The sequence below is a fragment of the Microbacterium galbinum genome (assembly GCF_023091225.1).
In the GTDB taxonomy this organism is placed as follows: Bacteria; Actinomycetota; Actinomycetes; order Actinomycetales; family Microbacteriaceae; genus Microbacterium; species Microbacterium galbinum.
Map to the genome: position 1 here is coordinate 2,370,503 of NZ_JAHWXM010000001.1, position 109,970 is coordinate 2,480,472.

The following is a 109,970-nucleotide window of genomic DNA, read 5'->3' on the forward strand; positions in this document are numbered from 1 at the left end:
TGTAGGCGCGTCCGCCGTTGTACGAACGCTCCCACGCGAGGTCGTCCCAGTTGATGGCGCCCTGGTTCGCGGCGACGCTCACCTGCGAGGTGACGCGTGCTCGCCCGGCCCGCAGCAGCGGAAGCAGGTGCCCGACGAGGGCGAAGTGGCCGAGATGGTTGGTGCCGAACTGCAGCTCGAAGCCGTCGGCGGTGGTCTGGCGATCGGGTGGAGTCATGACGCCGGCGTTGTTCACGAGCAGGTGGATCGGTCGTCCGTCCGACAGCAGGCTCTCGCCGAGTGCGGCGACGGATGCCAGTGACGAGAGGTCGAGCGCGGCGATCTGCACGCGGGCGTCGGGCGCGGTGGCGCGGATGACGGATGCCGCGGCCTCGCCCTTCGCCGGATTGCGCACGGGCAGCACCAGCTCGGCGCCGGCGGCGGCGAGGCGGGTCGCGATGCGCAGGCCGATGCCGTCGCTGCCTCCCGTGACGACGGCGCGGCGGCCGGTGAGGTCGGGGATCTCGATGTCGATGCTTCTGCGGGCCATGGTGCGCTCCTTCGTGGTCTGCTTCCAGCGTGCGGTCGTCGGCCCCGCGCATCCAGGACACGTCATGCAGTGGATACGCCTCGGCCGCGGGTGCGAGGATCGGTGCGGCGAAAGGACGGTGCCGGATGGTGATCGACAGAGAGGCGCTGGCGGGGTTCCTGCGACTGCGCCGAGACAGCCTGCAGCCGGAGGACGTCGGGCTGCACCGGGGTCAGCGCCGCCGCACCGAGGGGCTGCGCCGGGAGGAGGTCGCGGCGCTCAGCCATATGTCGGCCGACTACTACGCCCGTCTCGAACGCGGCGACGGGCCGTTGCCCTCGGAGCAGATGATCGCCGCGATCGCGCAGGGCCTGCACCTCACGATCGACGAGCGCGACCACCTCTTCCGCCTCGCGGGGCACGAACCGCCACCGCGCGGGGGAGCGGGCGACCACATCGGCCCGGGCATGCTGCGCATCTTCGACCGCCTGGGCGACACCCCGGCCGAGATCGTCAGCGAGCTCGGCGAGACACTGCGGCAGACGCCGCTCGGGATCGCGCTGACGGGCGATACGGCATCGTTGCGCGGTCCCGAGCGCAGCATCGGATATCGCTGGTTCAGCGACCCGCGCACGCGCGAGCTGTACGCCGAGGATGAGCACGACTACCTCTCCCGGCTCTGGGTGTCGGGGTTGCGCGAGGTGATCGCACGGCGCGGCCCCCGGTCGCGAGCGGCGGCGATCGCCGACGATCTGCACGCGCAGAGCGCCGAGTTCCGGGAGATCTGGGAGACGCACGAGGTCGGGCTCCGCCCGCACGAGACGAAGCGCTTCGTGCACCCGGATCTCGGGGCGCTCGAACTCACCTGTCAGAGCCTGCTCGATCCGGAGCAGTCGCAGGCGCTGCTCGTGTACACGGCGATCCCCGGGAGCGAGAGCCACGAGAAGCTGCGGATGCTGTCGGCCCTGGCCCCTCGCGTTGCGGTCTGAGATAGTGCGTACGATCGTACGCATACGGTGATACCCTCGATCCATGACCGACTACTTCGCGGGCGATCCCCGCACGCAGCGGGAGCGGATGCTCGCCGGCGACCTGTACATCGGCGACGACCCCGAGCTCGCCGCCCGCACGGCCCGCGCCGCGCGCCTGGCCGTCCTCTACCACCGGCAGACGATCTCGGGCGACCCGGCCGCGCGCGGCTGGCTGCAGGACCTCATCGGCGACCTCGGCGACGACGTCGCGATCCGTCCGCCCCTGCACGTCGACTACGGCGATCACATCTCGATCGGCGCGCGCACCTTCGTGAACTTCAACCTCACGGCACTCGACGTCGCCACGATCACGATCGGTGCCGACTGCCAGATCGGTCCGAACGTGCAGTTGCTCACGCCCACGCATCCGATCGACCCGACGATGAGGCGCGACAAGCTCGAGGCCGCCGAACCCATCGTCATCGGCGACAACGTGTGGCTCGGCGGGGGAGTGATCGTGTGCCCCGGCGTGACCATCGGCGAGAACTCCGTGATCGGCGCGGGCGCCGTCGTCACCCGCGACATCCCGGCGAACGTCGTCGCCGTCGGCAACCCGGCACGCGTGATCCGCGAGATCGACACGGCCGATGGCGCCTGAACCGGGCAGTCGCCGCGGGCGCCAGAACGATCCCGCGCGCCGCGACCGCATCATCGACGCCTGCCTCGACGTCGTCGCCGAGTCCGGCGTCGCGGGGGCGTCGCACCGTCGCATCGCCGAGGCCGCCGGTGTGCCCCTCGGGTCGATGACCTACTACTTCGACGGCATCGACGACCTGCTGCGGGAGGCGTTCACGCGCTTCGGCACCGAGATCAGCGAACGGTTCGAGAAGCGGATGGCGGCGGCATCCGACCCCGCCGAGGCGCGCGCCGCGGTGGTCGAGCTGATCCTGCGCGACGTGTTCGGCGATGCGCGCGAGCTCGTTCTCTCGCACGAGATCTACACGCTCGCCGCCCGCGATCCCGCTTACCGGGCCATCACGACGGCGTGGATGGCCCGGAGCCGCGTGGCCCTCGAACGGCACTTCGACCCGCAGACCGCCCGGATGCTCGACGCCCTGATCGAAGGCCTCTCGATCCATCGCGCCCTCGATGACGACGAGCGCGACCCGGCCGAGGTCGCCATCGCCGTCGAGCGCATCACCACTCGCTGACCTCGGAAGATCATGACCACCACCACCGCACCCACGCGTGCCGATCGTCGCGCCCGCGGCGCCGTCGCCGCGCTCTTCCTCACCAACGGGGCGCTGTTCGCCAACATCCTGCCGCGCTACCCCGAGATCAAGGAGCAGCTCGGGCTCGACAACACCGTCTACGGTCTCGCCGTCGCCTCGTTCCCGGTCGGTGCGATCGTCGCGGGTCTCGCCGCCGCAGCACTGATCCGGCGCTTCGGCTCGGCGAAGGTCGCGGTCGTCGGCACCGTGCTCACGAGCGTGGGAGTGCTCGCCGCCGGTCTCGCGCCCAGCGTGCTGCTCTTCGCGCTGGGCCTCTTCCTCGGCGGCGCGATGGATGCCATCACCGACGTCGCCCAGAACGCGCACGGTCTGCGCGTGCAGCGCGGGTACGGCCGCTCGATCCTCAACTCCTTCCACGCGGTCTGGTCGATCGGTGCGGTGCTCGGCGGATCGATGGCCGCCGCGGCGATCGCCCTCGGCCTGCCGATCGGTGTGCACCTCGCGATCTCGGCGGTGCTGTTCTCGGCCGTGTCCCTGACGGCGCTGCGGTTCTGCCTCCCCGGACTCGATGCGGCCGCCGCAGCCGCCGACGAAGAGGCGGTGGCCGACCCCGCTGATGTGCGCGCGGCGGTGCGTGCCGGCATCCGTCCTCGCGTGGTCCTGATGCTGATCGCCCTGGTGATCATCGCGATGGCCGGAACGATCGTCGAAGACGCGGGTAACTCGTGGGCGACCCTGTACCTGGGCTCGCTCGGCGCCCCCGCGGCGATCGCGGCGACCGGGTTCATCGCGCTCGTCGGCGCGCAGTTCATCGGGCGCCTGCTCGGCGACGGCCTCGTCGACCGCTTCGGCCAGCGACTCGTCGCGCGCGCCGGTGGCGTGATCGTGGTGGTGGGCATGGGTGTCGCGCTCGCGTTCCCCACGATCCCCGGCACGATCATCGGCTTCGCCGCCGCCGGGTTCGGAGTGGCGACCCTGGTTCCCGCCGCGATGAACGAGGCCGATGTGCTGCCGGGCCTACGTCACGGCACCGGACTCACGGTCGTCTCGTGGCTCATGCGCCTCGGGTTCCTGCTGTCTCCGCCCGTCGTGGGAATGATCGCCGACGCGACGAGCCTGCGCGTGGGGCTGCTGCTGATCCCCGCGGTCGGCATCGCCGTGGTGCTCTTCGCCGGGGTGCTGCGGCGGCGCGAGCGCGAGTGAGCCCGGGGGACGGGCGTACCTCACTCAGGAAGGTCGGTCGCCTCGGTGCCGATCTGGCCTGGATTCAGCCGGTTTCGCCCCGATCTTCCTGAGTTGGGTACGGGGCCGCGGTGCGACGGGCGACCCCCGACCTCACACCCGCCCCTCCCGCGTCGTCATCAGGAGCATGAGACGACTCCATTTCCTCGCCCTCGCGTTCTCCGCCCTGCTCGCGCTGTTCGTCGGCGGCTGGGCGTACTTCGCGGCGCAGAGCTTCTACGACTCGTTCCCCGGAGTGCTCGGCTCGTGGGTCTCGGTCGACGGTCCGTTCAACGAACACCTCATCCGCGATGTCGGCGCCATGTACCTGGCGCTCGGAGCGGCGAGCATCGGCGGGCTGATCTGGCGTCACCCGATCGCGCACCGCGTGCTCGGTCTCGCCTGGACGGTCTTCGGCACGCTGCATTTCGCGTACCACGCGTTCCACCTCGCGCACATGCCGCTCGCATCGGCGATCGGCGAGATGGTGGCGCTCGGGATCAGTCTGCTGCTGGGGGTCGTGCTGCTGATCCCCGAGCGCTCTTCTTCTGCACACTCTTCTGCACAGGGATCAGCCCGGTCTGCGCGGTGAGGATCGGTTCGACCGCCCGCCGCTGCGTGCGCATCCACACGATGAAACCGACCGCGGTGAACCCGCCGTAGAACACGTACATGAGTCCGGTGGCGTAATAGCCCGAGCTGAACAGCAGCGGCACGCCCACCACGTCGACGGCGATCCAGATCAGCCAGAACTCGGTCCACCCCTTGGCCATGCCGTAGGTCGCGAGCAGCGAGCCGACGAAGGTCCAGGCGTCGGCCCAGACGGGCTCCCACGAACCGAGCGCCCGGAAGAGCGGGGTCAGCGCGACGGTGCCGATCACCAGGGCGAGCACCAGTCCGATGCGCGCTCCGGTCGGCGCCCACCGCGGCTGGATCCGACCACCCTCGGCCTGACGCCAGCGCACCCACCCGTAGATCGCGACGGCGATGAACATCACCTGGCGTCCGGCCTGCCCGAGCAGGTGCGGCAGCGAGTGGTCGGGGCTGAGCACCGAGCCGAGGAAGACGGTCAGCAGCAGCACGTTGCCGATGATGCCGACGGGCCAGGCCCAGATGCGCCGGCGCATCCCGCCGATCGCGCTCGCGAGACCGAAGGCGTTTCCGACGACCTCGCGCACGAGGAGCGTCTGCCCGCCGGGCAGCACCCAGTTCGAGTTGAACGCCTCGACGAGCCAGTTCAGAGGATCCATGCTCAGGATGCCGGTGCGGGGGTGGCCCGCTCGTCGAGCGTGAGCTGCAGGAAGGTGAGGTCGAGCCAGCGTCCGAACTTGGCGCCGACCTGCGGCATCCGCCCCACCTCGACGAAGCCGAGCTTCTCGTGCAGGGCGATCGAGGCGGCGTTGCCGCTCTCGACGGCGGCGACCATGACGTGCACGCCCTGGGCTCGGGCCCGTTCGATCAGCGCGGTCAGCAGGGCGCGTCCGATGCCGCGTCCGTGCTGCCCCTCGCGCACGTAGACCGAGTGCTCGACCGTGTGCCGATAACCGCTGTGCGGGCGCCACCGACCGAACGACGCGTAGCCGAGCACGCCCGTGTCATCCGTGGCGACGATCACCGGGAATCCGTCGCACGAACGCTCGCCCAGCCACGCGGCCCGGTCGTCGACGTCGACGGAGTCCTCGTTCCAGATCGCGGTCGTGTGCGCCACGGCGTGGTTGTGTATCTCGGTGAGCGCCTCGAGGTCGGCGACTCCGGCATCCCTGATCTGCACGGGGTTCTCCTGGGTCTGCGCTGCGGGAAGCGCATCGCCGACGGTATCAGGATGCGGCGACGTCGGTGCGCCAGTGCGACAGCTTGTGCGGGTTCATCATGATCCACACGCGGGTCACCGCCCCGTCGGTGACGCCGAGGTTCACGACGCTGACGACCTCGTCGTACTCGCGGAACAGCAGCGCGATCCCGTCACCGGTCTCGATCTCCTCCAGTTGCATATCGGGGCGCTTCGCCGCGATCCCGAGCAGGAACCGGGCCACGCGATCGGCGCCGGACACGACGTTGAGCGCCGCGCGCACGACCCCGCCGCCGTCGCTGTGCAGCTCGACGTCGGGGGCGAGCACCCGCAGCAACTGCTCGATACCGCCCGAACGGCTCGCATGCTGGAACGCCCGCACCACCCGATCGTGCTCGGCGCGCGGCACCGCGCTCGTACGGTTCTCCCGCACGTGCCGCCGTGCCGCGGTCGCGAGCTGACGCACGGCCGCCGCCGAGCGTCCGAGGATCTCGGCGATCTCGGGGAACGGCACGTCGAAGATGTCGTGCAGCACGAACGCGACCCGCTCGGCCGGCGTCATCGACTCCAGCACCACGAGCAGCGCGGTCGACACCGACTCATCGAGCGCGACCCGCTCCAACGGGTCGTCGAGGGCGACGGATGCCGGGGCGATCCGCTCCCCACCCACGAACAGGTCGAGCGGCACCGGTTCGGGCAGCCACTGCCCGACGTACTGCTCGCGTCGTCGCCGCGCCGAGGTCAGCAGGTCGAGCGAGATGCGGCTCGCGACCGTGGTGAGCCACCCGGGCGGGTTGAGGATGCCGGAGCGCTCGGCATCCGTCAGGCGATACCAGCGCACGTACGTCTCCTGCACGACGTCTTCGGCATCGGCAAGGGTTCCCGTCATGCGATAGGCGAGGGAAGTGAGACGGCGCCGTTCGCCGAACACGTCGTCCTGGTCGTCGTCCACGGGTTCTCCTCGTCGGGGCACTCTCGAAGACGGGTGCTCTCGAAGACTACCGACCTCACACTCGCGCCCACTGCATCGTCGGACCTGTGACAGGGTGACGCGCAGGGCACCCCGAACGAGAGGAACACCCATGAGGATCGCCGTCGCCGGAGGCACCGGAACCGTCGGACGCCACGTCACCCGCACCGCCCGCGAGGCCGGGCACGATGTCGTCGTGCTCTCGCGCGCGAGCGGGGCGAACGTGCTCACCGGTGAGGGGGTGACCGAGGCGCTCGCCGGAGTGGATGCCGTCATCGACGTCACCAGCATCATGACGCTGTCGGAGAAGAGGGCGCGGGACTTCTTCTCGACCGGCACGCGCACCCTGCTCGCGGCCGAAGCGGAGGTCGGGGTCGCGCACCACGTGGCGCTCTCGATCGTGGGGATCGACGGCATCGACACCGCGTACTACGCGGCGAAGCTCGCCCAGGAACGGGCGGTCGCGGCGGGCACGATCCCGCACACCATCGTGCGCGCCGCGCAGTTCCACGAGTTCGCGGGGCAGGTGCTCGCGCAGATCGCCGGCCGCTTCGCGGTCGCGCCGCGCACGCTCATGCGCCCCGTGGCCGCCCGCGAGGTCGCCGCTCACGTGGTGCGGGTGGCCGAGGCGGGGCCGGTGGGGCGCGCGCAGGATCTCGTGGGTCCGCGCGATGAGACGCTCGTCGACGTCGCCCGGCGGCAGCTCGCCTTCGACGGCATCCGTCGGCGGGTGCTCGACGTGAAGCTGCCCGGCGCCTACGGTCGGGGGCTGGCGTCCGGGTTGCTGCGCGGCGGACCCGACGCGCTGCAGGGCGCGATCACGTTCGACGAATGGCTGCACAGCCCGGATCACGCGCGCGGCTGAGGTCGGGAGGGCCTCTCTGGAGCGCACGCGCAGAATGTGCTCAGATGGAGGCATGAGCACCGTCGACCCCGATGCGGCCCGCCGCGCACGAGCCGCTCGAGTTCCGACCATCAAGGATCTCTTCGTTCCCGGCATCCTCGCCTTCGCCGGCGCGGGCGGTCTGATGACGTGCGTGCTCATGATGGCGCGTGAGCCCGCGGCCGACGAGGTGTCGGCGCACACCGGGTGGCTGCTGGTGGCGATGACGGGCGCCCTGATCGGCGGTCTCGCGGCGATCGCCGGTCTGATCTTCTGGGTACGGCTCTCGGTCAAGAACCTCCGTCTCCCGGGGTGGGCCGCGCCGATCGCGCTCGTGACCGCGGGTGCGGGAGTCGGTTGCCTGCTGAACGCCGGACCGATCGTTCTCGGCGTCTCCCTCCTCGGCGTGAGCGTGCTGTTCGCCCTGCTCGCCGTCGTGGGTCTGCGTCGTCGTACGATGCAGGCGAGTACCGAGGAGGAGATCGTGCGCGGTTCCGATCCGGTCGACGGAACGGTGACGAATCAGGGCTACACGCACTTCGGTGAGTCGACGCGCATCCTCACCGCTGTCACCTACTCCTTCGTCGACGGCCAGGGCACGCAGCGCTTCGTTCGTCGCGGCGCGGTCATCGACGTCGCCGATCCGCTCGTCGAGGGCGAATCCGTCGACGTCTGGTTCGACCGGATGAACCCCGCCGACGAGAAGCGCATCGTCGTTCGCCGTCGGCGCGGCTGAGCCGGCCGGCATCCGCCCGACTCAGGCGGTGAGCGTCGGGAACGTCCAGCTCCCGTCGAGCACCTCGGCGCGCGGGCGGTACAGTCGCACGAGGTAGTTCCACCCCTCGGGCGTCGGGATGACGTTCGGCGTGCCCGTGGGCCAGTCGCCGAAGTGCACCGTCACCGATCCGTCGGGGTTCTTCTCGGCGGTGATGTCGTTCACCGTGTAGGCGTCCGCCGCGTTCGGTTCGAAGAAGCCCTCGGCGTTGTAGACCGAGATCGACCAGAAGCCGTCGACCGGCACGTCGCCGACCGTCAGCTCGTAGGTGCCGAGGGGAAGGCGCGGGTTCGTGCCGAAGTACGTGGCCTCGCTCGTCGGGAGTCCGCCCCATCCCGCGGCCGTGCCGAGCAGGTGGCGCACCGGGTCGACCTCGTCGGCGTGCCCGAAGGTGCGCTCGAAGCCGGTCATCCGCCCCGCCAACGTGAGCAGTGCCGACCGGGTCTCGTCGAACGAGGCCGTGTCGTAGTCGGGCATCTCGAACGGCACGGCCGAGGCGCTCCGCAGCGCGATCGCATCCTGCAGGACCCCGACGGCCGCCACGTCGGCGGGGTCGGCCGGATCGACGAGAATGCGGATCGCGAGGGCGACGTAGGGGGAGCCGAACTCCTCCACCGAGAGCTCGTGCTCACCGGGGGAGTGGAAGACGCGGTTGACGTAGTGGTCGGCGTTCACGACCATCGCCGAGAGGTAGCGGTCGCCGGCATCCGGCAGCGTGAACGAGGCGCCCTGCGAGATGTCGACGATGGCGAAGCTGTAGAGGGTGTCGCGGTTGAGGCGGATGACGGTCTGCTTGTCGATCGCGGCCGGTTCGCGGTTGTGCGAGAACGTGTTGATGCCGCCCGCATCGCGCTGCAGGTCGGCGAACATGCGGTCGTTCTCGGCGCGGACGAAGTTGTCGGCATTCACCAGGGTGCTCACACGCCCGATTGTGGCAGAGCGGCTCCGCGACGGGAACCCTCGTCGGCGAATGTCAGGCGTGGACGTCGGCGGGGGATTCCTCGCCCTCGTGGAAGTTCGGCTTCTTGCCGAAGACTTTCGCGATCCCGAGCACGATCCCGACGATGATGAGGCCGGCGGCGAGGCCGGCGATCGCCGAGAAGAGGGTGTCGCCGATCCAGACGATGACGGCGCCCGCAGGTTCGAGGATGTGCTCGATCCCGTGCAGGATGTCGGCGCCGAAGTGCACTCCGACCGCGCCGAGGTTGACCAGCAGCAGGTGCCCGCCGACCCAGAGCATGGCGACCGTGCCGAGGATGCTGATGAAGCGGAACACTCCGGGCATCGATCGCACGATGCGCATGCCGGTGTGGCGCACGCGCTTCTCGCGGCTCTTCGCCATCTTGAGACCGATGTCGTCGATCTTCACCAGCAGCGCGACCGCGCCGTAGACGACGCCGGTCATGATGAGCGCGATCACGGCCAGGATCGCGAGGGTGGTCCAGATGTCGAGGCCCGCCTCGAGGTTCGACAGCGAGATGAGCATGATCTCGGTCGAAAGGATCAGGTCGGTGCGCACGGCGCCCCACACGAGCTTGTTCTCGTTGCGGGCGCCCTCGTCGGCGTGGCCGTGCTGCACCCCGAACCACTCGAGCACCTTCTCGGCGCCCTCGAAGCAGAGGTACGCGCCGCCGAGGATCAGCAGGTACGGCAGCACGAACGGTGCGAAGGCGGTGAGCAGCAGCGCGACCGGGATGATGATGACGAACTTGTTCGCCAGCGACCCGACGGCGATCTTCGCGACGACCGGCAGCTCGCGCGCGGGCGTGATGCCCTGCACGTACTGCGGCGTGACGGCGGCGTCGTCGATCACGACGCCCGCGGCCTTGGCCGAAGCCTTCATCGCCGCGCTCAGGATGTCGTCGACGACGGCGAGCAGACCAACCGACATGTGCGTCCCCCAGGGTGTGTGTGCAGACGAGACACTCTATCGAGTCGGCGCGGCGCGGGAGTGCGACGCGGGAGTGCGCCGCCGCAGCGCGGGACGGCCGCGCGCCCTCAGCCGCCGAAGAGGTCGCCGAGCCCGTCGTAGCGCCACCCGTGCGGGGCGGCGTCGTCGGGGGTGAAGATCGCGATGAACTCGTTGTTCTGGGTGCGCTCCCAGAACGTCAGGCCGAGGCGCCCCTCGTACAGCGTCACGATCGCCAGGTCGGCGTCGTACTCGGGCATCATCCGACGGAGGGAATCGAGCCGATCCAGCGCATTCGTGAGCACCGGCAGCACGTCGCTCTCGAGCGATGCGGACGATGTCGCGTACGCCTGGATCCCGAGTTCATCGTCGGTGCCTCGCAGAAGGTCGCACTCGAACTCGATGAGTCCGGTGTCGGTCGTCGCTCCCGCGACGGGCGGGTGGCGGCGGAGATCGGCGGCGTAATCCACGGGATCAGCCTAGAGGCGGGCCGATCGGCCCCCGTTCAGCCGAACGTCGGCCCGTTGTCGACGAACACCCCGATGCGGTCGCCGTCGAGCACGAACTGCACGCCACGCGCCTCGGGGAACCGGGCGCGGAGCGTTTCGGGCGCTTCGCTCCGCAGGGGGACCTCGATGGTCGCGGGGAACGCACCCGCGCTGCATCCGTTGTAGATGGGGCCGTTGACTCCCCACGACGTGGAGTCGAAGGAGTCGACCGCGGGCACCTCCTCGGTCGCGACGGCGATGATGCAGACATCCGTGACACCGCTCCCGCCGACCCCGAAACCGCCCTCGGCGTGGAACAGCGTGAGGCCATAGAAGTCGTAGACGGGGGTGTCCTCCGCGGCGCCGAAGAACCCCTGCGGCACCGCGGTCGCCGAGGTCGGATGCAGGGTCGTCGTCTGCGGCACACCCGACGATGCCGACACCGGTGCAACCCCGGTGAGCGCGTAGGTCACGCCGGCAGCCACGGCGGCCGAAGCGATCACCGAGAGCGCCCAGAGTACGCGTCGCCGACGAGGAACGGATGCCGTCGCCCCGACGCGAGCGTCATCGTCGGGTTCGTCGCCGGGGTGCCACCACTCGGGCTCGCCGTCGTGGGCGGTGGGGGCACCGGAGCGGGCGGCGACCGCCGGTGCCGCGTCGGTGGGGAGCTGCTCGGCGGGGGCGGCATCCGGTTCTTCCGCGCCGACCGGCGGTCCTGCGGGAGCCGTCGCGGCGCTCTGCTCGGCACGTCGGGCCGCTTCGAGTTCGCGCAGACGTCGCATCGCGGCGCGGTCGTTCGTGATGTCGGCCCTCGGGCCGTAGGCGCGGGCGCGGAGTTCGCGCAGTTCGGCATCGTTGGCGGCATCCATCCTCGGAATCGTCTCATGTCCGCGTGCTCGCGTGACGAAGAAAAACTCACAGCCCGCTCTCAGCCCTGCGGGACCAAAACGGGTCGCTCGCTGGTTGTGATCAGAGACGTCGCAGCCAGCGGCGTCGGACAAAGGAGACACAGACCATGTCGAACGACTTCCGCAAGACGCCCGAGGCCGTCAGCGACCTCACGCACCTGCAGTACGAGGTCACGCAGGAGGATGCCACCGAGCCGCCCTTCCGCAACGCCTACTGGAACAACCACGACGCCGGCATCTATGTCGACGTCGTCTCGGGCCAGCCCCTGTTCAGCTCCACCGACAAGTTCGACAGCGGCACGGGATGGCCGAGTTTCACGAAGCCCATCGAGGCGGATGCCGTGACCACCCGCACCGACCGCTCGCTGTTCATGAAGCGCACCGAGGCGCGATCCAGCGGGGCCGACAGCCACCTCGGGCACGTCTTCGACGACGGCCCGCGCGACGCCGGAGGCCTGCGCTACTGCATGAATTCCGCGGCCCTGCGTTTCATCCCCGCCGACCAGCTCGTCGAAGAGGGGTACGGTCGCTACAGCGGCCTCTTCTCCGCCGACGGCACCGGCACCACCACCCACGACTCCGAGGAGCAGTCATGACCGATGACACCGGAACCATCACCCGCACCCCCGGCACCGAGACGGCGGTTCTCGCCGGCGGTTGTTTCTGGGGCATGGAAGACCTGATCCGCCGCCAGCCCGGCGTGCTCGACACCCGGGTCGGTTACACGGGCGGTCAGAACGACCACGCGACCTACCGCAACCATCCCGGTCACGCCGAGGCGGTCGAGATCGTGTTCGATCCGACCAAGACGACCTATCGCGACATCCTGGCGTTCTTCTTCCAGATCCACGACCCGTCGACGCGTGACCGTCAGGGCAACGACATCGGGTCGAGTTACCGCTCGGCCATCTTCCCGCTGAGCCCCGAGCAGCAGCAGGTCGCCCGCGACACCATCGCCGACGTCGACGCCTCGGGCCTCTGGCCGGGCAAGGCCGTCACCACGATCGAGGCCGAGGGCCCGTTCTGGGAGGCCGAGCCCGAGCACCAGGACTACCTGATCAAGTACCCGAACGGCTACACCTGCCACTTCCCGCGTGCGGGATGGGTGCTGCCGAAGCGCGCCGAGACCGCGGTCTGAGTCTCTGCCCGGCCCGTCGTCTCTCGGAGGCGGCAGGCCTTTCGCATGCATGGGCGCGGGGCGCGGGGCGCGGGGCGCGCGGTTGGGCGGAGTTCTCCGCGTTGGGCGGACGAACTGTCCCGGAATTTCCGCCCAACGCCGAGATCTCCGCCCGACGCGGTGCCCGACGGCGTGAAAGGCTGGACACTCGACCGCTGAGGAGACTCCCGTATGGACGCCAACCCGCTCATCCCCACCGCCTACGACGTGATCCTCTTTGCGCTGTGGGTTGGGGCGATGGTCTACACGGTGGTCGCTCTCGTCTCCGCCGTGCGTGATCGCCGAGTCGTCGGCATCCGCTTCCTGCTGTGGTTCCTGGTCATCGCACTGGTGCCGGTCATCGGTCCGACCGCCTGGTTCGTGCGGCGGTCGCGCGAGGGTGAGCAGGCGCGGGGCGCAGCCGCCGACTGACGCACGCTCCACAGGAGATCTCGCGCAATGCAGGAGCGGATGCCGAAACCGGTCCTGCAGAGCGTGTGATCTCCTCCGCTGCGCGCGGCCGGATCGGCCCTCAGCCGGAAGCGACCATCCACGCGCCGACGATGGATCCCGCGGCCGACAGCCCCACGGTGCAGAGGACGATGAGCGCGATGAGACGTGCGTGTTCGCGGAGCGCCAGCGACAACACGATTCCGGCTGCGATCGCGCCCACTCCGACGATCAGGTGCGCAACGGTGAGGGCGGACACGATCTGCGGGCTGGATCCGGGCTCACCCCAGCCGCTGAACGCGATCAACCACAGGGCGACGATCGAGGCCCCGAAGCCGAACACCGTCAGCATCCACGTCAGGAAGACGCTCAGGAAGACGTCGCTCCGTGAGCCGCGCTCTGTCTTCGTGGTCACGCCGTCAGGGTACCCGGCGCATCACGTCCACAGGAGATCTCGCGCAATGCAGGAGCGGATGCCGAAACCGGTCCTGCAGAGCGTGTGATCTCCTCCGCTGCGCGCGTCCGGCAGCTCCAGCCCTCAGCCCTGCAGGAACTCCACCGCGGCGCTCTTGAACGCCGACGAGCCCGGGGCGTTGAAGTGGTTGCGGTCGGGGATCTCGAAGAAGCGGGCGTCGGGGGCGGCCGATGCCAGGGCGCGCGAGCCCTCGATGATCGCGTCCTTCGACCCCGTCGCGAAGAGGATCGGGCGGGTGGGGGCATCCGCCGGGTCGGGGTCGATCGACCCGGACGCCCGCATGCCCTCGGCCAGCGCGACGAGCGCGCGCAGGTCGTTGCCGGGCACTCGTTCGGTGAGGGCGATGTAGTTCTGGGTCGTCGGGTCGGCGACCGGGGTTCCGTCGGCGATGTACGCGCGCACCTGGTCGAGGTCGAGACGGGCGAGGGGGATGCCGTCGGGCACCCCGCCGAGCACGGCACGGCCGATGCGGTGCGGCAGCTCCTTCACGACCTCCCAGCCGACCCGCGCGCCCAGCGAGTATCCGACGTACACGGCGTCGTCGACGAGGTACGCGTCCATCACGGCTTCGACGTCGGTGACGAGGGTGCGGATGCTGTAGTCCTCGGCCTGGTGAGGCTTCTCACTGAGTCCGTGCCCGCGCTGGTCGAGGGCGAGCACGCGGTACCCGGCCTTGGTGAGCTCGCGCACCCAGCCGGTGAGGACCCAGTTGTCACGGGCGTTCGAGGCGAACCCGTGCACGATCACGACGACCGGGGCGTCGAGTTCTCCCCAGGTGTACGTCGCGAGGCGAGTGCCGTCAGCGGCGTAGACCTGCTGGGGTTCGGGCATGCGGGTGAGGTCGGAGAGAGGGACAGCCACGGCATCCATTCTGCTCTGCCGGGCGGACACCCGGGCCTTCGTGATGCATGCAGTGCGTCCTCAGCGCTCGGGGTGCACGATCAGCCAGCGGGCGACGGCGTCTTCGGTGCCGGTGTTATGGATGCGGTGGGGTAGCGAGCAGGGGTAGTTGATGGCGTCGCCCGCGCGCAGGATGACGCGCTCGGCGTCGAAGTCGATCGTCAGCTCGCCCGAGATCATCGTGCCGACCTCGTACCCGTCGTGGCGGAACAGCCCTGCTTCGGCGTGCGCACTCGCGCCGGGAGGATACGTCGACTCGAAGTAGTCCACGCCTGGCGTGCGCCCCGGCGAAAGTCGTCGGAACTGGACCCCGCTCTCGAGCGTGACCGACGAAGAATGTCCCGCCCGGTCTAGCGCGAATCCGCTGGAGGGAGTTTCGGGCTCGACGACGGGCTCGAGACGCGGGTCGAAGACGGCGGCCAGTGGTACCCCGAGAGCGTCGGTGATCGCGATCAGCCGCGAGACGCTCGGTTGCAGAACGCTTCTCTCGATCTGCGACACGGCGCTCGGTGAGATCCCCAACCGGAGAGCCAAAGATCGCGCCGACATCCCCTGCCGCTTGCGTAGATCGCGGAGGCGCGCACCCACGTCGAGTCCGAGGGGGAGCGGAGCGAGCGTGTTGTCGACGTTCGGCATGCGTCTGATTCTACGGACAGCCGGACCCGAGTGAATGCCGAACTTCACATCGACGTTACATGCGCGAAACCCGCGCACTCATGTTAATGAATAGCTTCATTCTCAGGATCACCAATCCGGACCCCGACGTCGTGGTCACCGTCTTGAAGACACCAGGCCCTAGGGCCTCCTCCGGAAGGTATGGCAATGACTCCTCCACCCGCAGAGACGCCCACGTCGGCGTCGCCGCAGACGAAACCGCAGGACATCGTCGAAGCCGCCGGTCACCCGACCGGGTCAGGCAACATGAAACCGCACTACGACCCCCGCCTCGCCAACGAGGACCTCGCCCCGCTCCGCAAGCAGAAGTGGTCGTCGTACAACATCTTCGCGTTCTGGATGTCGGACGTTCACTCCGTGGGCGGTTACGTCACCGCTGGTTCGCTCTTCGCCCTCGGTATCGCCGCGTGGCAGGTGCTGGTGGCCCTCGTCGTCGGCATCGTCATCGTGCAGGTCTTCACCAATCTGGTCGCGAAGCCCAGCCAGAAGACCGGCGTCCCCTACCCCGTCGTCAACCGCGCGATCTTCGGGGTCAAGGGCGCCAACATCCCCGCCATCATCCGTGGCCTCATCGCCATCGCCTGGTACGGCGTGCAGACGTTCCTCGCGGCGCAGTCGCTGAACATCATCTTCCTCAAGTTCATCCCCGGGTCCGCGGACCTCCTCGACGTGGGATTCCTCGGACTCTCCGCACTCGGATGGATCTCGTACGCGATCCTCTGGGTCGCGCAGGTCGCCCTGTTCTGGAAGGGCATGGAGGTCATCCGCCGCTTCATCGACTGGGCGGGCCCGGCCGTCTACGTCGTCATGATCATCCTCGCCATCTACCTGGTCTCGCAGGCGGGGTGGGAGAACATCAGCTTCGACCTGTCCGACCCGAGCCAGCCGGCCGTCGGCTTCTGGGGATCGATCGGTCTCATGTTCATGGCGATCGGCGTCGTGGTGTCGTACTTCTCCGGTCCGATGCTCAACTTCGGTGACTTCGCCCGCTACGGCAAGAGCTTCGATGCGGTCAAGAAGGGCAACTTCTGGGGACTCCCGGTCAACTTCCTGTTCTTCTCCCTCCTGGTCGTCATCACGGCATCCGCCACCGTGCCGGTGTTCGGTGAGCTCATCACCGACCCGATCCACACGGTCGAGAGGATCGACACTCCGGTGGCGATCCTCCTCGGCGGCCTGACGTTCGTCACGGCGACGGTCGGCATCAACATCGTCGCGAACTTCATCGCCCCCGCCTTCGATTTCTCCAATGTCGCCCCGCAGAAGATCTCGTGGCGCATGGGCGGCATGATCGCCGCCGTCGGATCGGTCTTCCTCCTGCCGTGGAACTGGTACTCCGACGCCACTGCGATCCATTACTCCCTCGGGGTGCTCGCGGCACTCATCGGACCGCTCTTCGGCCTGCTGATCGCCGGCTACTACATCGCCGCCCGTCAGCGCATCAAGACCGACGACATGTTCTCCATGTCGGAGGAGGGCGCGTACTGGTACCGCAAGGGCTACAACCCGAACGCACTCAAGGCGCTGGTCTGGGCCGGGGTGCCGACCATCCTGATCGCCGTGCTCCCCAAGATGCTCGCCGACCTCGGACTGTTCGACGTCTCGTGGATCGGCAACTTCACCTGGTTCATCGGGTGCGGTCTCGGCTTCCTCGCCTTCACCGTGCTCGAGCGCATCGACCCGAAGGTCCCGACCTTCGAGGGGGAGACCGACGGGATCTCCGACGGCACGATCGACGGCGCCGCAGCGACCGCCGCATCCGAGCCGTCGCCCATCTCCGCCGAGATCCCCGTGGTCGCGGAGGAGCGTGCGTGAGGATCACACTCCTCAACCCGAACACCTCCCGGGCGATGACCTCCAAGATCGCGGTCGCCGCCCGGGAGGTGGCAGGGCCCGATGTCGAGATCACCGCGGTCTGCCCTGATGACGGGCCGGATGCGATCGAGAGCCATGTCGACGAGGCCTTCGCGGCGATGGCGGTGATCGACCTGATCGAATCCGACCAGCGGATGGGCGGGAGCGATGCCTACGTGATCGCGTGCTTCGGCGACCCGGGTCTGGATGCCGCGCGCGAGCTCGTCGACGTGCCGGTCGTCGGCATCGCCGAGGCGGCCATGCACATCGCCGCCATCTCGGGGCGTTCATTCGGCGTGGTCACCACCCTGACCCGCACGCTCGGCAGGGCGCGCGACCTGGTCACCCGCTACGGCATGAGCGCGGCGTGCGTGTCGCTCGCCGGCACCGGCATTCCCGTCCTCGATCTGGAGGACACGTCATCGGAATCGTTCGAGCGCATCGCCGAACTGTGCACGGCGGCGGTGGATGCCGAGGCCGATGTCATCGTGCTCGGCTGCGCGGGTATGGCCGACCTCTGCCGGACCCTCACCGCCCGCGTGGGAGTGCCGGTGGTCGACGGTGTCGGTGCCGCCGTCGGCATCGCCGTCGGGATGGCGAGGATGGGTGTCGGGACGAGCAAGCGCGATGAGTACGCCCTGCCTCCGCGTCGCGCGGCTCTCGCAGGGAGCATCTGACGGCATGAGCAGGTCTCGCTTCACCATCCGCGCCTCGCGCGCGTGGATCGACGGCACGATCCGCCCCGCCGTTGTCCAGGTCGAGGACGGCGTCATCACCGACATCGATGTGCCCGTCGGCGCTCCGCGGCGCAGCGTCACGGTGCGTGATGACGCCGTGCTGCTCCCGGGGCTCGTCGATTCCCACGTGCACGTGAACGATCCTGGCCGCACCGCCTGGGAGGGGTTCCGGTCGGCGACCCTCGCGGCGGCCGCCGGCGGCATCACGACCATCGTCGACATGCCGTTGAACTCACTCCCGCCGACCACGACGCGTTCCGCGCTCGCGACCAAGCGGGCCACTGCCGCGCCCTCCGCGTACGTGGACGTGGGCTTCTGGGGTGGGGCCGTTCCGGACAACCTGGCCGACCTCGCCGCCCTGCATGCAGAGGGGGTGTTCGGCTTCAAGTGCTTTCTCTCGCCGTCCGGCGTGGATGAGTTCCCGCATCTCGACGCGGCGCAGCTGGAGGCGACGATGGTCGAGGTGGCGCGCCTCGACTCCCGCCTCATCGTGCACGCCGAGGACCCGGCGCTTCTGCAGGCCGACGGTCCGATGGGGCGCGAGTACCGCGCCTTCCTCGAATCGCGGCCCGCGGCGAGCGAGGCCTCCGCGATCGACACCGTCATCGCCACCGCCCGGCGCACGGGCGCGAGAGTCCACATTCTCCACCTGAGCGATGCGACCGCGCTCCCGGCGATCACCGCCGCCAAGGAGGAGGGCCTGCGCCTGACGGTGGAGACCTGCCCGCACTACCTGACGCTGATCGCCGAGGACATCCCCGACGGCGCGAGCGAGTTCAAGTGCTGCCCGCCGATCCGCGAGGCCTCCAACCGTGATCTGCTCTGGGAGGGCATCTGCAGTGGGGCGATCGACGCCATCGTCAGCGATCACTCCCCGAGCACCGTCGCGCTGAAGCGGGCGGGCGATGGCGATTTCGGCCTCGCCTGGGGCGGGATCTCCGGGCTGCAGCTCGGCCTGTCGGCGGTATGGACGGAGGCGCGGATGCGCGGCATCCCCCTCGAGACCCTCCTGCCGCTCTTCACCACGGGTCCGGCACGCGTCGCCGGTCTCACCGGAGCGGGATCCATCGAGGTGGGCGCATCCGCAGACCTGACCGTCTTCGGCACGCAGGACAGGTTCCCGATCCGGGCGTCGTCGCTGCTGCACCGCAACCCGATCACGGCCTACGACGGCCGCACGCTCACCGGGCGCATCCGCCGCACCTGGTTGCGCGGCCGGCCGATCTACGACGTCACCGAGGGGGGACCGGGAGAGGCGCCATGGTTCCGGCGTCGCGCCTCCGGGCGCCTGCTGTCCGCGGCGGAGGAACGCGAATGACCGCCCCGCATGCTGCGATCGATCCGACCCTGCCGGTGCTGCAGCCGCTCACGGATGCCGCAGCCGACAAGCATTATCTCTCCGCCGCCCCCGAGAACGTGCTTTGGGGACGGCTCCCGTGCGCAGCGGACCACGCCGTGCGGGAGATCGCGTCGGGCGACACTCTGACCATCGACACCGTCAGCCACGAGGGGATGCTCGAGGACCAGGGCAAAGACCCCCTCGCGTACTTCACGGGCCATGGCGTGCCCGCCCCTGCCGTGCTGACCGACGCGATCGCGATCGCCGCCGCGCTCTCCCGCGACCTCGAGCACGACGGCCCGCACGTCGTGACCGGGCCGATCCATGTGACCGGTGCCGTCCCCGGGGATCTCCTACGCATCACCGTGCTGCGCCTCGAGCCGCGGGTACCCTACGGCGTCATCTCGAACCGGCACGGCAAGGGCGCGCTCGCCGGCGAATTGCCCCGCGACCCGGGCAACGTCAGCGTGTTCACCCCCGTGGCGCAGCGACCCACGGGGCTCGTCGGTGTGCTGCCGGTGCACGAGGGCGGACCCGCGCTCGTCGAGTTCCCGCTGGCGCCCTTCCTCGGCACGATGGGTGTGGCGGTCGCCGGTCCGCAGCGAGCGCACTCGGTGCCTCCCGGGGCCCACGGCGGCAACATCGACATCAAGCTGCTCACCGAGGGCGCCACGCTCTACCTGCCGGTGCAGGTGCCCGGTGCGCTCGCCTACGTCGGCGACCCGCACTTCGCCCAGGGCGACGGCGAGGTGGCCCTCACCGCACTGGAGGCATCGTTGCGGGCGACGCTGCGCTTCGACGTGGTGCCCCGCGCCGTCGCGCTCGCCGAGTTCGGTGAGGTGCTCGGCCCGCTCATCCGGACGCCGGAGTTCCTGGTGCCCACCGGCCTCGATCCCGACCTCGACGTCGCGATGCGCAACTGCGTCCGTGCGGCGGTCGCGCTGATCGGCGCCCGGTGGGGGCTCGACGAGCACCTCGCCTACGCCTACCTCTCCGCGGCCACCGACTTCGACATCTCCCAGGTCGTCGACATCGTGTGCGGCGTGCACGCGCGCATCCGCGAGGCGGACTTCGCACGCGTCGAGCGGCCGCTCCTTCCCGGCCCCGGAAAGGAGGATGCATGAGCGACCTCATCGACCCGAGCATCCCCGACGGCCTGTTGCGCGCGTTCGAGGAGTACGAGCGGGCCATCGTCGAGAACGACCTCGAGGTGCTCGACGCGTCGTTCGCCCGTACGCCGGACACGCTACGCGGAGATCACACCGGCCTCCTCGTCGGTCATGACGCGATCAGCGCGTTCCGGGGCATCCGGGGTGGTGTCCCCGCCCGCGCGATCGAGCGGATCGAATACCGCCCGCTCGGCGTCGACTGCGCGCTCCTGGTCTCGGTCTCACGCTACGCCGGCGGGGGAACCGGGCTGCAGTCCCAGGTATGGCAGCGGGATGGCGAACGCTGGCTGATCGTGGCCGCGCACGTCACTCCACGGTCGCCGGCACTGGATCGGTCGGTGTGGCGGACCGTCGGCGACCCCCTCTGGCAGGGCGCGTGGGAGGGACCGCTCGCCGGCCTCTCGGTCGCCGTGAAGGATCTCTTCGCCCTCAAGGGGTACCGGATCGGCGCGGGCAACCCGACCTATCTCGACGGGGCGCGCGCCGAGCCGAGCACCGCCCCGGCCGTCAGCGACCTGCTCCGCGGCGGAGCATCGTTGCGGGGCATCGCGCGCACCGATGAGTTCGCCTACTCGATCGCTGGCAACAATCCGCACTACGGCACCCCTCCGAACGGGGCGCTTCCCGGGGCCCTGCCCGGAGGGTCGACCAGCGGCCCGGCATCCGCCGTCGCGACCGGCCAGGCCGACATCGCCCTGGCCACCGACACGGCCGGCTCGATCCGCGTTCCCGCCGCGTACCAGGGTTTGTGGGGCCTGCGCACGACGCACGGCCTGGTGCCCCGGCAGGGTCTGCTGCCGCTCGCGCAGTCGTTCGATGCGATCGGGTGGCTCGCGCGCGACGGGCAGACGCTGCAGCGGGTGGCCGAGTGGTGCCTCAGCTACGGAGGATCCGAATCGACCGAGAACGTCCAGGGGGAATCGGATGCAGACCTCCCCTGGCGCTTCGTCGTGCCCGAGGAGATGCTCGCTGCGGCGCACCCGACGACGCAGGATGCTTTCGAAGCCCTGCTGCAAGAACTCGCCGCCCTCCCGGTTCGCCCGATCGTGCGCCGCACGTCGATCGGGTCGCTCGCCGACTACGCGACGCCGTTCCGCACCGTCCAGGCCGCGGAGGCCTGGAGGAACAACGGCGACTGGGTGCGGCGCAACCCGGGAGCTCTCGGAGCATCCGTCGCCGAGCGATTCCGCTTCGCCGCCTCGGTGACCGTCGACGACGAAACGGCCGCCCGCGCCGCCCTCGACGTTCAGCGGGCGCGGCTGGTCGGGCTCGTGCAGGACGAGGTCGTCATCGCGCCGACCGTTCCCGGCCCCGCGCCGGCGCGCACCGCTCGGGGTGAGGGCATCGACCTCGTGCGACAGGCGACCCTGCGCATGACGAGCCCCGCCTCGGTCGCCGGGGTCCCCGCCCTCTCCGTCCCTTTGCTCACGGTCGCCTCCCCGCTCGGGCGCGCCCCGGTGGGTGTCACCCTCCTCTCGCGCGCCGGCACCGACATCGCCCTCGTGCGACTCGCGCGTCGCCTCGCCTCCTCGACGATCCACAGAACGGAAGAACCATGACGGATGCCGCCACGTTCGGCCCCATCGACCCGCCCGCCCGACTGCTGATGGGCCCCGGGCCGACATCGGCCTACCCGAGCGTTCTGCGGTCGATGTCGGCTCCGCTCGTCGGTCAGTACGACCCCTTCATGACCGCCGCCATGGCCGAGACGCAGGAGCTGTACCGCCAAGTCTGGGCGACCGGGAACGAGGCGACGCTGCTGATCGACGGCACCTCGCGGGCGGGCATCGAAGCGGCGATCCTCTCTCTCGTGCGCCCGGGCGATCGGGTTCTCGTGCCGATCTTCGGTCGGTTCGGACACCTGCTCGCCGAGATTGCCGGACGCGCCCTCGCCGAGGTCCACACGATCGAGGCCGAGTGGGGGCAGGTGTTCCCCGTGTCGGTGATCGAGGAGGCGATCGTGCGGGTTCGTCCCACGATGCTCGCGATCGTGCAGGGCGACACGTCTACCACGATGAACCAGCCCCTGGAGGGGCTGGGGGAGATCTGCGCCCGCCACGGCGTGCTGTTCTACTCGGATGCGACGGCGTCGCTGGGAGGCAATGAGTTCGAGGCGGATGCCTGGGGGCTCGATGCGGCGACCGCCGGACTGCAGAAGTGCCTGGGTGGCCCATCGGGCTCGGCGCCCCTGACCCTCTCGCCGCGAGCCGTCGAGGTCGTGCAGTCCCGCAAGACGATCGAGGCGGGCATCCGCGAACCGGGCGACCCGGTCGCGGAGGACTTCGTGCGCTCGAACTACTTCGACCTCGGCATGATCCTGGACTACTGGGGGCCGCGCCGACTCAATCATCACACCGAGGCGACCTCGATGCTCTACGCGGCCCGGGAGTGCGCCCGGGTTCTGGTCGCCGAGGGGCGGTCGGCGGTGATCGCCCGGCATCGACGGGCGGGTGACGCGATGCTCGCCGGTGTGCGCGGGCTGGGGCTTGCCGTGTTCGGCGATGTCGCGCACAAGATGAGCAACGTCGTCGCCGTCGTGATCCCCGACGGCGTTCCCGGCGACATCGCCCGGCAGGCGCTCCTCGACGACTTCGGCATCGAGATCGGCACCTCCTTCGGTCCGCTCCACGGCCGCGTCTGGCGCATCGGGACGATGGGCGTCAACGCGCGCAAGGACGCCGTACTCACGACTCTCGCGGCGGTCGAATCGGTGCTGCGCCGGTTCGGTGCGCCAGTCGCCACGGGTGGAGGGGTCGACGCCGCCCTCGATGCGTACGCGGGGGCCGAGTGACCGCGCTGCTGGACCGTTTCTTCGCCGCCGATGCGGCCGCTCTCGAACGGCTCGCGGTCGCCGCCCGCCGCGTGATGACGCGGTGCGAGGAGCTCGCCCGCATCAGCGCCGCCGACAGCGGCATCGAGCGCGTCTACCTCTCACCCGAGCACGCACGCGCGAACCGCCTCATCGCCGGATGGATGCGCGAGGTGGGGATGACGACGTGGCAGGATGCCGCGGGGAATCAGGTCGGACGGCTCGAAGCCCGCGCGCGTAGCGCTGCGGCGCCGGTCGAGCCGAACGCCGCGGCGCTGCTCCTCGGGTCGCATCTGGACACCGTGCCCGACGCGGGCCGCTACGACGGGATCGTCGGCGTGCTCATGGCGATCGAGACGGTGCGGCTGCTGCGCGTCGCGGTGGGGAGGTCGTGGGCGTCGCCCTTTCCGTTCGCCCTCGAGGTCATCGCTTTCTCGGATGAGGAGGGCACGCGCTTCGGAACGGCGCTGCTGGGATCGGCCGCGGTCGCGGGTGCCTGGCGGCCGGAGTGGTGGGCTCTCACGGATGCGGCGGGCACGACTCTGCATCAGGCCTTCCTCGAGTTCGGTCTCGACCCGGCGCGTGTCGGCGAGGCAGCGCGGCGGCCCGAGGAACTCATCGGCTATCTCGAAGCGCACATCGAGCAGGGGCCCGAGCTCGACCAGCGCGGGGAGGCGCTCGCGGTCGTGTCGTCGATCGCGAGCGCCCGCCGATTCCAGTTCGTGATGGAGGGAGAGGCGCGCCATGCGGGCGGCACCCCCTACGCCTCGCGCCATGACGCGCTCCTCGGGGCGAGCGAGGCCGCTCTGGCGGTCGAGCGCATCTGCATGGACGAGCATCATGTCATCGGAACCGTCGGCCGTTTCGAGGCGTTCCCCGGTGCGGTCAACGTCATCCCCGGCGAGGTGCGGTTCAGCCTTGACCTGCGCGGAGAGTTCGACGACCAGCGCGATGACGTGTGGGACCGCATCGCGGAGGAACTCGGCGCCATATCCTGGCGGCGCGGGCTGCGGTGGCAAGCGCGCGAAGTGCATCGTGCGGCCGCGGTCGCGTGTGCGCCGCTGCTGCAGGACGTGGTTCGCGCCGGCATCCTGTCCACCCTCCCCGGCGGAGCCGACGATCCTGCGGTAATCTTCAGCAGGGCCGGCCACGACGGAATGGCCATGGCCGCGGTCACCGGAGTCGGAATGCTGTTCCTGCGCAACGCCGACGGCATCAGCCATCACCCCGACGAGCTCGTATTGGGCGAGGACGTCGGCCGGGGCATCCGCGCGCTCGCCGAAGCGGTGCTCAACCTCGGCGCTGAACTCGGCCCGACCCTGGCGAGGATCCGTCCATGACGCTCACCATCACCCACCCGCGCTCCGGGGAGCGCGCGCCCTCCGTCACGCTGTGGATGATGATGGTGCTCACCTTTGTCACCGGGGTCGTCGATGCGGTCGGCTTCCTCGGGCTCGACCGCGTCTTCGTCGGGAACATGACCGGGAACATCGTGATCCTCGGGATGGCGGTCGCGGGGGCGGACGACCTCCCCGTGATCGGACCGGCGATCGCTCTCGGCACGTTCACCGCCGGCGCATTCATCGGCGGCATGGTGCTGCGTCGGCGTCGGAAGATCTGGAGCGGCGGGGTCTCGGTGCTCCTCGGGAGCGGCGCCGCCGTGCTGGGGCTGCTCGGCCTGGCCTACGTCGTGCCGGGATGGTCGGAGTCGTCGGCGCTGGAGCTCGCGGCGTCATCGGCGACGGCTGCGGCGATGGGCGTGCAGGCGGCGGTCGCACGCAGCCTCGCGGTCGCCGATGTCACCACCGTGGTGGTGACATCCACGCTCACCTCCCTCGCCAGCGAGTCGCTCGTCTCGGGAGGGGTGAGGGGGCTGTGGAATCGTCGCTTCGCCGCCATCGCGATCATCTTCGCCGGGGCGCTCGTCGGGGCCCTGCTGCTCCGCTTCGGAGTGGCCGTGCCGCTCCTGGTGGCGGCGCTGCTCACCCTGGTGGTGGTCGCCTGGGGGCATCGCTCGCTCCACGTTCCGGTGTGACGCGGCATCCGCCCGCCCGCAACCTCCAGACACGACGAAACCCACCGGGAACGTCGAGACCCACCGCCCCCGACGTGCGGGGCGATGGGTCTCGACGGCGGTGGTGGGTCTCGACGCGAATCCGTCAGTGACCCGACTCACCTCAGACGCGGCTACGCAGGGCCTCTCCGAGCGCGGCGTCGACGTTCGTCCAGTACTGGAAGAAGCGCTCGCGGATGCCGTCCACCGTGATCGACTTGCCCTGACCGGTCAGGGTCTCGAGGAAGCGTGCGCGCTGCACGTCGTCGAAGACCTCGCGGTACAGCGTGCCCGCCTGACCGAAGTCGTCGTCGTCGCTGTGCAGGGTCGCCGCCGAGCGGATCAGCTCGCCGTCGGACTCCCAGCTCGCCTCGACACCCGCCTGCGGGTCGGCCTCGGGGCCGCCGGCCGCACCGTAGGAGTTCGGGGTGTAGACGCGGTGCTCGGCGGGGTTGAACCGATACTGCATGTTGCCCTCGTGCATGTAGTTGCGGGTCTCTGCAGCGTGCGGCTGGTTGACCGGCAGCTGGTTGTAGTTCGTGCCGACGCGGTGACGCTGCGCGTCGGGGTAGGCGAAGACGCGCGCCATGAGCATCTTGTCGGGCGAGATGCCGGTACCGGGCACCTGGTTGCCGGGCGAGAACGCCGCCTGCTCGATCTGCGCGAAGAAGTTCTCCGGGTTGCGGTTCAGCGTGAACGTGCCCACCTTGATGCGCGGGTAGTCCTTCTTCGACCAGGTCTTCGTGAGGTCGAACGGGTTGAAGCGGTACGCCTTGGCCTCGTCATACGGCATGATCTGCACGTAGACATCCCACTCCGGGAAGTCGCCCGCGGCGATCGAGTCGAACAGGTCGCGACGGTAGAAGTCGGCATCCGATCCGGCCAGGCGCTCGGCCTCGTCGGCGCCCATCGCCTCGACGCCCTGCTTCGACAGGAAGTGGTACTGCACCCAGAAGCGCTCGCCCGCGGCGTTGACCCACTGGTAGGTGTGCGATCCGTAGCCGTTCATGTGGCGCCAGCTGCGCGGCAGGCCACGATCGCCCATGAGGTAGGTGACCTGGTGCGAGGTCTCGGGCGAGAGGGTCCAGAAGTCCCACTGCATGTCGGCATCGCGCAGACCCGAATCGCCGAGGCGCTTCTGCGAGTGGATGAAGTCGGGGAACTTCATCGCGTCGCGGATGAAGAAGGTGGGGGTGTTGTTGCCGACGATGTCGAGGTTGCCGTCGGTCGTGTAGAAGCGCAGCGAGAAGCCGCGCACGTCGCGCCAGGTGTCGGGGGAGCCCTGCTCGCCGGCGACCGAGGAGAAGCGCAGCAGCGTCTCGCTGGTGGCGCCCGGCTGGAAGACGGCCGCGCGGGTGTAGGCCGAGACGTCTTCGGTGACGACGAACTCGCCGAACGCGCCGCCGCCCTTGGCGTGCGGGTTGCGCTCCGGCACCCGCTCGCGGTTGAAGGAGGCGAGCTTCTCGACGAGGTAGCGGTCGTGCAGGACGGTGGGGCCGTCGGCTCCGACGGTGAGCGAGTGCGCGTCGCTCGCGACCGGGGTGCCGGTCTGGGTGGTGGTGGCGGGTTTCGTCATGGTGTTCTCCTTCTGCGCGCGGGTACGGCGAACAGCCCTTCTCCGCGGGTGGCGGGTCGGTGGCGGATGCGTCGGACTACTGCGCGGCGTTCTGGCAGCTGGGGCACAGGCCCCAGAAGGTCACTTCTGCTGTCTGGACGGTGAATCCCCCCGAAGACGACGGGGTGAGGCACGGCGCTTCGCCGACGACGCAGTCCACATCGCCGACCGCCCCGCAGGAGGTGCAGACGATGTGGTGATGGTTGTCGCCGATGCGCCGTTCGTAGAGCGCTGCGGAGCCTGCCGGTTCGATCCGGCGGACGAGGCCCGCCGTCGTCAGGTCCGCGAGGATGTTGTGCACCGACTGGATCGACGTGGTCGGCAGCACCTCCGAGATCGCCCGGTAGAGGCGTTCGGCATCCGTATGGGCCATGGAGTCCAGCGCCTCGAGAACGGCGACGCGGCCCGCGGTCGCCCTCAGTCCGGCGCCGCGAAGCGCCTGATCGAGTGTGGTCTCCATGTCTCCGACCCTACCCGCTCTTTTGAGTGATTCAAAAGTACGGCGTGTCGGCCCGCGTGTCGCCCGATCGCGTGCGTCAGAGGTGCGGCGTGCGTCAGAGGTGGCGGATGCTGTGCCGAAGGCGCGTGCGGATGTCGAACAGCTCGTTGCCGCCGATCACCCGTGTGCCCGGCAGGCCCTGGCGCAGGAGAGTGGGCAGGATGCTGCGGCGCACGACGAAGACGGGCAGACCACGGATGCTCCCGAGAGGCGTCGAGGGCATCGACAGGTCGTCGTCTGGCAGCACCACGATCGCGCCGCTGAAGGTCACGCGGGCCGCCCGGGCGACGGAGCGGATCTGCGCGAGCAGGTCGGTCACGGGGGCGCGGTGCCCGAGGCTGGGGCCCGTGATCTCGCCGCGGCGGAACCCCACGACGCCGCCGAAGTCGGCCGACATCACCCCGTACAGGCCCGACGGTCCGAGGATCACATGGTCGAGGCGGTGCACGGCATCCGCGTCGTCGCCGGCGCTCGCGGGCCCGGTCGCGATCCCGTGCCAGAGCGTGAAGCCCATGCCCAGCCCCGCCACCGCGCGGGCGGTGCCCTCTTCGGCCAGGGCGTCGGCGAGCAGGCGGCGCAGGGCGCGGGGTGCGGCGCGCACGAGGCTCGGGGCGTACGGGTCGGGGATGCTCTCGCCCGCCCACTCCTCGAGCAGTGCCACGTAGCGGGCGCGGCGCCAGGCGCCGGCCTCGCCGGAGGTCTTCGGCCGCGGGCGTGTGTCGGTGCGGACGGGCTCGGGCGCGCGCCATTCGTCTCCGCCGCTGCGCGTGCGGTCGTAGCTCGCGCGGCCCGCGGGGGTGCCGATGAGTTCCCACGCCCGCTGCACCCGGATGAACACCGCCGCATCGCCGCCCGTGTCGGGATGCGCCTCGCGCAGGCGGGCGCGATACGCGCGGCGCAGTTCGTCGTCGTCGGTGCCCGGCGTCACCCCGAGGACCTCGTACGCCGAGGCCGAGAGCGGGCTGTCGAACATCCCCTCAGAATATCCGCGTGGGTGGGGGACGCTTCGACAGGCTCAGCGACCCAGTTGTGCGGAGTGGGTCCCTGAGCCTGTCGAAGGGCCCGCCCCGAGAAACGCCCTCACTCCGGAACGTCGACCACCCGCTCGACACCGACCACGGGCACGACGTCCCCGCCGGATGCCGCGGCCACGGCATCCGTCAGGTGCGCGATCTCGAGCGCCGGCGCCCAGACCTCGAGCGTGGCCGCCGCGCCGTACGCGGGCTCGCCGAGCGTGGCGCCGTGGTGGCCGGCCCAGTCGCGCAGCAGGTTGTCGAAGCGCCCGGCGTCGGCGTGCGCGACCTCGATCCGCACCTGGGTGAGGGCCTCGCGCCGCACCAGCCGGGCGAGGTCGAGCGCCTCCGAGGTCGCGGTCGAGTAGGCCCGTACGAGCCCGCCGGCGCCGAGTTTCACGCCGCCGAAGTAGCGGGTGACGACGGCGACGACATCGGTCAGCTCGCGGCGGCGCAGCACCTCGAGCATCGGGATCCCCGCGGTGCCCGACGGTTCTCCGTCGTCCGACGAGCGGGCCTGATCGCCGAGCAGACCGGTCACCATCGCGGTGCAGTTGTGCGCGGCATCCCACGCCCTCTTGCGGATGCCGGCGATCACCGCCTCGGCCTCCTCGACCGACCCGACCGGCGCGATGTGCGTGAGGAACCGCGACTTCTTGATGGCGAGCTCGTGGTCGACGGCACCCGCGATCGTCGCCGGATACCTGCTCATCCGCCCACCCTATCCAGCCCCTCGAACCGCTCCCGTTGCACTTCTGTCGGTCTGGGCCGGCCATTCCGACAGAAAGTGCGACGGGAGCGGATACCGTCAGGGCTGAGGTGCCTCGTCGACGATCTCGAAGTCGACCGTCCACGACACCCACGGGAGTTCCGCGGGCAGCAGATCGGTGGGTCGGTGGGGATAGACCTCCCGCCCACCGACGATGTGACCGCTCTCAGTGTTGATGTCGATCTCGGAGACGAGAAGATCCCCGAACTCGCTACCCTCATCGAGGTGGGATTCCATTCTCAGAGTCGTCACTGAACCGTCTGTCCGGGCGACCTCGACGCCACTCAGGAGCGCCACCGTGTGAAGGGTGGCCGCCCGCAGCTCGGCAGGCATCACGTCGGTGCTCAGGAAGTGGCCGATGTTCTGAAAGATGATCCAGTCGTCATCCCCGTAGGCGGCGAGCCTCTCGCGAAACCATTCGAGCAGCTTCTCCGGATCACGGGGCATCGTTGCGTATTCGTCTCGGAACGGTTCCCACGATTCGCCCTCCTTGGCGATTCCTCCGGGCAAGGCGACAAGACCGCCCGGGTCGGCATCCCGATCGCCGACCTCCGCCACCATGGCCTCGAAGGCCGGAAGCGTCGCGGGGTCGCCGAACACGTCGCGCACTTCGTTCACCTGTCGGTCGTCGATGATCCAGTCGTCCGCCCGATCGCTGGGCACATAGAGGTCACGGATGCTCCGCTGGAACACGGCACCCTCTGACTGATCGAGGGTCGCTGCGCTGAATCCGAAAACCGGATCACTGGGGTCGAGGTCGGCGTCCCACAGAGTGATCAGGTCGTATGTCTCGCGCATCCGCAGGTACTGTCCGGGTGCGAGAACCGGGTCTGGCGACGTCATGGCCGCGCCGGCGGCATCGTTGAGCACGGCCACGGCGGCAGCGGATGCCGGCGGTGCGGCGAGAGGCGAGACGGTGCCCGCGATGATGACGGTCGCGGCAATCGCTCCAGCCGTCACCGTACCGGCGGCCGTGCCGCCCCAGACCCAGCGTCGGCGCGAGCGCCGCGGGCGAGGCTGGGCGATGCCCCGCATCACCGTAGAGCGGGATCGTTCGATCCGAGCTTGAGCGGCGGGGTCGTGTGCGCCCTCGATCTCACGCACGAGTTCTGACAGTTCCATCGTCGATCTCCTTTCCGATCCAGCTGATTCGCGTGGTCTGTGCGCCGGGCGGCGCGAGTTTCCGACGGACGCGGTGCAATCGCGATCCGACCGTGCCGACCGGGATGCGCAGTGCTTGTGCGATCTCCTCGTGCGACAGATCCGCCCAGGCGTGCAGCAGGAGCGTGTCGCGATCCTTGGGCGACAGTGCGGCGATCCGCGGGGCGAGCAGGCGGATCGCCGCAGCGGCGTCGACCCGCCCGTCACTGTCGTCGATGCCGCCGCCGGTCGTGTGCTCGCCCCGCACAGCGGATGCTTCGACGGCACGCCAGTGCTTCGCCTCGGTCGCTCGGTGCTTCGCGGCGATCCGCACCGCGATGCCGAGCAGCCACGGCCGCGCCGAATCCCACGCGCGGTCGAAGGTGCGACGTCGGCGGAACGCGACGAGGAAGGTCTCGCTGAGACAGTCCTCGGCGGCATCCGCCCCGAGTCTTCGGCGGAGGAAGGCCTCCACGGCCGCCGCGTGGCGGTCGAACACCTCCCCGAACGCCTGCGGATGTCGCTCGGAGCGCTCGATGATCTCGCTGTCAGTGGTCACAACAGGTATTGCCCGTTCGCGCGCGTCGCTTTCACGGAAACTTCTTCTGCTCTCTCGAAAGTGCCGTGGTGCGGTCGGACCGATCGGTGATCAGGACTCTATCGACAACATTCGCGTGCACTTCACCGAATCGATTCGATAGACTCTTTCCCGCGACACGGAGCAGTGCCGCCATCCCCGCATCCGTACTCCAGCCCTGCGAGTCCTCCCTCATGGCAACCTCCCTCACGACGGGCCGTCCGTGGCGCGTCATCCTCGCCTTCTCGATCCCCCTGCTGCTCGGCAACGTCGTGCAGCAGCTCTACCAGTTCGCCGACGCGATCGTCGTCGGGCGGCACCTCGGCGTGACCTCGCTCGCCGCGGTCGGTGCGACCGGACCCCTGCTGTTCCTGCTGCTCGGCTTCGCGTGGGGACTGACGAGCGGATTCGCGATCCCGATCGCCCAGGCGTTCGGTGCGCGGGACAACGCGGCCGTCCGTCGCTCGGTCGCGACCGGCGTGCTGCTCAGCGGCGCGACGAGCGTGATCCTCACGGCGTGCGCGCCGCTGATCGCCGGCCCTCTGCTCGCCCTTCTGCAGACGCCGACCGAGCTCATGCCCGAGGCGACGACGTTCACGCAGATCAGCTTCCTCGGCGCGAGCGCCACGATGTTCTTCAACTACCTGTCGGCGATCATCCGCGCGATCGGCGACTCGCGCACCCCGCTCGTCTTCCTCACGATCTCGTGCGCGCTCAACGTCGGACTCGTCGTGCTCATGGTCGGCCCGCTCGAGTGGGGCGTCGGCGGAGCGGCCCTCGCCACCGTCATCGCCCAGGCCATCTCGGTCGCCCTGTGCCTCGAGTTCGTGCGCCGTCGCCTGCCGATGCTGCACCTGCGTCGCAGCGACTGGCGCGTCACCCGCGCCGACATCGCCGAGCACCTGCGCCTCGGCCTGCCGATGGGCTTCCAGGCCTCGATCATCGCGATCGGCACGCTGACCGTGCAGGTCGCGTTGAACACGCTGGGATCGGATGCCGTCGCCGCCTACACCACCGCCTCGCGCGTCGACGGTCTCGCCGTCGCCCTGCTCTCGTCGCTGGGACTGGCGACCTCGATGTACGCGGCGCAGAACCACGGCGGACGCCGCCCCGACCGCATCCGCCGCGGGGTCAAGGAGGCGACGTGGATGGCGATCGCCGCGGGCCTCGTGCTCGGCGGACTGCTCGTCGCCTTCGGTGCGCCGATGGTGCGCCTGTTCGTCGGCGAGGGGTCGGACGATGTCGTCGATCTCGCGCACCTCATGCTCATCATCAACGGTGCGGGCTACTGGGCGCTCGGCATTCTGTTCGTGCTGCGCGGTGCCCTGCAGGGGCTCGGCCACACGCTCGTTCCGACGGTCACCGGCGTGATCGAGCTGGTCATGCGCGTCGTCGCGGCGGTCGCACTCGGCGCGGTCATCGGGTTCGCGGGCGTCGCGTTGAGCAACCCGCTCGCCTGGGTCGGCGCGATCGTGCTGCTGGTGCCCGCGTACGTGAAGGCGCATCGCGCGCTCGCGAAACTGCCCGTCGCGCCCGCCGAGGCGACCGAGACCTCGGCGATGGCGATCGTCGGCCCGACCGACGGATCGATGGTGGTCGACGCGGTCGTCACCCAGCCGATCCCCGTCGTGCGCAAGCGCGGCCTGCGTCGGCTGACCCTGCGCCCGTCGCGCCGCAGGGCGCGCCGCTGAGGCATCCGGACCCCACGCGAATCGAACGCCGAAACCGCGTCAGAAATGAGCACTTCGGTCGTCTAGTAGAAGAAGGGTTCCGATCGCTGTCCTCCGAAAGGATGACAAAGATCATGCGTGAGACGGATGGGGATCCGCGTACGCTTTTCTACTGTGGAGAGTGCGGAGATTCCGCAGACCGGGGGGTCATCATGACGACAGCTGCCATTGCCAGGGACCTGGCCGGATTTCTGGTTCCGATCGGATGGATCGGCGCGGCGATCGCCGTCGTCTGCGCGATCGTGGCGGGGGCCGCGATCGCTCGCGGTGCCGGTGGGCTCAGCGGCGGAGCGGTCGGGGTGTGGATTCCCGCGGCGCTCCTGAGCTCCACGGCATCGTTCGCCCACCAGTGGCTGCCCCTCATCATCTCGGGCGCGGCCCTGGGCGCGATGCTCGTGCTCGGCGGCATCGTGCGCGCGATCATCAGCGCCGCCGACAACGGGCGCATGACGCGCAGTGCGGCACGAGCGGCAGCGGTGGTCGAGGCGGCGCAGCCCGCCCCGGCCACGACCACGATCCGGGTCCCGGCGCGCGCGCCGAGCACCGCGACCGGCGCGATCGCCGTCGTGCGCTGAGTACCGGCTGGGCCGAGAACGCTCTCAGCGGTAGTCGCGCTCCCAGTGCTGCCCGGCCGCATCTCCGGCCTCGACGCGGGCGGCCTCGCGGGCCCGCAGTTCGACGCGGCGGATCTTGCCCGAGATCGTCTTGGGCAGCTCGTCCACGAACTCGATGACCCGCACCCAGAGGTGCGACGACAGCCGCTCGTTCGCGTAGGCGAAGATCGAGCGCGCGGCTTCGCCGTCGGCCGCGGCATCCGCCGTCAGGCAGACGTACGCCTTCGGCACCGACAGGCGCGTCGGGTCGGGGCTGGGCACGACCGCCGCCTCGATCACGAGGTCGTGCTCGAGCAGCACCGACTCGAGTTCGAACGGGGAGATCTTGTAGTCGGATGCCTTGAACACGTCGTCGGCGCGCCCGATGTAGGTGAGATACCCCTCGTCGTCGCGCACCGCGATGTCGCCGGTGTGGTGGTAGCCGCCGACGCGGGACTCCGCGGTCTTCTCGGGGTCGTCGTAGTACCCGGCCATGAGCCCCAGCGGCGGCTGCGACAGGTCGAGCGCGATCTCGCCCTCGCTCGCCCCGTCGACGACCTCGCCGGTCACCGGGTCGAGCAGCACCACCGGGTACCCGGGCAGCGGCCGCCCCATCGAGCCGACCTTCACGGGCTGCCCGGGAGAGTTGCCCACGCAGCACGTCATCTCGGTCTGCCCGAAGCCGTCGCGGATGGTTCCACCCCACGCGTCGCGCACGCGGTCGATGACCTCGGGGTTGAGCGGTTCTCCGGCGCCGACGAGCTCGCGTGGCGGGTGGGTGAGGCGGGCGAGGTCGGCCTGGATGAGCATCCGCCACACCGTCGGCGGCGCGCAGAACGTGCTCACGTGGTGGGTGTCCATGACCTGCATGAGGGTGTTCGCATCGAAGCGCGCGTAGTTGTAGACGAACACGGTCGCCTCGGCGAGGAACGGCGAGTAGAAGCTCGACCACGCGTGCTTCGCCCAGCCGGGCGACGAGATGTTGAGGTGCACGTCGTCGGGGCGCACGCCCAGCCACCACATGGTCGACAGGTGCCCGATCGGGTACGAGACGTGGGTGTGCTGCACGAGCTTCGGACGGTTGGTGGTACCCGAGGTGAAGTACAGCAGCGAGGTGTCGGTGGCGGGCGTCGGGCCGTCGGGCTCGAAGACCGTCGGGGCATCCGCCGAGTCGGCGAATGGCTCCCAGCCCGCCGGGATGCCGTCGCCGATGCCGATGCGCAGGATGCCGTCGTCGATGTCTGCGAGACGGTCGCCGAGGGTGCCGAGCGTGACGACCGCGCGGGCGCGGCCGTGATCGATCCGGTAGGCGAGGTCGGATGCCGACAGCAGCGTCGAGGTCGGGATCGACACCGCGCCGATCTTGGTGATCGCGAGCATCACCTCCCACAGCTCGATCGTGTTGCCGAGCATCACGATCAGGTGGTCGCCCCGACGGATGCCGAGACCGGTCAGCCATGCGGCGACCTGGTCGGACCGGCGGGAGAGTTCGCCGTAGGTCCACGACCGCAGCGAGAGGTCGGCCTCGACGATCTGCACCGCGGGGCGGTCGGGTGCCTCGCCGGCGACGACGTCGAACCACTCGAGCGCGAAGTTGAACTCGTCGACCTGCGGCCACGCGAACCCCGCGCGGGCGGCGTCGTAGTCGGTCGCGTTCGCGAACAGGAAGTCGCGCATCTCGCGGATGGTCTGCGTGGCGGCGGTGGCACTGCGGGTCATGCGTTCCATCCTCGCGCAGGTCCGTCGCTCCCGTCGCGCGAATGGCTGATTCCGGAACGAGCCGATGCCGCCGCTAGCGCGCGAGCAGCCCGGCGCCGTCGCGCAGCTCGAACACCAACTGCGTCTCGGTGCCGCGCACGACCGGATGCACGGTGATGTGCTCGAGCACGATGTCGCGCAGCGCCGTCGCGTCCTCGACGGCGACGTGCACGAGGAAGTCGTCGACCCCGGCGACGTGGAAGACCTGGAGCACGCGCGGCACGCTCGCGAGCGCGTCGAACAGCGCGGTGACGCTGGGGCCGGTGTGGTTGGCGAGGCGCACCTTGATGATCGCCTGCAACGGATAGCCGACGGATGCCTCGTCGAGGCGGATCCGGGTGTCGCGGATGATCCCGCGCTCGCGCAGCGCCCGCACGCGGTGCGCGCAGGTCGACTCGGCGAGGTTCAGGCGGTGGGCGAGCGCCTTGTTCGTGATGTCGGCCTCGCGGGTGAGCACGGCGAGCAACGCGAGGTCGGTCTCGTCGAGCGGAGATCCTGGGGGTTTGGGCAACGTCGGGTCCTCCTCGGCATCCGTTGTTGCTCAGAATAGCGAGATCGCCATGATCGGCGGCGGATGCTGTCGATTCTCACCGCCCACGCCGCGATTCGCGCAACATGGAGGGATGACCGCCCCGCTGCATCCCGACACCGTCGCCGTCCACAGCGGCCGCTCCGACCTCGCGGATCTCGGAGTGCACGCGCTGCCGATCGACCTGTCGACCACGAACCCACTGCCCGACGTCGAGCGCGGCGGCGACTCCTACGAGGCGATGGCGACCGGTGGGCGCCCGCCCGCCGACGGCAGCCTCGTCTACGCGCGCCTGTGGAACCCGACCGTCGCCCGCTTCGAAGAGGCGCTCGCCGAGATGGAGCACGCCGAGGCATCCGTCGCCTTCGGGTCGGGCATGGCGGCGATGACCGCCGTGATCCTCGCGCACACCAATGCGGTCGGCAAGCGCCACGTCGTCGCGGTGCGCCCGCTCTACGGCGGCACCGACCATCTGCTCGGCTCGGGGCTGCTCGGCGCCGAGGTCACCTACTGCCATCCGCACGAGGTGGCGGGCAGCATCCGTCCCGACACCGGGCTGGTGGTGCTCGAGACGCCCGCCAATCCCACGCTCGACATCGCCGACATCGCCGAGGTCGTCCGTCTCGCGGGCGAGGTGCCGGTGGTCGTCGACAACACGTTCGCGACACCGATCCTGCAGAACCCGATCGATCTCGGTGCGGCGATGTCGCTGCACAGCGCGACCAAGTACCTGGGAGGGCACGGCGATGTGATCGCCGGAGTCGTGGCCTGCGGCGAGGAGACCGCCGAAGCGCTACGACGCGTACGCGCCGTGACGGGTGGCCTGCTCCACCCGCTCGGCGCGTACCTGCTGCACCGCGGGCTCGCGACCCTGCCCGTGCGCATGCAGCGCCAGCAGGAGAACGCCCGCCGCATCGTGTCGTGGCTGCTCGACCGGCCCGAGATCACCGAGGTCTTCTACCCCGGGCTCGACGGCGACCCGCACGGCATCCTCGACCGTCAGATGCGCGGCACCGGGGCGATGATCGCGATGCGGATGCAGGGCGGGTATGCCACGGCATCCGCCGTCGCCTCGGCCACCACGCTCTTCACCCACGCGGTCTCGCTCGGCGGTGTCGACTCGCTCATCCAGCACCCTGCCGCGCTCACGCACCGACCGGTGCCGGCCGAGGCGCGCCCCGCCGCCGACGTGCTGCGCCTGTCGATCGGACTCGAGGATGCCGACGACCTGATCGCCGACCTCGCGACCGCGTTCGCCGGGCTCGCGCCCGCCGCTCAGAGCTTCGGCAGGATGACCGTTCCGGTCGAGAGCCGCTCGGTGGGCATCCGGTCGCGGTTGTAGGTGATGTCGCGGTAGCCGTGCGGGGTCGGGTTGCCGTCCTCGTCGAGGCTCACGAACACGATCTTCTCGATCGTGAGGATGCGCTTGCGCGTGATCATGTTGCGCGCGACGGCCCGCATCGTCAGCGAGGTGCGGCCGAAGTGCGTGGCCGTCAGACCGATCTCGATCAGGTCGCCCTGCACGGCGGAGGCCTCGAAGTTGATCTCCGAGATCAGCTTCGTCACCGCGCGGTAGTTGCCGAGCTGCACGATCGCGTAGATCGCGGCCTCCTCATCGATCCACTTCAGCAGGCTCCCGCCGAACAGAGACCCGTTGGCATTGAGGTCTTCCGGGCGCACCCACTTGCGGGTGCGGAAGTTGATGCCGTCCTCGGACCACGAGTTCTCTTCATGCTTGGCCATGCCTCCAGCCTAGGAACCGCGTGAGTCGGCGGTGTTACGCGCCGTGAAGGGGCCCTCTGCCCAGGGCGGATCGGCCGAGGGCAGATTCCGGCGTGCGCGAGGGGCGACCGGCGGATGCTGGGGGCATGAGCGAAGAGAACCCCCTCCCGCAGTTCGGGCCCGAGGCCCGACGCGCCCTGTTCCACGAACGCGTCCTGGTGCTCGACGGCGCCCTCGACGACGACAACGGCACGCTGCTGATGACGCAGCTGCTCACCCTCTCGGCCGAGGATGCTGCGACCGACATCGCCCTCTGGATCCACTCGCCCGGCGGCTCCGTGCCGTCGATGCTCGCGATCCGCGACATCATGCGGCTCATCCCCAACGACGTCTCGACCCTCGCGCTCGGGCTGGCGTGCAGCGCCGGGCAGTTCCTGCTCTCGGCGGGCGCCGCGGGCAAGCGTCGGGCGCTGCCCCACGCGCGCATCCTCATGCATCAGGGCTCGGCGGGGATCGGCGGATCGGCGGGCGAGATCGAGACGCAGGCCGACGACCTCCGCCACATGCGCGACACGGTGCTCGGACTCATCTCCGATGACACCGGGCAGACCCGCGAGCGCATCTTCGAGGACTCGCTGCACGACCGCTGGTACACGGCCGAGCAGGCGCGCGACTACGGCTTCATCGACGAGATCGTGTCGTCTCTCTCCGAGGTGATGCCCCGGCGACGTGCGCGGGTCGGGCTGGGGGCGGGCGCATGAGCGGCTACACGATCCCGAACGTGATCGCGCAGCATCCGCGGGGCGAGCGCGTCATGGACGTGTACTCGCACCTGCTAGCAGAGCGCGTCATCTACCTCGGCACCGGCATCGACGCGGGCGTTGCGAACGCGCTGATCGCCCAGCTGCTGCACCTCGACGCCGACAGCCCCGAGAGCGCGATCCAGTTCTACATCAACAGCGAGGGCGGCGATCCGGGGGCGGCGCTCGCGATCTACGACACCATGCAGCACATCCGCCCGAGCATCGCGACGACGTGCGTGGGACAGGCGATCGGACCCGCCGCCCTGCTCGTCGCCGCCGGAGCAGCGGGGGAGCGGGCCGCACTCGCGCACGCCCGACTGGTGCTGCACCAGCCGGCGGGGCAGTCGCGCGGGGCGATCCCCGACCTGATCCTCGCGGCCGACGAGGTCGTGCGGGTGCGCTCCGACATGGAGGAGATCCTCGCCCGGCACAGCGGCCGCACGGCCCGGGAGCTGCGTGCCGACACCGACCGCGACCGCGTGTTCACGGCATCCGCCGCCCAGGCCTACGGACTGATCGACACGGTGCTGGGGGAGCGGGGGTAGGGGCGCAGGGCGGGCCCTTCGACAGGCTCAGGGACCCAGGCTTGTTGGGCCACCGCCCTGGGTCGCTGAGCTTGTCGAAGCGCCCCAGCCCCGGGAAAGTCAGGCCGCGAGGGCGAAGACCGATGCACGAGCGGATGCCGGCACCGACGCCGTGCGCAGCTCATCGGCCACCGCGCTGGTGAGCTCGATGAGGCTGGTGTCGAGTGCGCCGGCGATCGCCGCGATCATCTCGCTCGACGGCTCCTTGCGCCCGCGCTCGACCTCCGAGAGGTACTGGGGCGAGACGCCCGCGGTGTCGGCGGTCTCGGTGAGCGTCTCACCGCGGTCGTGGCGGCGTCGGCGCAACTGCTCGCCGAGGAGGTGGCGCCACAGCGGCTCGGGGTCGCTCGGGCGGGGCGTGCGCGGGAAGGGGACGATGTCGGCCATGCCTCACGGTACGACGCACGGTTCCCGGGCATCCATCGTTTCTGCTCAGAGCAGAACACGCTGGGGGTGGCTCGGCGTAGCGACGAGGCCGCCTACAGCGCCGCCGTCACCCCGGGCAGCAGCTTCGTGAGGATGCCCGCGAGCTGGCGGCGTTCCTCGTCGCTGAGCGGGTCGAGCACGAGTTCGCGGATCTGCTCGACGTGCACGGGCGCCGCCTCGCGCAACAGGTCGCGCCCGGCCGGGGTGAGGGCTGCGGAGAGCGTGCGCTTGTCGGCGCCGCACGAGGTGCGTTCCACCCATCCGCGTTCCTCGAGCGAGTCGATCGCGTGGCTCAGTCGCGACCGGCTGAGCCCCGCGATGCGGGCGAGCTCGGTCATGGTGGTCGCCCCGCCGTCGATCTGCCCGGCGAGCATGATGAGGATCGCGTACCGCGCGTGGTTGAGCCCGACCTCGTCCTTCAGCGCGCGATCGAGCACCTGTGGCAGCAGCTGCACGAAGCGGATGACCGGCAGCCACGTCTGCATCTCGGCGTCATCGAGCCGGCGCGGGTGCCGCACGGCATCCGTCTGTCCGTCGATCCGCGCGTCCATGCTCACGCCGCCGAGAGGTCGATGGTGTGCGCGGTGTGGTCGCGCTTGGCCTCGAGGTAGCGGGTGTTCGCCTCCGAGAGGTGCACTCCGGTGGGCACGTGCTCGGTCACTCGGATGCCGAGGGCCTCGAGCTGGCGCGCCTTGTCGGGGTTGTTGCTGAGCAGGCGGATGCCGTCGACGCCGACCGCCGCGAGCATCTGAGCGGCGACGGTGTAGTCGCGCTCGTCCTCACCGCGACCGAGGGCGACGTTCGCCTCGTAGGTGTCGAGGCCGGAGTCCTGCAGCGCGTAGGCGTCGAGCTTGGCGTAGAGGCCGATGCCGCGACCCTCCTGGCGGAGGTACAGAAGGAAGCCGCCCTCGTCGGCGATGCGTTCGACGGCCTCGCGCAGCTGGGGGCCGCAGTCGCAGCGCTGCGAACCGAAGACGTCTCCGGTGAGGCACTCGCTGTGCGGGCGCACGAGGGGGGCGGGTCCGCCGTCGGCTGCACGGTCGAGCGCCGCGCGCCAGTCGCCGAGGCCGAGGAGCAGGTGCTCGCGTCCGTCGACGAGGCCGTCGAAGGTGACGACGTCGGCGGTGGTGGAGTACCCGTCGGCGAAGGCCATCGGTACGCGCACGCGGGTCCGCTCGGAGGCGAGGGGAACCACCGTTGAACTTTCAATCATGTGGGGTAGAACGCGGCACGGCCGGGTCTATTCCCGGGGCTCCTCGGGTGACGGTGCCCGGTCCCGCCGCCACACGAACTTCAGCTCGCTCGCGAGGGTGCCGAGCACCACGAGTCCGCCACCGACCAGGGCGAGGGCGGGCAGGCGCTCGCCGGCGATGCGCCCGATCACGCCCGCCCAGACCGGCTCGCCCGCGTAGATGATCGTCGCGCGCGTGGGGGAGACCGACTTCTGCGCCCAGTTCATCGTGAGCTGGATGAGGCAGCTCGCCGCGCCCAGCCCGATCGCGCACACGACCCACACCCACGAGAACGCAGGGAACCCCTCGCCGACCAGCGGCATCGTCAGCAGTCCGAGCACGCCCGCCGTGAGCAGCTGCACGATCGTGATGCGTCCGAGGTCGATGCGCCCGGCGAACACGCTGATGAGGATGATCTCGGCCGCGATCGGCAGAGTGCTGATCATCGTGGCGATCTCGCCGGCGCCGAGGGTGAGGGAGAACGCGTCGGGTCCGGCGATCAGCACGAGCCCGACGAACGCGAGCGCCGCCCCGACGAACGCCATCGCGGGCGGGCGTTTGCGGAACACGGCCCACTGCGCGAGCGGCACCAGCGGCACGTACATCGCGGTGATGAAGGCGGAGGTGCTGGAGTCGATCGTCTGCAGTCCGACGGTCTGCAAGCCGTAGCCGAGATGGATCATGACGCCGATCGCGACGCCGGCGCCGATGTCCCGCCAGCGGATGCCGCGCAGCACGCGGTGGAAGATGACGACGCTGATGAGTCCCGCCACGAGGAAGCGCAGCCCCACGAAGAACCAGGGACCCGAGTGCTGCATCGCCCAGTGCACGAGCAGGAAGGTGCTGCCCCAGACCGCGGTGATCGCGATGAGGGCGGCCTCCTGCGGGCGGAAGCGCATCCAGCGCAGACGAGTGGGCAGCGCGGGGCCCTTTCTCGACGGCTGCCTCATCGAGGATAGCGCCGTGCGGGATGCCGGAAGATCACGAAGAATGTCGGCTCCGAGCGGATGCATCGAACGCGTCGGTAGCCTCGCTGCATGAGCAACTTCGTGAGCCCCGACGAACTGAGCGACCTGCGAGAGCAGGGTGCCCCCGTGCGCGTGATCGACGTGCGCTGGCGGCTCGACCGTCCGGACGGCCACGCGGAGTATCTCGAGGGCCACATCCCCGGTGCCGTCTACGTGCCGCTCGACTCCGAGCTCGCGACGCACGGCGAGGCCTCCGAGGGCCGCCACCCGCTGCCGTCGACCGAGACCCTGCAGCGGGCGGTGCGCCGATGGGGTGTGCACGACGGCGATCTGGTCGTCGCCTACGACGATGCGAAGGGCCTCGCCGCTGCGCGGGCGTGGTGGCTGCTGCGCCAGGCGGGCGTCGACGTGCACGTGCTCGAGGGCGGCATCCGCGGATGGATCGCCGCCGGTCACGATGTCGACACGGCCGATGAGTCGCCCGAGGAGGGCACCGCATTGCTCCGCGAGATCGGCGACGACGCCCTGTCGATCGACGAGGCGGCGGCGTTCCCGGCATCCGGGGTGCTGCTCGACGTGCGCGCTCCCGAGCGCTACCGCGGTGAGACCGAGCCCCTCGACCCGATCGCCGGGCACATCCCCGGCGCCGTCAACCTGCCCACGATGCTGCACCTCGACGCCGACGGACGCATCCTCGACGCCGCGACCGTGCGCGCGAACCTGGCCACCGTCGGCATCGCCGAGGGCACCCGCGTCGCGGCGTACTGCGGCTCGGGCGTCACCGCCGCGCACACGGCGCTCGTGCTCGACGAGGTCGGCATCGAGGCGAAGGTCTTCCCCGGTTCGTGGAGCCAGTGGTCGAACACGCCGGGGCGTCCGGTCGCGACGGGCGATCAGCCCGGCTGACCCGACGGATCCGATTCGGGTTCGCGCTCGCCGAAGCCCCAGCGCAGCAGCAGCGCGCCCGGCCCGAACGCGCGGCGCACCTGGTGGATCGATGTGCCCGACTCCAGCGTCACCGGCGTCGCCGTCTGACTCTGCGGAGTGTCGACCTGCTCCTCGAACCAGTCCGGCAGCGCCTCGGGATGGAACCTCGTCCACACCAGCAGTTCGCGGCACTGGCGGGCGACGGCGTGCCCGGTCTCGAGCTGCGGCGGGTACCCCGGCGGATACGACACCGACCACTCGACCATCGCCGTGTTCGGCGCCGTGAGCGGTGCGTCGAGCTCGAACAGCACGCCGTGCACCTCGCCGTTGGGGTGCGAGTAGCGATTCGCGATGCGACCCCCGAAGTCGGCGGCGAACTCCGGCGCGGGAGTGGGGATGCCGGGGGTGAGCTCGAGGAACGGGATCGCCGTGATGGTGCCGATCGTCGACTGCACGATGCTGCGCGTGCGGCTCTGCACGACGTGCCCCTCGATCCCGACGTCCGTCACCGAGTGCGTCGTCAGCTCGCGCGAGGTGTCGGGGTACTCCGCACCGAGCGCCGCGAAGGCCTCCTTCACGGCTTCTTCGATGGCGTGCTCGTCGATCGGGAAGAGGTTCGGTCCGAGCGGCCCCGTTCGCGACGACCGCAGCAGCCCGGTCAGCGCACCGCGGTCGAGGTGCAGGAGCTCCTCGATATCGGCGACCGCGGCCAGCGACTGTGCGCCCTCCGGATGCCGCGCCCCCGAGCGCCAGTAGCTCAACGTCGCCATCGACACCTGGTTGCCGCGGGCGCGCAGACGCTCCTGCACCCACGACAGCGTCACGCGGCGAGCGTTGATCGCATCCCTGAACGCGGCGGGGAAGCCGGGCCCGTTCGAGGGCTTCAGAAAATCTTCACTCTCCATCACAGACCCCCTCCGGTATGTGAAGAACTGCTGTTTAGAGTGAGCTTACGACCGCACGAGGCCACCCCTGGGGACCTGGGTGACGAAGTGGGGTCGACGTGATCGTCTCGACGCAGGCAGGGTGCCCGACCTTGCGGAGGATGATCGGGCGCAGCGATGCCCCCGTGCTGCGTACTCGTGGGGCCCGATGATCGATCTGGGGAGATCCATCGGGCCCCGCGAACAGCCCCGTCCTTCCGCCCCGGCGCCCCCGCGTAGACTGGGAGCACAACCCCGGAGGACTCTGGATCTTCATGTCTGCCCCTTCCCGCACCTTCACCGTGCGCAACGTGCAACTGCTGCGCGCGCTGTTCGCCGCCGTCGCCGCCCTCATGATCACGTTCTCGTCCGATCACTCCGCGGCGGTGGGTCTCTCGGTCTTCAGCGGCTTCGCGATCGCGACGGCCCTCGTGATGCTGCTGTCGGTGTGGTTGGTGTTCCCCGCGGGATCGCGGTGGCCCGCCGTCGTGATCGGCCTGCTCAGCGTTGCGGCCGGCATGGCGACCGGCATCCCCGTGTGGCGCACGAATGACGTCTTCTTCATCGTCGTCGGCGCCTGGGCGCTCGCGACGGGTCTGACCGAACTGCTCGCCGGCATCCGCGCTCGCCGTATCGGCACGGACCCGACGGCTCGTGACTCCATCATCATCGGGTCGTTCGGCATCCTGCTCGCCGTGCTGCTCTGGGTGATACCCGCCGGCTTCACCCACGACTACACGATCAAGGAAGCGGGCACCTTCGAGCTGACCGGCATCATCCTCGGGGTCGGGATGCTCGGCGGCTACGCCGCGCTCGTCGCCGTCTTCCTCGGCATCGCCGGACTCACGCCCCAGAAGGCGGATGCCGTCGCCCCGGCATCCGTTCCCGCCGAGAGCGGAGACGCCCGATGAGCGAAGAGAAGCCCACCCGCCGCGACATCCTGCGGCCGCTGCACCTGCTGGGCATCGCCCTCGCGTGCGGTGTGTTCGCGATGATCGTGACGCTCGTCTCGACCGGTGCCTTCACGGCCCGCGTGAACACCGCGATCGCGAACGGCAGCTACGAAGGCCTCACCCCGGTGATGCTGGGACTGGTCGTCGGCGGCGGTGCGTTCATCGTGACGCTGCTCATGCTGGCGATGCTGATCCTGGCCGTCGACCCGGCCGACGTCACGAAGACGGTCGACCGTCCTGTGCTCTACGACCCCGAGTCCGACGACGGCACTGCCGCGGGCGACGCCCGCACCGACCGCACGGAATAGTCCTGCCGGCGGCGTGCCCGCCTGGCGCGTGTCATAAATCAGGAAAACCGTGGCCGCCGAGTGGGGTGACCCGCGGAATCCCGCGGACCCGCCGATCGCAGTCGACCGATCTTCCTGAATTAGTGCACGCGCGTGCCCGAGCCGAACGCAGAAACGCACCCCGCCCGATGGGCATGGGGTGCGTTTCTGCGTGGCGGAGAGGCGTCAGCGCGCGAGGCGCTCGGCGATTCCCGTGTACGTGGCGGGGGTCAGCGCGAGCAGGCGCTGCTTGGCCGCGTCGCCGATCTCGAGGCCCTGCACGAACTCGGCGAGCTCGGCGCCACCGACGCGGTGTCCGCGGGTGAGCTCCTTGAGCAGGGCGTACGGGTCGGTGATGCTCGAGCGACCGGCGACGACCTCGGCGCGGATGACCGTCTGGATCGCCTCGGCGAGCACCTCCCAGTTCACGTCGAGGTCGGCGAGCAGCACGTCGCGCGACAGCGAGATCTCATTGAGCCCGCGGCGCAGGTTGTCGAGCGCGAGCAGCGAGTGCCCGAACGCGACGCCGATGTTGCGCTGCGTGGTGGAGTCGGTCAGGTCACGCTGCAGGCGGCTCGTGACGAGCGTCTGCGAGAGCGACCCGAGCAGCGCGGCCGAGAGCTCGAGGTTCGCCTCGGCGTTCTCGAAGCGGATCGGGTTGATCTTGTGCGGCATGGTCGACGACCCGGTCGCACCGGCGACGGGGATCTGCGCGAAGTAGCCGAGCGAGATGTACGTCCAGATGTCGGTGGCGAGGTTGTGCAGGATGCCGCCGGCGTGACGCACGCGGTCGTAGAGCTCGACCTGCCAGTCGTGCGACTCGATCTGAGTGGTGAGCACGTTGAAGCCGAGACCGAGGCCCTCGACGTACTCGCGGGCGATGGTCGGCCAGTCGGCGTCGGGGTCGGCCGACAGGTGCGCCGACCACGTGCCGGTCGCGCCCGAGAACTTCGCCAGGTAGTCGGATGCCGCGATCTGGCCGCGCACGCGCTCGAGACGCCACGCGAACACGGCGATCTCCTTGCCCATGGTCGACGGGGTCGCGGGCTGGCCGTGGGTGCGCGAGAGCATCGCGGCGTCGGCGTGCTCGACCGCGAGTTCGCGGAGCTTGGCGATGACGGAGTCGAGGGCGGGGAGCCAGACGCTCTCGACCGCGCGCTTGACGGTGAGCGCGTACGAGACCGAGTTGATGTCCTCGCTCGTGCAGGCGAAGTGCGTCAGCTCGGCGATGGCGTCGAGGCCGAGCGTCGAGAGGCGGTCGCGCACGAGGTACTCGATGGCCTTGACGTCGTGGCGGGTGACCGCCTCTTTCTCGGCGAGCCAGTCGATCTCGGCCTGGCCGAAGTCGCGGTAGAGGGCGCGGAGGCGGTCCTTGTCGGCATCCGACAGGGGGGACGTCTCGAACAGCGAGCGGTCGGTGAGGGCGATGAGCCACTCGACCTCGACCTCGACGCGGGCCCGGTTGAGGCCGGCCTCCGAGAGGAAGTCGGCGAGTCCGGTGACGGCGCCGCGGTAGCGACCGTCGAGGGGGCTCAGGGGCTGCGGCGGAAGCGAAGGCTGGAAAGTCAGGGGAATCCTCCTGATCGGGCCCGTCAGATGCGGGGCGTGCGGGGCTGGCGCAGGGCGGGTTCGAGCTGACGGAACAGCCCGCGAGTCGCCGTCTCGATCATACCGAGCACCGAATCGAACATCTCGGGGCCGGCGTAGTAGGGGTCGGGCACATCATGGGTCGAGGCGTCGGGGTCGAAGCCGAGGAGGAGGGTGACCTTGCCCTCCTGGTCCTCGTCGCGCGCCCACTCGCGCAGGATGCGCTCGTGCGTGCGGTCGAGGGCCACGATGAGGTCGTTCTCGAGGAAGGATGCCGCGGTGAACTGCTTTGCGCGGTGCTGCGATCCGTCGTACCCGCGGCGGGCGAGCGAGTCGATCGTGCGGTGGTCGGCGCGCTCGCCGAGGTGCCAGTCGCCCGTGCCCGCGCTGCGCGAGACGATGCGCGAGCCCAGCCCCTGATGCTCGGCGAGGTCGCGGAAGACGACCTCGGCCATCGGGGATCGGCAGATGTTCCCCGTGCACACGAAGATCACGCGAAAGGGATCCGGGGATGTCACAGAACCATTCTGCCGCTCCCGGGCCGTCGTGCACAGTTCGGGGTCGGACTCATCCTGCACAGCTCGCGATCGAGCGATGCTCTGCACCGCTCGTGCGCCCACGGTGATCGCCGAGTCGTCGCGCGGCGCAGGCTGTGGGCATGTACTCCTCGATCGCCCTCCCGACCACCGATGAGTGGACCCCGTACGACCTGTCGATGTGGCAGCAGGCCGGGGCTCAGCTCCGCGTCGCCCTCGACTTCACGCAGACCGCAGCGGCGACGCTCGATCCGCTCGTCGACGAGACCGAATGGTCGTCCGACGGGCTGCGGTCGCTGCACGAGACGATGGCCGAGCAGCGCGGACTCGTCGCCCTCGAGGTGATGATCCTGGAGTCGACCGAGGCGGAGCAGCGAGCGGTGGGACTCGGATGAGCGACGACCTCGACATCCGTTACGGCGGCGCGATCTCGGTCGACACCGAGGTGCTGCGCGACATCGGCACGCGGTTGGCCGCGGCGGCGGGGTCACTCGCGCAGGGTGCGGCCGCTGCGGGTAACGCCTATGCGCTGCTCATGGGATCGGCCGCCTGCCGTTCGTGGAGCGGCTTCGATGCGCTCGGACGCAGTCGCACCCGACTCGACGAGCTGCGGCTTACGGCCGAGACGACGGCGTCCTCGACGCTGCTCATGGCGGATGCGTACGAGGTGGTCGAGCTGCGCGCGCAGGCGGAGGCGCTCGCCGCGAGCGATGCCGCTGCGGCGGCTGCCTTGAACGCACGGGCCGACGAGATCCTGGATGCCGATCCCCGGGTCCAGGGCCTCGTCACTGCCCTCGTTCTGGACTGGGGCACGCACCGGTTCGACGGACTCGATGCGCAGGTCGGGTTCGGTACGTCGTTCGGTGGACTCTTCGGCGGGATCGGTATGGCGGCGGCCTTGCTCGGCAAGGGGGTGATCCCGAAGGGGACGACGCTGCAGGGCAGGGCGGATGCCGTGCGCGTCACCCCGGTCGCGACGACGACCCCGAAAGCACCGCCGACGTCGCTGCCGGAGGCCCTCCAGCGGTTCCCGAACTCCGGGGGAGCGCAGGTGCGGGTGGAGAAGTACACGATGCCCGATGGGACGAACCGCTTCGTCGCGTATGTGAAGGGCACCCAGTCGCTCCTCAGCGGGGGGAAGGAGCCGTGGGACATGAAGTCCAACGTCGAGCTCTACTCGAAACAGAAGTCGGCCTCCTACCAAGCGACGCTCGACGCATTGAAGGCATCGGGCGCGAAACCGGGTGACCGGGTCGATGTCGTCGGGCACTCGCAGGGAGGGGCGATCGCCTCGCATCTCGCGATGGACGACGTCTACGACGTCGGTGTGGAGATCACCGCGGGAAGCCCGGTCGAGCCGACGCTCGACGACGACCAGACGCTCGTGCAGTTGCGGCACACCGACGATGTCGTGTCTTCCCTGGCCGGCGGCGGATCCCCCGGCGGGACCGGTTCTCCCGACAGCTTCACCGCGGAGCGCGTCGGCGATCCGGTCGAGGGTCTGCAGGATCTCACGCTCGAACCGCACATGCTCGATACCTACGTCGAGACCGCCGAGATGGTCGAGGAGTCGGGTGACCCGCGGGTCGACGGGCTCGACGGCCTGTGGAACGAACTCGGTCAGGCGGCCTCGGTCACGTCGACCGACTATCGGGCCGAGCGCGTGCTGCCCGAGGACGTGGTGGCACCGGGCGGGTCGCCCGCACCGGCACCGGTCATCGGAGACGAGTGGTGGCGACGGAAGGACGTGCTGTGACCTCAGTCGCGGCGGCGCTGCTTCTTCGCCTGCGGGCGCAGGATGAAGCCGAAGATGCCGTTGATGATCGAGATGATCAGCGCGGCGACGACGCCCCACCAGAAGTGGCCGACCGTGAGCCCCCAGCCGAAGCCGCTCGTGATCCAGGCGGTCAGCCACAGCAGGAAGCCGTTGATGACGAACCCGATGAGCCCGAGGGTGAGGATGTACAGCGGGAACGCGACGATCTTCACGACGGTGCCGATGATCGTGTTCACGAGCGCGAAGATCGCGGCGACCGCGAGCAGCGTGAGCACGAGCTGCAGCGTCTCGCCCGGAGGGAACGCGATGATGCTCACCTGCAGCGCGGGGATCAGCGTCACGACCCACAGGGCGAACGCGTTGACGACGACTCGGATGATGAAGCGCATGGTCCGCCCAGTCTTCCACGCGGGAGTGGTGATTGTCAGGAGGACTCGTCCGCTGCGCTTCCCTCGAGCACTCGTAGACTCGTCCTCGTGACCGACCCGATCCTTCCCCGCATCCGCCCCGCCATCGCCGCGCTCGCGCCGTACCGCCAGGGCAAGCAGGCGGGACCCGATGCGTTCAAGCTGTCGAGCAACGAGAACCCCTTCGACCCGCTGCCGTCGGTGGTCGAGGCGATGCAGCACATCACGCCGATCAACCGTTACCCCGACGCCACGGCGCTGCGGCTGCGCGAGCGCCTCGGTGCGCGGTACGGCGTCGAGCCCGACCAGGTGCACGTCGCCGCGGGCAGCGTGTCGATCCTGCATCAGCTGATCCTCGCCACGGCATCCGTCGACGACGAGGTCATCTACGCGTGGCGGTCGTTCGAGGCGTACCCGAGCCTGCCGCTCATCTCCGGAGCGACCGGAGTGCCGGTCCCGCTCACCGCCGACGCGCGTCACGACCTCGACGCGATGGCGAATGCCGTCACCGACCGCACCCGGGCGATCATCGTCTGCACGCCCAACAACCCGACCGGTCCGATCATCACGAGCGGCGAGTTCGCGGCCTTCGTCGAGCGGGTACCCGCCGACGTCCTGATCATTCTCGACGAGGCATACGCCGAGTTCGTCACCGCGCCCGATGCTGTCGACGGTCTCGCCGAGCGCATCTTCGACCGGCACCCGAACGTCGTCGTCCTGCGCACCTTCTCGAAGGCGTACGGACTCGCCGGCCTCCGCATCGGCTACGCGATCGGCCACGAGAAGGTGCTCGATTCGGCCCGCGTCACCGGCGTACCCCTCTCCGTGACGGCTGCGGCGGAGAACGCGGCCATCGCGAGCCTCGACGCCGAAGCCGAGCTGCTCGAACGCGTCACCGAGATCGTCGCCCGCCGCACCCGCCTCGTCGCCGGGCTCCGCGCCCAGGGCTGGAAGGTGCCCGACTCCCAGGGCAACTTCGTCTGGCTGCCCGCCGGCGACCGCACCGACGAGGTCGCCGCGGCTTTCGTCGCCGGCGACATCGTCGTGCGCCCGTTCTCGGGCGACGGCATCCGCATATCCGTCGGAGAGCATGAATCGGTGGACAAGGTCCTACAGGTTTCTGAATCCGTTGTGCGGACTCTCCAGCCCTAGGCACCGTTCCTCGGATAGCGTGGAACGGTGAGCTCGTCAGAGAACGAAATCGTCCGCGTCCTCGAGGCAGACGGCCGATTCGCCCCTACCCCCGCTGCGGAGCGGTACCTGTCGCTGATCGAATCGATCAGCGATGCCGAACTCGAGCAGTTCTACCGCGACATGGTCGTCATCCGCGCCATCGACACCCAGGCCACCAACCTGCAGCGACAGGGGCAGCTGGCGCTCTGGCCGCCGAGCCGCGGCCAGGAGGCGGCGCAGGTCGGCTCGGGTCGAGCGGCCCGTGCGCAGGACACCATCTTCCCGTCGTACCGAGAGCACGTCGTCACCCGCATCCGTGGCGTCGACCCGCTCGACATCATCAAGCTGATGCGCGGTGTCTCGCACGGCGGCTGGGATCCCGCCGATCCCAAGAACGGCAACACCCGGCTCTACACCCTCGTGCTCGGGTCGCAGGCACTGCACGCCACGGGCTATGCGATGGGCCTGGCGTTCGACGGCCGCTCCGGCAGCGGTGACGTCGACCGCGACGAAGCGGTCATCGTCTACTACGGCGACGGCGCCTCCAGCCAGGGCGACGTGCACGAGGCGATGGTCTTCGCCGCCAGCTACCAGTCGCCGACGGTCTTCTTCCTGCAGAACAACCACTGGGCGATCTCGGTGCCGGTATCGACGCAGTCGCGCGTTCCGCTCGTGCAGCGCAGCGCCGGCTACGGCATCCCCAGCGTCCGCGTCGACGGCAACGACGTGCTCGCGAGCTACGCCGTCTCGCGCACCGCGCTCGACGAGGCGCGCACCGGCCAGGGGCCGCGCGCGATCGAGGCGGTCACCTACCGCCTGGGCGCGCACACCACCAGCGACGACCCCACCAAGTACCGCGGGAACGACGAAGAGGAATCGTGGGCGCAGCGCGACCCGATCACCCGCATGCGCGCGTTCCTCGAGAACCGGGGAGCGGCGGCATCCTTCTTCGCCGACGTCGACGCCGAAGGCGCGGATGCCGCGGAAGACCTCCGCGCCCGCACGGTCGAACTCGGCCCGCCGCCGGTCAGCCGGATGTTCGACCACGTCTACAGCGAGGCGCACCCGCTGATCGCCGAGCAGAAGGCGTGGCTCGCGAAGTACGAAGCGTCGTTCGAAGGAGGAGCGCAGTGACCCTCGAGACGATGCCGTTCAGCAAGGCTCTGAACGCCGGTCTGCGCAAGGCCATGGAAGACGACGCCAAGGTCCTGCTCATGGGCGAGGACATCGGCAAGCTCGGCGGTGTGTTCCGCGTGACCGAGCACCTGCAGCGCGACTTCGGCGACAAGCGCGTGCTCGACACCCCGCTCGCCGAGTCGGGCATCGTCGGCACCGCGATCGGACTCGCCATGGCCGGGTTCCGCCCGGTGGTCGAGATCCAGTTCGACGGCTTCGTGTTCCCGGCCTTCGACCAGATCACCACGCAGCTCGCCAAACTCACCAACCGGCACGAGGGCTCGTTGAGCATGCCGATCGTGATCCGCATCCCCTACGGCGGGCACATCGGCGCGGTCGAGCACCACCAGGAGAGCCCCGAGGCGTATTTCGCGCACACCCCGGGCCTGCGGGTCGTGTCGCCCTCGACGCCGAACGACGCCTATTGGATGATCCAGGAGGCGATCGCCTCGAACGATCCCGTGATCTTCATGGAGCCCAAGAGCCGCTACTGGCCCAAGGGCGAGGTCGAGCTCGAGGCATCCGCCGCCCCGCTGCACTCCTCGCGGGTCGTGCGTGCGGGCTCCGACGTCACCCTCGTCGGACACGGCGCGATGGTCACGACGCTGCTGCAGGCGGCTGCGCTGGCCGAGTCGGAGGGCACGAGCTGCGAGGTCGTCGATCTGCGCTCGATCTCGCCGATCGACTACGCGCCGATCCTCGACTCGGTGCGCAAGACCGGACGCATGGTCTACGCGCAGGAGGCCCAGGGCTTCGGCAGCATCGGCAGCGAGGTCGCCGCGACCGTCATGGAGCGCGCGTTCTACGCTCTCGAGGCGCCGGTGCTGCGGGTGTCGGGCTTCGACACCCCGTTCCCGCCCGCCAAGCTCGAGGGCGCCTACCTCCCGGATGCCGACCGCATCCTCGAGGCCGTCGACCGTTCACTCGCCTACTGAGACGTTCCGAAAGGACCGCAGATGAGCACGCAGAACTTCACCCTTCCCGATGTCGGCGAGGGCCTCACCGAGGCCGAGATCGTCACGTGGAAGGTCGCGCCCGGCGACACGGTCGCGATCAACGACGTCATCTGCGAGATCGAGACGGCCAAGTCGCTCGTCGAGCTGCCCTCGCCCCATGCCGGAACGGTCGGCGAGCTGCTCGTCGCCGAGGGCGCCACGGTCGAGGTCGGCACCCCGATCATCACCTTCGTGCAGGCGGATGCCGCGGCTCCGGCCGCTCCGGCCCCGGCAGCTGCCGCGCCCGCCGCGGAAGAGGGCGGCGGATCCGTTCTCGTCGGCTACGGCAGTGGGGGAGGAGCGACCTCGCGTCGCAAGCGCCCCGCCGAGCGCCCGGTGCGCTCGTCGGTGGGCGTCATCGCGAAGCCCCCGATCCGCAAGCTCGCCCGCGACCTCGGCGTCGACCTCACCACGGTCACCCCGAGCGGCGCCGACGGCGAGGTCACCCGTGACGACGTCATGAAGCTCGCCTCGCAGGCGAGCGTGTTCCGAAACATCGAGACCCCGGAGTGGGGTGCCGTGCGCGAGGAGACCGTGCCCGCACCGCAGAACGCCCCGGTGGGTCTCGCCCGCGGTGTCGCGCCGGTCGCGGCATCCGTGTCGGTGTCGGATGCCGAGCGCACCGAGTCGATCCCGGTGAAGGGCGTGCGCAAGGCGACCTCCTCGGCGATGGTGCAGAGCGCCTACTCGGCCCCGCACGTCACCGTGTGGAAGGACGTCGACGCAACGCGCACGATGGAGCTCGTTAAGCGCCTCAAAGCTGCGCCCGAGTACGCCGACATCAAGGTGTCGCCGCTGCTGATCGTGGCGCGCGCCGTGATCTGGGCGCTGCGTCGCACCCCGATGATCAACGCGGCCTGGATCGAGACCGAGAACGGTGCCGAGATCGCGGTGCGCCACTACGTGAACCTCGGTATCGCGGCTGCGACTCCTCGCGGCCTGCTCGTGCCGAACATCAAGGACGCGCAGGACCTCGGCATGAAGGACCTCGCCCGCGCCCTGAACCGCCTCACCCTCACGGCCCGCGACGGCAAGACCTCGCCCGCCGACCAGCAGGGCGGCACCTTCACGATCACCAACATCGGTGTATTCGGGATGGATGCCGGCACCCCGATCATCAACCCCGGTCAGGCGGGCATCCTCGCCATGGGCACGATCAGCCAGAAGCCCTGGGTCGTCGACGGCGAGGTGCGCCCGCGCTGGGTGACCACGGTCGCCGGATCCTTCGACCACCGCGTGGTCGACGGCGACGCCATGAGCCGCTTCATCGCCGACGTCGCATCGGTGCTCGAGGAGCCCGCGCTGCTCGTCGACTGACGGGTGGCCCCGGTGAAGGTGCTTTTTCGCCAATCGAAGTCGAACCAACTCGGCGAAGTTGATCAACAACTACGTAGTTGATCCCGGTGTTAACAGGGATCCCGGGTTGGGAGGCTGTGAGATGGCACGTAAGGAAGTGCGAGCTACCCCCGCGATGCTCTCTCCGCAGTGGCCGAGCCAACCGTCGTCTGATCCGGCCGGTGAGGCTGCTCGTCGGTTCACGCTGAACTTGCAGGTGGCCATCGGCGAAAAGTCTGTTCTCCTCGTCGCTCGGGATGCTGGTCTTGGTGAAGGTACGATCTGAAAGATCCTGCTGGAGGAGCCGTGGCCGGACCTCCGCACGATATGGAAACTGGAGTCGGCCCTCGAGTCTCATCTCTACACCCGGAGCTAGCTGTCGTTCGATTGCGGGAAGAGGAACGGGTCGGTTCGGTCGGTACCTTCGCGCTCAAGCTCGCTGGCGTTCGGTCAGCTGAGTCTGCTCCAGGTAATCGCTGGCTCGAAGCGCTTCAATGTCGCGAACGGCTGGTGTTCGCGGAGTGTGCCTTGGGCACATATGAACCAGGCGAACACGAGGACGTAAGACGTGAGGAGCGCGATGCTGAGGGAGAGGGAAGATGCTGAGGAGTGAGTAGTCCTGCGCTGAGACGAAGGTGAAGCTCAGGGCGGTCGCGGCGAGGATCACGGATGTCCCGAGCGGCACGACGACGGTCATGAAGGTCTGCCAGCCGATAAGGAACACGCTTCCGTAGGCGAGGTTCGCCTCGCTTCGGCGAAGTCCTTCATCAGTCACGCTCAGGCGAGCGTCAACTCTGCGAAGAACTCTCTCGTGGGCAATCCGCGACTCAGCCACGCCGGCCCTGAAGCCGATCGACCCCAGGGGGCCTTGAGGTGGAGATCGGCTCCGATGTCGGTGGTTGACAGTAGCGTCTAAGAGTCAGTGCACACCACTTGCTGAGTCCCTGGGGAGGAACCATGACTGTCGACCTTGCTGCTTTGATGGAGACGATTGCCGATGACATCGACGAGGAACTGAGTTCCACTCCTGATGTAGTGGTGAAGAGCCCGGAGAGCTTCGATGTGACGAAGTTGCCTATCAATAAACGCGAGTGGCATCGCCTAGATGATGTCGTCGCCGTTGCTGTCGACTTGAAGGGGTCGTCAAAGATGAGCACGGGCAAGCATGCGGCTTCGACGGCAAGCATCTACGAAGCGTCGACCGACAATGCGGTTCGTGTGCTTCATGACTTCGACGCGGACTTCATCCAGATTCAAGGTGACGGAGCGTTCGGTCTCTTCTGGGGAGAGTCGCGTTACGAGCGAGCGATCTGTGCAGCCATCACTGTGAAAACATTCAGCGAATACTTGACGCACAAGATCCAGGACAAGTGGCCGGACGCGCCCGCCACGGGATACAAGGTTGGGGTTGCTAGCGGCAGGGTGCTGGCCAAGAGAATTGGGACACCGCGCAACCCCGCGGAGCAGGAACCCATCTGGTCGGGAAAGCCCGTGAACTACGCAGTGAAGGCAGCACAGACTGCCGACGCCGGTGAGCTGATAGTGACGGGCGACGTGTGGGACGAGATCGAAGACAACGACTATCTGACCGCTTCCTGCGGCCACAGCGGCGAGGAATCGTCGGAGGTCGCCGATCTGTGGGAGAACATCGTCATCGAGAACGTGCCAGACGACGCCCGCGACGGGCGGGTTTTGCGCTCAGTGTGGTGCAATAAGTGCGGCGTCGAGTTCTGCAATGCCATCCTCTCGGGCGAGACCTCTCGCGAGGAGGCGAAAGCGGTGGCTGAGAACTCACGGCAGTCCGCCCTGCTCGCTGACGGGCTGAAGAAGGTGCGTGAGAAGCGGAGGAAGTTGCGAGCGGCGCACCTCACCGGTCTGCGCCGGCGGTGAGCTCTTCGGCCTTCTCCCAAGGCGCGGGGAGTCTCGTCGCTAGAGCGATTCGACCCATCCCTCCATGTCCTTCTTGACGAGGTCACCGACGTACACATTGCCATGACTGGCTAGCCATGTGAGGCTCAGCAGTGTCGCGTCCGCCTCTGGCAGGTTGCCGTAGATGTCACTCCCCACGTAGATCGGCTTGTTGTAGCCTCGGCCTGCTTCGTGGGCAAGGTGTGCTGCACTGTTCACGACGTCGCCCATGTACACGACGTCGTTGATCCCGCTACCGCTGAATCCGGCTTTTATCATCAGCGTTCGGCCGTAGTCGACCCCGATGCCGATCTCCAGCGGCTCGATGTCCGACTTGGCGTAGTGGTGGTTGAGCAGCTTCAATAGCGTGTTCGCAGTGCAAGCGGCCTCAAAGACGTTCCTAATGTCCGGCTTGTACGGGGTGTTGTACACGGCCCACACGCAGTCGCCCACGATGTTGACCTCACGGACGCATGACACGGAGTTCAACACCGCGACCATCTCCGAGATGAACGCCCGGTATATCTTGGCCAGTGTCGGGCGCGTGTACTTCGTTGTGAGGGCGGAGGATCCACGGATGTCGATGAAGATCGCGGAGCTCTTGCCGTAGAATCCATTGGTGAAAGTGAGCTTGTCACGGTCCGGTAGCGAATTGGTTTGCTCGAAGGTCCCCGAAGGCTGGCCGAGAATCGCTTTGATCCGCTCCGAGCTCGAGACGTAGTCGAAGGGCTTGAAATTGCCGTCCACGACGACTCCTAACCGTTGGAGGCTCCGATGAGGACAGCAACCGCCGTGACGGCCGCACCCGCGAGAAGCGCGGTACGTATCGCCCACTTCACCCAGAAGTTCTTCGTCGTGGCGATCCCCGCGTTCGTATGAATTTGGTCTGAGAGGTCCCTGGTGAGCTCGACCGGGTCCGCGGTGAGCGCACGCATCACGTCGCTGTATTGGTGACGCTTGTCCTTGAAACCCTTGGTGATGCTGCCGTAGAAGAGACGATTCACGACATCGTCGACCTCTACCTCTTGATCCACGCTGTTTTTCTTCTTCTTTCGCTTCTCCGTGAACCGAGGCGTGAGTGTCCAGCCACACAATGCGCCGGCGGCGACCAGGAACACGCAGGCGAGGACGACCAACGCGTCGAACCAGAACGTTCGGTGCTGAAAGTCCTTCACGAGATTGAAAGTCATCGTGCCGAGCACGCCTGTGAACGCAAGCGTCACCGCGGCCTTGGCGTCGGCGTGACGGATCCACTCATTGACGAGAGCCAGGGCTTTCCACGCATGCTCCGGGTTGGGGTCAGGCGCCGCTTTGACCTGCGGCTCGGGTACAGCCACTACTGCTGCGACCACGTCGGGTGTCTCCGTCGCGCCGTCCGTCGCAAACACTGCATCGGAGGTCTGGGTCGTTGACCGTCGCCTGAAGGCGTCCAGAGGGTTACGCACGCCGCCAGGCTATACGGCGCCGGGGGTTGGCGCGTAGCTAGTCGGCGCGGACTTCGAGCTTCGGCCGAGGGTGCGGGGGAGCGCGCTGCAAAGCTCGTGCCTCTGGAGGGAGGTCGCGCGGTATCAAGTTCTTCGCGCTAAGCCCCCGTATTTGAAAACCGCACACGTGAGAACTGCGCTAGTCCGGGCAGATCAATGACGGGGCAGACCTCGCGTCCCGTCGTTATGCACCGATCTCGTGGAGAGAAATCCCAAGGTTCGCCGACCGCTTCTATGGCCCCAGATCCAGTGTTTCCGGGGATGCTGCACCGGATCACATAGTTTGACGATCCCGGCAGGACAGGCCCTTCAGCGAATTCAATGTTTGTTTGGATCAATGTGATGGATCCGGATCACGATAAGAACGGTCCAATAACTGATAGGTGGCCCCGGTGACGACGGGGGACCCTCACGTCGTCACCGGCCCCGGCTCAGCCCGGTAGCTCCATGCGCACGGTTGTGCCGTCGAGGACGAAGGCGACGGCCACCGGGCGCTGAGTGACGTTCTCGGGGAGCGTGAAGACGTGCGTGGTCATCGCCATGTCGGCCGTGCACGGGTTGTTCGACGAGTACCGGAAATCGACCGTGACCGTGCCGGGGTCGTCAGCCGACACCGAGGCCGCGACGAGGGGGCAGCTCGAACTGCCGAACGTCACGATCCCGAAGGATTCCTCGCCGTCGACCCATCCCGCGACGGGCTCTGCGGCGATGAGATGGGGTTGAGGCCCGCTCCAGTCGTCGGGGAGGCCGGGGACGACCTCGTCAGCGGCGGACTGATTCATTCCGCAGCCGGTGAGGAGCAGGGCGCCGCCGGCCAGAAGTCCCACCAGCACGCGTCTCATGGAACCATCCTGGCGGCGGCGGATCGCAGTGACAAGGCGGACGGGGCGTAGCCGAGCCGATCGTCCCTAGCCCTGTGGCAGCGTCGCGAGCGTGGCGGTCGTTCCGGTGGCGGGATCCCAGCGCCGCACGCTCGTAGCGCGGCTGTGAACATCGCCACCGATGCAGCCGAGCGCGGTCTCGAGATCGGCGAGGCGCAGTCGGCGGGCGAGGGTGACGTGCGGGGTCCACTCGCCCGGGGCGGTGTGCGGGGCATCCTCTCCCGGGCCGATCGCGGTGTGGACAGTCGCGTGAAAACGCTGCAGTTCTGCGGTGGGCAGGACGCTGCGGACGAGCACGCGACGCTCACCGGTGCCGAAGAGCACCGGGGCACCGAGCGTGATCGGGAGCGCGGGGAGATCCGTGAAGACGCCCGCGTCGAGCGGCGGCAGCTCCGTCCGAGCGGCCAGGGTGATGTGCGGTCGATTGCTCGCCGAGGTGTGTCCGGCGAGGCTCGACAGACCGAGCGCGGCGAGAGCGTCCCACTCGGCTCGCACCGAGTCTTCGGCAGCGGCGTCGAGGAGCAGCTCGATCGTCGACGGGGATCTCCGGGCCTCGCTTTCTTGCATGACCCGATTATCCCGCCGGGGGAGGCATACGCCTCCGAATGTCGTGGCTCGGATTTATACTTCGCTGAACTATAAGCCCGAGCCACGAGGAGCCGCATGAACCAGCCGAGCCCCTACACCCCGGGTGAAGTCGCACGAGCTGTCCCCGGTCGTTCGGCCCAGATCCGCTGGTACACGGAGCGGGCCGAGGATGTTGCGATGTTGGGTCGCTTCGTCCCGCGTGTGCGCGTGGACCACGCGGCGCGAGGTATCGGCAAGACGAGTCTGCTGCGCGAGGGTGAACGGATCTTCCGGCAGAAGGGGGCGGCGACCGTCTGGGCGACAGTAAATCAGGATGAACCGCTGCTCCCGACGCTCGTCGCCCAGCTGCGGTCCCTCCTCCCGCTTCCGCAGCAGAAAACCGCCGAGTTGATCGATGCCATCGACAGCGTGACGGTGTCCCTCGGCGGTGGGCCGGCGAAAGCATCCATCACGATGAAGCCCGACGTCGCCGCGGCATCGGCGAGCGGGGTGTTCACGCGGGTTCTCAAGGCTGTTGCCGACTCGGTCGGTGGAGTAGCCATCCTGATCGATGAGATCCAGTCAGCGGACAAGCCGAGCTTGAGAGCACTGGCCAACGCGTGGCAGGAGCTTCAGAGCGACCCGCAGCAGCCCGCCGCCGGACTGTTCATGGCTGGGCTCCCTGGTTCTGTCGACCACATCATTTCCGCGGCCACGTTCGCGGAGCGATTCGACTTTCAACCGCTCCTCGGAATCGACACGCAAGGATCGACGGAAGCGCTACTTCGTCCGGCGCAGGATCTGAAGGTCATCTGGGCGGAAGACGCTCTGACGAAGGCTGTCGAGAACTCCAATGGCTATCCGCATAAGGTGCAGCTCATGGGTGAGGCAGCATGGGAGGCGGCGAGCAGCCCATCTGAGGGCGCAAGGATCACCAAAGAGCACATCGAGCAAGCCATTCCGGTCGTGGAACGCAAGATGCGAGCGATCTTCGCCGCAAGATGGCGGTCAGCCTCGACGAAGCAACGCGAGTTGATGATCGCGATGGCCGAACTCGGCGGAGACGATGTCAGGCGGGACGAACTAGCGAATCGTCTGGGTTTGTCGACGACGGCGATATCCGTACCCCGAGATCGACTCCTGCAGAAAGGGCTCATCGACGCTCACCAGCACGGCCGGCTCTCCTTCACGCTGCCGGGATTCACAGAGTACGTGCTCGAGGAGCGCTAGACGTCGGAAACGGATGCCGCGGCGCTACGCGAGCACCGACAGACGTTGCTCCGCGAGAAGCGGCACCGAGCTCTCGCGCGCCGCACGGCGGGCGGTCGCGACGGCGCCGACCGACACGACCTCGGCGCCGAGCTCGGAGGCGAGCACGAGGGGCGCGGGAAGGTGCAGCTCCGCGGGCAGCAGGCGGCGGGCGACCTCGAGCACGGGTTCGATGCTCTCGGCCACGGCGCCGCACACGATCACGCGGGCCGGGTCGTACATGCTGCCGAGCACGCCGACGATGCGGGCGACGACGGCGCCGACGTGCTCGGTGACGAGCAGGGCATCGGGGTCGCCCGACGCGGCGAGCGTGAGCACGAGGCGCGGGTCGATGCGCTCTTCCGCCACGAGCCGCCCCAATGCCGACGACGGCGCCACGGTGCCCGAGGCGACGGCATCCCGTGCCGCATCCTGCACCGAGTAGGGGAGGCCGACGGCCGAGCCGACGCCCATGATGTGGTCGAACACGACGCCCTCGCCGACGCCGCCGTGGGCGCCGTGCAGCACGTGCCCGTCGACGACCACGCCGCCGCCGTAGCGTTCGCTCGCGATCAGGGCGACGTAGTCGCGGCATCCGATCGCCCCGCCGACCGCGCCCTCGGCGATCGCCGCGAGCTGTGCGTCGTTCTTGACGTGCACGACCGGCGCCCAGCCGCGCAGCGCCTCGGCGAGCCTGGGGTTCGTGCGCTCCCAGAAGCCGTCGGGGTGCGGGGGAGAGATGCCGTTGCGATCGACGGGGGCGGCGACGCCGGCGCAGACGGCCAGCACCTGTTCCCGCGTCACTCCGGCCTCGTCGAGAGCGGCGCCCAGGCGTTCGATGATCAGCGCGCGACGATCGGCGGCGGGCTGCGTCTGCGACACCTCGACGCGATGGTGCACGAGATTCCGGTCGAGCAGGTCGGCGACGGTGACGGAGAGGTGCGTGTCGCCCGCGTCGATCCCGACGACGACGCCGAGGTCGGGGGAGAGGGCGAAGCGCCGGGCGGGTCGGCCGGAGCGATAGCTGCCGGCCACGCGGGCGTTCGGCAGTTCGCGCAGCACGTCGGCGCCGACGAGCGTGTCGATCGCATCGATGGCCGTGGAGCGGGTCAGCGAGGTCGCAGCCATGACGTCGGTGGCGGTGAACTCGCCCGCGCTCCAGGCGAAGTCGAGCACGGCGCCGACGCTGGCACGCCCCGTGCCGAGCCCCGCGGTGATGTCTGCCACGCTCTTGCCTTCCTGTCGTCTGAATGAGAGAGTACCTTCCAGCGGAGTAAATTCGCTCATTAGATTTAGTTATCGGATCTAAAAACCGGAAGGACGACGGTGTCTGGAGAACGAACACGCGCGTTGCGGCTGATCGCCGGGGGCCTCGGCCTCACACTGATCGGTGCCGCCCTCACGAGCTGCGCAGCCGGCTCGGGAGCGGAGACCATCCGCTTCACCTTCAGCAAGCGCGAAGCGATCGAGTTCATGACCGAACGCGTCGCCGAGTACAACGCCTCGCAGGACGACGTGAAGGTCGAGATCGACACCTCCGGCGTCGACGTCGTCTCGGCCAGCTTCGTGCGCGGCAACCCGCCCGACATCATGCTCGGCAACTACAACTACGAGATCGCCCGGTTCGTGCAGCGCTGCGCGCTCACCGATCTTTCCGGCACCGACGCCGCGGCCACCATCCGCGACGACCTCCAGCCGCTCATGGACCAGTACGGCTCCTGCGAGGGTCGCACGAGCGCCCTGCCGTATTCGGTGATGGCGGCATCCGTCATCTACAACAAGGAGATCTTCGAGGCCCAGGGCCTCGAGGTCCCGACCACCTGGGACGAGCTCATCGCCGTCTGCGATCAGCTCAAGGCCGCGGGCATCGACCCGTTCTACGGCACCTTCAAGGACGACTGGACCGTCGGTCAGGGCTGGTACGACTACACCGCCGGCGGATCGGTCGACGTGATCGACTTCTTCGACGCGCTCGCCGAAGAAGGCACCGAGGTCGGGCCCGACGCCCCGGTCTCGTTCGAGAAGGACTTCGCCGAGCCCATGGATCGCATGATGCAGCTCGCCGAGAACTACACCAACGCGGATGCCGCGAGCAGGGCGTACGGCGACGGCAATCTCGCCTTCGCGAAGGGCGAGGCGGCCATGTACCTGCAGGGGCCGTGGGCGTTCAGCGAGATCGCGAAGACCGCACCCGACCTGCAGCTCGGAACGTTCCCGCTGCCGATGACCGATGACCCGGACGACCTCGAGGTGCGCGTCAACATGGACCTCGCGGCGATGATCCCCGAGGGGTCGCGCCACCAGGAGGCCGCCCGTGACTTCCTCGAGTTCCTGTATCAGCCCGAGAACATCGAGGAGTACAACGCCTCGCAGCTCGGCTTCACCCCGACGACGGATGCCCCGGCCCCCGACGACCCGCGCATCGAGGGGATGATCGAGTACTACGACGAGGGCAAGATCTACCAGGGCCCCTCGGTGCTCGTGCCCAAGACCCTGCCGATCTTCAACTACGCGCAGGCGATGGTGCTGGGCGCTTCGACGCAGAACACGCTGCGCACCATGGACGCGGACTGGGCGCGCATCGCGTTCCGCGCCCCGATCCCGTCGACTCAGGACAACGCCTCGGCAGAGGAGCCGGCATCATGACCATCACTCCGACGATTCCGACCGACACCACGGCGGTCATCACGGGCGGCAAGCGCGGCATCCGTCCTCGCACCCGCCGGGTCGAGCCGATCTACTACCTGTTCCTGCTGCCGACGCTCGTGATCTTCACCCTCGCGATCACGGTGCCAGGGGTGATGGGCATCTTCTTCAGCTTCACCGACTCGATCGGCATCGGCGAGTGGAGCTTCAACGGCTTCACGAACTACATCGCCATGTTCAGCGACCCGGCGATCCTGCAGAGCTACCTCTTCACGTTCGGGTTCTCGATCGCCACGGTCATCGTGGTCAATGTGGTCGCGTTCCTGCTCGCGGTCGGGCTCACCTCCCGCATCCGCTTCAAGACGGGGCTCCGCACGATCTTCGTGATCCCGATGGTGATCTCGGGCATCATCATCGCGTACGTCTTCAACTTCCTGTTCTCGAACTCGATCCCCGCCGCGGGGGCGGCCACCGGCATCCCGTGGCTGCAGACGAGCCTGCTCGCCAACCCCGACCTGGCCTGGGTGGCGATCGTCATCGTCACCGCGTGGCAGGCCGTGCCCGGCACGCTGCTGATCTACATCGCCGGCCTGCTCTCGGTGCCCGGCGAGGTCTACGAGGCGGCGAGCATCGACGGCGCGAGCAAGACGCAGCAGCTCACCCGCATCACGCTCCCGCTCGTCATGGGCTACGTCGTGATCAACGTCATCCTCGGGTTCAAGGGCTTCCTGAACGCCTACGACATCATCGTCGGCCTCACCAACGGCGGCCCCGGAACCTCCACCCGCAGCGTCGCGATGACGATCATCGCGGGCTTCAACGGCGGCGACTACGCCTATCAGATGGCCAACGCGACCATCTTCTTCATCGTCGCCGTGCTCATCTCCCTCCTCCAGCTGTCGCTGACGCGCGGAAGGAACGCACTCTGATGTCGACGCAGACGATCACCACACAGGTCGCGGGCAAGAAGCCCCGCGTGCGCATGGAACGGGTCAACTGGTCGGGCACGATCATCCTGATCCTGTGCGCGGTCACCGTTCTCCTCCCGCTGTACGTCACCGTCTCGATGGCGTTCAAGACCACGGGCCAGGCGGTCGACGGCAACGCGTTCTCGCTGCCGGCGCCGTTCAGCATCGACGGGTTCGTCGAGGCGTGGAACCTCACGAAGTTCCCGGTCGGCGCGGGCATCTCCCTGCTCGTCACGGCGGGCACCGTGATCGCGACCATCGTGCTCGCGGCCTTCGCCTCGTACGCGATCGTGCGCAACTGGGACCGCCGCCTCTTCCGTTACTCGTTCTTCTACCTGCTCGCGGCGATGTTCATCCCGTTCCCGGTCGTCGCCCTGCCGCAGATCCAGCTCACCGGTCGCTTCGGGCTCGACAACCCGTTCGGCGTGATCATCCTCGCGACGATGTTCCAGCTGAGCTTCAGCGTGCTGCTGTTCACGGCGTTCCTGCGGTCGATCCCGATCGAGCTCGAGGAGAGCGCCCGCATCGACGGCGCCACCACGTGGCAGACGTTCTGGAAGCTGATCTTCCCGCTGCTCGCCCCCATGAGCGCCACGGTCGGCATCTTCGCCTTCCTCTACGCCTGGAACGACTTCATGATGCCGTCGCTCATCATCTCCGACCCGGCGCTGCAGACGCTGCCGGTGCGGCAGAACCTGTTCCAGACCCAGTTCAGCAACAACTACAACGTGTCGTTCGCCTCGTACCTGATGGCGATGGCCCCCGCGATCCTGGCCTACCTGTTCACGCAGCGCTTCGTCATGGAGGGCGTCACGCAGGGCGCCGTCAAGGGCTGACACGAGAACCACCGCAAGAAACGAAGGAGCACTCCCCGATATGACCGATTCGCTTCTCACCGAGACCCGCGAAGACGACAAGACGGCAGCGTGGTGGCGGCAGGCCGCCGTCTACCAGATCTACCCCCGCAGCTTCGCCGACGCCAACGGCGACGGGCTCGGCGACATCCCCGGCATCCTGTCGCGCGTCGACTACCTGTCGGCGCTCGGCATCGATGCGGTCTGGCTGAGCCCGTTCTACCCGTCCGAGCTCGCCGACGGCGGCTACGACGTCGCCGACTACCGCGACGTCGACCCGCGACTGGGCACCCTCGCCGACTTCGACGCGATGGTCGAGGCACTGCACGCCCGCGGCATCCACGTCATCGTCGACATCGTGCCGAACCACTCGTCGGATCAGCACGCGTGGTTCCAGGAGGCGCTCGCCGCGGGCCGCGGTTCGGCCGCGCGCGAGCGGTACATCTTCCGCGAGGGCACGGGGCCCGACGGCGCCGAGCCGCCCACCGACTGGGTCTCGGTGTTCGGCGGGTCGGCGTGGGAGCGGGTCGAGGACGGCCAGTGGTACTTCCACAACTTCGCCACCGAGCAGCCCGACTTCAACTGGGATCACCCGGAGGTGCGTGCGGACTTCCTGAAGACCCTGCGCTTCTGGTCGGACCGCGGGGTCGACGGCTTCCGCATCGACGTCGCGCACATGCTCACCAAGGACCTCAGCGAGCCGCTGCCCTCTCGCGCCGAGCTCGACGCGATGGACCGATCCTCGGGCTCGCACCCGCTGATCGACCGCGACGACGTGCACGAGATCTACGCGGAGTGGCGGCAGGTCTTCAACTCGTACGACCCGCCGCGCACCGCGGTCGCCGAGGCATGGGTCGATACACCCGAACGCCGCGCCCGTTACGCCTCCGCCGAGGGGCTCGGGCAGGCGTTCAACTTCGACCTGCTCGAGGCCGACTTCGACGCCGCGCAGTTCCGCGAGATCGTCGACGAGAACCTCGCACAGGCCCGGCAGAGCGGGTCGTCGACGACGTGGGTGCTCTCGAATCACGACGTCACCCGCCACGCCACCCGTTACGGCCTCGCACCGCTGCAGGGTCGTGCGGTGAAGCAGGGCACGGAGTGGGTCGCGGCCGGCGGCCCCTCCGAGCTGCTCGATCGCGAGCGCGGTCTGCGTCGCGCGACGGCCGCGTCGCTGCTGCTCTTCGGCCTGCCCGGCAGCGCCTACCTGTACCAGGGCGAGGAACTCGGGTTGCACGAGGTCGCCGAGATCTCGCCCGAGCAGCGACAGGACCCGGCGTTCTTCCGCGGGGCGGAGTTCGACGGACTGGGTCGGGACGGATGCCGCGTGCCGCTGCCGTGGAGCGCCGATGGCGTCTCGTTCGGGTTCGGGGCGGCCGCCGCGCACCTGCCCCAGCCGGAGTGGTTCGCTGATCACGCGGTGGATGCCGAGGCATCCGATCCGGCGTCGACGCTGTCGCTGTACCGTGAGGCGCTGCGCCTGCGGCATCCGCTGCAGACGGGTGAGACGCTGGAGTGGGTCGAGACCGGTCGCGCCGACGTGCTGCGCTTCGCGCGTCCGAACGGATGGCAGATCGTCATGAACTTCGGCACCGAACCGTTCGATCTGGGAGCGGATGCCGCGGACGTCGTGCTCACGAGCATCCCGCTCGAGGGCTCGTCGCTTCCGGGCGAGGCCACGGTCTGGATCGCCTCGGCGGCGCTGCTCGCCTGACACCCGTCCGGCCGCGTCGAGACCCATCACCGCCGTCGAGACCCATCACCCCGCACGTCGCGGGTGGTGGGTCTCGACGCGAGTGATGGGTCTCGACGGTGGGGAGGAAGCACGTCTGCGGACGCCGATTTGATAATGGTTCTCATTAGCGTTTAAAGTGAGAGCATGAAGAAGCCCGTGATCGTTCTCGCCCTCGCATCCGTCGCCGCCCTGGCGCTGGCCGGATGCTCCACCGCCGCTGCGGGAGAGGGCGCGAGCGACGACGGCACCATCACGGTCGTCGCGAGCACCAACGTCTACGGCGACATCGCCTCGACGATCGGCGGCGACCATATCGACGTCGAGTCGATCATCACCTCCGCTTCGCAGGACCCGCACTCCTACGAGGCCACCGCCCGCGACCGCCTCACGGTGCAGAAGGCCGACCTCGTGATCGAGAACGGCGGCGGATACGACGCGTTCATCGACACGCTCCTGCAGGACGCGAACGACCCCCACGTCGTCACGGCCGTCGAGTACTCGCACGACTACCCCGGCAACGAGGCTCACGACGACCATGCCGACGAGGACCACGCTGCCGACGACGCAGCGACCGAGGCGCCCGCCGAGGAGGAGCACGACCACGAGCACGCCGAGGGTGAAGAGGGCCACGAGGGTCACGACCACATCGAGGGCTTCAACGAGCACGTGTGGTTCGACCCGCACACGATGATCCACGTCGTCGAGGCGATCTCCGACGAGCTCTCCGAGCTCGACCCCGAGGGCGCCGACGAGTTCGCCGCGAACGCGGCCGAGCTCACGGCCGAGCTCGAGGGCTTCGAAGCCGACCTCGCGTCCATCAAGGCGGATGCCTCGGGCATCGACGTCTTCCTCACCGAGCCGCTGCCCGGCTACCTCGCCGCGGCCGCCGGATTCACCGATGTCACCCCCGAGGGCTTCGCCGAGTCGGTCGAGGAGGGCACCGATGTCGCCCCTGCCGTTCTGCTGCAGGCACTCGACGTGATCGAGAGCGGCGAGGTCACCGCTCTCCTCACCAACGCGCAGACCGGTGGTTCCGAGACGCAGCGCGTCGAGGATGCCGCGAAGGCCGCGGGCATCCCCGTGATCGCGTTCACGGAGCTGCTCGAGGACGGATCGTCGTACTCTGAGTGGATGAGTGACGCGATCCAGAGCCTCGCCGCCGCGACCCAGTCGTGAGTCGGCGCCCCGTCCTCGAGATCGCGGATGCTTCGCTCCACCGTGGAGACCGCGAACTCTGGTCGGGACTCGATCTGACGGTCCAGCCCGGCGAGTTCATCGCCGTGCTGGGCCCTTCGGGTTCGGGCAAGACCACCCTTCTGCGCAGCATTCTCGGTCTGCAGCCGCTGTCGTCGGGAACCATCCGCGTCGCGGGTGAGCCCGTGCACCGGGGGAACTCGCGCATCGGCTACATCCCGCAGCAGCGCTCGCTCGCCCCCGACACGAGCATGCGGGCCCGCGACCTCGTCGCCCTGGGTGTGCACGGCAGCCGCTTCGGGTTCCCGGTGCCGCACCGCGGCGACCGTGCGAAGGTCGACCGCCTGCTCGAGTCGGTCGGGGCCGCGCACTTCGCGGATCGCCGCGTCGGACTCCTCTCCGGCGGTGAGCAGCAGCGGCTGCGGGTCGGTCAGGCACTCGCAGACGAGCCGGCACTGCTGCTGTGCGACGAGCCGCTCTCGAACCTCGACCTCGCCAATCAGGTCGCCGTGACCGACATCATCGACCGGCAGCGCCGCGAGCGCGAGGCGGCCGTGATGTTCGTCACCCACGACATCAACCCCATCCTCGGCAAGGTCGACCGCATCCTCTACATCGCCGGCGGGCGCTTCCTGCTCGGCACCCCCGACGAGGTGCTGCAGACGCGCGTGCTCACCGACCTCTACGGCACCCCGGTGTTCGTGCTCCGCGCCGGCGACCGGCTGGTGGTCGTGGGCGTTCCGGATGCCGAGCCCCACCACGATCACGGCGACCACGAGCACGCGCACGGAGGAGCAGCATGAGGCCCCTGGTCGACTGGAGCGACGTCTTCTCGTTCCAGGACTACGGCGAGCTCGTGGCCCTGCTCTCGAACTCGATCATCGCGGGGGCCGTGCTCGGCATCGTCGGCGGCCTCATCGGCGTCTTCGTGATGCAGCGCGACCTCGCCTTCGCCGTGCACGGGGTGAGCGAGCTGTCGTTCACGGGCGCCGCTGCCGCGCTGCTGTTCGGTGGCAGCGTCGTGTTCGGGTCGCTCGGCGGAGCCCTCGTCGCGGCGATACTGATCGGCGTCCTCGGCGCGAAGGCCCGGGACCGCAACTCGATCGTGGGCGTCCTCATGCCGTTCGGCCTCGGCCTCGGCATCCTGTTCCTGTCGCTCTACGACGGCCGCAGCGCCAACCGGTTCAGCCTGCTCACCGGGCAGATCGTCTCGGTGTCGAGCCCCGACCTCGGCTGGCTCATGGGCATCAGCCTGGTGGTGCTGCTCGGGCTGCTCATCATGTGGAACCCGCTGCGCTTCGACTCGCTCGACCCCGAGTCGGCGGCCGCTCGCGGTGTGCCCACCCGTGCCGTGAGCCTGCTGTTCATGGTGCTGCTCGGCCTCATCGTCGCCGTCAGCGTGCACATCATCGGTGCGCTGCTCGTGATGGCGCTGCTCGTCACCCCCGCCGCCGCCGCGATGCGCGTGACCGCCGGGCCGGTGGCCGTGCCACTGCTCGCCGCCCTGTTCGGCTTCGTCTCGGCGGTGGGCGGGATCCTGCTCGCCCTGGCCGGCACCCTGCCCGTCAGCCCGTACATCACCACCCTGTCGTTCACGATCTACGTCGTGTGCTGGGTGGTGCAGAAGGCCCGGGCCCGCGTGCGGCGGGTGCGGGTCTGACGTGAGCGACTCCCAGCCCTCGCCGATCCCCGACGCCTAGAATCGTCGGTATGGCTCAGCGGAACACCTGGCAGCGCGAACGCGTGCGCGAAGCACTCGCCGACGCGCGCGGTTTCGTGAGCGCGCAGAACCTGCACGCCTCGCTGCGCGACGACAACACGGGCATCGGCCTGGCCACCGTGTACCGCGCGCTCGCGGGTCTCGCCGCCTCCGGCGACGCCGACTCGCTGCAGAGCCCCGAGGGCGAGGCGCTCTACCGCGCCTGCACCACGCAGGGCCATCATCACCACCTGATCTGCCGCAACTGCGGACTCACGGTCGAGATCGAGGCCAAGGACGTCGAGCAGTGGGCGCACCGCACGGCCGCACTGCACGGATTCACGGATGCCGCGCACGTCGTCGACATCTTCGGACTGTGCGCCCCCTGCACCAACAAGCGCGACGCCGAGAGGGCCGCGACCGCGTGACTCTGCTCGCCCCGCAGCGCCACGCGCACGCCCACGGCTCGACGCGGTCGCCGCGCTCGGCGTGGATCGGCCTGATCCTGGGCGCCGTCATCATCGCGGCGCTGTTCCTGGTCGACGCGTTCCTGCCTCAGCTCTTCCCGGCTTCGCTGCCCACCCGCGCGCAGGACGGACTGACCCTCGCGCTCAGCGTGCTGATCGAGGCCCTGCCGTTCGTGATCCTCGGCGTGCTGCTGTCGATCGTCGTGCAGGTGTGGCTGCCGGCCGACGTCATCCACCGCTGGCTGCCGAAGCGCGCGTGGGCCCGCCGAGCGGTGCTGTCGCTGCTGGGCATGCTGATCCCGGTCTGCGAGTGCGGCAACGTGCCCTTCGCCCGCGGACTCATGATGCGCGGCCTCGCGCCGGCCGAGGCGATGACCTTCCTCATCGCGGCGCCGATCGTCAACCCGATCGTGATCCTCACCACGCACGCCGCGTTCGGGTGGGACGGCGGCATCCTCGTCGCCCGTCTCGTCGGCGGCTACCTGATCGCGAACCTCATCGGCTGGATCTACAGCCGCCACCCCTCGCCCGACGCGATGCTCACGCAGCGCTTCATCGACACGTGCGACCGCGTCACCCACGAGCACGGCACTCCGGTGAAGCGCAGCCTGACGCAGTTCCTCATCGAGCTGCGCGCGGTGATGCCCGCACTCGTGATCGGCTCGGCCCTCGCCGGAGCCGTGCAGGTGCTCATCCCGCGCGACATGCTGCTCGCGATCGGCGCGAACCCGGTGCTGTCGATCGTCGCCATGATGGCGCTCGCGATGACGGTCGCGATCTGCTCGAACGTCGACGCGTTCTTCGCGCTGTCGTTCGCCTCGACGTTCTCGTCGGGAGCCCTCGTCGCCTTCCTGCTCGTCGGCCCGCTCGTCGACGTGAAGATGCTCGCACTCATGCGCACGACCTTCACGGCGCGCACGCTGCTCGGCATCGTCGGCGTCGTGGTCGCCTCGGCCTTCGCGATCGGGATCGGGGTGAACGTCCTTGTCTGAGAACACGACCGCTGAGAACACGACCGCTGAGCACACGCACGCCCCCTCGCGCTCTCGTCTGCGCGCCCTCGGCACGCGGTGGCTGGGCATCGGGCTCGCGACCTTCGTGTCGATCGTCACGCTCGGCCTCGGTTTCACGGGCCGCCTCACCCTCTACATCAGCCCCGAGTCGGTGTGGTTCGCGTGCGCCGCGGCGGTCGTGACCCTTCTGGGTGCGATCTGGTCGTGCACCCTGCCGCTGGGCGAAGAGGCCGATCACGGTCACGATCACGGCACCGCGCACGACGACTCGGATGCCGCTCCCACCCCGCGCCGCGCCCTCGCCGCCGCCGGAGCGGTGACCGGTGGCATCCTCGCGACGGGCGTCGTCGCGGCGGCCCTCGTGTTGCCGCCGGCGTCGCTCTCGGTCGAACTCGCGATGTCGCGCGTCGGCGAGCAGACGGCGCTCTTCGCCGGCTCCGACGACGTCACGCTCGGCATCGCCGACACCTCCACCTTCGGGGTGGGGGACTGGGCCAGCGTCTTCGCGACGGCGACGAACACGGCGGCCTACGACGGGGCATCCGTCTCGCTGGTCGGGTTCGTCACCCCCGACGCGGTGAAGGACGGCGAGGTCAACCTCACGCGCATGGTCATCACGCACTGCGTGATCGACGCGCAGCCGGCGACGCTGCCGGTCGACGTCGACGCGAGCGCGTACGACACCGGACAGTGGGTCGAGGTCACGGGAACGGTGAAGACGGATGCCGACGGCAAGCTGAGCATCGTCCCCACCGAGGTCGTCGCGATCGACGAGCCGGGAGACCCGTATGAGTACTGACGACGAGCGGCCCGAAGGCCCCGCCGTCCCGCGCACGCGCGCCGAGATGCGCGCCGCCCGCGAGGCCGCCGCGGCGGCGGAGGCGGCCGAGGAGGAGTCTCGGGGCGGGGCCCTTCGACAAGCTCAGGACCCCGGGGCTGCGGATGCCCCGGAGTCAGACACCCCGAAACCCCGTTCCGCTGACGCCCCGAAACCCCGTTCCGCTGACGCCCCGGAAACCTGGGTTGCTGAGCCTGTCGAAGCATCCCCGCTCGTCGAGGAGCCTCGGGGCGGGGCCCTTCGACAAGCTCAGGGACCCAGTTTCGCGGAGCCTGTGAAACCCGTGGCTCAGGAACCCGGGTCCGTCGAGGCCACCCCGAAGCGTTCGCGCCGGTTCGGGATCGCGCTCGCCGCGGTGCTCGGCATCCTGGTGCTCGTGGGCGCCGGCCTCGGCGTCGTGAGCCTCACGCAGGGTCCGCGCATCACCGAGGTGCAGGTCGATCCGGCGCACGCGATCGACGCCTCGGGCAGCCGTCTCATCCTCACGGCCAACCAGTCGCTCGCGGCGATCGACCCCGCGCAGGTGACGGTCGAACCGTCGGTGCCGTTCACGGTGGATGCCGCGGGCCGGGGCATCGGCATCCGCTTCACCGTTCCGCTCGACGACGAGACGGAGTACACCGTCACGGTCGCCGACGCGACCGGCGCATCGGGTGGGCCGAAGAACGACCTGACGACGACGTTCACCACGCCGCCCTCGAGCATCTTCCTGCTCAACCGCAGCGACAAGGAAGACAAGATCTTCCAGACCGACCTCACCGGCGAGAACGGCGTGCCGGTGTTCGCCGCCGACAAGATCAACGACTTTCGCGCGACCTCGTCGCAGTTGGTCGTGACGGTCGAGGAGGACGACGGCTCGCACATCCTCGTGATGGACCACGACGGCGGCAACCAGCGCGAGCTGCCCCTGCCCGGCGAGGGCTACGTCGGATCGATCCAGGTGTCGGAGCGCGGGGGACTCGTCGGCTACAGCTACTCCGACCGCGAGCTCAGCGACACCGAGGGCCGCGCGAGCGTGCTCGTGACCCAGTCGCTGAACGACAAGGACTCCGAGCCGCAGGTCATCGAGGTCGGCGACACCGAGGCCAGCATCTTCGCGTGGCAGTTCGTGCCCGACAGCGCCGCGGTGCTGTTCATCGACTTCGACGGCGCGCTGTCGCTCGTCGACCGCTCGAGCGATGCCGGCGTGCAGTCGCTCGGTCTGGCCGCGAACATCCAGGGCATCAGCCGCGGCACCTACACCGCGATCGTCGAGCGCCTCGACGGCACGGTCGTCGAGCTCAATCTGGCCGACGGATCGGAGCAGCCGCTCGCCGCCTCGAACCCCGACTACGGCATCGCCTCGACCATCACTCCGTTCCCCGGCGGCACGCTCCGGCACGTCGTGCAGCGCAACGAGCTCGGCATCCCGACCGGCCAGGCGGTCGTGAAGGTCGACGACGACGGCACGGCGAGCCCGCTGATCGAGGTTCCCTCGACGGATTCGATCCTGCAGGCCTGCGCCTCGCCCAGTGGCCAATACGCCGCGGTGGTGATCGCCCCGAACATGACCGACAACCCCTACGACGAGATGCTGCTCCCGCTGCCGAAGACGATGGAGACGCACCTGATCGACCTGCGCACGGGTGACGCCATGCCGGTGCTCACCGGCTTCGACGCCTCGTGGTGCCAGACGGCCCCGCGCTTCTGACATGGTCGGCGCTCTGCACCGGGCGACCCGCGACGAGCTGAGCGGTCTGCCGGTCGACGTCGCCCCGCGACTGCTGGGCGCCGAGCTGCGCACGGTCGTCGCGGTGCCCGGTGAGCCGGCCGTCGAGGTGCGGATGCGCCTCACCGAGGTCGAGGCCTACCACGGGCAGGGCACGGGGGAGTTCGCCGATCCCGGCTCCCACGCCCGCATGGGGCGCACCGCCCGCAACGCCACGATGTGGGGCGAGCCCGGGCATCTCTACGTGTATCTGAGTCACGGCATCCACTCGTGCGTCAACGTCGTGTGCGGACCGGAGGGCGTCGCCGGCGGTGTGCTGCTGCGCGCCGGGGAGGTCGTCGGGGGAGTGGATGCCGCAGCGAGCCGCCGCGGCATCGACGCGTCGCTGACGCCCCGGGTGCTGCGGGATCTCGCGCGCGGGCCCGGGCGGTTCGGGCAGGCGGTGGGGCTGAAGCATCCGCTCCACGACGGCATCGACGCGGTCACGGGCGCCGAGTGGCACGGAGCGCGCGCCGAGCTGTGGCTGAGCGACGAGCCGGTCGAGGTGGCGTCGGGCCCGCGGGTGGGCGTCGCCGGGATCGCCGGGACGGATGCCTTCCCCTGGCGCTTCTGGATCGCCGGCGACCCGACGGTCTCGCCGTTCCGCTGGGGCCGCGGCGCCGAGGACGCGGCGCGTGGTGGGGCCCTTCGACAGGCTCAGGGACCCAGTTCCTGACGGCCGTTGCACCACTGGGGCGCTGAGCTCGTCGAAGCGTCCCTCCCCGGACGGGCGCCGCACCACTGGGTCGCTGAGCCTGTCGAAGCGTCCCGCCCCGAGACGCCTCACCCGTCAGGCGGAGTCGCGCCAGACGACCGGGGTGTCGAGCATGATGCCGGTGCGGGCGGCGGGTTCGTCGTCGCGCAGCTGTGCGAGCACGGATGCCGCGGCCGCCGCCCCGAGTCCTTCGGCGGGCTGGTCGACCGTCGAGAGCAGGGGAGTGGTGCGCATCGCCCAGGTGCTGTTGTCGAAGCCGACGATGCCGACGTCTTCGGGAACGCGGCGACCGGCCTCGCGCAGCGCCCAGATCGCGCCGGCGGCGACGGCATCCGATGCGGCGAACACGCCGTCGATGTCGGGTGCGCGCTCGAGCAGGCGGGTCATGGCCGCGGCGCCGTCGGCGTAGGAGTACAGCGGCACGGGTTCGACGAGTGCGGGGTCGAAGTCGGCGCCGAGGGCCTCGGTGAACCCGGCGAGGCGGTCGGCGCCCGAGTCGCGGTCCAGCGCCGCGGCGATCATGCCGATGCGGCGGCGTCCGGTCGCGTGCAGCCGAGACGTGATCGCGCGGGCGGCTCCGTGGTTGTCGACGCCGACCCAGGCCGCATCGACGTCGGGCGGGTGGCCGACGTAGGCGACGGGCAGGTCGAGGCGCATGACGGCCTTCGTGATGGGGTCCTGCGCGCGGGCGGAGACGATCACCGCGCCGTCGACGAAGCCGCCGTTCAGGTACCGGGCGACGCGTTCGGTGTCGCGGTCGGAGTCGACCACGAGGCACACCATCTGGTAGTCGGCCTCGGAGAGCGTCTCGTTGGTGCCGAGCATGATCGCCCCGATGTTGGGGTCTTCGAGGAACAGCGCGTGCGGCTCGTGCACGATGAACGCGATGGCCTGCGTGCGCTGACGCACGAGGTTGCGCGCGGCGGTGTTGGGCACGTAGCCGACCTCGCGGATGGCCTCTTCGATCGCGGTGCGGGAGGAGTCCGAGACGTAGCCGCCGTTGAGCACGCGGCTGACGGTTCCGCGCGAGACGCCGGCGACGCGCGCGACGTCGTGCACGGTGCTGCGGCGGCGCGTCGAGGAGCTCATGATGCTCAGCCTAGCGACTGGACTTGACGTCGAGCCGGCGGACATGTGACGATGTGTGCACGTTCACAGGAAATCATCCCGATCTTTTCGTGAGTCGAACTGTGCACGTGCACACATCTCTTCCGCAAAGGAGCGAAACCGAATGCCCGCCGCCGCGCCCACCCTCATCTCCTCTCTGTCCGAGGGGGAGGGTCTCGTCTTCGGATGCGACTACAACCCGGAGCAGTGGGACCGCAGCGTCTGGCCCGAAGACATCCGCCTCATGCGCGAAGCGGGCGTCGGACTCGTCGCGATCAACATCTTCGGATGGTCGACCATCAACCCGGGCGAGGGCCGCTGGGACTTCTCCGGCCTCGACGAGATCATCGCGCAGCTGCACGCCGCCGGCATCCGCGTCGACCTCGGCACCGGCACGGCCTCCCCGCCCCCGTGGCTCACGACGAAGCACCCCGAGATCCTGCCCGAGGGCATCGACGGCACCGTCTTCCACCAGGGCGGCCGTCAGGCCTACTGCCCGAGCAGCCCCGTCTTCCGGGCCTATGCGGCCGAGGTCACCCGCCGCGTCGTCGAGCGCTACGGCTCGCACCCGGCCGTCACCCTCTGGCACGTCTCGAACGAGCTCGGCTGCCACAACGCGCTCTGCTACTGCGCGACCAGCACCGGTGCCTTCCGCACCTGGCTGCGCGAGCGCTACGCCGATGACATCACCGCGCTGAACACCGCCTGGGGCACCAGCTTCTGGAGCCAGCGATACGGCTCGTTCGACGAGGTGCAGGTGCCCGCGCAGGTGCTCTCGCTGCGCAACCCGGGCCAGGTGCTCGACTTCCAGCGCTTCAGCTCCGACGAGCAGCTCGCGCTCTACCGCGCCGAGGCCGAGATCATCCGCGCGCACAGCGACATCCCCGTGACGACGAACTTCATGGTCACCGCGCACATCCGCGCCCTCGACTACTGGTCGTGGACCGGGGACATGGACCTCGTCGCCAACGACCACTACCTCGACCGTCGTCTCGAGAACCCGCGCCAGGAGCTCTCGTTCGCCGCCGACCTCACCCGCGGCCTCGCCGAAGGCGACCCCTGGCTGCTCATGGAGACCTCGACCAGCGCCGTCAACTGGCAGCCGGTCAACCTCGCCAAGGCCCCGGGCGAGCTCGCGCGCAACGTCGCCTCGCACGTGGCCCGCGGCGCCGACGGCATCTGCTTCTTCCAGTGGCGCGCCTCGACCCAGGGCGCCGAGAAGTACCACTCGGCCCTGCTGCCGCACGCCGGCACCGACAGCGACCTGTGGCGCGGAACCGTCGAACTGGGCCGCATGCTCGAGAGCCTCGGCGAGGTCGCCGGCACCCGCGTCGTCGCCGACGCCGCGGTGCTGTTCTCATGGGAGAACTGGTGGGCCGTCGAGAACGAGGGGCGCCCGAGCGAAGAGGTGCGCTACCTCGACCAGGTGCACGCCGCGCACACCGCCCTGGCGGATGCCGGGATCGTCGCCGACATCGTGCGCCCCGGTACCGACCTCGACGACTACCGCCTGATCGTGGTGCCGGCCCTGCACCTCGTGCGCGACGAGGAGGCGGCCGTCATCGCCCGCGCCGTCGAGCGCGGAGCGACCGTGCTCGTCACCTTCTACAGCGGCATCGTCGACGCCGAGGATCGCGTGCGCACGGGCGGCTACCCCGGCGCGTTCCGCGAGCTGCTCGGCATCCGCTCCGAGGAGTTCGCGCCGCTCGTGCCGGGGCAGAGCGTCGCGCTGAGCGACGGCTCGACGGCATCCGTCTGGAGCGAGCGGCTGCGCACGACGGATGCCGAGGCCATCGCCTCCTTCGTCGATGGGCCCTCCGCCGGTCACCCCGCGATCACGCGCCAGGCGCAGGGCGCAGGCGAGGCCTGGTACCTCGCGACCCAGCCGTCGCCCGAGGCGTACCGCGCGCTCGTCGCGCGGCTCGCCGACGCGGCGGGCATCGCCGCGGCACCCGGAGCCGGACCCGACGTCGACGTGGTGCGCCGCGTCGGAGCGGATGCCGCCTACCGCTTCATCATCAACCACGGCGCAGACCCCGTCGAGGTCGCAGCGACCGGCACCGAGCTCCTCACCGGCTCCGCCGCCACCGGCATCATCACCGTCCCCGCCGGGGCGGTCCGCATCATCAAGGAGGATGAATGACCACCACGCTCACAGCGCCGGCGAAGACCGGCGCGGCGCCGGGTCGGCGTCGATCCCGCATCCCGCATAAGGGCGCGATCGCCTTCCTGTTCCTGCCGTTCGGCGTGCTGTTCGCGCTGTTCTACGTCGCCCCCATCGCCTACGCGTTCTGGCAGTCGCTGCTGGTCGTGCGCCGCGAGGGCACCTTCGGCAAGGCCGAGCTCGTCTTCGGCGGCTTCGCCCAGTACGTGCAGGTCTTCCAGGACTCGGCCTTCTGGAACTCGATGGGGCGGATGCTGCTCTTCGGCGTCGTGCAGGTGCCGATCATGCTCGGCCTCGCGCTGCTGTTCGCGCTGCTGCTCGACTCGCCCCTGGTCAAGGGCAAGCGCTTCTTCCGGCTCGCGTTCTTCGTGCCCTACGCGGTTCCCGGCGTGATCGCCGCGATCATGTGGGGCTCGCTGTTCTCGCCGAACCTGTCGCCCTTCACCGCGATCACCAAGAACATCGACTTCCTCGGCGCCGATCTGGTGCTCTGGTCGATCGCCAACGTCGTCACCTGGGTCTACGTCGGCTACAACATGCTCATCATCTACTCGTCGCTGCTGTCGATCCCGACCGAGCTGTACGAAGCGGCCCGCCTCGACGGCGCCGGGCAGTGGCGCATCGCCTGGTCGATCAAGATCCCGCTCGTGCGACCGGCGATCGTCATGACCGCGATCTTCTCGATCATCGGCACGCTGCAGCTGCTCGCCGAGCCGCAGGTCTTCCGCTCGTTCAGCTCGGCGGTCACCAGCACGTTCACTCCGAACATGACCGTGTTCGCGACGGCATCCATCCCAAACACGAACCTCGCGGCGGCCTTCTCGGTCGTGCTCGCGGTGACGACCTTCGTGCTCTCGTTCGGATTCATGAAGTACATGCAGCGCAAGGAGCAGAACGCATGACCACCGCGACGATCATCGGGGCGCGCCGCTCGACCGGACGCGCCGCACGCGAATCGGGCATCTCGCGCGGTGCCGCGATGCTCATCATGGCCGTGTTCACCGTGTACTTCCTGCTGCCGCTGTGGTGGCTGCTGGTCGCGGCGAGCAAGGACAACAGCGACATCCTCACGACGGCCCCGCTGTGGTTCGCCGACGTGAAGTTCTTCGACAACATCGTCGAGCTGTTCGCCTACCGCGACGGCGTCTACCTGAAGTGGATGCTGAACTCGGTGCTGTACGCCGCGCTCGGCGGCGCGATCGCGACGCTGCTCGCGGCGATGGCCGGGTACGCTCTCGCCAAGTACCGCTTCCCGGGGCGCAACGCGCTCTTCGACATCGTGCTCGGCGGCGTGCTCGTCCCCGCGACCGCGCTCGCCCTGCCGCTGTTCCTCATCTTCAGCCAGGCGAACCTCACGAACACCTTCTGGTCGGTCTTCCTGCCCTCGATCGTGAGCCCCTTCGGCGTGTACCTCGCACGCATCTTCGCGGCGTCGTCGGTGCCGGACGAACTGCTCGAGGCGAGCCGTCTCGACGGTGCGGGGGAGATCCGCACGTTCTTCACCGTCAGCATCCGCCTGATGACCCCGGCGCTGGTGACGATGTTCCTCTTCCAGTTCGTCGCGATCTGGAACAACTTCTTCCTGCCGATGATCATGCTGCGCAGCGAAGAGCTCTTCCCCGTCGTCTACGGCCTCTACAACTGGAACAACCAGTTGAACCAGCTCCCCGAGCTGCGCGGCCTCGTGCTGATCGGCGCCCTGCTGTCGGTCATCCCCCTCATCGTCACGTTCCTCCTGCTCCAGCGCTTCTGGCGCAACGGTCTGGGCGCCGGCGCCCTGAAGTGAGCAGGTTGCCGGGCGGATGGCCCGTCCGGCGATGCACCACCCGAGAAAGGTCAGAAATGCAGCATTCGAAGAAGAAGGCAGCCGGCGCGATCGCCATCGCGGCGCTCGTGCTCACGGGATGCTCCGCCGGTGGCGGAGACACCTCGACAGGGGGCGACGCCGCCGCCTGCACCCCGGCGGACGGTGACGTCACGCTCGAGTTCACGTCGTGGATCCCCGGGATCGAAGACGTGGTGAAGATCTGGAACGACGAGAACCCCGAGATCCAGGTGAAGGTGCAGACCGGCCCCAACGGGAACGGCGGCACGTACCAGAACTTCTTCAACCAGCTCCAGGCGGGCGACGCTCCCGACCTCGGTCAGATCGAGTACGACGCCCTGCCGAACTTCCTCGTGCAGGACGGCATCGAAGACCTCAGCGCCTGCGAAGACGTCGTGGCCGCGGAGGGCGACTTCGTCGACTGGGCCTGGGGGCAGGTGACGCTCGGCACCGAGGGCGTCTACGGCATCCCGCAGGACATCGGCCCGATGGCGCTGTTCTACCGCGCCGACCTGTTCGAGCAGAACGACATCCCGATCCCCACCACGTGGGACGAGTACCGCGAGGCCGCGGTGCAGATCCGCGCGCTGGGCGGCTACATCACCAACTTCTCGCAGTCCGACATCAACCAGTTCGCCGGCTTCGTGTGGCAGGACGGCGGGCAGTGGTTCTCGAGCGATGACGCCGGCTGGACCGTCTCACTCGACGGCGAGCAGTCCGTCTCGGTCGCCGACTACTGGCAGGGTCTGCTCGACGACGACCTCGTCGCCACCGTCCCGGCCTGGACCGACGAGTGGAACAACGCCTACAACTCGGGCGAGGTCTGGACCTGGAACTCCGCCGTCTGGGGCGCGAACTCCATCTCGAGCGGTGCCCCCGACACGGCCGGCAACTGGGCCGTCGCGCCGCTCCCGCAGTGGAGCGCGGGTGACTCCGTCGCCGGAAACTGGGGCGGATCGTCGACCGCGGTCCTCAAGGGAAGCGAGCACGTCTACGAGGCGACGAAGTTCGCGCTGTGGCTGAACACCTCCGAGGAGGCGCTCACCGCTCTCGCCGAGGCCGCGAACCTCTACCCGGCCACCACCGCCGGCCTGAAGCTGCCGGTCTACGCCGACGGCGTCGACTTCTACGGCGGACAGAAGATCTACGACGTGTTCGCCGAGGCGGCCACGCAGGTGTCGCCGGACTTCGTGTGGGGCCCGACCATGACGCAGACCTACGCCGACGTCTCCGACGGTTTCAAGGGTGCGGTCAGCGGCAGTGGCACCCTCGCCGATGCGCTGAAGGACGCGCAGACCTCCACGGTCGACGCCCTGAAGTCGGCATCGATCCCGGTCACCGAGTAGGTTCTCCGGTTCTCGAAGGCCCGCGGGTGCTCCGGCATCCGCGGGCCTTTCGGCGTTCTCGGCATCCCTTTGCGCTGTGATAGCATTGGCGATTGTCTGTGCACACTCCTGTGCGCAGTTCGCATGCTGTTCGTCCCGAGGGGTGGATGGCGTGCAGACAAGGGATCTTGGGTGGGGCCGTCCGGCCTCACGGTATAGAAGGAGTCATCATGGCAGCAGTGTGCCAGGTGACCGGAGCTGTTCCCGGTTTCGGTCACAACGTCTCGCACTCGCACCGCCGGACGAAGCGTCGCTTCGACCCGAACGTGCAGAAGAAGACCTATTTCGTTCCGTCGCTCGGTCGTAAGATCACGCTCAACGTGTCCGCCAAGGGCATCAAGGTGATCGACGTCCGCGGCATCGAGAACGTGGTCAAGGACCTCCAGGCGAAGGGTGTGAAGCTCTAATGGCCAAGAAGGCTCAGGACGTACGTCCGATCATCAAGCTGCGTTCGACGGCGGGTACGGGTTACACGTACGTGACCAAGAAGAACCGCCGCAACACCCCCGACCGCCTCGTGCTCAAGAAGTACGACCCGGTCGTCCGCAAGCACGTCGAATTCCGAGAGGAGCGTTGATCAATGGCTAAGAAGAGCAAGATCGCTCGCAACGAGCAGCGCAAGGTCATCGTCGAGCGTTACGCCGAGCGTCGCGCCGAGCTGAAGAAGACCCTGGTCGACCCGAACGCCACCGACGAGGCCCGCGAGGCCGCACGCGTCGGCCTGCAGAAGCTGCCGCGCAACGCGTCGCCGGCTCGCGTGCGTTCGCGCGACGTCATCGACGGCCGCCCCCGCGGTGTCCTCACGAAGTTCGGCATCTCGCGTGTCCGCTTCCGTGACATGGCGCACCGTGGCGAGCTGCCCGGCGTGACCAAGTCCAGCTGGTAAGTAGCATTTTCGGTCCCTGAGCTCGTCTCGGGGTCCGGAGGGGCGAGGATCTTCGGATCCTCGCCCCTTTTGCGTGTGTGGGGGTGGTGCTGGGCGACGCGATGGGCGGACTTCTCCGCGTGGGGCGGATGCTTGGAGTCGAAACCTCCGCCCTACGGTGAGTTCTCCGCCCGACGTGTTGCTCTCCACATCTCGCGCGAGCGGCTGCATGTCCACAGAACCCGGCCTTTGCGACCCTCGTGACGGTGCGCGGCGGGCATCCTCGACGGATGCATGCGGTGAGAGAGGTCGTTGCGCGAGGGGGCATCGCCCGAATCTCGACGCTGCGTCTGGCTGGCGTCACGGAGCATTCGTTGCGGAAGGCGATCCGTAGCGCGTCGCTGATCTCGGTGTGCCGCGGCTGGGTGGCGCGCCCGGATTGCGATCCGATGCTCATCGCGGCGGCGAGGCGCGGTGTGGTGCTGAGCTGCATCACACTCGCGTCGCGTCGGGGGCTCTGGGTCTCGAGCGCAGACGGCGTGCACGTCGCCGCTCCTCCGGCATCAGGCCACGCGGGCGCAGTCCAGGGTGTCGTGCACTGGAGCAAGCCGCTCTTCCTCCGAGATCCGGAGGTGCTCGAGGATTCGATCGAGAATGCGCTTGTCCTCATCGCGCGCTGTCAGCCGTATGAAGATGCGCTCGCGACCTGGGAGTCCGCGCTGCGGATGCGGATGGTCGACCCGGGCACGCTCGCCCGGGTGCGTCTGCCTCCGGCGGCGCGTCGGCTGCTCGCGGATGCGACGCCGTTCGCGGATGCTGGAACCGAGACGATCTTCCGCACTCGGCTCGCATGGTTGCGGCTTCCCATCACGCCTCAGGTGTGGTTGTTCGGTCATCGCGTGGACTTCGTGATCGGCGAGCGTCTCGTGATTCAGATCGATGGCAGTCACCACGTCGGGGTTCAACGATCGCGAGACATCGCCCATGACACCGAACTGATGCTGCGCGGCTATCACGTCATCCGGATCGGGTACGACCAGCTCATGAACCAGTGGGCATCGGTTCAGGCCCAGATCCTCGCCGCCGTGGCCCAGCGGCTCCACCTTGCGTCATGAGTCGGGCGGAGAACTCCCGGTTGGGCGGAGGATTAAGGGCCTATTCTCCGCCCAACCGAGAGTTCTCCGCCCAACGGGGTGCGGAGCCCCACCCCTCACGCCACGGATGCCTCGGCGTGCTGCACCGCCCAGGCGAGGGCGTGGTCGGCGATCTGCTCCCAGCCGTCCTGGCTGACGAGGCGGTGGGTGCGTCCGGGGTACTCGATGTAGTCGACGATCGCGGGGCTGCCCGAAGCGCGGTACTTCTTCTCGATCGCCCGCACGATGGCCGGCGGCACGACGTGGTCGATCTCGCCGGCGATGAGCAGCAGCGGAGCACGGTCGGCGCGGGCGTAGTCGACGTGCGTGACGCCGCCCTTCTCGTTGAGCACCGAGGTCACGCCCTCGAAGAACACCCGGTTGTACGAGTTGACGGCGTACTCCTCCCACAGGGCGTCGGATGCCGCGCGCGACAGGTCGTTGCCGAAGGTGAAGTGGAAGTGGCGCTTCGAGAGGGGCTTGGCGCCGTTGCGTCCGAAGGGGGTGGAGAGGATCGGGGTACCGGTCCAGAGGGTCGAGAGGGGGAGGGCGGTGACGCCGGCGGTCTGTCCGGGAGCGACGCCCACGTAGGCGGCGCCGAGGCCGCGGTCGGCGAGCATCTGCGTGAGCACGCCGCCGAAGGAGTGGCCCATGATGATCGGCTTGACGGGGAGTGCGCGGATGATGCGCTCATAGTTGTCGGCGATCTGCTTCAGGCCGATGCCCTTGAGGGCCGAGGGGTCGCGGCGGATGTCGTCGACGGTGCGGTCGTCGATGCCGGGCCATCCGGGAACGATGACCTCGTGGCCCTGTGCGCGGAAGCGCTCGGCCCACGTGTCCCAGCTCTTCGGGGTCATCCAGAGTCCGTGGATGAGGACGATGGGGGTCTTGTCGGTGCTGTTCATGATCTTTCTCCTGTGTTCGGTCCTGCGGGGTGGAAGTGCGTTACGCTGATAGTAGACCGAACGTTCTATCTACCGCAAGGTATTCCCGAGAATCGAGAAATCGCCGAACGGATGCCACGATGAGGGGAGGACCCACCATGAGCACCGACACCACGAAGCGCCCGAGCCCCGCCCGCGCACGCCTGATCGAGGCCGCCACGCGCCTCTTCTACGAGGAGGGCATCCACGCGGTCGGCGTCGACCGCGTGATCGCCGAGGCCGAGGTCACGCGCGCCACGCTGTACAAGCAGTTCGGCGGCAAGGGGAACCTCGTGCTCGCCTACCTCGAGAACGAGGATCGGATGCTGCGCGACATGTTCGCCGAGGCGGGATCCGCCGTCACCGACCCCACGCGGCTCATCGACGCCGTCATCGACGGCATCGTCGCCGACATCCGCCTGCGGCACACCCGCGGCTGCCCGTTCATCAACGCCGCAGCCGAGTACCCCGACGGCGAGGGACCCGTACGCGTGATGATCGACGAGCACCGCGAGTGGTTCCGGAGCACGCTCGAACAGGTGGCCGGAGCGGCCGGTCTCGAGCGGCCGGCCGAGGTCGCGGCCTCGCTCGTGCTGCTCCGCGACGCCGCTCTGGTCGGCGGATACCTCGACGGAGACGACCGCGTATCGCCCGCTTTCGAGCGCACGGCGCAGGCCGTGATCGCGGCGCACCGGCCCTGAAAAGCGTCGGGACACGCCCGAAAACCTGTGACTGGAGTGACAAAAGTCGTGCAACACGCCCAATAAATGACCAAAACCCGCGAAATGACGCGGAAATGGGGGTGGTCATTGATACATTCAAGGCGGTCACTCGACCAGGGGCATCCGCCCCGATCCACACAACGATGCGACGAGATCCTCGTCGCTGGAGGATGACATGGCTGACAAGTCCATCACCAAGACCGAGCTCGTCGCGAGCATCGCCAGCGCCACCGGCCAGAGCCAGGCCACCGTCTCGGGTGTCCTCGACGCGCTGTTCTCCACGGTCTCCGACGCCGTTGCCAAGGGCAGCAAGGTCTCGATCCCGGGCTGGATCTCGTTCGAGCAGGTCGACACCGCCGCTCGCACCGGCCGCAACCCGCAGACCGGCGCCGAGATCAAGATCCCGGCCGGCAAGCGCGTCAAGGTGACCGCTGGTTCCAAGCTGAAGGCAGCCGTCAAGTAAGACGCTTCCTGTCGAAGGCCGCCGCCCCTCGGGGTGGCGGCCTTCTGCGTCCCCGGCAGAGAGCCTGCGGCATCCAGCGCCACGTCAGCCGGCACGGATGCCGCGGCTTAGGCTGGAGGGGTGAACACCCGCGCCGCGACGACCCGATCGAGCGCGTCGGCCTACCGCCTCGCTGGCATCGGAATCCTCGCCGTCGCCGCGATCGTCGGCGTCGTCGCCGCGCTGATCGTCGGCGGGGGAGCGGCACCCCTGCTGCTACAGGATCCCGGCCCCTTCGTCATGTGGGCCACCCCGATCGTCAAGCTCACGATGAACGTCGCGGCCGCCGCGATGCTCGGCTCGCTCGTGCTCGCCCTGTTCGCGCTCAAGAGCGGCGAGAAGCCGTTCGACACAGCCCTCAACATCGCCTCGATCGGTGCGGCGGTCTTCACGATCTCGGCGGGGTTCACCGCGTTCCTCACGTTCATGGCCGCGTTCAACCCGCAGCTCAGCATCGAGCGCGAGTTCGGCGCACAGCTCGGCCGCTACCTGCTCGAGACGGCCCTGGGTCAGTCGTGGTTGATCACGACGATCTTCGGCTCCGTGATCACGGTGCTCGCCTTCGCCTGGCGCACCTGGACGCCGACGCTCATCACGGCGCTCCTGGCCGCGGCATCCTTCCTCCCCCTCGCCACGCAGGGGCACTCGGGCGATCTCGCCGGCCACACGGTCGCGGTCAACTCGATCCTGCTGCACACGATCGGCGCGGCGGTGTGGCTCGGCGGTCTGCTGCTGATCGTGCTGCTGCGCGGACGCGACGGCGTCGACGGTGCGCAGCTCGTGCGACGCTACTCGTCGCTCGCGATCGCCGCGTTCTTCGTCGTCGCGATCTCGGGCGTCGCCCGCTCGGTCGTCGCCCTCGGCGACTGGAGCCAGCTCGCGACGCCGTACGGCGCCATCCTGCTCGCCAAGGTCGTGCTCCTGGGCGGTATGGGCCTGCTCGGCGCCTGGTACCGTGCGCGTCTGATCCCGAAGCTCGACGGCCCCCGGGCATCCGCCTGGTTCTGGATGCTGGTGCTCTGCGAGGTCGCCCTCATGGGGCTCGCCTCGGGTGCCGCCGCGGCCCTCGCCCGCACGCCCCCGCCGACCGGTGAGGAGGCCGCGTTCGCGCAGACCCCCGCCGAGGTGCTGACCCGCTCGAACGTGCCGCCGGAGTTCACCCTCGACCGCTGGTTCACGTCATGGGACCTCGACATCCTGTGGCTCGTCGCCGCCGGGTTCGGGCTCTTCCTCTACATCGCCGGCGTCATCCGTCTGCAGCGCCGCGGCGATCGCTGGCCGATCCACCGCACCGTCTTCTGGGTGCTCGGGATGCTGCTGCTCGTCTGGGTCACCTGCGGCCCGATCAACGCGTACCAGGAGTACCTGTTCAGCGTGCACATGCTCGGGCACATGATGCTGTCGATGGCGATCCCGCTGCTGTTGGTGTCGGGTGCCCCGGTGACGCTCGCGCTGCGCGCGATCCAGAAGCGCGACGACGGCACGCGCGGCGGCCGCGAATGGATCCTCTGGGCGGTGCACTCGCCGTTCTCGAAGGTGGTCACGCATCCGTTCGTCGCGGCGGGCATCTTCATCCTGTCGCTGTGGGCGTTCTACTTCACCGACCTCGTGCGCTGGTCGATGTTCGAGCACCTCGGGCACGAGTGGATGGTCATCCACTTCCTCATCTCGGGCTACCTCTTCGTGTTGACGCTCATCGGCGAGGACCCCATTCCCTACCGCCTGCCGTATCCGGGCCGGCTCATCACCCTGATCGCCATCATGGCCATGCACGCGTTCTTCGGCGTCGCGATCATGATGCAGGAGGGCCTCATGGTCGCCGACTGGTTCGGCTCGATGGGCCGCACCTGGGGACCCGACCCGATGGACGATCAGTACATCGGCGGCGGCGTGGCCTGGTCGATCGGCGAGATCCCCACGCTCATCCTCGCCATCACCGTCGCGATCCAGTGGAGCCGCAGCGACACCAAGCTGCAGAAGCGCCGCGACCGTCACGCCGACCGCACCGGAGACGCGGAGCTCGAGGAGTACAACGCCAAGCTCGCCCGCATCGCCGAGCGCGACCGCCAGAACGCCGACGCCGGCCGCAGCTGAGCCGGAGACACCCGACGACTAGCCGGCTGGGGCGTCCTCGGGCGAGCCGACGCGGATCGACGCCGTGCCGTCGGCGAGGATCACGATCGTCCCGTTGACCTGGAACGGCACGTCCTCCGACACCGTCTGGATCGACCCGTCGAACAGGGAACGGATCTCGACCTCGACGTGGGCCACGGCATCCGTCGGCGGAATCTGCCACTGCGAACCGTCGGGCTCGACGGTCACCGTCGGCTGCGTGACGATCGACCACGCGGGCAGCGTGGCGATGCGGTTCTTGACCTCCATGCCGAAGGGGCAGGCGGTCGGCTGCAGCACCTCCTGCGAGGTGCAGCTCGTCAGATACTCCTCGACGCGCTCCTGCACGACCGAGAGGAACTCCTCGGTGGGCGTCGTCTGCACGTCGAGCGGGGTGGTGGCCAGGGGCGTGTCGGCGAGCACGCCGATGCCCGACGACTCCGAGATGGCGGTGTCGACCGTCACCGCGTACAGGCCCGGGGTGAAGACGAGCAGCGGCAACGGGTCGAGGGGAGCGGCATCCATCCCTGCGGCCGAGACCTGCCGTCGGTCGACCGCGAAGCCGTTGACCGAGAACTGGTCGGCGCCGCGGAGCGTGAGATCGACGACCGCGAGCGGGCTGTCGTCGAATCGCCAGCGCGGGGCGACACCCTCCCAGCCGTCCTGGGTGACCGTGAACGTCGTCGTGCCGGGGTGACCGGAGGCCGAGTAGCCGACGGTCACCGCGAAGCCGTCGTCGACGGCCTTCTCCGACTCGATGCGCACGTCGGTGAGCGGGGCGAGCGCCGCATGGCGCAGCAGGGCCTCGGATGCCGTGGGCGAGAGTCCCGCGTCATCCAGGGTCTCGCGGTCGACGGCGACGCCCGGAACGCGCAGTGCGTCGGCGGCGCGGCCGGAGGACAGCAGATCGAGGTAGCGGGTGACGAACGCGGACGGACTGTAGTAGTCCTTGTAGAGCACGGCTCCGCCGGCGCCGAGGGCCGCGATCAGGACGATGCCGACGAGGGCGAGGATCGTGAGATCGACCCCCACGCGCGCGCGCTTGCGCGCCGAAGACTCCACCCCGTCCATGGGGTCAGTCTAGGGAAGCGTCCTGGGACGAAGCCGAGCGCCGACACCCCGCGTCGCACGGCGAGCCGTAGCATGGTGGGGCGCCCGCATCCGTCCGTCGTCCTCTGCGAGAACCGTGTCCCTTCCTGCCCTGTCCGAAGAACAGCACGAGCTCTTCCGACTCATCGAGGACACGAACGAGCACGTCTTCATCACCGGGCGCGCGGGCACCGGCAAGTCGACGCTGCTGCAGTACTTCGCCTGGAACACCAAGAAGCAGATCGCGATCTGCGCGCCGACCGGCGTCGCGGCCCTGAACGTCGAGGGGCAGACGATCCACTCGCTGTTCCGGCTGCCGATCGGCCTCATCGCCGACGGCGACATCGATCAGAACGACGCGACCCGGCGCATCCTCAATGCGATCGAGACGCTCGTCATCGATGAGATCTCGATGGTCAACGCCGACCTCATGGATGCCATCGATCGTTCGCTGCGTCAGGCGCGCGGGCGTCGGGGCGAGCCGTTCGGCGGGGTGCAGGTCGTGATGTTCGGCGACCCGTACCAGCTGGCGCCCGTGCCGCCCCGCGGCGACGAGGCCCGCTACGTCAAGGACCACTACCGCTCGTTCTGGTTCTTCGATGCGCACGTGTGGGCCGGCACCGGCGGCGGCGAAGGCTCCTCCGACCAGGACGGGCTGTTCGCCGTCGACACCCGTGCCGAGCTGCACGTGCGGGAACTCGTGCAGATCCACCGGCAGTCCGATGACGGCTTCAAGGCGATGCTGAACGCCGTGCGCTACGGGCGGGTCACCGCCGAGATCGCGGGCGTGCTCAACACGCAGGGCGCGCGCACCCCTCCCGACCCCGAGCCGGGGGAGGTGCCGATGATCACCCTCGCCACCCGCAACGACATCGTGAACGGCATCAACAGCCGCCACCTCGCCGCTCTCCCGGGCAAGGAGCAGACCGCGCGGGCGGAGGTCAGCGGTGACTTCGGCCGCGGCGAGGCGTCGCTGCCGGCGGAGTCGGAGCTCAAGCTCAAGGTCGGCGCGCAGGTCATGTTCCTGCGCAACGACACCGCCATGTCGGGGGAGCCGCCGCGGTGGGTCAACGGCACGATCGGCACGGTGCTGCGCATTCTCGGCGGTGCGGTGCGCGTCGACATCGACGGCGAGGAGGTCGACGTCGAGCCGGCGGTCTGGGAGCGTTTCCGGTACGCCTACGACCAGAACACCAAGAAGCTCAGCCGTGACGTGGTGGCCGAGTTCACGCAGTTCCCGCTGCGGCTGGCGTGGGCGGTCACGATCCACAAGTCGCAGGGCAAGACCTACGATCGCGCCGTGATCGACCTCGGATCCGGGGCGTTCGCCCCCGGGCAGACGTACGTCGCCCTGAGCCGCCTCACCTCGCTCGACGGCCTGTACCTGTCGCGCGCGCTGCGCCCGAGCGACATCCGCGTCGACGAGGACGTGCGGCGGTTCATGCGCGAGGCCTGGATCGCGCGTTCGACGCCCGAGCTCCCGAAGACCTGACCCTTCGTCTCGCTGCGCTCGCTCAGGGACCGGTTCCGAAAAAGACCCGGTTCCGGAGCGAGGAGCGCAGCGACGAGACGAAGGGCGCCACAAGGACCTACGCCGCGGCGCGGGCCCGGTCGAGGTCTTCGAAGAGCTCGGTGTTGAAGCGGTAGGCGAGCAGCACCTCGTCGATGACGCGCTCGCGCTCGGCCTCGTCCCACGGGGCGGCGTCGAGCTGCTCGCGGTAGACGTCCTTGAAGGCCGCCGGGTCGGCGATGTCATCGAAGAGGTAGAACCCGATGCCGTTGGTCTCGAAGCCGAAGCGGCGGGCCATCACGCGGCCGATGAAGATGCCGCCCGAGAGGTCGCCGAGATAGCGGGTGTAGTGGTGGGCGACGAATCCGCCCGCCCAGGTCGCGCCGACCTGGTTGATGCGCTCGACGTAGCGCTGCGTGGTGGGCAGCGGCACGATCTGCGAACGCCAGTCGGCGCCGAGCAGGAACTCGAGGTCGGCCTCGAGCGCGGGCAGTCGCGTGAGCTTGTCGCTGATGAAGACGGTGGCCACGGGGTCCTGGCGCATGCGGTCGCCGGCACCTTCGAGCGCCTCGTAGATGAAGTAGTGCTGGGCGACGAGCGAGATGTAGTCCTCGCGGGAGCCTTCGCCCTTCAGGAGGTCGGACATGAAGCCGGCGGTCTCGCTGCGGGAGTGCGATCCGGACGAGCGCTCGCGCAGGGCGGCGGAGAAGGAGAGGATCTCGGGCATGCCTTCAGTGTAAGGGCAGCCTTACCTTTGGCGAAACCCTGTGACGACCCCGGATCAGGCGTGCGGACGGGGCTCGATGCCCAGCCGTTCGCAGGCCGCGTCGTAGAGCGCGACGATCTCCCGACGAACCTCGGGGCGCTCGGTGATCGATCCGCCCGGCCACGCCACGACGAGCTCCGTGGTCTCGCCGGCACGGGTGACCTGCCAGGTGCCGCCGTCGCCGTCGAACGCGGTCATGACGGCATCCGTCACCTCGGCATCCGATGCCGTCGAGAACGCACGGGCGATGAGCAGGTTGTCGTCGGTGTGGTCGTCGTTCATGTGGTGCAGGACGGCGGCGGTCACGGCGTCATCGAAGATGTGGGGCACCAGATCACCATAGAACGTCGGCGGATGCCGAGGGCTCGATGTCGTCTTTCAGGCTCGGCGCTCTAGAATCGGGAGACACATCTCCGGGGGTTTCCTACATGCAGCTTCTCTCGTCGCGCCGCTGGCGCGCCGCCGCGGCCAGTGCGGTCGTGCTCGGACTCGTCCTCACCGGATGCACCTCCGAAGACAGCTTCACCTACGAGCCTCCGGCGCAGGTCGACGGCGCTCTGCCCGACGACATGACCGCGCAGATGCAGGAAGCCGTCGACAACGCGATCCGCGCGTCGGGCTCGTCGGCCGCGATCGTCGGGGTCTGGGCCCCGTGGAGCGGCCAGTGGGTGACGGGCGTCGGCTCGCAGGAGCCCGGTGGTGAGACTCCGGTCGATGTCGACATGTCGTTCCGCATCGCCGATGTCACGCGCCTCATGACGTGCGATGTGCTCTACGCGCTCGCCGACGAGGGCACCGTCGACCTCGACGGCGCCGTTCCCGACTACGTGTCGGGCGTGCCCGACCTCGAGGACGTCACCCTCCTCGACCTCTGCAACGGCACCTCGGGCCTCGGATCGTCGGAGGAGAAGATCAAGGCGGAGTGGCTGAAGACCCCCGACCGCGTGTGGGCTCCGCTCGAGCTGGCCGGCTTCGGCCTCGCCGCTCCGCGCACTCCCGTGGCGACGACGTACCGCGACTCCGACGCCGGGTACCTGCTGCTCGGCCTCGCGCTCGAGCGCGCCTCCGGGATGTCGGCGTCGCAGCTGATCGCCGAGTACGTGACCGAGCCGCTCGGCCTCGCGAACACCTCGCTCCCGCCCTCGACCTCCGCGACGCCGTCGACCGGCGAGGTGCTCCAGGGCCACTACCTGAACCCGGTCGAGGGCGGCTTCGCCTGCAGCGCCCCCGTCGACATCACGAAGATGTCGTCGAGCTCGGGGTTCACCGATTCGGGTGCCGTCTCGACGATCGCCGACCTCGGTCGCTATGCGCAGGCCGAAGCCCGTCAGGTGCTGCGCACGAAGGAGGAGCCCGACCGCTTCGCCGCGCCGCTGCCCGCGTTCGACGGTGCCGAATCCTGGTACCAGGCCACGGGCGGCGCGTTCCTGGTCGGTTCGATGGTCGGTCAGCACGGGTGGACTCCCGGTTACGCGACCGCCGCGTACTCCGATCCCGCGAGCGGATTCACCGTCGCCGTGGTGCTGAACAACTCGACCGCGGGTGCGGGTATCGCGCAGTCCCTGGCCTGGGAGCTCGCGGCCATCGGCTCGAAGGCTCCGGCCGCCGACGGGCAGACCGCTCCCGATTTCGGTCTGCCGTTCACCGCCGAGCAGTATCGCGAAGCGGTCAACGCGGCAGCACTGCCGTGCGTCGAGCCGCCCGTCGAGTGATCTGAGCCCGAGAGCCGGGGCTACTCGCCGTCGGCTTCCGGCATCCCCGGGCCGGCGCCCGGTCGCACCTCGGCGTCGTCGCGGATGTCGATGCGCGTCGTGCCGTCGTGCTCGCTCACGTCGATGCGGGGAGCGGCATCCGCTTCGGTCGACTCGGGCGCCGACGTGAGTTGGTCGTGACGGTTCGCTTCGAAGTCCTCGCCGTCGTTCGCGGTGTCATTCTGCGTGCTCATGGGTGTTCTCCTCGGTGGGGTGGTGGGTGGTCGTATCGGCGCGTCGTCGCGCGAGGCGGGTGAGCAGGAAGAGCACGGCTCCGACGGCCAGCAGGATGGCGCCGAACAGCCAGACCTCGGGGCTCTGCTGAGTGAAGAGCAGGATGCACGACAGAATGCCGAGCACGGGGACGAACGTCCACACCCGGAAGTGCGGATGGTCGACCTTGTCGCGACGCAGTACCAGCACCGAGACGTTGGCGCTGAGGAACACGATCAGCAAGAGGAGCACGACCGTCGCGGCGAGCGTCTCGAGGTCGCCGACGAGGGTGAGGCCCATCGCGACCAGCGTGGTGACGGGGATCGCGACCCATGGCGTCTTGCGCTTCGGCAGCACACGCGAGAGCACGTCCGGCAGCAGCTTCTGCTCGGACATGCCGTAGGTCAGGCGGCTGACCATGATCATCGTGAGCAGTGCGCCGTTGGCGACGGCGATGAGGGCGATGAGGCTGAACAGCCAGGAGGGAATGCTGGCCCCGGCGGCCTCGACGACCGCGAGCAGGGGGCCGGAGGACTCCTGCAGCTCGGAGGCCGGCAGGGCGATCGAGCTCGCGAGACCGACCAGCACGTAGACGACGCCGGCGGTGAGGAGCGAGGCGAACAGTGCGCGCGGGTACGTGCGGCTGGGGTTCTTGACCTCTTCGATCATGTTCGCGGAGGTCTCGAAGCCGACGAAGGAGTAGTACGCGATCACGGCGCCGGCGAGCACGGCGAGTGCCGCGGGGGTGCCCTCCGGCGTCTCGACGACGCGGGAGGCATCGCCCCCGCCACCGAAGAAGAACACCGAGACGACGGCGATCACGATGACCAGACCGCTGAGCTCGATGGCGGTCATGACCAGGTTCGCTCCGAGGGATTCTCGGATGCCGCGGGCGTTGAGAAGCGCGACGACGGCGAGGAAGGCGATCGCCACGGGTGTGGTCGGCAGGTCGATGAAGGTGCCGAGGTAGTCGCCGGCGAACGCGATCGAGAGGCCGGCGGCGCTCACGACACCGGCGGCGAGCATGCTGAAGCCGACGAGGAACGAGATGACCGGACTGCGGAAAGCCCGCTCGGCGAAGACCGCGGCGCCACCGGCGCGCGGATACTTCGTGACGAGTTCGGCGTACGACCCCGCGGTGAGCAGCGCGAGCAGGAGTGCGACGAGCAGCGGTGCCCACAGCATCCCGCCGACCTTCTCGGACAGCACGCCCATGAGCGCGTAGATGCCGGCACCGAGGACATCGCCCAGGATGAAGGCGAACAGGAGCGGACCGGTGATCGCCCGCCGCAGTCGCGTCGGGGCTTCGGCCGCCGGGGCCTTTTCGGTTGTCATCCTCGGAACACTAGGGGCGCGGCATCCGTTCGGCGACGGGCTTGACAGGGTGATATTCGTTCAGCGATTTCTCAGGAATGCCGCGCGTCGCGCGACACGCCCGGGGGAGGTGCCGATAGTTTTCAGCCGGCGGTCCGGGGGGATCGCGCACCACCAGACTCGAGAAACGGGATCTCCATGACCGGTACGGCACGCAAGGCGGTCGCAGAAGCGCTCGCCACCTTCCTCTTCGTTCTCAGCATCATCGGCGCGGTGAACAGCGGCAGCGCGCTGACCCCGCTCGCGATCGGCTTCGCGCTCGCCGTGCTGATCTTCGCGACCGGGCACATCTCCGGTGCCCACCTCAACCCGGCCGTCACGGTCGGTGTCTTCGTGCGCGGCGGCCTCAGCGTCGCCGACCTGATCGCCTACATCGTCGCCCAGGCCATCGGTGGCGTGCTGGCCGCGCTCGTCAGTGCCGTCTGGTGGGCGCCCGAGAAGGAGGCCATGGTCGTGCAGGTCGGCCCGGCGTTCCTCGTCGAAGCGATCTTCACGTTCTTCCTCGTCTACGTCGTGCTGAACGTGGCCACGGCCACGGGAACCGCGGGCAACTCGTTCTACGGCCTCGCGATCGGTGGCGTGGTGTTCGTCGGTGCGACGACGGTCGGCTCGATCTCGGGCGGCGGCTTCAACCCGGCGGTCGCGCTCGGCCTCTCGGTCAGCGGTCACTTCGCCTGGAGCTCGCTGTGGCTCTACATCGTCGCCCCGATCGTCGGCGGCGCCCTCGCGGCCCTCGCGTTCCGTCTGCTCAACAGCGACGACGTGAAGAAGATCGCCGCGGCCGAGTAACTCGGGGCGGGCCCTTCGTCTCGCTGCGCTCGCTCAGGGACCGGAAGAAACCCGGTTCCTGAGCGAGGAGCGAAGCGACGAGACGAAGGGCCCTACCCCTCGCGCAGCATCCGCCTCACGGGGGATGCGGCGGGCGGATGCCGCGGCATACCGTGAGGGCATGCTGATCGTCGAGGAACTCCACCTGCTGCTGCTCCGGCCGGATGGCCGGGTCGAGTCGAGCGTGAGCACCAACCGCCTGTTCGGTGAGATCGCGGCCGTGATCGTCGACCTCGTGCTGCATCATCGCGTGACCGTGGGCGAGGGCAAGAACCCCGCGATCACGATCGTCTCCGCCGAGCCGACCGGGCATCCGGTTCTGGATGCCGCGCTCGCCCGTCTCGCGCCGGTGAACGGCAAGAGGCTGCAGTCGCTCGTAATGCGGTCGAAGCTCGATCCTCTCGATGAGGTCGTCGAATCCCTGGTCACGCAGGGGATTCTGGCGCGCGGCGAGCGGGGCTTCTTCGGGTGGGGCGCCGAGCGCACTCCCGAGTCCGATCCCGGTCCCGAGACGCTGCTGCGTTCGCGTCTCGCCGCGGTGATCGCGGGAACGCTCGCGCCGACCCAGGCCGATCTCGCGCTGCTCGCCATCCTGCAGGGGATGAATGCGGCGCATCCGCTGTTGCGCGACGAGGTGGGGCCGATCTCGTCGGGTCGACTCAAGAAGCGCATCGAGCAGCTCACCGAGGGCAGCCCGACGGGCGATGCCGTGTCGCGCGCGGTCACCATGGTCATCTCGGCCGCGATGATGGCCGCGATGACCCCGGTCTTCGTCGCGACGATCACCTGACCCTGCCTGCGGGTCAGCGCAGGACGGATGCCGCCTGCCGGGCCATGCCGACCGCGACGTACTCCGCCGCCTCCGGCACCTCGACCGGCAGACCGAACACCAGCGGCGCGATCTCCCGCACGGCACGGGACTGAGCGCCGCCGCCGACGAGCAGCACCCGATCGAGAGGGATGCCGAGCTCGCGGAGCGCGTCGAGACCGAAGCGCAGCCCGCCGAGCATCCCCTCGACCGCGGCGCGCGCCAGGTTCTCGCGCGTCGTCGAGGCGAGCGTCATGGCGTTCAGGCTCGCGGTCGCCTCGGGCAGGTTTGGCGAGCGCTCCCCCTCGAAGTACGGCACGAGTTCGAGCCCGCCCGCTCCGGGCGACGCCTCCAGCGCGAGGGTGCTCAATCCGTCATGGTCCACGTCGAGCAGGCGCGCGATCACGTCGAGCACGCGTGCGGCGTTGAGGGTGCAGACGAGGGGCAGGTAGCCGTCGGCGGCATCCGCGAAGCCCGCCACGATCCCGCTCGGATCGGCCACACCCCGGTCGGTCACCGCGAAGATCGTTCCCGAGGTGCCGATCGACACCACCACGTCGCCCGTCCGGGCACCGACGCCCAGGGCGACGGCGGCATTGTCGCCGGCACCGGGCGCGACGCGCCGGCCCGCGGCATCCGTCACCGATTCGCGGGCGCCGAGCACCCGCGGCAGCACGGCGTCGTGGCCGAGCGCGGCGACGAGAAGTTCGCGGTCGTACTCCCCGGTGCGGGGATTCCAGTAGCCGGTGCCCGAGGCATCCGATCGGTCGGTCACCAGCTCGCCGAGGTCGGGCCGCTCGGGTCCGAAGCCGCGCAGGCGCCAGGTGAGCCAGTCGTGAGGCAGCGCGACGGCGGCGACCCGGGCGGCGTTGTCGGGTTCGTGATCGCGCAGCCAGCGCAGTTTTGTGATCGTGAACGATGCCACCGGTACGAGGCCGGTGCGATCGGCGAGGACGGATGCCCCGAACTCGCCGATCAGATCGTCAGCCGCCTGCGCGGAACGGGTGTCGTTCCACAGCAGCGCATCGCGGATGACGCGGCCCTCGGCGTCGAGCGCGACCATGCCGTGCTGCTGACCGCCGATGGCCCACGCCTCGATGTCGTCGAGGCCCCCGGCGTCCGCGATCGCCTGCTGCAGCGCGTCCCACCACGCCTCGGGATCGACCGACGTGCCGTCGGGGTGAGGGGCGCGGCCGGAGCGCACGATGGCACCCGTCACGGAGTCGACGACGACCACCTTGCAGGACTGGGTCGAGGAGTCGACCCCGAGGACGAGTGCCATCGCCGGACTCAGCGGGCGCCGAGCAGGTGCTCGGTGGCGAGCTGCTGCAGACGCACGAAGCCGAATCCCTTGCCGCCGAGGTACGCGTTCGCGTCGAAGTCCTCGTAGGCCGCGCGGTCGGCGAGCAGGTCGTCGTAGCTCTCGCCCTCGTTCAGGGTGGGCGTCGAGAGCTCGGCGACCTTCGCGGCGGCGAGTGCCTCCTGCACCTCGGGGTCGGCACGGAAGGCCGCGGCGCGCTCCTTGAGCAGCAGGTAGGTACGCATGTTGGCGGCGGCGCTGTCCCAGACCCCGGTCTCGTCCTCGGTGCGCGACGGCTTGTAGTCGAAGTGGCGGGGGCCGTCGTAGGCCGGAACCCCGCCGGGGCCGCCGTTCTCGAGCAGATCGACGAGCGAGAACGCGTTGTGCAGGTCGCCGTGACCGAACACGAGGTCCTGGTCGTACTTGATGCCGCGCTGACCGTTGAGGTCGATGTGGAAGAGCTTGCCGTGGTACAGCGCCTGGGCGATGCCGGCGGTGAAGTTGAGGCCCGCCATCTGCTCGTGCCCGACCTCGGGGTTGACGCCCACGAGCTCGGGGCGCTCGAGGGAGTCGATGAACGCGATCGCGTGGCCGAGCGTCGGCAGCAGGATGTCGCCGCGGGGCTCGTTGGGCTTGGGCTCGATCGCGAAGCGGATGTCGTAGCCCTTGTCGGTGACGTAGTCGCCGAGCAGGTTGACGGCCTCGCGATAACGCTCGAGAGCCGCGCGCACGTCCTTCGCCGAGTCGTACTCGGCGCCCTCGCGGCCACCCCACATCACGAAGGTCTTGGCTCCGAGCTCGGCGGCGAGATCGAGGTTGCGCAGCACCTTGCGCAGCGCGAAGCGGCGCACCTGGCGGTCGTTCGAGGTGAAGCCGCCGTCCTTGAAGACGGGAGCGCTGAAGAGGTTGGTGGTCACCATCGGCACCACGACACCCGTGTCGGCGAGCGCACCCTTCAGGCGGTCGATCTGGGTCTGGCGCTCGGCATCCGTCGATCCGAAGGCGAACAGGTCGTCGTCGTGGAAGGTGAGGCCGTAGGCGCCGAGCTCCGACAGCTTCTCGACGGCGTGCACGACGTCGAGCGCCGGGCGGGTGGGGCCGCCGAACGGGTCGGTGCCGTTGTAGCCGATGGTCCAGAGTCCGAACGAGAACTTGTCGGCGCGGGTGGGGGTGGGCATGATCGCTCCTCTGCGAGTGCTGCGGTGGTCTGCGGGGCCGGGGCGGATGCCGCGGCGCAATAAGTTGTGATTCACAACATAACCGATGACGGGCCGCATCCGCACCCCTAAAGTGGGAACGTGCCCCGTGACCTGACCACCCCGCGCTCCCGCGAAGCGAACCTCGCGCGGATCCTGTCGATCGTCCATCACGACGGCGCCCAGTCGCGATCGGCCCTCACCGAGGCCACCGGGCTCAACCGCTCCACGATCGCCGCCCTCGTCTTCGAACTCGCCGCCGCGGGACTCGTCGACGAGCGCCCGCCGGAATCCTCGTCGCGCGCCGGCCGCCCCTCGCCGGTGGTCGCGCCCTCGGCATCCGTCGTCGCGATCAGCGTGCACCCCGAGGTCGACGCGGTCGAGATCGCCGCCGTCGCCCTCGACCGCCGCATCGTCGTGCGCGAGCGCATCGTCAACACGGCCACCCCGACCGTCGCCGAGGTCGCCGCGCTCGTCGCCACCCGGTTGGCGCACTGGCAGACGGATGCTCTGCTGCACAGCACCGTGATCGGCATCGGCGTCGCCGTGCCCGGGCTCGTGCGCACCGCCGACGGCGTCGTGCGCAACGCCCCGCACCTCGCCTGGACCGATGAACCTCTCGCCGCGCGGATCGAGGAGCTCACCGGCATCCGCACCGCCGTCGACAACGATGCGACCCTCGGGGCGCTCGCCGAGCACCTCTTCGGCGCCGGCCGCGACATCGACGAACTCGTCTACCTCAACGGCGGCGCCTCGGGCATCGGCGGCGGGCTCGTGATCCACGGACGGGCCGCGACCGGGGCGAACGGCTACGCGGGGGAGTTCGGTCACAACCGCCCTCGCATCGACGATGACGCCGACCGACGCACGTCAGACGGGGTGCTCGAAGAAGAGGTGAACCGGCGGCATCTGCTGGCGCTCCTCGGCCTCGACGATGCCGACGACGCCGCGCTCGCCGCAGCGCTCGACGAGGCAGCCCTCCCCGCTGCCGAGGCCGAGGTCGCTCGGCAGGCCCGGGTGCTCGGCAGCGCTCTCGCCAACGCGGTGAACGTGCTGAACCCCGCAGTCGTCGTGCTGGGCGGATTCCTCGCGCTGCTCGACGACGCCGAGCACGACACCCTCGCGGCCGAGGTCTCGCGACTCGCGATGAGCGAGAGCGCCGAGGTCGTCGAGCTGCGCACCGCGGCCCTCGGCTCGGACCGGCTGCTCGTCGGCGCGGCCGAACTCGCGTTCCGCCCGCTGTGGACCGACCCCCTCGCCGTCGTCGCGGGGTAGTCGGGCCGGAGTCATGCCCGAAGCCGCGCGTACCCAACTCAGGACAAACTGCGGATTCGGGCCCCAAACCGGGGCTTTCGGATGCGTTTCGCCCCGAGTGTCCTGAGTTAGGGACGGGATGCCGCGCCGCCTAGACTCCTCGACGTGGTGGACAACAATGGGCGGCCGGTCGGAGTGCGCGATGTCGCCGCGCTCGCCGGAGTGTCTCGGCAGACAGTCTCGCGGGTGCTGAACGAGCATCCGGATGTCGCCGACGCCACGCGCGAGCGGGTCGAGAAGGCGATGGGCGAGCTCGGCTATCGCATGAACAACGCCGCCCGCGCCCTGGGCACGCGCCGGTCGCGCACGCTCGGGATCCTCGCCTCCGACGCCTTGCAGTTCGGTCCCTCGCGCAGCATCGCGGCGATCGAGGCATCCGCCCGCGCCGCCGGGTACTGGGTGAGCGCGGCCTTCGCGGATGCCGATGACGCGGCATCGGTGTCGGCCGCGGTCGATCACCTCGTCGCCCAGGGGGTCGAGGGAATCCTCGTCGTCGCCCCGCACGCCCGCACGTTGCGGATGCTCGACACCGTCTCGGTCGGCGTTCCGATCGTGACCCTGCACTCGGCCGGCCACGATGCGCGCGGGGTCGGCGTCGACCAGGTCGCCGGTGCGCGGTTGGCGGTGGGGGCGCTGGCGGATGCCGGGCACACTCGCATCGCCCACCTCGCCGGACCCGCCGACTGGCTCGAGGCGGAGTCCCGTGCCGAGGGCTTCGCGGCCGAGCTCGCGGCCCGGGGGCTGAAGCCCGTGCTCACCGTGGTCGGTGACTGGACCGCGCGCGCCGGATTCGAGGCGGCGCAGGCGCTGCGCGACGCCGAAGCCACGGCGGTGTTCGCCGCGAACGACCAGATGGCGCTCGGGCTGATCGGCGCGCTGCACGCGGCAGGTGTCGCGGTGCCGGGGGAGATCAGCGTCGTCGGCTTCGACGATCTGCCGGAGGCGGCGTACGCCTGGCCGCGGTTGACGACGGTGCGGCAGGACTTCGACGAGCTCGCACGGCGGGCGGTCGCGGCGGTGATCGCCGGGGATGCCGCGGCATCCGCGGAGTCGATCGTGCCCGAACTCGTGGTGCGTGACTCGATCGCGGCCCCGTCGGTCTGAGGCGTTTCTCGGGGACCCGGCGCGCGTGGCGGGAGGAGATCACGCGCAATGCAGGAGCGGATGCCGCAAGCGGTCCTCCGTTGCGTGAGATCTCCTCCCGAAGGTGCGGCCGCCCGGCCGCTTGACCCCGCCACCGACCCGGCCGTAGGCTTTCCGTGACACGAACTGTGACCGGTCACAGTCAAACACACGACGAGGTGCCATGAGCGACGACGCCCCCCGATACGCCCCCGACATCCAGGCGGCGATCGACCGCACCCGCGCCGATGTCGCCCGCCTGCACGGCGAACTCGTGCGCAACGGCCTGGTCGTCTGGACCGGTGGCAACGTCTCGGGCCGTGTGCCCGGAGCCGACCTGTTCGTGATCAAGCCCTCGGGCGTGAGCTACGACGATCTCGCGCCCGAGAACATGATCCTCTGCGATCTCGACGGCACCGCGATCCCCGGCGCCCCCGGCAGCGAGCGGAGCCCGTCGAGCGACACCGCGGCGCACGCGTACGTCTACCGCCACATGCCCGAGGTCGGCGGGGTCGTGCACACGCACTCCACGTTCGCGGTCGCCTGGGCGGCGCGCGGTGAGGAGATCCCCTGCGTCATCACGGCGATGGCCGATGAGTTCGGCGGACCGATCCCGGTCGGCCCGTTCGCGATCATCGGCGACGACTCGATCGGTCGCGGCATCGTCGAGACGCTCCGCGGTCACCGCAGCCGTGCGGTGCTGATGCAGAACCACGGGCCGTTCACGATCGGCGTCGACGCGAAGGATGCCGTGAAGGCCGCGGTCATGGTCGAAGACGTCGCCCGCACCGTGCACTACGCCCGCGAGGCCGGCCCGGTGATCCCCCTCCCGCAGGAGGCGATCGACCGCCTGTTCGACCGGTACCAGAACGTGTACGGCCAGAGTGCGGACGCCCGCCGATGACCCTTCGTCGGAGCTCAGGGACCAGCGCCGAGATCATCGCGCGCAACCGCACCGCCCTCGGCATCGAGCTCGGATCGACCCGCATCAAGGCCTGCCTGATCGACGCCGACACCGCCGAGGTGCTGGCGACCGGGTCGCACACGTGGGAGAACAGCTTCGTCGACGGCCGCTGGACCTATCCGCTCGACGAGGCGTGGTCGGGGCTGCAGGAGGCGTACGCCGCACTGGTCGACGACGCGCAGGAGCGCCACGGCATCCGCCCCTCCTCGTTCGGGGCGATCGGTATATCGGCGATGATGCACGGCTATCTCGCCTTCGACGCCGACGGCACTCTCCTCGTGCCCTTCCGCACCTGGCGCAACACGAGCACGGGCGAGGCCTCGGCCGAGCTCACCGAGGTTCTGGGCGTGAACATCCCCCAGCGATGGTCGGTCGCGCACCTGCACCAGGCCTCACTCGACGGCGAATCCCACGTCGCCGACGTCGCGTCGATCACCACCCTCGCGGGCTACGTGCACGAGCGCTTGACCGGTCGTACCGTGCTCGGAGTGGGGGATGCCTCGGGCATGTTCCCGATCGATTCCGCCACGATCGACTACGACGAGCGCCTGCTCCATGCCTACCGCGATCACACCGGTCGCGACCTGCGCCCGCTGCTCCCGGCCGTGCTCCCGGCGGGGGCGGATGCCGGCGCCCTCACCCCAGAGGGGGCCGCGCTCCTCGACCCGACCGGCGCGCTCCAGCCCGGTATTCCGCTCTGCCCGCCGGAGGGCGACGCGGGCACCGGCATGGTGGCGACGAACTCGGTCGCCCCGCTCACCGGCAACATCAGCGCGGGCACGAGCATCTTCGCGATGGTGGTGCTCGAGAAGCCGCTGCCCACCGTGCACGAAGAGCTCGACCTCGTCACGACGCCCGCCGGCGCGACGGTCGCGATGGTGCACTGCAACAACGGCGCGAGCGAGCTCGGCGCCTGGGCGGCGCTGTTCCACCGGTTCACGGTCGCGAGCGGGCAGTTCGTCGACGAGGATCAGGTCTTCGCCACCCTGTTCGCCGAGGCGCTGCAGGGCGATGCGGATGCCGGTGGCCTGCTCGCCTACAACCATCTCGCCGGCGAGCCGGTGGTCGGACTCGACCAGGGCCGCCCACTCTTCGTGCGCACCCCGGATGCCTCCTTCACCCTCGCGAACGTGATGCGCGCGCAGATCTACGGCGTCTTCGGCACACTCGCCCTGGGCATGCGGATCCTCGCCGACGACGGCGTGCGGATCGAGCGGATGTTCGCCCACGGCGGCCTGTTCCGCACGGCGGGTGTGGCCCAGCGCTTCCTCGCCGCGGCCCTCGACACCCCGGTCGACGTCGGCGATCTCGCCGCCGAGGGCGGAGCGTGGGGCATCGCGGTGCTCGCCGCGTACCTCGATCAGGCCGACCGACCGCTCGCCGCCTATCTCGACGAGGCCGTCTTCGCCGGGGCATCCGTCACCACCGCCGAACCCGACCCGACCGACGTCGCCGGGTTCGCCGCCTACCTCGACCGCTACCGCGCGGGCCTCGCCATCGAGGCCGCCGCCATCACCGCTCTGCCCACGCAGGAAAACAGCAAGAACCCGAAGGACGCCTCATGACCCGCACCCCGCTGACCACGTCGCTCGACGGCTACGATGTCTGGTTCCTCACCGGCAGCCAGCACCTCTACGGCCCGGAGACCCTCGGCCAGGTCGCCGCGCAGTCGCAGGAGATCGCCGGCATCCTCGACGCGGCCGAAGACGTGCCGGTGCGCATCGTCTGGAAGCCCGTGCTCACCGACTCCGACGCGATCCGCCGCATCGCCCTCGAGGCGAATGCCGACGACCGCGTGATCGGCGTCGTCGCCTGGATGCACACGTTCAGCCCCGCGAAGATGTGGATCACCGGGCTCGACAGCCTGCGCAAGCCGCTCGCGCACCTGCACACCCAGCACAACGTGGCGCTGCCGTGGAGCGAGATCGACTTCGACTTCATGAACCTCAACCAGGCCGCGCACGGCGACCGCGAGTTCGGGTACATCCAGACGCGCCTCGGCATCCCGCGCAAGACGATCGTCGGTCACGCGAGCGACCCGCGCGTACGCGCCGAGCTCGCGACCTGGCAGCGCGCGGCGGCGGGCCTCGCGGCGGCGCGGTCGCTGAAGCTGGCCCGGTTCGGCGACAACATGCGTTTCGTCGCGGTCACCGAGGGCGACAAGACCGAGGCCGAGCTGCGCTTCGGGGTGCAGGTCAACACCTGGGGCGTGAACGACCTGGCGGATGCCGTCGCCGCCGCCTCGGATGCCGAGATCGACGCCCTCGTCGCCGAGTACGAAGACCTCTACGCGGTGGCCCCCGAACTGCGTCGCGGGGGCGAGCGCCACCAGTCCTTGCGCGACGGCGCGGCGATCGAGATCGGATTGCGCTCGTTCCTCGAGGAGGGTGGTTTCGGGGCGTTCACGACCTCGTTCGAAGACCTCGGTGCGCTGACGCAGCTGCCGGGTCTCGCGGTGCAGCGCCTGATGGCCGAGGGCTACGGCTTCGGCGCCGAGGGCGACTGGAAGACCGCGCTGCTCGTGCGCGTCGCAAACGTGATGGGTGCGGGTCTGCCCGGTGGCGCGAGCCTGATGGAGGACTACACCTACGACATGACCCCGGGCGAAGAGGTGATCCTCGGGGCGCACATGCTCGAGGTCTCGCCGTCGCTGTCGTCGCAGCAGCCGACGCTCGAGGTGCATCCGCTGGGGATCGGCGGCAAGGACGACCCGGTACGCCTCGTGTTCACGGCTGACCCGGGCCCGGCGGTCGTGGTGGCGCTGTCCGACATGCGCGACCGGTTCCGTCTCACGGCCAACGTCGTGGAGAACGTCGAGCCGACTGCGGCGCTGCCGAAGCTCCCCGTGGGACGTGCGGTCTGGAAGCCGCAGCCCGATTTCCCGACCAGCGCCGCCGCCTGGCTCACCGCCGGAGCCGCGCACCACACCGTGATGTCGACGGCCGTGGGCATCGAGGCGTTCCGCGACTTCGCCGAGATGGCGGAGGTCGAACTGCTCGTGATCGACGACACGACCCGCCTGTCCGAGTTCCAGCAGCAGGTGCGCTGGAACCAGGCCTACCACCGCCTCGCCCAGGGCCTGTGACCCGCCCGCACAAGTAACGTGGATCCAATGACCACCACCCCGCGTTCCGGCCGCCAGTTCACGATCTTCTCCGACGGCTACGAGGCGACGATCGCGAGCGTCGGCGCCTCTCTGCGCGCGTTGACGTTCCAGGGTCGCGATCTGGTCGTTCCCTTCGACGCGGATGCCGTGCGCCCCGCCTACCGCGGAGCGACCCTCGCCCCGTGGCCGAACCGCGTCGTCGACGGCACATACTCGTTCGGCGGTGTCGACCACCAGCTCGCGCTCACCGAGCCCGCGCGCGGGCACGCCCTGCACGGGCTGCTCGCCTGGGCCGAGTGGGACGCGGTGGCGACGGCATCCGATCGGGTGACGCTCGAGGCGACGATCCCCGCGCAGGACGGCTACCCGTTCCGCGTGACCGTACAGACCGAGTACGCGGTCGGCATCGACGGACTCACCCAGACGGTGACCGCGACGAACGTCGACGACGTGCCCGCGCCGTGGGGCACGGGACCGCACCCGTACCTGTGGGCGGGCGACGGCGGGGTGGATGCCTGGACGCTGAGCCTGCCGGCATCCGAGGTGCTGCTCGTGACCGAGGATCGCCTGAGCCCGGTGCGCGTCGAAGCCGTCGAGCTGGTGCCCGAGTTCGACTTCCGTGAGGAGCGGCTGATCGGTGAGACGTTCATCGACCACGCGTTCACGTCTCTCGAGCGGCATCCGTCGGGCGTCGCCGCGGTGACGGTGCTCGCGACCGACGGCCACGGCGTCGCGATCACGTTCGACGAGCGCTGCCCGTGGGTGCAGGTGCACACGGCCGACACCCCGCTGCCCGAGACGAACCGGATCGGCCTCGCCGTCGAGCCGATGACGTGCCCTCCCGATGCCTTCAACTCGGGCGTCGACCTGGTGGTGCTCGAGCCCGGGCAGTCGCGCGCCGCGGCCTGGCGCATCTCCGCCATCTGATCTCGTGTCCGATGTCGGCGATTGATTCCGATGCCGATCTCGTCTTGATGATGGCGACCGATCTGGGAGCCTCGGGCTGGCGCCCGGTAGCAGACGAGGGAGCAAAGTCGTGGCAGCGTTCGATCCGGAGTTCAATCGTCGGCCCGAAACCTATGTGCGGCAGCGATCCTGGCCGCGGACGGTGATCTTCCTCGTCCTCGCGATCCTGGCGGCAGCGATTCTCGTGTACGTGCTCGTGAACTTCGCCGACCTGCGCGAGGATGCCGCGCAGCAGACGGGCTCTACCAGACGCACCGTCGGTCGCCGGTTGGGAACGCTGGTGGCACCGCTCTTCCTCGCTTTGGTCGTCATCGCGCTTCTCATCGCAGCGGCCCGCTGGGGGCGGGTGTGGAAGCTCGTCCGGTCCGGCAATCCTCTTCGTAGGCGTCACTACAGTTCGGCCGCGGGAGGGCGTGCTGTCTACGACTCGCTGTTGCGCGCATTCCAGACACATGATCCCGCCTTCTTCACTCCTCTCCCCCCGCAGCCATCCCACACGAACGTGGAGATCGAGTTCTGGACGTCGAAGGAAGACCGGCTCGGCCTGGCGACGCTCGTGCTCTACGAAGGGAAGAACAACAAGGAACGCACGTTCTCCGAACCCGTCGTCTTCGAGGGCGCGGACTACGACGCGCTGGAAGCCGCGCTCAAGCGAGGCTTGACGGAAGCATCTGCTCCGCGCTGAAAAGGCGGCGGACAGGGACGACCGGTCCGTCGATCTTGACCTCACCCGGGATCATTTCGTCCCCGTGAAAACCCAATCTCACACTCTTCGTCGGTCGGCCGGTGTATCGTAGCGGCTCGGCGGCAGCACACCCGAACGTGCTCCGCGATCGCCTGCGACTCGATGAGGATTGTGATGACCGACGCGTTTCCCCCCGACGCGGCGACTGCCCGTTCCGGCGCCGGTAATGATTCCGATGACGCGCCTTCGCTCGATCCCGCTGACTTGAACGCTCTCGTGCTTCGGGCGGCGGAGGGAGATCGTGATGCCGCGGGCGAGTACTTCGCGCAGGTGCTCCCGTCGTTGACTCACACGTCCAAACGGATCGCCGGCATTACGCACGACGCCGACGATCTGCTCGGCGATGCGCTGCTGATGGTGCTGGCGAAGTGGTCGCAGGGCACGGGCCCGACCGAGAACGTGCCGGCGTACATCGCGCAGACCATGCGCAATCGCATCCGTGACGACTTCCGCTCGCCGCGGTCGAAGGTCGCCCCGCTCGACAACGTCGAGGAGCCGGCGTCGAGCGCCGATCCGCGCATCCGCGAACTCGAGATCGAGTCGGAGCTGGCGATCGTGCGCAAGGCGCTCGCCGAGTTGCCGTCTGACCAGCAGCGTGTGCTCGTCGCGACCGTGCTCGAGGGGCGCAAGCCGCGCGACCTCGAAGAGCACATGGCGCGTCCGGCATCCGCGATCTATTCGCTGTCGCGCCGGGCGAAGGGGAATCTGCGTCGCACGACCCTGCGGCTGCTGCTCGAGGAGAACGCCCGGCCTGAGTGCGTGGCGGCGGCGCAGCTGCTGCCCGATGCGGTGGGCGACACCCCCGAGGGCACGAAAGGCGGCCGGGCGACCGACCACTACCGCACCTGCCCGTATTGCCGTCGGTCGTGGAAACGATTCGCCGGGCTCGCGACGCTCGGCGCACTGCCGCTCGCGGGAGCGGTGGCACTGGCCGGCCCGTCGGGCTCGGCCGAGGCCAGCGAGCAACCGGTCGACGGGACGGATGCCTCGGCGCCGGAGATGCCGGCGGATGCTCCCGCCGATGTCCCGGCCGACGTTCCTTCCGATGCTGGTTCCGGGTCGTTCTGGCAGGAGTGGGCGCGCACGACGGCGATGCTCGCGGCCGCCGCGACGGCGCTCGTGCTCATGACGGTGGTCGTCGTGACCTTCGTCACGAAGACGTGGTTCTTCGCCGAGACCCCGCCGGGTTCGTTGACGGTGACGGCCGTGCAGGTAGACGATGCGACCAGCGAGTTCGACATGTCGCTCGCCATCGAGGACGAATCGTGGACGGTCGGGTTCCTCCGGATCGACCTGTCCGTCGACGTCGAGTCGGTGTCGGCTCCCTCCGGATGGGACTGTCTCGTCGAGGGCGGTGACGTGACGTGCACGACCGGTCTCGATTCTCCGGGTGGTGGGCGCTTCGACATCGGGCATGTCCCGGGCGCGCAGATCGAGTACGAGTTCCGTTTCGATGGCCGCACAGAGGGTGGGGCGATGCTCACCGGCGCCTCCACGGGCACGATCGACGACTGATTTCGTGTGCCACCGACAGATTCCGTCGCTGGACCCGTCAACTGAGTGTGGGGAGCCTTCTCCCCATTCGACCCTCCCCAGTGACCAACACCGGTGCCGCTGCCTTCACGGCGGATGCCCCGGCGACGGTCTCGGATGATCTCTCGGGTGTGCTCGACGATGCGACCTACAACGGCGACGCCTCGAACGGTGCGACCTACGCCGCCCCGATCCTGTCGTGGTCGCTCGCGATCCCCGTCGAGGACAGCGTCACGCTGACCTACTCGGTGACCGTGAACGCCCCCGCGACCGGTGACCTCGACCTCGCCAATACCGTCACCCCGGGTGATGGCGGCGAGTGCCTCGAGGAGGGCTCGTGCGTCACGAACACGCCGATCTCCGCGTACGAGGTCTCTAAGTCGGTCGACACGGAGACCACGGCCGCGGGTCAGAAGGTGACCTACACGATCGCCATCGGCAACACCGGTGCGGTCGCGTACACCGACGAGACGCCGGCATCGTTCACCGACGACCTGTCGGAGGTGCTCGACGACGCGACCTACAACGGCGACGCGACGAACGGCGCGACCTACACCGCTCCGGTGCTGAGCTGGGCGGGTGCGCTCGAGGTCGGCCAGGTCGTCTCGGTCACCTACAGCGTCACGGTCAACGATCCCCTCACGGGCGACCGTGAGCTCGTGAACGCGGTGCTCCCCGGTGACGGCGGAGCGTGCGGCGACGCGTGCTCGGTCACCACGACGGTCACGCCGCCGGCCCCGCCGCTGGCGACCACGGGTCTGAACCCGTGGATCGTGGGCGGGGGCCTCGGAGTCGCGACGCTGGCGATCCTCGCCGGACTCGCACTGCTCCTGGTGCGCCGTCGTCAGAACATCACGGAGTAATCGAGAAGTAAGGCAGAGGTGAACGGGCGGGGCCATCAGGCCTCGCCCGTTCACCGCATCCACGACATGTCACGCATACATCTCTTAACTGTCACCCGTTTTGCGGCCGTGCTCGCGATCGCACTGCCGGTGCTGGGCCTGCTCGGCTTCGGTGGGGCTCCGGCGGCCGCCGCCGAGCAGTCGGCGCCGAACATCGCGGTCACGCTCACGAGCGACGCCGAGGCTCTCGCCGCGGGGGAGCGGATCACCTACACTGCCGAGATCGTGAACAGGGGTGAGGCCGTTCAGGCCCGCGTGGTGCTCACCCCGCCCACCTACGTCGCACTCGGCTCGCTCGACGGGGCCGAGGTCGACGGAAACGAGGCGACCTGGTCGCTCACCCTCGGAGCGGCCGAGACGAAGACGATCGAGATCCCCGCGCGGATCGGCGACATCCCCGAGGCCGAGCTGCGGGCGACCGCGCTGCTCAGCCTCTACGTCGGCGATGGGACGAGTCCGCTCGTGCGGACCGCCTCGGCGGACCCGATCGACGGTGTCGACGACGTGCAGACCGAGGTCGGTCCGCTGCCCGGCATCCTGCTCTCGGTGGGAATCGGCTTGGTCGTGGTGCTGATCGTGCTCGCGGTCGTGTTCATCGTGCTGCAGCGCCGTCGTCGCGCCGCAGAGGAAGCGGCCAAGCGCGACGCATGGGTCGGGTACGCGCGGCGCGAGTCGCAGCCGACGGATGCCGAGGCCGAGGAGCGCTGAGCCTCGGGGCGGCGCCCTTCGTCTCGTCGCTGCGCTCCTCGCTCAGGGACCGGGTGAGGGAGACGAAGGGCCCGCCCCCAGTGCTCAGAGGGCGGCGACCCACACGGCGTCGCCGGCATCCTTCTCGTCGGTGCGCACCAGCGCCGAGACCGATGCCTCCACCTCGACTCCCTGCGCCGCGGCGAGCTCCTGGATCTTCGTGAGCACCTTCTTCCACGTGTGCGTCGCGATCAGCGAGCCGAGGGTCTCGGTGGCCCGGGCCGCGTAGAAGACGCCTCGGTCGTGCTCGTCGACGGCCCACACGGCGGTGACCGCGCGCGGTGAACCGTGGGCGATGTGCCACGTGTCGCCGTTGATACGGGTGACGGCCTTGATTCCCGCGAGGGCGGAGTCGACCGTGGCCCTCCCTCGTGGTGCATCGGCGAAGACGAGTCGTGCACCCATCGCGACCGCGTCGCCGTGCAGGCGGGTAGCGGACGACGCGCGCACGCGCTTCTCGAGGCTGACGCCCGCCGTCGTCCCGGCCTCAGCGGCCCGAGCGCGGACCCGTCGGCCGATCACCGCCCACACGATCGGCACGACGATGACGAAGGCGAGCAGGGCGTACAACCCGATGGCTTCCACCGTGGGCTCCTCTGGTTCCGGGAAAGGGTGTCAGGAGAGAAGACGAGTCACCGCGCTGATTCTCACGGTGCTTCAGTGACGCCACCGGAACGAGATCAGCGGATGCCGAAGATGCGCCGCATCGCCGTCTCGGCGCCGTCGCCGTCGCGGCGTGCGATCGCGGTGGCGAGTTCGCGGCTGGCCCTGCGCGCGGAGTCGACCTCGCGCGACGAGTACGAGAGCCGGCGCAGTGCCCGCAACAGCGAGAACTGGCGCTCGGTGAGCTCGGCGTGGAGGATCGAGCTGCCGGCGCGAGCCGACAGGAAGAGCAGGAGGTCGAGCGCGGCCGTCGCCGCCTCGGCGGGCGAGCCGATGGCCTCGAGCAACCCATCGATGCGGGAGACGGCGGTCTCGGCATCCGTCGTCGACAGCGACGCGACCGCCTGGCGGGCGGCGATGCCCCCGCAGTAGCCCGCCCAGCGCCGGCAGTCCTCGGCGATCTGGCGGGTCAGCGGCGTCACGCGCGTAGCTCGAGACGGGAGCACATCGATCATGCCGATCTGCTGCAGGCGCAAGATCGCTTCGCGCACCGGCGTTCGGGAGATGCCCATCTGCTCGGCCAGTTCGCGGTCGCGCAGCAGCTCGCCGTCTTCGAGCACGCCTGACGCGATGGCCGTTCCGATCTCGAGGAACGCCTCGTCGCCGAGATAGCGACGCTCACGCCGCGGCTCGCCACCCAGGTACGCCTCTGCGCGGGGTACTCCCAGCGTTCCCGGGAGGGGGTCGGTGAGAGCCAAGTCCTTCGGCATCCGCGCCCTCTTCGATGCCTTGCGGGGCCGTACGCGGACTTCGTCCAGGATGACGCTCATCTCTCACCAATCGACTCACTGTGGAGGGTGAAGGGAGCGGCGCACCACACTCCGCCCCCTTCACGCGACACTCCCCTGGAGCCGCCGCGTAGATGAGGGAACCGACTACCCCTCAAAAGATTGACGAGCGAGCGTCAGGAATCTGACGCTCGCTCGTCGAATCGGCGACTGAGTGCAGGAAATCAGCTCTTGATCGGCAGCACCTTGAACTTGCCGGTCGTGCCCGGAGCGGGCGGAACGACGACGGCGAACTCGCT

117 protein-coding genes (2 of these 117 running past the window's edge) are annotated in these 109,970 nt (G+C 69.3%); 71 read left to right on the forward strand and 46 right to left on the reverse strand.

The window, feature by feature from the left end:
• Positions 1–529, reverse strand: the 5' portion of a protein-coding gene (locus KZC52_RS11315; RefSeq protein WP_247624142.1) for an SDR family oxidoreductase. 440 nt of this gene lie to the left of the window's left edge; only the first 529 of its 969 coding nucleotides appear in the window; it begins with the start codon at positions 527–529; its stop codon lies off the left edge, out of view.
• 125 nt (positions 530–654) lie between these two features.
• On the opposite strand from KZC52_RS11315, the gene KZC52_RS11320 reads away from it, so the two are divergent.
• The 5 genes from KZC52_RS11320 to KZC52_RS11340 all read left to right on the forward strand — a co-directional run bounded on the left by KZC52_RS11320 (position 655) and on the right by KZC52_RS11340 (position 4,524).
• Positions 655–1,497, forward strand: coding sequence for a helix-turn-helix transcriptional regulator (locus KZC52_RS11320; protein WP_247624143.1), 843 nt, complete (start codon positions 655–657; stop codon positions 1,495–1,497).
• A gap of 43 nt (positions 1,498–1,540) precedes the next feature.
• Positions 1,541–2,137: a sugar O-acetyltransferase gene (locus tag KZC52_RS11325; protein WP_247624144.1), complete on the forward strand. Its 597-nt coding sequence runs from the start codon at positions 1,541–1,543 to the stop codon at positions 2,135–2,137.
• Positions 2,127–2,690 carry a TetR/AcrR family transcriptional regulator gene (locus KZC52_RS11330; protein ID WP_247624145.1) on the forward strand — a complete coding sequence of 188 codons (564 nt, stop codon included), beginning with the start codon at positions 2,127–2,129 and terminating at the stop codon, positions 2,688–2,690. Before KZC52_RS11325 ends, KZC52_RS11330 begins: the two co-directional genes overlap by 11 nt.
• A gap of 12 nt (positions 2,691–2,702) precedes the next feature.
• Positions 2,703–3,914: an MFS transporter gene (locus KZC52_RS11335; protein WP_247624146.1), complete on the forward strand. Its 1,212-nt coding sequence runs from the start codon at positions 2,703–2,705 to the stop codon at positions 3,912–3,914.
• Between the two features lie 166 nt (positions 3,915–4,080).
• Positions 4,081–4,524, forward strand: coding sequence for a hypothetical protein (locus KZC52_RS11340; RefSeq protein WP_247624147.1), 444 nt, complete (start codon positions 4,081–4,083; stop codon positions 4,522–4,524).
• Here KZC52_RS11340 and pnuC read toward each other — a convergent pair.
• The 3 genes from pnuC to sigJ are packed head-to-tail and all read right to left on the reverse strand — an operon-like array spanning position 4,433 to position 6,673.
• A complete protein-coding gene (pnuC, locus tag KZC52_RS11345; RefSeq protein ID WP_247624148.1) occupies positions 4,433–5,182 on the reverse strand; it encodes a nicotinamide riboside transporter PnuC in 750 nt (249 codons plus the stop codon). The genes KZC52_RS11340 and pnuC overlap by 92 nt on opposite strands.
• Before the next feature lie 2 nt (positions 5,183–5,184).
• Entirely contained in the window at positions 5,185–5,703 is a 519-nt protein-coding gene (locus KZC52_RS11350; RefSeq protein WP_247624149.1) for a GNAT family N-acetyltransferase, read from the reverse strand.
• Between the two features lie 46 nt (positions 5,704–5,749).
• Positions 5,750–6,673 carry an RNA polymerase sigma factor SigJ gene (gene sigJ / locus KZC52_RS11355; RefSeq protein ID WP_247624150.1) on the reverse strand — a complete coding sequence of 308 codons (924 nt, stop codon included), beginning with the start codon at positions 6,671–6,673 and terminating at the stop codon, positions 5,750–5,752.
• A 130-nt stretch (positions 6,674–6,803) separates the two neighbouring features.
• Here sigJ and KZC52_RS11360 point away from each other — a divergent pair, with 130 nt between their 5' ends.
• Both KZC52_RS11360 and KZC52_RS11365 read left to right on the forward strand, forming a co-directional pair.
• Positions 6,804–7,556, forward strand: coding sequence for an SDR family oxidoreductase (locus KZC52_RS11360; protein WP_247624151.1), 753 nt, complete (start codon positions 6,804–6,806; stop codon positions 7,554–7,556).
• Positions 7,557–7,608: 52 nt separating this feature from the next.
• The gene (locus KZC52_RS11365) at positions 7,609–8,310 is read left to right on the forward strand and encodes a DUF3592 domain-containing protein (protein WP_247624152.1); all 702 of its coding nucleotides are present in this window, start codon (positions 7,609–7,611) and stop codon (positions 8,308–8,310) included.
• 21 nt (positions 8,311–8,331) lie between these two features.
• On the opposite strand, the gene KZC52_RS11370 is transcribed toward KZC52_RS11365, so the two are convergent.
• The 4 genes from KZC52_RS11370 to KZC52_RS11385 all read right to left on the reverse strand — a co-directional run bounded on the left by KZC52_RS11370 (position 8,332) and on the right by KZC52_RS11385 (position 11,615).
• The gene (locus KZC52_RS11370; RefSeq protein ID WP_247624153.1) at positions 8,332–9,270 is read right to left on the reverse strand and encodes a DUF1214 domain-containing protein; all 939 of its coding nucleotides are present in this window, start codon (positions 9,268–9,270) and stop codon (positions 8,332–8,334) included.
• 52 nt (positions 9,271–9,322) lie between these two features.
• On the reverse strand, positions 9,323–10,240 hold the full coding sequence (locus KZC52_RS11375; protein WP_247624154.1) for a DUF808 domain-containing protein: 918 nt from the start codon (positions 10,238–10,240) through the stop codon (positions 9,323–9,325).
• 107 nt (positions 10,241–10,347) lie between these two features.
• Positions 10,348–10,728, reverse strand: coding sequence for a hypothetical protein (locus tag KZC52_RS11380; RefSeq protein ID WP_247624155.1), 381 nt, complete (start codon positions 10,726–10,728; stop codon positions 10,348–10,350).
• Positions 10,729–10,763: 35 nt separating this feature from the next.
• Complete coding sequence (locus KZC52_RS11385; RefSeq protein ID WP_247624156.1) at positions 10,764–11,615, reverse strand: hypothetical protein; 852 nt, start codon at positions 11,613–11,615, stop codon at positions 10,764–10,766.
• A 146-nt stretch (positions 11,616–11,761) separates the two neighbouring features.
• Here KZC52_RS11385 and msrB point away from each other — a divergent pair, with 146 nt between their 5' ends.
• From msrB to KZC52_RS11400, 3 genes are all read left to right on the forward strand, one after another.
• A complete protein-coding gene (msrB, locus tag KZC52_RS11390; protein ID WP_247624157.1) occupies positions 11,762–12,250 on the forward strand; it encodes a peptide-methionine (R)-S-oxide reductase MsrB in 489 nt (162 codons plus the stop codon).
• Positions 12,247–12,792, forward strand: a complete 546-nt coding sequence (msrA, locus tag KZC52_RS11395) for a peptide-methionine (S)-S-oxide reductase MsrA (RefSeq protein WP_247624158.1) — start codon at positions 12,247–12,249, stop codon at positions 12,790–12,792. The genes msrB and msrA overlap by 4 nt, the downstream gene beginning before the upstream one ends.
• A gap of 210 nt (positions 12,793–13,002) precedes the next feature.
• Positions 13,003–13,242: a PLDc N-terminal domain-containing protein gene (locus KZC52_RS11400; protein ID WP_247624159.1), complete on the forward strand. Its 240-nt coding sequence runs from the start codon at positions 13,003–13,005 to the stop codon at positions 13,240–13,242.
• Between the two features lie 100 nt (positions 13,243–13,342).
• Here KZC52_RS11400 and KZC52_RS11405 read toward each other — a convergent pair whose 3' ends face one another.
• The 3 genes from KZC52_RS11405 to KZC52_RS11415 form a co-directional block, all read right to left on the reverse strand.
• Entirely contained in the window at positions 13,343–13,675 is a 333-nt protein-coding gene (locus KZC52_RS11405) for a hypothetical protein (protein ID WP_247624160.1), read from the reverse strand.
• A 123-nt stretch (positions 13,676–13,798) separates the two neighbouring features.
• Positions 13,799–14,605 (reverse strand): alpha/beta fold hydrolase, encoded by an 807-nt coding sequence (locus tag KZC52_RS11410; protein ID WP_281731544.1) that lies wholly within the window; start codon positions 14,603–14,605, stop codon positions 13,799–13,801.
• 51 nt (positions 14,606–14,656) lie between these two features.
• Entirely contained in the window at positions 14,657–15,271 is a 615-nt protein-coding gene (locus tag KZC52_RS11415; RefSeq protein ID WP_247624162.1) for a helix-turn-helix domain-containing protein, read from the reverse strand.
• A gap of 186 nt (positions 15,272–15,457) precedes the next feature.
• Here KZC52_RS11415 and KZC52_RS11420 point away from each other — a divergent pair, with 186 nt between their 5' ends.
• Genes KZC52_RS11420 through KZC52_RS11455 form a run of 8 tightly spaced genes read left to right on the forward strand, consistent with a single transcriptional unit; the run spans position 15,458 to position 25,253 of the window.
• Positions 15,458–17,125 (forward strand): NCS1 family nucleobase:cation symporter-1, encoded by a 1,668-nt coding sequence (locus tag KZC52_RS11420; protein ID WP_247624163.1) that lies wholly within the window; start codon positions 15,458–15,460, stop codon positions 17,123–17,125.
• On the forward strand, positions 17,122–17,841 hold the full coding sequence (locus KZC52_RS11425; RefSeq protein WP_247624164.1) for an aspartate/glutamate racemase family protein: 720 nt from the start codon (positions 17,122–17,124) through the stop codon (positions 17,839–17,841). Before KZC52_RS11420 ends, KZC52_RS11425 begins: the two co-directional genes overlap by 4 nt.
• Positions 17,842–17,845: 4 nt before the next feature.
• Positions 17,846–19,219: an allantoinase AllB gene (gene allB, locus KZC52_RS11430; protein WP_247624165.1), complete on the forward strand. Its 1,374-nt coding sequence runs from the start codon at positions 17,846–17,848 to the stop codon at positions 19,217–19,219.
• Complete coding sequence (locus tag KZC52_RS11435; RefSeq protein WP_281731255.1) at positions 19,216–20,364, forward strand: acetamidase/formamidase family protein; 1,149 nt, start codon at positions 19,216–19,218, stop codon at positions 20,362–20,364. The genes allB and KZC52_RS11435 overlap by 4 nt, the downstream gene beginning before the upstream one ends.
• The gene (locus KZC52_RS11440) at positions 20,361–21,968 is read left to right on the forward strand and encodes an AtzH-like domain-containing protein (protein WP_247624166.1); all 1,608 of its coding nucleotides are present in this window, start codon (positions 20,361–20,363) and stop codon (positions 21,966–21,968) included. The genes KZC52_RS11435 and KZC52_RS11440 overlap by 4 nt, the downstream gene beginning before the upstream one ends.
• Entirely contained in the window at positions 21,965–23,200 is a 1,236-nt protein-coding gene (locus tag KZC52_RS11445; RefSeq protein ID WP_247624167.1) for a pyridoxal-phosphate-dependent aminotransferase family protein, read from the forward strand. The genes KZC52_RS11440 and KZC52_RS11445 overlap by 4 nt, the downstream gene beginning before the upstream one ends.
• Complete coding sequence (locus tag KZC52_RS11450) at positions 23,197–24,558, forward strand: Zn-dependent hydrolase (protein ID WP_308194257.1); 1,362 nt, start codon at positions 23,197–23,199, stop codon at positions 24,556–24,558. Before KZC52_RS11445 ends, KZC52_RS11450 begins: the two co-directional genes overlap by 4 nt.
• Positions 24,555–25,253 carry a YoaK family protein gene (locus KZC52_RS11455; protein WP_247624168.1) on the forward strand — a complete coding sequence of 233 codons (699 nt, stop codon included), beginning with the start codon at positions 24,555–24,557 and terminating at the stop codon, positions 25,251–25,253. Before KZC52_RS11450 ends, KZC52_RS11455 begins: the two co-directional genes overlap by 4 nt.
• A 142-nt stretch (positions 25,254–25,395) precedes the next feature.
• Here the strand turns inward: KZC52_RS11455 and KZC52_RS11460 are convergent, their stop codons facing one another.
• The 6 genes from KZC52_RS11460 to KZC52_RS11485 form a co-directional block, all read right to left on the reverse strand.
• Positions 25,396–26,847, reverse strand: coding sequence for a catalase (locus tag KZC52_RS11460; protein WP_247624169.1), 1,452 nt, complete (start codon positions 26,845–26,847; stop codon positions 25,396–25,398).
• 76 nt (positions 26,848–26,923) lie between these two features.
• On the reverse strand, positions 26,924–27,346 hold the full coding sequence (locus tag KZC52_RS11465; protein ID WP_247624170.1) for a Fur family transcriptional regulator: 423 nt from the start codon (positions 27,344–27,346) through the stop codon (positions 26,924–26,926).
• Between the two features lie 94 nt (positions 27,347–27,440).
• Entirely contained in the window at positions 27,441–28,358 is a 918-nt protein-coding gene (locus tag KZC52_RS11470) for a J domain-containing protein (protein WP_247624171.1), read from the reverse strand.
• Between the two features lie 107 nt (positions 28,359–28,465).
• Complete coding sequence (locus tag KZC52_RS11475) at positions 28,466–29,110, reverse strand: IMPACT family protein (RefSeq protein ID WP_247624172.1); 645 nt, start codon at positions 29,108–29,110, stop codon at positions 28,466–28,468.
• 96 nt (positions 29,111–29,206) lie between these two features.
• Positions 29,207–29,965 carry a hypothetical protein gene (locus KZC52_RS11480; protein WP_247624173.1) on the reverse strand — a complete coding sequence of 253 codons (759 nt, stop codon included), beginning with the start codon at positions 29,963–29,965 and terminating at the stop codon, positions 29,207–29,209.
• A 298-nt stretch (positions 29,966–30,263) separates the two neighbouring features.
• Positions 30,264–30,866, reverse strand: coding sequence for an RNA polymerase sigma factor (locus tag KZC52_RS11485; RefSeq protein ID WP_247624174.1), 603 nt, complete (start codon positions 30,864–30,866; stop codon positions 30,264–30,266).
• A 212-nt stretch (positions 30,867–31,078) separates the two neighbouring features.
• Here KZC52_RS11485 and KZC52_RS11490 point away from each other — a divergent pair, with 212 nt between their 5' ends.
• Both KZC52_RS11490 and KZC52_RS11495 read left to right on the forward strand, forming a co-directional pair.
• Complete coding sequence (locus KZC52_RS11490) at positions 31,079–32,575, forward strand: MATE family efflux transporter (protein ID WP_247624175.1); 1,497 nt, start codon at positions 31,079–31,081, stop codon at positions 32,573–32,575.
• Positions 32,576–32,766: 191 nt separating this feature from the next.
• Positions 32,767–33,189, forward strand: coding sequence for a hypothetical protein (locus KZC52_RS11495; RefSeq protein WP_247624176.1), 423 nt, complete (start codon positions 32,767–32,769; stop codon positions 33,187–33,189).
• 24 nt (positions 33,190–33,213) lie between these two features.
• On the opposite strand, the gene KZC52_RS11500 is transcribed toward KZC52_RS11495, so the two are convergent.
• Complete coding sequence (locus tag KZC52_RS11500) at positions 33,214–34,926, reverse strand: AMP-binding protein (protein WP_247624177.1); 1,713 nt, start codon at positions 34,924–34,926, stop codon at positions 33,214–33,216.
• 73 nt (positions 34,927–34,999) lie between these two features.
• Complete coding sequence (locus tag KZC52_RS11505) at positions 35,000–35,476, reverse strand: Lrp/AsnC family transcriptional regulator (RefSeq protein ID WP_247624178.1); 477 nt, start codon at positions 35,474–35,476, stop codon at positions 35,000–35,002.
• Positions 35,477–35,588: 112 nt separating this feature from the next.
• Here KZC52_RS11505 and KZC52_RS11510 point away from each other — a divergent pair, with 112 nt between their 5' ends.
• Entirely contained in the window at positions 35,589–36,836 is a 1,248-nt protein-coding gene (locus KZC52_RS11510; RefSeq protein WP_247624179.1) for a trans-sulfuration enzyme family protein, read from the forward strand.
• Here the strand turns inward: KZC52_RS11510 and KZC52_RS11515 are convergent.
• Positions 36,770–37,237, reverse strand: coding sequence for an acyl-CoA thioesterase (locus tag KZC52_RS11515; RefSeq protein ID WP_247624180.1), 468 nt, complete (start codon positions 37,235–37,237; stop codon positions 36,770–36,772). The genes KZC52_RS11510 and KZC52_RS11515 overlap by 67 nt on opposite strands.
• Before the next feature lie 125 nt (positions 37,238–37,362).
• Here KZC52_RS11515 and KZC52_RS11520 point away from each other — a divergent pair, with 125 nt between their 5' ends.
• Both KZC52_RS11520 and KZC52_RS11525 read left to right on the forward strand, forming a co-directional pair.
• Positions 37,363–37,977 carry a ClpP family protease gene (locus KZC52_RS11520; RefSeq protein ID WP_247624181.1) on the forward strand — a complete coding sequence of 205 codons (615 nt, stop codon included), beginning with the start codon at positions 37,363–37,365 and terminating at the stop codon, positions 37,975–37,977.
• Positions 37,974–38,564 (forward strand): ClpP family protease, encoded by a 591-nt coding sequence (locus KZC52_RS11525; RefSeq protein WP_247624182.1) that lies wholly within the window; start codon positions 37,974–37,976, stop codon positions 38,562–38,564. Before KZC52_RS11520 ends, KZC52_RS11525 begins: the two co-directional genes overlap by 4 nt.
• 99 nt (positions 38,565–38,663) lie before the next feature.
• Here KZC52_RS11525 and KZC52_RS11530 read toward each other — a convergent pair whose 3' ends face one another.
• From KZC52_RS11530 to KZC52_RS11545, 4 genes are all read right to left on the reverse strand, one after another.
• Positions 38,664–38,990: a helix-turn-helix domain-containing protein gene (locus tag KZC52_RS11530; RefSeq protein WP_247624183.1), complete on the reverse strand. Its 327-nt coding sequence runs from the start codon at positions 38,988–38,990 to the stop codon at positions 38,664–38,666.
• A gap of 92 nt (positions 38,991–39,082) precedes the next feature.
• A complete protein-coding gene (locus KZC52_RS11535) occupies positions 39,083–39,580 on the reverse strand; it encodes a MarR family winged helix-turn-helix transcriptional regulator (protein ID WP_247624184.1) in 498 nt (165 codons plus the stop codon).
• A gap of 2 nt (positions 39,581–39,582) precedes the next feature.
• The gene (locus tag KZC52_RS11540) at positions 39,583–40,242 is read right to left on the reverse strand and encodes a GTP cyclohydrolase II (protein WP_247624185.1); all 660 of its coding nucleotides are present in this window, start codon (positions 40,240–40,242) and stop codon (positions 39,583–39,585) included.
• A 27-nt stretch (positions 40,243–40,269) separates the two neighbouring features.
• A complete protein-coding gene (locus KZC52_RS11545) occupies positions 40,270–41,211 on the reverse strand; it encodes a DMT family transporter (protein WP_247624186.1) in 942 nt (313 codons plus the stop codon).
• 87 nt (positions 41,212–41,298) lie between these two features.
• Between KZC52_RS11545 and KZC52_RS11550 the strand changes: the two genes are divergently transcribed.
• Positions 41,299–42,135, forward strand: coding sequence for a sulfurtransferase (locus tag KZC52_RS11550; RefSeq protein ID WP_247624187.1), 837 nt, complete (start codon positions 41,299–41,301; stop codon positions 42,133–42,135).
• Here the strand turns inward: KZC52_RS11550 and KZC52_RS11555 are convergent.
• Positions 42,123–42,980, reverse strand: coding sequence for a hypothetical protein (locus KZC52_RS11555; protein ID WP_247624188.1), 858 nt, complete (start codon positions 42,978–42,980; stop codon positions 42,123–42,125). The two genes, KZC52_RS11550 and KZC52_RS11555, sit on opposite strands and share 13 nt — an antisense overlap.
• Positions 42,981–43,354: 374 nt before the next feature.
• Between KZC52_RS11555 and KZC52_RS11560 the strand changes: the two genes are divergently transcribed.
• Positions 43,355–43,990 carry an acyl-CoA synthetase gene (locus tag KZC52_RS11560; protein WP_247624189.1) on the forward strand — a complete coding sequence of 212 codons (636 nt, stop codon included), beginning with the start codon at positions 43,355–43,357 and terminating at the stop codon, positions 43,988–43,990.
• Positions 43,987–44,340 carry a hypothetical protein gene (locus KZC52_RS11565; protein WP_247624190.1) on the forward strand — a complete coding sequence of 118 codons (354 nt, stop codon included), beginning with the start codon at positions 43,987–43,989 and terminating at the stop codon, positions 44,338–44,340. The genes KZC52_RS11560 and KZC52_RS11565 overlap by 4 nt, the downstream gene beginning before the upstream one ends.
• A 204-nt stretch (positions 44,341–44,544) precedes the next feature.
• On the opposite strand, the gene purB is transcribed toward KZC52_RS11565, so the two are convergent.
• Both purB and KZC52_RS11575 read right to left on the reverse strand, forming a co-directional pair.
• A complete protein-coding gene (gene purB, locus KZC52_RS11570) occupies positions 44,545–45,927 on the reverse strand; it encodes an adenylosuccinate lyase (RefSeq protein ID WP_247624755.1) in 1,383 nt (460 codons plus the stop codon).
• Between the two features lie 23 nt (positions 45,928–45,950).
• Positions 45,951–46,400, reverse strand: coding sequence for a low molecular weight protein-tyrosine-phosphatase (locus KZC52_RS11575; protein WP_247624191.1), 450 nt, complete (start codon positions 46,398–46,400; stop codon positions 45,951–45,953).
• Positions 46,401–46,603: 203 nt separating this feature from the next.
• Here KZC52_RS11575 and KZC52_RS11580 point away from each other — a divergent pair, with 203 nt between their 5' ends.
• Together KZC52_RS11580 and KZC52_RS11585 are read left to right on the forward strand one after the other, a co-directional pair.
• Positions 46,604–46,876: a hypothetical protein gene (locus KZC52_RS11580; protein ID WP_247624192.1), complete on the forward strand. Its 273-nt coding sequence runs from the start codon at positions 46,604–46,606 to the stop codon at positions 46,874–46,876.
• Positions 46,873–48,237 carry an Mbeg1-like protein gene (locus tag KZC52_RS11585; protein ID WP_247624193.1) on the forward strand — a complete coding sequence of 455 codons (1,365 nt, stop codon included), beginning with the start codon at positions 46,873–46,875 and terminating at the stop codon, positions 48,235–48,237. Before KZC52_RS11580 ends, KZC52_RS11585 begins: the two co-directional genes overlap by 4 nt.
• A gap of 2 nt (positions 48,238–48,239) precedes the next feature.
• On the opposite strand, the gene KZC52_RS11590 is transcribed toward KZC52_RS11585, so the two are convergent.
• On the reverse strand, positions 48,240–48,647 hold the full coding sequence (locus KZC52_RS11590; RefSeq protein WP_247624194.1) for a phage holin family protein: 408 nt from the start codon (positions 48,645–48,647) through the stop codon (positions 48,240–48,242).
• Between the two features lie 87 nt (positions 48,648–48,734).
• Between KZC52_RS11590 and KZC52_RS11595 the strand changes: the two genes are divergently transcribed.
• Genes KZC52_RS11595 through KZC52_RS11610 form a run of 4 tightly spaced genes read left to right on the forward strand, consistent with a single transcriptional unit; the run spans position 48,735 to position 53,326 of the window.
• Positions 48,735–49,817 (forward strand): histidinol-phosphate transaminase, encoded by a 1,083-nt coding sequence (locus KZC52_RS11595; RefSeq protein WP_247624195.1) that lies wholly within the window; start codon positions 48,735–48,737, stop codon positions 49,815–49,817.
• A gap of 27 nt (positions 49,818–49,844) precedes the next feature.
• Complete coding sequence (locus KZC52_RS11600; RefSeq protein WP_247624196.1) at positions 49,845–50,972, forward strand: thiamine pyrophosphate-dependent dehydrogenase E1 component subunit alpha; 1,128 nt, start codon at positions 49,845–49,847, stop codon at positions 50,970–50,972.
• A gap of 11 nt (positions 50,973–50,983) precedes the next feature.
• Positions 50,984–51,949, forward strand: coding sequence for an alpha-ketoacid dehydrogenase subunit beta (locus KZC52_RS11605; protein WP_247624756.1), 966 nt, complete (start codon positions 50,984–50,986; stop codon positions 51,947–51,949).
• Positions 51,950–51,970: 21 nt separating this feature from the next.
• The gene (locus KZC52_RS11610; RefSeq protein ID WP_247624197.1) at positions 51,971–53,326 is read left to right on the forward strand and encodes a dihydrolipoamide acetyltransferase family protein; all 1,356 of its coding nucleotides are present in this window, start codon (positions 51,971–51,973) and stop codon (positions 53,324–53,326) included.
• A gap of 448 nt (positions 53,327–53,774) precedes the next feature.
• Here KZC52_RS11610 and KZC52_RS11615 read toward each other — a convergent pair whose 3' ends face one another.
• Positions 53,775–54,119 (reverse strand): hypothetical protein, encoded by a 345-nt coding sequence (locus tag KZC52_RS11615; RefSeq protein WP_247624198.1) that lies wholly within the window; start codon positions 54,117–54,119, stop codon positions 53,775–53,777.
• A gap of 182 nt (positions 54,120–54,301) precedes the next feature.
• Here KZC52_RS11615 and KZC52_RS11620 point away from each other — a divergent pair, with 182 nt between their 5' ends.
• A complete protein-coding gene (locus KZC52_RS11620; RefSeq protein WP_247624199.1) occupies positions 54,302–55,234 on the forward strand; it encodes a nucleotidyl cyclase domain-containing protein in 933 nt (310 codons plus the stop codon).
• 39 nt (positions 55,235–55,273) lie between these two features.
• On the opposite strand, the gene KZC52_RS11625 is transcribed toward KZC52_RS11620, so the two are convergent.
• From KZC52_RS11625 to KZC52_RS11640, 4 genes are all read right to left on the reverse strand, one after another.
• Positions 55,274–55,999 carry an adenylate/guanylate cyclase domain-containing protein gene (locus KZC52_RS11625; RefSeq protein ID WP_247624200.1) on the reverse strand — a complete coding sequence of 242 codons (726 nt, stop codon included), beginning with the start codon at positions 55,997–55,999 and terminating at the stop codon, positions 55,274–55,276.
• A gap of 8 nt (positions 56,000–56,007) precedes the next feature.
• Positions 56,008–56,697 carry a Pycsar system effector family protein gene (locus tag KZC52_RS17585; protein ID WP_247624201.1) on the reverse strand — a complete coding sequence of 230 codons (690 nt, stop codon included), beginning with the start codon at positions 56,695–56,697 and terminating at the stop codon, positions 56,008–56,010.
• Positions 56,698–57,167: 470 nt separating this feature from the next.
• Positions 57,168–57,578 (reverse strand): hypothetical protein, encoded by a 411-nt coding sequence (locus tag KZC52_RS11635; RefSeq protein WP_247624202.1) that lies wholly within the window; start codon positions 57,576–57,578, stop codon positions 57,168–57,170.
• A gap of 66 nt (positions 57,579–57,644) precedes the next feature.
• Positions 57,645–58,184, reverse strand: a complete 540-nt coding sequence (locus KZC52_RS11640) for a 2'-5' RNA ligase family protein (protein ID WP_247624203.1) — start codon at positions 58,182–58,184, stop codon at positions 57,645–57,647.
• A gap of 96 nt (positions 58,185–58,280) precedes the next feature.
• Between KZC52_RS11640 and KZC52_RS11645 the strand changes: the two genes are divergently transcribed.
• The gene (locus KZC52_RS11645; RefSeq protein ID WP_247624204.1) at positions 58,281–59,414 is read left to right on the forward strand and encodes an ATP-binding protein; all 1,134 of its coding nucleotides are present in this window, start codon (positions 58,281–58,283) and stop codon (positions 59,412–59,414) included.
• A 24-nt stretch (positions 59,415–59,438) separates the two neighbouring features.
• Here KZC52_RS11645 and KZC52_RS11650 read toward each other — a convergent pair whose 3' ends face one another.
• Positions 59,439–60,659, reverse strand: coding sequence for an ROK family protein (locus KZC52_RS11650; protein ID WP_247624205.1), 1,221 nt, complete (start codon positions 60,657–60,659; stop codon positions 59,439–59,441).
• A gap of 99 nt (positions 60,660–60,758) precedes the next feature.
• Here KZC52_RS11650 and KZC52_RS11655 point away from each other — a divergent pair, with 99 nt between their 5' ends.
• From KZC52_RS11655 to KZC52_RS11710, 12 genes are all read left to right on the forward strand, one after another.
• Positions 60,759–62,078 carry an ABC transporter substrate-binding protein gene (locus tag KZC52_RS11655; RefSeq protein WP_247624206.1) on the forward strand — a complete coding sequence of 440 codons (1,320 nt, stop codon included), beginning with the start codon at positions 60,759–60,761 and terminating at the stop codon, positions 62,076–62,078.
• Positions 62,075–63,007 (forward strand): carbohydrate ABC transporter permease, encoded by a 933-nt coding sequence (locus KZC52_RS11660; protein ID WP_247624207.1) that lies wholly within the window; start codon positions 62,075–62,077, stop codon positions 63,005–63,007. Before KZC52_RS11655 ends, KZC52_RS11660 begins: the two co-directional genes overlap by 4 nt.
• Positions 63,007–63,882 carry a carbohydrate ABC transporter permease gene (locus tag KZC52_RS11665; protein ID WP_247624208.1) on the forward strand — a complete coding sequence of 292 codons (876 nt, stop codon included), beginning with the start codon at positions 63,007–63,009 and terminating at the stop codon, positions 63,880–63,882. The genes KZC52_RS11660 and KZC52_RS11665 overlap by 1 nt, the downstream gene beginning before the upstream one ends.
• A gap of 40 nt (positions 63,883–63,922) precedes the next feature.
• Positions 63,923–65,614 carry a glycoside hydrolase family 13 protein gene (locus tag KZC52_RS11670; RefSeq protein ID WP_247624209.1) on the forward strand — a complete coding sequence of 564 codons (1,692 nt, stop codon included), beginning with the start codon at positions 63,923–63,925 and terminating at the stop codon, positions 65,612–65,614.
• 165 nt (positions 65,615–65,779) lie between these two features.
• Positions 65,780–66,811, forward strand: coding sequence for a metal ABC transporter solute-binding protein, Zn/Mn family (locus tag KZC52_RS11675; RefSeq protein WP_247624210.1), 1,032 nt, complete (start codon positions 65,780–65,782; stop codon positions 66,809–66,811).
• Positions 66,808–67,632 (forward strand): metal ABC transporter ATP-binding protein, encoded by an 825-nt coding sequence (locus KZC52_RS11680; protein WP_247624211.1) that lies wholly within the window; start codon positions 66,808–66,810, stop codon positions 67,630–67,632. The genes KZC52_RS11675 and KZC52_RS11680 overlap by 4 nt, the downstream gene beginning before the upstream one ends.
• The gene (locus KZC52_RS11685) at positions 67,629–68,489 is read left to right on the forward strand and encodes a metal ABC transporter permease (protein ID WP_247624212.1); all 861 of its coding nucleotides are present in this window, start codon (positions 67,629–67,631) and stop codon (positions 68,487–68,489) included. The genes KZC52_RS11680 and KZC52_RS11685 overlap by 4 nt, the downstream gene beginning before the upstream one ends.
• Before the next feature lie 50 nt (positions 68,490–68,539).
• Complete coding sequence (locus tag KZC52_RS11690) at positions 68,540–68,956, forward strand: Fur family transcriptional regulator (protein ID WP_247624213.1); 417 nt, start codon at positions 68,540–68,542, stop codon at positions 68,954–68,956.
• Positions 68,953–69,987: a permease gene (locus tag KZC52_RS11695; RefSeq protein ID WP_372491572.1), complete on the forward strand. Its 1,035-nt coding sequence runs from the start codon at positions 68,953–68,955 to the stop codon at positions 69,985–69,987. Before KZC52_RS11690 ends, KZC52_RS11695 begins: the two co-directional genes overlap by 4 nt.
• Complete coding sequence (locus KZC52_RS11700) at positions 69,980–70,807, forward strand: TIGR03943 family putative permease subunit (RefSeq protein ID WP_247624214.1); 828 nt, start codon at positions 69,980–69,982, stop codon at positions 70,805–70,807. The genes KZC52_RS11695 and KZC52_RS11700 overlap by 8 nt, the downstream gene beginning before the upstream one ends.
• Before the next feature lie 322 nt (positions 70,808–71,129).
• Entirely contained in the window at positions 71,130–72,536 is a 1,407-nt protein-coding gene (locus KZC52_RS11705; RefSeq protein WP_247624215.1) for a hypothetical protein, read from the forward strand.
• 1 nt (position 72,537) lies between these two features.
• Positions 72,538–73,269 carry a DNA-3-methyladenine glycosylase gene (locus KZC52_RS11710; RefSeq protein WP_247624216.1) on the forward strand — a complete coding sequence of 244 codons (732 nt, stop codon included), beginning with the start codon at positions 72,538–72,540 and terminating at the stop codon, positions 73,267–73,269.
• A gap of 114 nt (positions 73,270–73,383) precedes the next feature.
• Here KZC52_RS11710 and KZC52_RS11715 read toward each other — a convergent pair whose 3' ends face one another.
• Positions 73,384–74,397: a LacI family DNA-binding transcriptional regulator gene (locus KZC52_RS11715; RefSeq protein ID WP_247624217.1), complete on the reverse strand. Its 1,014-nt coding sequence runs from the start codon at positions 74,395–74,397 to the stop codon at positions 73,384–73,386.
• A gap of 142 nt (positions 74,398–74,539) precedes the next feature.
• Between KZC52_RS11715 and KZC52_RS11720 the strand changes: the two genes are divergently transcribed.
• The 8 genes from KZC52_RS11720 (at position 74,540) to KZC52_RS11755 (ending at position 81,769) form a co-directional block, all read left to right on the forward strand.
• On the forward strand, positions 74,540–76,558 hold the full coding sequence (locus tag KZC52_RS11720; RefSeq protein ID WP_247624218.1) for a beta-galactosidase: 2,019 nt from the start codon (positions 74,540–74,542) through the stop codon (positions 76,556–76,558).
• Positions 76,555–77,481 carry a carbohydrate ABC transporter permease gene (locus KZC52_RS11725; RefSeq protein ID WP_247624219.1) on the forward strand — a complete coding sequence of 309 codons (927 nt, stop codon included), beginning with the start codon at positions 76,555–76,557 and terminating at the stop codon, positions 77,479–77,481. The genes KZC52_RS11720 and KZC52_RS11725 overlap by 4 nt, the downstream gene beginning before the upstream one ends.
• Positions 77,478–78,365, forward strand: a complete 888-nt coding sequence (locus KZC52_RS11730) for a carbohydrate ABC transporter permease (RefSeq protein WP_247624220.1) — start codon at positions 77,478–77,480, stop codon at positions 78,363–78,365. The genes KZC52_RS11725 and KZC52_RS11730 overlap by 4 nt, the downstream gene beginning before the upstream one ends.
• 56 nt (positions 78,366–78,421) lie before the next feature.
• Positions 78,422–79,750: an ABC transporter substrate-binding protein gene (locus tag KZC52_RS11735; protein ID WP_247624221.1), complete on the forward strand. Its 1,329-nt coding sequence runs from the start codon at positions 78,422–78,424 to the stop codon at positions 79,748–79,750.
• Positions 79,751–79,959: 209 nt separating this feature from the next.
• The gene (rpmB, locus tag KZC52_RS11740; RefSeq protein ID WP_017203559.1) at positions 79,960–80,196 is read left to right on the forward strand and encodes a 50S ribosomal protein L28; all 237 of its coding nucleotides are present in this window, start codon (positions 79,960–79,962) and stop codon (positions 80,194–80,196) included.
• Entirely contained in the window at positions 80,196–80,366 is a 171-nt protein-coding gene (rpmG, locus tag KZC52_RS11745; RefSeq protein ID WP_046014935.1) for a 50S ribosomal protein L33, read from the forward strand. Before rpmB ends, rpmG begins: the two co-directional genes overlap by 1 nt.
• Before the next feature lie 3 nt (positions 80,367–80,369).
• Positions 80,370–80,675: a 30S ribosomal protein S14 gene (gene rpsN / locus KZC52_RS11750; RefSeq protein ID WP_017829734.1), complete on the forward strand. Its 306-nt coding sequence runs from the start codon at positions 80,370–80,372 to the stop codon at positions 80,673–80,675.
• Positions 80,676–81,133: 458 nt separating this feature from the next.
• On the forward strand, positions 81,134–81,769 hold the full coding sequence (locus tag KZC52_RS11755) for an endonuclease domain-containing protein (protein WP_247624222.1): 636 nt from the start codon (positions 81,134–81,136) through the stop codon (positions 81,767–81,769).
• A 95-nt stretch (positions 81,770–81,864) separates the two neighbouring features.
• Here the strand turns inward: KZC52_RS11755 and KZC52_RS11760 are convergent, their stop codons facing one another.
• Positions 81,865–82,692, reverse strand: coding sequence for an alpha/beta hydrolase (locus KZC52_RS11760; protein ID WP_247624223.1), 828 nt, complete (start codon positions 82,690–82,692; stop codon positions 81,865–81,867).
• Positions 82,693–82,829: 137 nt separating this feature from the next.
• Between KZC52_RS11760 and KZC52_RS11765 the strand changes: the two genes are divergently transcribed.
• From KZC52_RS11765 to KZC52_RS11775, 3 genes are all read left to right on the forward strand, one after another.
• Positions 82,830–83,411: a TetR/AcrR family transcriptional regulator gene (locus KZC52_RS11765; RefSeq protein ID WP_247624224.1), complete on the forward strand. Its 582-nt coding sequence runs from the start codon at positions 82,830–82,832 to the stop codon at positions 83,409–83,411.
• Positions 83,412–83,607: 196 nt separating this feature from the next.
• Positions 83,608–83,895: an HU family DNA-binding protein gene (locus tag KZC52_RS11770; RefSeq protein WP_247624225.1), complete on the forward strand. Its 288-nt coding sequence runs from the start codon at positions 83,608–83,610 to the stop codon at positions 83,893–83,895.
• A 120-nt stretch (positions 83,896–84,015) separates the two neighbouring features.
• A complete protein-coding gene (locus tag KZC52_RS11775; RefSeq protein WP_247624226.1) occupies positions 84,016–86,028 on the forward strand; it encodes a bifunctional copper resistance protein CopD/cytochrome c oxidase assembly protein in 2,013 nt (670 codons plus the stop codon).
• Positions 86,029–86,046: 18 nt separating this feature from the next.
• Here the strand turns inward: KZC52_RS11775 and KZC52_RS11780 are convergent, their stop codons facing one another.
• Positions 86,047–87,117 carry a hypothetical protein gene (locus KZC52_RS11780; RefSeq protein ID WP_247624227.1) on the reverse strand — a complete coding sequence of 357 codons (1,071 nt, stop codon included), beginning with the start codon at positions 87,115–87,117 and terminating at the stop codon, positions 86,047–86,049.
• A 115-nt stretch (positions 87,118–87,232) separates the two neighbouring features.
• On the opposite strand from KZC52_RS11780, the gene KZC52_RS11785 reads away from it, so the two are divergent.
• The gene (locus KZC52_RS11785) at positions 87,233–88,627 is read left to right on the forward strand and encodes an ATP-dependent DNA helicase (RefSeq protein ID WP_247624228.1); all 1,395 of its coding nucleotides are present in this window, start codon (positions 87,233–87,235) and stop codon (positions 88,625–88,627) included.
• A 97-nt stretch (positions 88,628–88,724) separates the two neighbouring features.
• Here KZC52_RS11785 and KZC52_RS11790 read toward each other — a convergent pair whose 3' ends face one another.
• Both KZC52_RS11790 and KZC52_RS11795 read right to left on the reverse strand, forming a co-directional pair.
• A complete protein-coding gene (locus KZC52_RS11790) occupies positions 88,725–89,372 on the reverse strand; it encodes a biliverdin-producing heme oxygenase (protein ID WP_247624229.1) in 648 nt (215 codons plus the stop codon).
• A 54-nt stretch (positions 89,373–89,426) separates the two neighbouring features.
• The gene (locus KZC52_RS11795; RefSeq protein ID WP_247624230.1) at positions 89,427–89,741 is read right to left on the reverse strand and encodes a DUF2470 domain-containing protein; all 315 of its coding nucleotides are present in this window, start codon (positions 89,739–89,741) and stop codon (positions 89,427–89,429) included.
• A 98-nt stretch (positions 89,742–89,839) separates the two neighbouring features.
• Here KZC52_RS11795 and KZC52_RS11800 point away from each other — a divergent pair, with 98 nt between their 5' ends.
• Positions 89,840–91,123 (forward strand): serine hydrolase domain-containing protein, encoded by a 1,284-nt coding sequence (locus KZC52_RS11800; protein WP_247624231.1) that lies wholly within the window; start codon positions 89,840–89,842, stop codon positions 91,121–91,123.
• A gap of 20 nt (positions 91,124–91,143) precedes the next feature.
• On the opposite strand, the gene KZC52_RS11805 is transcribed toward KZC52_RS11800, so the two are convergent.
• Entirely contained in the window at positions 91,144–91,356 is a 213-nt protein-coding gene (locus KZC52_RS11805; RefSeq protein WP_247624232.1) for a multidrug transporter, read from the reverse strand.
• Positions 91,340–92,710, reverse strand: coding sequence for an APC family permease (locus KZC52_RS11810; protein WP_247624233.1), 1,371 nt, complete (start codon positions 92,708–92,710; stop codon positions 91,340–91,342). Before KZC52_RS11810 ends, KZC52_RS11805 begins: the two co-directional genes overlap by 17 nt.
• Before the next feature lie 177 nt (positions 92,711–92,887).
• Here KZC52_RS11810 and KZC52_RS11815 point away from each other — a divergent pair, with 177 nt between their 5' ends.
• Complete coding sequence (locus tag KZC52_RS11815) at positions 92,888–93,538, forward strand: MIP/aquaporin family protein (protein ID WP_247624234.1); 651 nt, start codon at positions 92,888–92,890, stop codon at positions 93,536–93,538.
• A gap of 160 nt (positions 93,539–93,698) precedes the next feature.
• Positions 93,699–94,367: a GOLPH3/VPS74 family protein gene (locus KZC52_RS11820; protein WP_247624235.1), complete on the forward strand. Its 669-nt coding sequence runs from the start codon at positions 93,699–93,701 to the stop codon at positions 94,365–94,367.
• 13 nt (positions 94,368–94,380) lie between these two features.
• Here the strand turns inward: KZC52_RS11820 and xylB are convergent, their stop codons facing one another.
• Both xylB and xylA read right to left on the reverse strand, forming a co-directional pair.
• Positions 94,381–95,667 (reverse strand): xylulokinase, encoded by a 1,287-nt coding sequence (gene xylB, locus KZC52_RS11825; protein WP_247624236.1) that lies wholly within the window; start codon positions 95,665–95,667, stop codon positions 94,381–94,383.
• An 8-nt stretch (positions 95,668–95,675) separates the two neighbouring features.
• A complete protein-coding gene (gene xylA, locus KZC52_RS11830) occupies positions 95,676–96,863 on the reverse strand; it encodes a xylose isomerase (RefSeq protein ID WP_247624237.1) in 1,188 nt (395 codons plus the stop codon).
• 120 nt (positions 96,864–96,983) lie between these two features.
• Between xylA and KZC52_RS11835 the strand changes: the two genes are divergently transcribed.
• The 10 genes from KZC52_RS11835 to KZC52_RS11880 all read left to right on the forward strand — a co-directional run bounded on the left by KZC52_RS11835 (position 96,984) and on the right by KZC52_RS11880 (position 108,241).
• Complete coding sequence (locus tag KZC52_RS11835; RefSeq protein WP_247624238.1) at positions 96,984–98,156, forward strand: ROK family transcriptional regulator; 1,173 nt, start codon at positions 96,984–96,986, stop codon at positions 98,154–98,156.
• 144 nt (positions 98,157–98,300) lie between these two features.
• The gene (locus KZC52_RS11840) at positions 98,301–99,299 is read left to right on the forward strand and encodes a LacI family DNA-binding transcriptional regulator (protein WP_308194258.1); all 999 of its coding nucleotides are present in this window, start codon (positions 98,301–98,303) and stop codon (positions 99,297–99,299) included.
• 202 nt (positions 99,300–99,501) lie between these two features.
• Positions 99,502–100,221, forward strand: a complete 720-nt coding sequence (locus KZC52_RS11845; RefSeq protein WP_247624239.1) for an L-ribulose-5-phosphate 4-epimerase — start codon at positions 99,502–99,504, stop codon at positions 100,219–100,221.
• A complete protein-coding gene (locus KZC52_RS11850; RefSeq protein WP_247624240.1) occupies positions 100,218–101,846 on the forward strand; it encodes a xylulokinase in 1,629 nt (542 codons plus the stop codon). Before KZC52_RS11845 ends, KZC52_RS11850 begins: the two co-directional genes overlap by 4 nt.
• Positions 101,843–103,366: an L-arabinose isomerase gene (gene araA / locus KZC52_RS11855; protein ID WP_247624241.1), complete on the forward strand. Its 1,524-nt coding sequence runs from the start codon at positions 101,843–101,845 to the stop codon at positions 103,364–103,366. The genes KZC52_RS11850 and araA overlap by 4 nt, the downstream gene beginning before the upstream one ends.
• Before the next feature lie 27 nt (positions 103,367–103,393).
• Positions 103,394–104,314 carry an aldose 1-epimerase family protein gene (locus KZC52_RS11860; RefSeq protein WP_247624242.1) on the forward strand — a complete coding sequence of 307 codons (921 nt, stop codon included), beginning with the start codon at positions 103,394–103,396 and terminating at the stop codon, positions 104,312–104,314.
• Positions 104,315–104,423: 109 nt separating this feature from the next.
• On the forward strand, positions 104,424–105,038 hold the full coding sequence (locus tag KZC52_RS11865) for a hypothetical protein (RefSeq protein WP_247624243.1): 615 nt from the start codon (positions 104,424–104,426) through the stop codon (positions 105,036–105,038).
• Positions 105,039–105,302: 264 nt separating this feature from the next.
• Positions 105,303–106,613, forward strand: coding sequence for an RNA polymerase sigma factor (locus tag KZC52_RS11870; protein WP_247624244.1), 1,311 nt, complete (start codon positions 105,303–105,305; stop codon positions 106,611–106,613).
• Positions 106,614–106,693: 80 nt separating this feature from the next.
• Positions 106,694–107,494: a DUF7927 domain-containing protein gene (locus KZC52_RS11875; RefSeq protein ID WP_247624245.1), complete on the forward strand. Its 801-nt coding sequence runs from the start codon at positions 106,694–106,696 to the stop codon at positions 107,492–107,494.
• 66 nt (positions 107,495–107,560) lie between these two features.
• Positions 107,561–108,241, forward strand: coding sequence for a hypothetical protein (locus KZC52_RS11880; protein ID WP_247624246.1), 681 nt, complete (start codon positions 107,561–107,563; stop codon positions 108,239–108,241).
• Positions 108,242–108,325: 84 nt separating this feature from the next.
• Here KZC52_RS11880 and KZC52_RS11885 read toward each other — a convergent pair whose 3' ends face one another.
• The 3 genes from KZC52_RS11885 to KZC52_RS11895 all read right to left on the reverse strand — a co-directional run.
• On the reverse strand, positions 108,326–108,865 hold the full coding sequence (locus KZC52_RS11885) for a hypothetical protein (protein WP_247624247.1): 540 nt from the start codon (positions 108,863–108,865) through the stop codon (positions 108,326–108,328).
• Between the two features lie 95 nt (positions 108,866–108,960).
• On the reverse strand, positions 108,961–109,653 hold the full coding sequence (locus KZC52_RS11890; protein WP_247624248.1) for a GntR family transcriptional regulator: 693 nt from the start codon (positions 109,651–109,653) through the stop codon (positions 108,961–108,963).
• A 242-nt stretch (positions 109,654–109,895) separates the two neighbouring features.
• On the reverse strand, positions 109,896–109,970 hold the final stretch of the coding sequence (locus KZC52_RS11895) for a hypothetical protein (RefSeq protein WP_247624249.1). The gene runs 630 nt beyond the window's last position; the window shows 75 of its 705 coding nt (coding positions 631–705); the start codon falls outside the window, past its right edge — the gene reads right to left on this strand; it ends in the stop codon at positions 109,896–109,898.

What these genes read in the sequence shown, in the direction of transcription:
- KZC52_RS11320 (WP_247624143.1), top strand. Translation starts at nt 655, where the DNA reads ATGGTGATCGACAGAGAGGCGCTGGCGGGGTTCCTGCGACTGCGCCGA.
- KZC52_RS11325 (WP_247624144.1), top strand. Translation starts at nt 1,541, where the DNA reads ATGACCGACTACTTCGCGGGCGATCCCCGCACGCAGCGGGAGCGGATG.
- KZC52_RS11330 (WP_247624145.1), top strand. Translation starts at nt 2,127, where the DNA reads ATGGCGCCTGAACCGGGCAGTCGCCGCGGGCGCCAGAACGATCCCGCG.
- KZC52_RS11335 (WP_247624146.1), top strand. Translation starts at nt 2,703, where the DNA reads ATGACCACCACCACCGCACCCACGCGTGCCGATCGTCGCGCCCGCGGC.
- KZC52_RS11340 (WP_247624147.1), top strand. Translation starts at nt 4,081, where the DNA reads ATGAGACGACTCCATTTCCTCGCCCTCGCGTTCTCCGCCCTGCTCGCG.
- pnuC (WP_247624148.1), bottom strand. Translation starts at nt 5,182, where the DNA reads ATGGATCCTCTGAACTGGCTCGTCGAGGCGTTCAACTCGAACTGGGTG.
- KZC52_RS11360 (WP_247624151.1), top strand. Translation starts at nt 6,804, where the DNA reads ATGAGGATCGCCGTCGCCGGAGGCACCGGAACCGTCGGACGCCACGTC.
- KZC52_RS11365 (WP_247624152.1), top strand. Translation starts at nt 7,609, where the DNA reads ATGAGCACCGTCGACCCCGATGCGGCCCGCCGCGCACGAGCCGCTCGA.
- KZC52_RS11375 (WP_247624154.1), bottom strand. Translation starts at nt 10,240, where the DNA reads ATGTCGGTTGGTCTGCTCGCCGTCGTCGACGACATCCTGAGCGCGGCG.
- KZC52_RS11385 (WP_247624156.1), bottom strand. Translation starts at nt 11,615, where the DNA reads ATGGATGCCGCCAACGATGCCGAACTGCGCGAACTCCGCGCCCGCGCC.
- msrB (WP_247624157.1), top strand. Translation starts at nt 11,762, where the DNA reads ATGTCGAACGACTTCCGCAAGACGCCCGAGGCCGTCAGCGACCTCACG.
- msrA (WP_247624158.1), top strand. Translation starts at nt 12,247, where the DNA reads ATGACCGATGACACCGGAACCATCACCCGCACCCCCGGCACCGAGACG.
- KZC52_RS11400 (WP_247624159.1), top strand. Translation starts at nt 13,003, where the DNA reads ATGGACGCCAACCCGCTCATCCCCACCGCCTACGACGTGATCCTCTTT.
- KZC52_RS11410 (WP_281731544.1), bottom strand. Translation starts at nt 14,605, where the DNA reads ATGGATGCCGTGGCTGTCCCTCTCTCCGACCTCACCCGCATGCCCGAA.
- KZC52_RS11415 (WP_247624162.1), bottom strand. Translation starts at nt 15,271, where the DNA reads ATGCCGAACGTCGACAACACGCTCGCTCCGCTCCCCCTCGGACTCGAC.
- KZC52_RS11420 (WP_247624163.1), top strand. Translation starts at nt 15,458, where the DNA reads ATGACTCCTCCACCCGCAGAGACGCCCACGTCGGCGTCGCCGCAGACG.
- allB (WP_247624165.1), top strand. Translation starts at nt 17,846, where the DNA reads ATGAGCAGGTCTCGCTTCACCATCCGCGCCTCGCGCGCGTGGATCGAC.
- KZC52_RS11435 (WP_281731255.1), top strand. Translation starts at nt 19,216, where the DNA reads ATGACCGCCCCGCATGCTGCGATCGATCCGACCCTGCCGGTGCTGCAG.
- KZC52_RS11440 (WP_247624166.1), top strand. Translation starts at nt 20,361, where the DNA reads ATGAGCGACCTCATCGACCCGAGCATCCCCGACGGCCTGTTGCGCGCG.
- KZC52_RS11445 (WP_247624167.1), top strand. Translation starts at nt 21,965, where the DNA reads ATGACGGATGCCGCCACGTTCGGCCCCATCGACCCGCCCGCCCGACTG.
- KZC52_RS11455 (WP_247624168.1), top strand. Translation starts at nt 24,555, where the DNA reads ATGACGCTCACCATCACCCACCCGCGCTCCGGGGAGCGCGCGCCCTCC.
- KZC52_RS11460 (WP_247624169.1), bottom strand. Translation starts at nt 26,847, where the DNA reads ATGACGAAACCCGCCACCACCACCCAGACCGGCACCCCGGTCGCGAGC.
- KZC52_RS11465 (WP_247624170.1), bottom strand. Translation starts at nt 27,346, where the DNA reads ATGGAGACCACACTCGATCAGGCGCTTCGCGGCGCCGGACTGAGGGCG.
- KZC52_RS11470 (WP_247624171.1), bottom strand. Translation starts at nt 28,358, where the DNA reads ATGTTCGACAGCCCGCTCTCGGCCTCGGCGTACGAGGTCCTCGGGGTG.
- KZC52_RS11475 (WP_247624172.1), bottom strand. Translation starts at nt 29,110, where the DNA reads ATGAGCAGGTATCCGGCGACGATCGCGGGTGCCGTCGACCACGAGCTC.
- KZC52_RS11480 (WP_247624173.1), bottom strand. Translation starts at nt 29,965, where the DNA reads ATGCGCGAGACATACGACCTGATCACTCTGTGGGACGCCGACCTCGAC.
- KZC52_RS11490 (WP_247624175.1), top strand. Translation starts at nt 31,079, where the DNA reads ATGGCAACCTCCCTCACGACGGGCCGTCCGTGGCGCGTCATCCTCGCC.
- KZC52_RS11495 (WP_247624176.1), top strand. Translation starts at nt 32,767, where the DNA reads ATGACGACAGCTGCCATTGCCAGGGACCTGGCCGGATTTCTGGTTCCG.
- KZC52_RS11500 (WP_247624177.1), bottom strand. Translation starts at nt 34,926, where the DNA reads ATGACCCGCAGTGCCACCGCCGCCACGCAGACCATCCGCGAGATGCGC.
- KZC52_RS11510 (WP_247624179.1), top strand. Translation starts at nt 35,589, where the DNA reads ATGACCGCCCCGCTGCATCCCGACACCGTCGCCGTCCACAGCGGCCGC.
- KZC52_RS11515 (WP_247624180.1), bottom strand. Translation starts at nt 37,237, where the DNA reads ATGGCCAAGCATGAAGAGAACTCGTGGTCCGAGGACGGCATCAACTTC.
- KZC52_RS11520 (WP_247624181.1), top strand. Translation starts at nt 37,363, where the DNA reads ATGAGCGAAGAGAACCCCCTCCCGCAGTTCGGGCCCGAGGCCCGACGC.
- KZC52_RS11525 (WP_247624182.1), top strand. Translation starts at nt 37,974, where the DNA reads ATGAGCGGCTACACGATCCCGAACGTGATCGCGCAGCATCCGCGGGGC.
- KZC52_RS11530 (WP_247624183.1), bottom strand. Translation starts at nt 38,990, where the DNA reads ATGGCCGACATCGTCCCCTTCCCGCGCACGCCCCGCCCGAGCGACCCC.
- KZC52_RS11535 (WP_247624184.1), bottom strand. Translation starts at nt 39,580, where the DNA reads ATGGACGCGCGGATCGACGGACAGACGGATGCCGTGCGGCACCCGCGC.
- KZC52_RS11540 (WP_247624185.1), bottom strand. Translation starts at nt 40,242, where the DNA reads ATGATTGAAAGTTCAACGGTGGTTCCCCTCGCCTCCGAGCGGACCCGC.
- KZC52_RS11545 (WP_247624186.1), bottom strand. Translation starts at nt 41,211, where the DNA reads ATGAGGCAGCCGTCGAGAAAGGGCCCCGCGCTGCCCACTCGTCTGCGC.
- KZC52_RS11550 (WP_247624187.1), top strand. Translation starts at nt 41,299, where the DNA reads ATGAGCAACTTCGTGAGCCCCGACGAACTGAGCGACCTGCGAGAGCAG.
- KZC52_RS11560 (WP_247624189.1), top strand. Translation starts at nt 43,355, where the DNA reads ATGTCTGCCCCTTCCCGCACCTTCACCGTGCGCAACGTGCAACTGCTG.
- KZC52_RS11565 (WP_247624190.1), top strand. Translation starts at nt 43,987, where the DNA reads ATGAGCGAAGAGAAGCCCACCCGCCGCGACATCCTGCGGCCGCTGCAC.
- KZC52_RS11575 (WP_247624191.1), bottom strand. Translation starts at nt 46,400, where the DNA reads ATGGCCGAGGTCGTCTTCCGCGACCTCGCCGAGCATCAGGGGCTGGGC.
- KZC52_RS11580 (WP_247624192.1), top strand. Translation starts at nt 46,604, where the DNA reads ATGTACTCCTCGATCGCCCTCCCGACCACCGATGAGTGGACCCCGTAC.
- KZC52_RS11585 (WP_247624193.1), top strand. Translation starts at nt 46,873, where the DNA reads ATGAGCGACGACCTCGACATCCGTTACGGCGGCGCGATCTCGGTCGAC.
- KZC52_RS11590 (WP_247624194.1), bottom strand. Translation starts at nt 48,647, where the DNA reads ATGCGCTTCATCATCCGAGTCGTCGTCAACGCGTTCGCCCTGTGGGTC.
- KZC52_RS11605 (WP_247624756.1), top strand. Translation starts at nt 50,984, where the DNA reads ATGCCGTTCAGCAAGGCTCTGAACGCCGGTCTGCGCAAGGCCATGGAA.
- KZC52_RS11610 (WP_247624197.1), top strand. Translation starts at nt 51,971, where the DNA reads ATGAGCACGCAGAACTTCACCCTTCCCGATGTCGGCGAGGGCCTCACC.
- KZC52_RS11620 (WP_247624199.1), top strand. Translation starts at nt 54,302, where the DNA reads ATGACTGTCGACCTTGCTGCTTTGATGGAGACGATTGCCGATGACATC.
- KZC52_RS11635 (WP_247624202.1), bottom strand. Translation starts at nt 57,578, where the DNA reads ATGAGACGCGTGCTGGTGGGACTTCTGGCCGGCGGCGCCCTGCTCCTC.
- KZC52_RS11640 (WP_247624203.1), bottom strand. Translation starts at nt 58,184, where the DNA reads ATGCAAGAAAGCGAGGCCCGGAGATCCCCGTCGACGATCGAGCTGCTC.
- KZC52_RS11645 (WP_247624204.1), top strand. Translation starts at nt 58,281, where the DNA reads ATGAACCAGCCGAGCCCCTACACCCCGGGTGAAGTCGCACGAGCTGTC.
- KZC52_RS11660 (WP_247624207.1), top strand. Translation starts at nt 62,075, where the DNA reads ATGACCATCACTCCGACGATTCCGACCGACACCACGGCGGTCATCACG.
- KZC52_RS11665 (WP_247624208.1), top strand. Translation starts at nt 63,007, where the DNA reads ATGTCGACGCAGACGATCACCACACAGGTCGCGGGCAAGAAGCCCCGC.
- KZC52_RS11670 (WP_247624209.1), top strand. Translation starts at nt 63,923, where the DNA reads ATGACCGATTCGCTTCTCACCGAGACCCGCGAAGACGACAAGACGGCA.
- KZC52_RS11675 (WP_247624210.1), top strand. Translation starts at nt 65,780, where the DNA reads ATGAAGAAGCCCGTGATCGTTCTCGCCCTCGCATCCGTCGCCGCCCTG.
- KZC52_RS11685 (WP_247624212.1), top strand. Translation starts at nt 67,629, where the DNA reads ATGAGGCCCCTGGTCGACTGGAGCGACGTCTTCTCGTTCCAGGACTAC.
- KZC52_RS11690 (WP_247624213.1), top strand. Translation starts at nt 68,540, where the DNA reads ATGGCTCAGCGGAACACCTGGCAGCGCGAACGCGTGCGCGAAGCACTC.
- KZC52_RS11710 (WP_247624216.1), top strand. Translation starts at nt 72,538, where the DNA reads ATGGTCGGCGCTCTGCACCGGGCGACCCGCGACGAGCTGAGCGGTCTG.
- KZC52_RS11715 (WP_247624217.1), bottom strand. Translation starts at nt 74,397, where the DNA reads ATGAGCTCCTCGACGCGCCGCCGCAGCACCGTGCACGACGTCGCGCGC.
- KZC52_RS11720 (WP_247624218.1), top strand. Translation starts at nt 74,540, where the DNA reads ATGCCCGCCGCCGCGCCCACCCTCATCTCCTCTCTGTCCGAGGGGGAG.
- KZC52_RS11725 (WP_247624219.1), top strand. Translation starts at nt 76,555, where the DNA reads ATGACCACCACGCTCACAGCGCCGGCGAAGACCGGCGCGGCGCCGGGT.
- KZC52_RS11730 (WP_247624220.1), top strand. Translation starts at nt 77,478, where the DNA reads ATGACCACCGCGACGATCATCGGGGCGCGCCGCTCGACCGGACGCGCC.
- KZC52_RS11735 (WP_247624221.1), top strand. Translation starts at nt 78,422, where the DNA reads ATGCAGCATTCGAAGAAGAAGGCAGCCGGCGCGATCGCCATCGCGGCG.
- rpmB (WP_017203559.1), top strand. Translation starts at nt 79,960, where the DNA reads ATGGCAGCAGTGTGCCAGGTGACCGGAGCTGTTCCCGGTTTCGGTCAC.
- rpmG (WP_046014935.1), top strand. Translation starts at nt 80,196, where the DNA reads ATGGCCAAGAAGGCTCAGGACGTACGTCCGATCATCAAGCTGCGTTCG.
- rpsN (WP_017829734.1), top strand. Translation starts at nt 80,370, where the DNA reads ATGGCTAAGAAGAGCAAGATCGCTCGCAACGAGCAGCGCAAGGTCATC.
- KZC52_RS11760 (WP_247624223.1), bottom strand. Translation starts at nt 82,692, where the DNA reads ATGAACAGCACCGACAAGACCCCCATCGTCCTCATCCACGGACTCTGG.
- KZC52_RS11765 (WP_247624224.1), top strand. Translation starts at nt 82,830, where the DNA reads ATGAGCACCGACACCACGAAGCGCCCGAGCCCCGCCCGCGCACGCCTG.
- KZC52_RS11770 (WP_247624225.1), top strand. Translation starts at nt 83,608, where the DNA reads ATGGCTGACAAGTCCATCACCAAGACCGAGCTCGTCGCGAGCATCGCC.
- KZC52_RS11780 (WP_247624227.1), bottom strand. Translation starts at nt 87,117, where the DNA reads ATGGACGGGGTGGAGTCTTCGGCGCGCAAGCGCGCGCGCGTGGGGGTC.
- KZC52_RS11790 (WP_247624229.1), bottom strand. Translation starts at nt 89,372, where the DNA reads ATGCCCGAGATCCTCTCCTTCTCCGCCGCCCTGCGCGAGCGCTCGTCC.
- KZC52_RS11800 (WP_247624231.1), top strand. Translation starts at nt 89,840, where the DNA reads ATGCAGCTTCTCTCGTCGCGCCGCTGGCGCGCCGCCGCGGCCAGTGCG.
- KZC52_RS11805 (WP_247624232.1), bottom strand. Translation starts at nt 91,356, where the DNA reads ATGAGCACGCAGAATGACACCGCGAACGACGGCGAGGACTTCGAAGCG.
- KZC52_RS11810 (WP_247624233.1), bottom strand. Translation starts at nt 92,710, where the DNA reads ATGACAACCGAAAAGGCCCCGGCGGCCGAAGCCCCGACGCGACTGCGG.
- KZC52_RS11815 (WP_247624234.1), top strand. Translation starts at nt 92,888, where the DNA reads ATGACCGGTACGGCACGCAAGGCGGTCGCAGAAGCGCTCGCCACCTTC.
- KZC52_RS11820 (WP_247624235.1), top strand. Translation starts at nt 93,699, where the DNA reads ATGCTGATCGTCGAGGAACTCCACCTGCTGCTGCTCCGGCCGGATGGC.
- xylB (WP_247624236.1), bottom strand. Translation starts at nt 95,667, where the DNA reads ATGGCACTCGTCCTCGGGGTCGACTCCTCGACCCAGTCCTGCAAGGTG.
- xylA (WP_247624237.1), bottom strand. Translation starts at nt 96,863, where the DNA reads ATGCCCACCCCCACCCGCGCCGACAAGTTCTCGTTCGGACTCTGGACC.
- KZC52_RS11845 (WP_247624239.1), top strand. Translation starts at nt 99,502, where the DNA reads ATGAGCGACGACGCCCCCCGATACGCCCCCGACATCCAGGCGGCGATC.
- KZC52_RS11850 (WP_247624240.1), top strand. Translation starts at nt 100,218, where the DNA reads ATGACCCTTCGTCGGAGCTCAGGGACCAGCGCCGAGATCATCGCGCGC.
- araA (WP_247624241.1), top strand. Translation starts at nt 101,843, where the DNA reads ATGACCCGCACCCCGCTGACCACGTCGCTCGACGGCTACGATGTCTGG.
- KZC52_RS11860 (WP_247624242.1), top strand. Translation starts at nt 103,394, where the DNA reads ATGACCACCACCCCGCGTTCCGGCCGCCAGTTCACGATCTTCTCCGAC.
- KZC52_RS11880 (WP_247624246.1), top strand. Translation starts at nt 107,561, where the DNA reads ATGTCACGCATACATCTCTTAACTGTCACCCGTTTTGCGGCCGTGCTC.
- KZC52_RS11890 (WP_247624248.1), bottom strand. Translation starts at nt 109,653, where the DNA reads ATGCCGAAGGACTTGGCTCTCACCGACCCCCTCCCGGGAACGCTGGGA.